Source organism: Nocardioides soli, from assembly GCF_014191495.1.
Classification (GTDB): domain Bacteria; phylum Actinomycetota; class Actinomycetes; order Propionibacteriales; family Nocardioidaceae; genus Nocardioides; species Nocardioides soli.
In genome coordinates this window covers 734,608-847,749 of the sequence record NZ_JACHWR010000002.1, presented here as the reverse complement: position 1 = coordinate 847,749, position 113,142 = coordinate 734,608, and the positions used below count along the sequence as shown (strand labels likewise).

108 protein-coding genes, 3 tRNA genes and 1 pseudogene (1 of these 112 only partly in view) are annotated in these 113,142 nt (G+C 71.1%); 47 read left to right on the top strand and 65 right to left on the bottom strand.

The features are described 5' to 3' along the window. The first annotated feature begins 78 nt into the window (after positions 1-78). The gene (locus tag FHU40_RS14530; RefSeq protein ID WP_183593007.1) at positions 79-474 is read left to right on the top strand and encodes an ASCH domain-containing protein; all 396 of its coding nucleotides are present in this window, start codon (positions 79-81) and stop codon (positions 472-474) included. Here the strand turns inward: FHU40_RS14530 and FHU40_RS14525 are convergent. From FHU40_RS14525 to FHU40_RS14445, 17 genes are all read right to left on the bottom strand, one after another. Continuing rightward, complete coding sequence (locus tag FHU40_RS14525; RefSeq protein WP_183593006.1) at positions 468-947, bottom strand: aminoacyl-tRNA deacylase; 480 nt, start codon at positions 945-947, stop codon at positions 468-470. The two genes, FHU40_RS14530 and FHU40_RS14525, sit on opposite strands and share 7 nt — an antisense overlap. A gap of 376 nt (positions 948-1,323) precedes the next feature. Next, a complete protein-coding gene (locus FHU40_RS14520; protein ID WP_183593005.1) occupies positions 1,324-3,621 on the bottom strand; it encodes a heavy metal translocating P-type ATPase in 2,298 nt (765 codons plus the stop codon). A 32-nt stretch (positions 3,622-3,653) separates the two neighbouring features. Further along, complete coding sequence (locus tag FHU40_RS14515) at positions 3,654-4,604, bottom strand: hypothetical protein (RefSeq protein WP_183593004.1); 951 nt, start codon at positions 4,602-4,604, stop codon at positions 3,654-3,656. Further along, positions 4,601-4,876, bottom strand: a complete 276-nt coding sequence (locus tag FHU40_RS29000; RefSeq protein WP_183593003.1) for a heavy-metal-associated domain-containing protein — start codon at positions 4,874-4,876, stop codon at positions 4,601-4,603. The genes FHU40_RS14515 and FHU40_RS29000 overlap by 4 nt, the downstream gene beginning before the upstream one ends. A gap of 366 nt (positions 4,877-5,242) precedes the next feature. Beyond that, on the bottom strand, positions 5,243-6,169 hold the full coding sequence (locus FHU40_RS14505) for an ABC transporter permease (protein WP_183593002.1): 927 nt from the start codon (positions 6,167-6,169) through the stop codon (positions 5,243-5,245). After that, complete coding sequence (locus FHU40_RS14500) at positions 6,169-7,308, bottom strand: ABC transporter permease subunit (protein ID WP_183593001.1); 1,140 nt, start codon at positions 7,306-7,308, stop codon at positions 6,169-6,171. Before FHU40_RS14500 ends, FHU40_RS14505 begins: the two co-directional genes overlap by 1 nt. Next, positions 7,289-8,893, bottom strand: coding sequence for an ABC transporter ATP-binding protein (locus tag FHU40_RS14495; protein WP_183593000.1), 1,605 nt, complete (start codon positions 8,891-8,893; stop codon positions 7,289-7,291). The genes FHU40_RS14500 and FHU40_RS14495 overlap by 20 nt, the downstream gene beginning before the upstream one ends. A gap of 14 nt (positions 8,894-8,907) precedes the next feature. After that, positions 8,908-9,918: a BMP family protein gene (locus FHU40_RS14490; protein ID WP_183592999.1), complete on the bottom strand. Its 1,011-nt coding sequence runs from the start codon at positions 9,916-9,918 to the stop codon at positions 8,908-8,910. A gap of 316 nt (positions 9,919-10,234) precedes the next feature. Next, a complete protein-coding gene (locus FHU40_RS14485) occupies positions 10,235-11,416 on the bottom strand; it encodes an acetyl-CoA C-acyltransferase (RefSeq protein WP_183592998.1) in 1,182 nt (393 codons plus the stop codon). After that, entirely contained in the window at positions 11,413-11,790 is a 378-nt protein-coding gene (locus tag FHU40_RS14480) for a MaoC family dehydratase (protein ID WP_221199841.1), read from the bottom strand. The genes FHU40_RS14485 and FHU40_RS14480 overlap by 4 nt, the downstream gene beginning before the upstream one ends. A gap of 65 nt (positions 11,791-11,855) precedes the next feature. Next, on the bottom strand, positions 11,856-13,079 hold the full coding sequence (locus tag FHU40_RS14475; protein WP_221199840.1) for an MFS transporter: 1,224 nt from the start codon (positions 13,077-13,079) through the stop codon (positions 11,856-11,858). Then, complete coding sequence (locus FHU40_RS14470) at positions 13,073-13,492, bottom strand: OB-fold domain-containing protein (protein WP_183592996.1); 420 nt, start codon at positions 13,490-13,492, stop codon at positions 13,073-13,075. The genes FHU40_RS14475 and FHU40_RS14470 overlap by 7 nt, the downstream gene beginning before the upstream one ends. Continuing rightward, entirely contained in the window at positions 13,489-14,643 is a 1,155-nt protein-coding gene (locus FHU40_RS14465; RefSeq protein WP_183592995.1) for a thiolase family protein, read from the bottom strand. Before FHU40_RS14465 ends, FHU40_RS14470 begins: the two co-directional genes overlap by 4 nt. Next, positions 14,640-16,481 (bottom strand): AMP-binding protein, encoded by a 1,842-nt coding sequence (locus FHU40_RS14460; RefSeq protein ID WP_221199839.1) that lies wholly within the window; start codon positions 16,479-16,481, stop codon positions 14,640-14,642. Before FHU40_RS14460 ends, FHU40_RS14465 begins: the two co-directional genes overlap by 4 nt. Before the next feature lie 100 nt (positions 16,482-16,581). Further along, positions 16,582-17,574 (bottom strand): hypothetical protein, encoded by a 993-nt coding sequence (locus FHU40_RS14455; RefSeq protein ID WP_183592993.1) that lies wholly within the window; start codon positions 17,572-17,574, stop codon positions 16,582-16,584. Next, positions 17,571-18,284 (bottom strand): FadR/GntR family transcriptional regulator, encoded by a 714-nt coding sequence (locus tag FHU40_RS14450; protein WP_183592992.1) that lies wholly within the window; start codon positions 18,282-18,284, stop codon positions 17,571-17,573. The genes FHU40_RS14455 and FHU40_RS14450 overlap by 4 nt, the downstream gene beginning before the upstream one ends. Further along, positions 18,281-19,276: an NAD(P)-dependent oxidoreductase gene (locus tag FHU40_RS14445; protein ID WP_183592991.1), complete on the bottom strand. Its 996-nt coding sequence runs from the start codon at positions 19,274-19,276 to the stop codon at positions 18,281-18,283. Before FHU40_RS14445 ends, FHU40_RS14450 begins: the two co-directional genes overlap by 4 nt. 157 nt (positions 19,277-19,433) lie before the next feature. Here FHU40_RS14445 and FHU40_RS14440 point away from each other — a divergent pair, with 157 nt between their 5' ends. The 11 genes from FHU40_RS14440 to FHU40_RS14395 all read left to right on the top strand — a co-directional run bounded on the left by FHU40_RS14440 (position 19,434) and on the right by FHU40_RS14395 (position 34,189). Beyond that, entirely contained in the window at positions 19,434-20,102 is a 669-nt protein-coding gene (locus FHU40_RS14440) for a fumarylacetoacetate hydrolase family protein (RefSeq protein WP_183592990.1), read from the top strand. 23 nt (positions 20,103-20,125) lie between these two features. After that, the gene (locus FHU40_RS14435; protein ID WP_183592989.1) at positions 20,126-20,638 is read left to right on the top strand and encodes a hypothetical protein; all 513 of its coding nucleotides are present in this window, start codon (positions 20,126-20,128) and stop codon (positions 20,636-20,638) included. A gap of 179 nt (positions 20,639-20,817) precedes the next feature. Beyond that, the gene (locus FHU40_RS14430; RefSeq protein WP_183592988.1) at positions 20,818-21,762 is read left to right on the top strand and encodes a BMP family ABC transporter substrate-binding protein; all 945 of its coding nucleotides are present in this window, start codon (positions 20,818-20,820) and stop codon (positions 21,760-21,762) included. A 73-nt stretch (positions 21,763-21,835) separates the two neighbouring features. Then, positions 21,836-23,389 carry an ABC transporter ATP-binding protein gene (locus tag FHU40_RS14425; RefSeq protein ID WP_183592987.1) on the top strand — a complete coding sequence of 518 codons (1,554 nt, stop codon included), beginning with the start codon at positions 21,836-21,838 and terminating at the stop codon, positions 23,387-23,389. Continuing rightward, positions 23,379-24,491: an ABC transporter permease subunit gene (locus FHU40_RS14420; protein ID WP_183592986.1), complete on the top strand. Its 1,113-nt coding sequence runs from the start codon at positions 23,379-23,381 to the stop codon at positions 24,489-24,491. The genes FHU40_RS14425 and FHU40_RS14420 overlap by 11 nt, the downstream gene beginning before the upstream one ends. Next, positions 24,488-25,426: an ABC transporter permease gene (locus FHU40_RS14415; RefSeq protein ID WP_183592985.1), complete on the top strand. Its 939-nt coding sequence runs from the start codon at positions 24,488-24,490 to the stop codon at positions 25,424-25,426. The genes FHU40_RS14420 and FHU40_RS14415 overlap by 4 nt, the downstream gene beginning before the upstream one ends. Continuing rightward, a complete protein-coding gene (locus tag FHU40_RS28290; protein WP_246390594.1) occupies positions 25,423-25,860 on the top strand; it encodes a cytidine/deoxycytidylate deaminase family protein in 438 nt (145 codons plus the stop codon). The genes FHU40_RS14415 and FHU40_RS28290 overlap by 4 nt, the downstream gene beginning before the upstream one ends. A 38-nt stretch (positions 25,861-25,898) precedes the next feature. After that, positions 25,899-27,257, top strand: coding sequence for an NAD-dependent succinate-semialdehyde dehydrogenase (locus FHU40_RS14410; protein ID WP_343057869.1), 1,359 nt, complete (start codon positions 25,899-25,901; stop codon positions 27,255-27,257). A 20-nt stretch (positions 27,258-27,277) separates the two neighbouring features. Further along, positions 27,278-28,414, top strand: coding sequence for a YbfB/YjiJ family MFS transporter (locus tag FHU40_RS14405; protein ID WP_183592983.1), 1,137 nt, complete (start codon positions 27,278-27,280; stop codon positions 28,412-28,414). A 1,088-nt stretch (positions 28,415-29,502) separates the two neighbouring features. Next, complete coding sequence (locus tag FHU40_RS14400; RefSeq protein ID WP_183592982.1) at positions 29,503-32,709, top strand: PKD domain-containing protein; 3,207 nt, start codon at positions 29,503-29,505, stop codon at positions 32,707-32,709. Between the two features lie 121 nt (positions 32,710-32,830). Then, positions 32,831-34,189: an IS1380 family transposase gene (locus FHU40_RS14395; protein WP_183590707.1), complete on the top strand. Its 1,359-nt coding sequence runs from the start codon at positions 32,831-32,833 to the stop codon at positions 34,187-34,189. A gap of 377 nt (positions 34,190-34,566) precedes the next feature. On the opposite strand, the gene FHU40_RS14390 is transcribed toward FHU40_RS14395, so the two are convergent. Together FHU40_RS14390 and FHU40_RS14385 are read right to left on the bottom strand one after the other, a co-directional pair. Then, complete coding sequence (locus tag FHU40_RS14390) at positions 34,567-34,998, bottom strand: hypothetical protein (protein WP_183592981.1); 432 nt, start codon at positions 34,996-34,998, stop codon at positions 34,567-34,569. Between the two features lie 263 nt (positions 34,999-35,261). Then, positions 35,262-37,112: a TolB family protein gene (locus FHU40_RS14385; protein WP_183592980.1), complete on the bottom strand. Its 1,851-nt coding sequence runs from the start codon at positions 37,110-37,112 to the stop codon at positions 35,262-35,264. Positions 37,113-37,376: 264 nt separating this feature from the next. Here FHU40_RS14385 and FHU40_RS14380 point away from each other — a divergent pair, with 264 nt between their 5' ends. After that, positions 37,377-40,733, top strand: coding sequence for an ATP-binding protein (locus FHU40_RS14380; protein ID WP_183592979.1), 3,357 nt, complete (start codon positions 37,377-37,379; stop codon positions 40,731-40,733). Between the two features lie 377 nt (positions 40,734-41,110). Here FHU40_RS14380 and FHU40_RS14375 read toward each other — a convergent pair whose 3' ends face one another. Next, on the bottom strand, positions 41,111-41,722 hold the full coding sequence (locus FHU40_RS14375; protein WP_183592978.1) for a hypothetical protein: 612 nt from the start codon (positions 41,720-41,722) through the stop codon (positions 41,111-41,113). Between the two features lie 399 nt (positions 41,723-42,121). On the opposite strand from FHU40_RS14375, the pseudogene FHU40_RS14370 reads away from it, so the two are divergent. Beyond that, positions 42,122-42,538 (top strand): annotated as a pseudogene (locus FHU40_RS14370) (integrase core domain-containing protein); the annotation flags it as partial. Positions 42,539-43,131: 593 nt separating this feature from the next. Here the strand turns inward: FHU40_RS14370 and FHU40_RS14365 are convergent. The 7 genes from FHU40_RS14365 to FHU40_RS14335 form a co-directional block, all read right to left on the bottom strand. Next, a tRNA-Ala gene (locus FHU40_RS14365) sits at positions 43,132-43,204 on the bottom strand. Between the two features lie 87 nt (positions 43,205-43,291). Further along, complete coding sequence (sepX, locus tag FHU40_RS14360; protein ID WP_183592976.1) at positions 43,292-44,242, bottom strand: divisome protein SepX/GlpR; 951 nt, start codon at positions 44,240-44,242, stop codon at positions 43,292-43,294. Positions 44,243-44,309: 67 nt separating this feature from the next. After that, complete coding sequence (locus FHU40_RS14355; protein ID WP_343057868.1) at positions 44,310-44,873, bottom strand: GNAT family N-acetyltransferase; 564 nt, start codon at positions 44,871-44,873, stop codon at positions 44,310-44,312. Between the two features lie 35 nt (positions 44,874-44,908). Then, complete coding sequence (locus FHU40_RS14350) at positions 44,909-45,403, bottom strand: MogA/MoaB family molybdenum cofactor biosynthesis protein (RefSeq protein ID WP_183592974.1); 495 nt, start codon at positions 45,401-45,403, stop codon at positions 44,909-44,911. After that, positions 45,400-45,876: a cyclic pyranopterin monophosphate synthase MoaC gene (gene moaC / locus FHU40_RS14345; protein WP_183592973.1), complete on the bottom strand. Its 477-nt coding sequence runs from the start codon at positions 45,874-45,876 to the stop codon at positions 45,400-45,402. The genes FHU40_RS14350 and moaC overlap by 4 nt, the downstream gene beginning before the upstream one ends. After that, entirely contained in the window at positions 45,876-47,129 is a 1,254-nt protein-coding gene (gene glp / locus FHU40_RS14340; RefSeq protein ID WP_183592972.1) for a molybdotransferase-like divisome protein Glp, read from the bottom strand. Before glp ends, moaC begins: the two co-directional genes overlap by 1 nt. Next, positions 47,122-48,510, bottom strand: a complete 1,389-nt coding sequence (locus tag FHU40_RS14335; protein ID WP_183592971.1) for a UTP--glucose-1-phosphate uridylyltransferase — start codon at positions 48,508-48,510, stop codon at positions 47,122-47,124. Before FHU40_RS14335 ends, glp begins: the two co-directional genes overlap by 8 nt. A gap of 32 nt (positions 48,511-48,542) precedes the next feature. Between FHU40_RS14335 and FHU40_RS14330 the strand changes: the two genes are divergently transcribed. The 4 genes from FHU40_RS14330 (at position 48,543) to FHU40_RS14315 (ending at position 50,743) form a co-directional block, all read left to right on the top strand. Next, positions 48,543-49,121, top strand: coding sequence for a 5-formyltetrahydrofolate cyclo-ligase (locus FHU40_RS14330; protein ID WP_183593814.1), 579 nt, complete (start codon positions 48,543-48,545; stop codon positions 49,119-49,121). A gap of 74 nt (positions 49,122-49,195) precedes the next feature. Then, a complete protein-coding gene (locus FHU40_RS14325; RefSeq protein ID WP_183592970.1) occupies positions 49,196-49,501 on the top strand; it encodes an FmdB family zinc ribbon protein in 306 nt (101 codons plus the stop codon). Positions 49,502-49,726: 225 nt separating this feature from the next. Beyond that, positions 49,727-50,356 carry an SAF domain-containing protein gene (locus FHU40_RS14320; RefSeq protein WP_183592969.1) on the top strand — a complete coding sequence of 210 codons (630 nt, stop codon included), beginning with the start codon at positions 49,727-49,729 and terminating at the stop codon, positions 50,354-50,356. A 9-nt stretch (positions 50,357-50,365) separates the two neighbouring features. Then, positions 50,366-50,743: an MscL family protein gene (locus tag FHU40_RS14315; RefSeq protein ID WP_183592968.1), complete on the top strand. Its 378-nt coding sequence runs from the start codon at positions 50,366-50,368 to the stop codon at positions 50,741-50,743. Between the two features lie 85 nt (positions 50,744-50,828). Here the strand turns inward: FHU40_RS14315 and FHU40_RS14310 are convergent, their stop codons facing one another. Both FHU40_RS14310 and FHU40_RS14305 read right to left on the bottom strand, forming a co-directional pair. Next, positions 50,829-51,035 carry a hypothetical protein gene (locus tag FHU40_RS14310; protein WP_183593909.1) on the bottom strand — a complete coding sequence of 69 codons (207 nt, stop codon included), beginning with the start codon at positions 51,033-51,035 and terminating at the stop codon, positions 50,829-50,831. 10 nt (positions 51,036-51,045) lie between these two features. Next, on the bottom strand, positions 51,046-52,347 hold the full coding sequence (locus FHU40_RS14305; RefSeq protein WP_183592967.1) for an LCP family protein: 1,302 nt from the start codon (positions 52,345-52,347) through the stop codon (positions 51,046-51,048). 169 nt (positions 52,348-52,516) lie between these two features. Between FHU40_RS14305 and FHU40_RS14300 the strand changes: the two genes are divergently transcribed. Then, positions 52,517-52,589 (top strand) — tRNA-Arg (locus tag FHU40_RS14300). Positions 52,590-52,833: 244 nt separating this feature from the next. Here the strand turns inward: FHU40_RS14300 and FHU40_RS14295 are convergent. Further along, a complete protein-coding gene (locus FHU40_RS14295; RefSeq protein WP_183592966.1) occupies positions 52,834-53,409 on the bottom strand; it encodes a TetR/AcrR family transcriptional regulator in 576 nt (191 codons plus the stop codon). Between the two features lie 92 nt (positions 53,410-53,501). Here FHU40_RS14295 and FHU40_RS14290 point away from each other — a divergent pair, with 92 nt between their 5' ends. Then, the gene (locus tag FHU40_RS14290) at positions 53,502-53,960 is read left to right on the top strand and encodes a nuclear transport factor 2 family protein (RefSeq protein ID WP_183592965.1); all 459 of its coding nucleotides are present in this window, start codon (positions 53,502-53,504) and stop codon (positions 53,958-53,960) included. Between the two features lie 384 nt (positions 53,961-54,344). Here the strand turns inward: FHU40_RS14290 and FHU40_RS14285 are convergent, their stop codons facing one another. The 5 genes from FHU40_RS14285 to FHU40_RS14265 all read right to left on the bottom strand — a co-directional run bounded on the left by FHU40_RS14285 (position 54,345) and on the right by FHU40_RS14265 (position 57,788). After that, the gene (locus tag FHU40_RS14285; RefSeq protein WP_183592964.1) at positions 54,345-55,175 is read right to left on the bottom strand and encodes an amidohydrolase family protein; all 831 of its coding nucleotides are present in this window, start codon (positions 55,173-55,175) and stop codon (positions 54,345-54,347) included. Positions 55,176-55,182: 7 nt separating this feature from the next. After that, positions 55,183-55,671, bottom strand: a complete 489-nt coding sequence (locus FHU40_RS14280; RefSeq protein ID WP_183592963.1) for an MSMEG_0572/Sll0783 family nitrogen starvation response protein — start codon at positions 55,669-55,671, stop codon at positions 55,183-55,185. Between the two features lie 44 nt (positions 55,672-55,715). Then, a complete protein-coding gene (locus FHU40_RS14275; RefSeq protein ID WP_183592962.1) occupies positions 55,716-55,976 on the bottom strand; it encodes a hypothetical protein in 261 nt (86 codons plus the stop codon). An 11-nt stretch (positions 55,977-55,987) separates the two neighbouring features. Then, on the bottom strand, positions 55,988-57,313 hold the full coding sequence (locus FHU40_RS29540) for an FAD-dependent oxidoreductase (protein ID WP_183592961.1): 1,326 nt from the start codon (positions 57,311-57,313) through the stop codon (positions 55,988-55,990). A 70-nt stretch (positions 57,314-57,383) separates the two neighbouring features. After that, entirely contained in the window at positions 57,384-57,788 is a 405-nt protein-coding gene (locus FHU40_RS14265; protein ID WP_183592960.1) for an OsmC family protein, read from the bottom strand. Between the two features lie 211 nt (positions 57,789-57,999). On the opposite strand from FHU40_RS14265, the gene FHU40_RS14260 reads away from it, so the two are divergent. Continuing rightward, entirely contained in the window at positions 58,000-58,581 is a 582-nt protein-coding gene (locus tag FHU40_RS14260) for a cupin domain-containing protein (protein ID WP_183592959.1), read from the top strand. A 33-nt stretch (positions 58,582-58,614) separates the two neighbouring features. Here FHU40_RS14260 and FHU40_RS14255 read toward each other — a convergent pair whose 3' ends face one another. The 6 genes from FHU40_RS14255 to FHU40_RS14230 all read right to left on the bottom strand — a co-directional run bounded on the left by FHU40_RS14255 (position 58,615) and on the right by FHU40_RS14230 (position 64,563). Further along, a complete protein-coding gene (locus FHU40_RS14255; RefSeq protein ID WP_183592958.1) occupies positions 58,615-58,857 on the bottom strand; it encodes a hypothetical protein in 243 nt (80 codons plus the stop codon). A 151-nt stretch (positions 58,858-59,008) separates the two neighbouring features. Beyond that, positions 59,009-60,550, bottom strand: coding sequence for a lyase family protein (locus tag FHU40_RS14250; protein WP_183592957.1), 1,542 nt, complete (start codon positions 60,548-60,550; stop codon positions 59,009-59,011). Further along, positions 60,547-61,518, bottom strand: a complete 972-nt coding sequence (locus FHU40_RS14245) for a pyridoxal-phosphate dependent enzyme (protein ID WP_183592956.1) — start codon at positions 61,516-61,518, stop codon at positions 60,547-60,549. The genes FHU40_RS14250 and FHU40_RS14245 overlap by 4 nt, the downstream gene beginning before the upstream one ends. After that, positions 61,515-62,867, bottom strand: coding sequence for a lyase family protein (locus FHU40_RS14240; RefSeq protein ID WP_183592955.1), 1,353 nt, complete (start codon positions 62,865-62,867; stop codon positions 61,515-61,517). Before FHU40_RS14240 ends, FHU40_RS14245 begins: the two co-directional genes overlap by 4 nt. Beyond that, the gene (locus FHU40_RS14235; protein ID WP_183592954.1) at positions 62,852-63,763 is read right to left on the bottom strand and encodes an XcbA family protein; all 912 of its coding nucleotides are present in this window, start codon (positions 63,761-63,763) and stop codon (positions 62,852-62,854) included. The genes FHU40_RS14240 and FHU40_RS14235 overlap by 16 nt, the downstream gene beginning before the upstream one ends. After that, entirely contained in the window at positions 63,763-64,563 is an 801-nt protein-coding gene (locus FHU40_RS14230) for a phosphosulfolactate synthase (protein ID WP_183592953.1), read from the bottom strand. Before FHU40_RS14230 ends, FHU40_RS14235 begins: the two co-directional genes overlap by 1 nt. A 111-nt stretch (positions 64,564-64,674) precedes the next feature. Here FHU40_RS14230 and FHU40_RS14225 point away from each other — a divergent pair, with 111 nt between their 5' ends. Then, the gene (locus FHU40_RS14225; protein WP_183592952.1) at positions 64,675-67,851 is read left to right on the top strand and encodes an ATP-binding protein; all 3,177 of its coding nucleotides are present in this window, start codon (positions 64,675-64,677) and stop codon (positions 67,849-67,851) included. Here the strand turns inward: FHU40_RS14225 and FHU40_RS29535 are convergent. Both FHU40_RS29535 and FHU40_RS14215 read right to left on the bottom strand, forming a co-directional pair. Continuing rightward, on the bottom strand, positions 67,831-68,631 hold the full coding sequence (locus FHU40_RS29535; protein ID WP_183592951.1) for an oxamate carbamoyltransferase subunit AllH family protein: 801 nt from the start codon (positions 68,629-68,631) through the stop codon (positions 67,831-67,833). The genes FHU40_RS14225 and FHU40_RS29535 overlap by 21 nt on opposite strands. Before the next feature lie 7 nt (positions 68,632-68,638). Further along, entirely contained in the window at positions 68,639-70,078 is a 1,440-nt protein-coding gene (locus FHU40_RS14215) for a YlbE family protein (protein WP_183592950.1), read from the bottom strand. A 71-nt stretch (positions 70,079-70,149) separates the two neighbouring features. On the opposite strand from FHU40_RS14215, the gene FHU40_RS14210 reads away from it, so the two are divergent. Further along, the gene (locus FHU40_RS14210; protein ID WP_183592949.1) at positions 70,150-71,145 is read left to right on the top strand and encodes an AIR synthase related protein; all 996 of its coding nucleotides are present in this window, start codon (positions 70,150-70,152) and stop codon (positions 71,143-71,145) included. On the opposite strand, the gene FHU40_RS14205 is transcribed toward FHU40_RS14210, so the two are convergent. From FHU40_RS14205 to FHU40_RS14195, 3 genes are read right to left on the bottom strand one after another with little or no spacing between them, the layout of a single operon-like run. Then, on the bottom strand, positions 71,146-71,658 hold the full coding sequence (locus FHU40_RS14205; RefSeq protein ID WP_183592948.1) for an MSMEG_0567/Sll0786 family nitrogen starvation N-acetyltransferase: 513 nt from the start codon (positions 71,656-71,658) through the stop codon (positions 71,146-71,148). Positions 71,659-71,666: 8 nt separating this feature from the next. Next, the gene (locus FHU40_RS14200) at positions 71,667-72,842 is read right to left on the bottom strand and encodes an MSMEG_0568 family radical SAM protein (RefSeq protein WP_183592947.1); all 1,176 of its coding nucleotides are present in this window, start codon (positions 72,840-72,842) and stop codon (positions 71,667-71,669) included. Positions 72,843-72,899: 57 nt separating this feature from the next. Continuing rightward, on the bottom strand, positions 72,900-73,577 hold the full coding sequence (locus tag FHU40_RS14195; protein ID WP_183592946.1) for a hypothetical protein: 678 nt from the start codon (positions 73,575-73,577) through the stop codon (positions 72,900-72,902). Positions 73,578-73,683: 106 nt separating this feature from the next. On the opposite strand from FHU40_RS14195, the gene FHU40_RS14190 reads away from it, so the two are divergent. Genes FHU40_RS14190 through FHU40_RS14180 form a run of 3 tightly spaced genes read left to right on the top strand, consistent with a single transcriptional unit; the run spans position 73,684 to position 77,373 of the window. Further along, entirely contained in the window at positions 73,684-74,688 is a 1,005-nt protein-coding gene (locus tag FHU40_RS14190) for a carbamate kinase (RefSeq protein WP_183592945.1), read from the top strand. Then, the gene (locus FHU40_RS14185; protein WP_183592944.1) at positions 74,685-76,214 is read left to right on the top strand and encodes an AllF/FdrA family protein; all 1,530 of its coding nucleotides are present in this window, start codon (positions 74,685-74,687) and stop codon (positions 76,212-76,214) included. Before FHU40_RS14190 ends, FHU40_RS14185 begins: the two co-directional genes overlap by 4 nt. Before the next feature lie 10 nt (positions 76,215-76,224). Continuing rightward, a complete protein-coding gene (locus FHU40_RS14180) occupies positions 76,225-77,373 on the top strand; it encodes an MSMEG_0565 family glycosyltransferase (protein ID WP_183592943.1) in 1,149 nt (382 codons plus the stop codon). A 34-nt stretch (positions 77,374-77,407) separates the two neighbouring features. Here the strand turns inward: FHU40_RS14180 and ahpF are convergent, their stop codons facing one another. The 5 genes from ahpF to FHU40_RS14155 form a co-directional block, all read right to left on the bottom strand. After that, positions 77,408-78,988: an alkyl hydroperoxide reductase subunit F gene (gene ahpF, locus FHU40_RS14175; RefSeq protein ID WP_183592942.1), complete on the bottom strand. Its 1,581-nt coding sequence runs from the start codon at positions 78,986-78,988 to the stop codon at positions 77,408-77,410. Beyond that, the gene (gene ahpC / locus FHU40_RS14170; protein ID WP_183592941.1) at positions 78,988-79,551 is read right to left on the bottom strand and encodes an alkyl hydroperoxide reductase subunit C; all 564 of its coding nucleotides are present in this window, start codon (positions 79,549-79,551) and stop codon (positions 78,988-78,990) included. The genes ahpF and ahpC overlap by 1 nt, the downstream gene beginning before the upstream one ends. A 46-nt stretch (positions 79,552-79,597) precedes the next feature. Then, positions 79,598-80,893 carry a serine hydroxymethyltransferase gene (locus FHU40_RS14165; protein ID WP_183592940.1) on the bottom strand — a complete coding sequence of 432 codons (1,296 nt, stop codon included), beginning with the start codon at positions 80,891-80,893 and terminating at the stop codon, positions 79,598-79,600. Between the two features lie 54 nt (positions 80,894-80,947). After that, a tRNA-Cys gene (locus tag FHU40_RS14160) sits at positions 80,948-81,018 on the bottom strand. Positions 81,019-81,100: 82 nt separating this feature from the next. Further along, on the bottom strand, positions 81,101-82,468 hold the full coding sequence (locus tag FHU40_RS14155; RefSeq protein ID WP_183592939.1) for an aminotransferase class I/II-fold pyridoxal phosphate-dependent enzyme: 1,368 nt from the start codon (positions 82,466-82,468) through the stop codon (positions 81,101-81,103). A gap of 23 nt (positions 82,469-82,491) precedes the next feature. Here FHU40_RS14155 and FHU40_RS14150 point away from each other — a divergent pair, with 23 nt between their 5' ends. After that, complete coding sequence (locus tag FHU40_RS14150; protein WP_183592938.1) at positions 82,492-83,289, top strand: YggS family pyridoxal phosphate-dependent enzyme; 798 nt, start codon at positions 82,492-82,494, stop codon at positions 83,287-83,289. A gap of 120 nt (positions 83,290-83,409) precedes the next feature. Next, a complete protein-coding gene (locus tag FHU40_RS14145; RefSeq protein ID WP_343057866.1) occupies positions 83,410-84,279 on the top strand; it encodes a slipin family protein in 870 nt (289 codons plus the stop codon). A gap of 256 nt (positions 84,280-84,535) precedes the next feature. Here FHU40_RS14145 and FHU40_RS14140 read toward each other — a convergent pair whose 3' ends face one another. Beyond that, a complete protein-coding gene (locus FHU40_RS14140; protein WP_183592937.1) occupies positions 84,536-85,681 on the bottom strand; it encodes a glycosyltransferase family 4 protein in 1,146 nt (381 codons plus the stop codon). Between the two features lie 250 nt (positions 85,682-85,931). Between FHU40_RS14140 and FHU40_RS14135 the strand changes: the two genes are divergently transcribed. Further along, complete coding sequence (locus tag FHU40_RS14135) at positions 85,932-86,384, top strand: DUF305 domain-containing protein (RefSeq protein WP_183592936.1); 453 nt, start codon at positions 85,932-85,934, stop codon at positions 86,382-86,384. Positions 86,385-86,872: 488 nt separating this feature from the next. Here FHU40_RS14135 and FHU40_RS14130 read toward each other — a convergent pair whose 3' ends face one another. Further along, positions 86,873-87,223: a DUF488 domain-containing protein gene (locus FHU40_RS14130; RefSeq protein ID WP_343057865.1), complete on the bottom strand. Its 351-nt coding sequence runs from the start codon at positions 87,221-87,223 to the stop codon at positions 86,873-86,875. Between the two features lie 99 nt (positions 87,224-87,322). Here FHU40_RS14130 and FHU40_RS14125 point away from each other — a divergent pair, with 99 nt between their 5' ends. The 3 genes from FHU40_RS14125 to FHU40_RS14115 all read left to right on the top strand — a co-directional run bounded on the left by FHU40_RS14125 (position 87,323) and on the right by FHU40_RS14115 (position 89,752). Further along, the gene (locus FHU40_RS14125) at positions 87,323-87,928 is read left to right on the top strand and encodes a DUF2249 domain-containing protein (protein WP_343057864.1); all 606 of its coding nucleotides are present in this window, start codon (positions 87,323-87,325) and stop codon (positions 87,926-87,928) included. 25 nt (positions 87,929-87,953) lie between these two features. Then, positions 87,954-88,424, top strand: a complete 471-nt coding sequence (locus tag FHU40_RS14120; protein WP_183592935.1) for a hypothetical protein — start codon at positions 87,954-87,956, stop codon at positions 88,422-88,424. Positions 88,425-88,564: 140 nt separating this feature from the next. After that, positions 88,565-89,752: a hypothetical protein gene (locus FHU40_RS14115; RefSeq protein WP_183592934.1), complete on the top strand. Its 1,188-nt coding sequence runs from the start codon at positions 88,565-88,567 to the stop codon at positions 89,750-89,752. A 4-nt stretch (positions 89,753-89,756) separates the two neighbouring features. Here the strand turns inward: FHU40_RS14115 and lhgO are convergent, their stop codons facing one another. The 3 genes from lhgO to FHU40_RS14100 all read right to left on the bottom strand — a co-directional run bounded on the left by lhgO (position 89,757) and on the right by FHU40_RS14100 (position 92,870). Next, positions 89,757-90,947, bottom strand: a complete 1,191-nt coding sequence (lhgO, locus tag FHU40_RS14110) for an L-2-hydroxyglutarate oxidase (protein ID WP_183592933.1) — start codon at positions 90,945-90,947, stop codon at positions 89,757-89,759. 220 nt (positions 90,948-91,167) lie between these two features. Further along, a complete protein-coding gene (locus FHU40_RS14105) occupies positions 91,168-91,635 on the bottom strand; it encodes an aromatic ring-opening dioxygenase LigA (protein ID WP_183592932.1) in 468 nt (155 codons plus the stop codon). Positions 91,636-91,697: 62 nt separating this feature from the next. Further along, positions 91,698-92,870 carry a saccharopine dehydrogenase family protein gene (locus tag FHU40_RS14100; RefSeq protein WP_183592931.1) on the bottom strand — a complete coding sequence of 391 codons (1,173 nt, stop codon included), beginning with the start codon at positions 92,868-92,870 and terminating at the stop codon, positions 91,698-91,700. A gap of 76 nt (positions 92,871-92,946) precedes the next feature. Here FHU40_RS14100 and FHU40_RS14095 point away from each other — a divergent pair, with 76 nt between their 5' ends. Both FHU40_RS14095 and FHU40_RS14090 read left to right on the top strand, forming a co-directional pair. Continuing rightward, complete coding sequence (locus tag FHU40_RS14095) at positions 92,947-93,216, top strand: DUF2277 domain-containing protein (protein ID WP_183592930.1); 270 nt, start codon at positions 92,947-92,949, stop codon at positions 93,214-93,216. After that, on the top strand, positions 93,213-94,046 hold the full coding sequence (locus FHU40_RS14090; RefSeq protein ID WP_183592929.1) for a Sir2 family NAD-dependent protein deacetylase: 834 nt from the start codon (positions 93,213-93,215) through the stop codon (positions 94,044-94,046). The genes FHU40_RS14095 and FHU40_RS14090 overlap by 4 nt, the downstream gene beginning before the upstream one ends. A 20-nt stretch (positions 94,047-94,066) precedes the next feature. Here FHU40_RS14090 and FHU40_RS14085 read toward each other — a convergent pair whose 3' ends face one another. Both FHU40_RS14085 and FHU40_RS14080 read right to left on the bottom strand, forming a co-directional pair. Continuing rightward, positions 94,067-94,390 (bottom strand): hypothetical protein, encoded by a 324-nt coding sequence (locus FHU40_RS14085; RefSeq protein WP_183592928.1) that lies wholly within the window; start codon positions 94,388-94,390, stop codon positions 94,067-94,069. 183 nt (positions 94,391-94,573) lie between these two features. Next, positions 94,574-95,260: an iron-dependent transcriptional repressor DtxR gene (locus FHU40_RS14080; protein WP_183592927.1), complete on the bottom strand. Its 687-nt coding sequence runs from the start codon at positions 95,258-95,260 to the stop codon at positions 94,574-94,576. A gap of 38 nt (positions 95,261-95,298) precedes the next feature. Here FHU40_RS14080 and FHU40_RS14075 point away from each other — a divergent pair, with 38 nt between their 5' ends. Genes FHU40_RS14075 through FHU40_RS14065 form a run of 3 tightly spaced genes read left to right on the top strand, consistent with a single transcriptional unit; the run spans position 95,299 to position 99,049 of the window. Further along, complete coding sequence (locus tag FHU40_RS14075; protein WP_343057862.1) at positions 95,299-96,660, top strand: cryptochrome/photolyase family protein; 1,362 nt, start codon at positions 95,299-95,301, stop codon at positions 96,658-96,660. A 48-nt stretch (positions 96,661-96,708) separates the two neighbouring features. Continuing rightward, the gene (locus tag FHU40_RS14070) at positions 96,709-97,416 is read left to right on the top strand and encodes a hypothetical protein (protein ID WP_221199836.1); all 708 of its coding nucleotides are present in this window, start codon (positions 96,709-96,711) and stop codon (positions 97,414-97,416) included. Between the two features lie 19 nt (positions 97,417-97,435). Further along, positions 97,436-99,049, top strand: a complete 1,614-nt coding sequence (locus tag FHU40_RS14065; RefSeq protein ID WP_246390589.1) for a glycoside hydrolase family 13 protein — start codon at positions 97,436-97,438, stop codon at positions 99,047-99,049. 168 nt (positions 99,050-99,217) lie between these two features. Here the strand turns inward: FHU40_RS14065 and FHU40_RS14060 are convergent, their stop codons facing one another. The 7 genes from FHU40_RS14060 to FHU40_RS14030 all read right to left on the bottom strand — a co-directional run bounded on the left by FHU40_RS14060 (position 99,218) and on the right by FHU40_RS14030 (position 105,213). Then, a complete protein-coding gene (locus tag FHU40_RS14060) occupies positions 99,218-99,679 on the bottom strand; it encodes a MarR family winged helix-turn-helix transcriptional regulator (RefSeq protein ID WP_183592926.1) in 462 nt (153 codons plus the stop codon). After that, on the bottom strand, positions 99,676-101,241 hold the full coding sequence (locus FHU40_RS14055) for an MDR family MFS transporter (protein ID WP_183592925.1): 1,566 nt from the start codon (positions 101,239-101,241) through the stop codon (positions 99,676-99,678). Before FHU40_RS14055 ends, FHU40_RS14060 begins: the two co-directional genes overlap by 4 nt. 336 nt (positions 101,242-101,577) lie before the next feature. After that, entirely contained in the window at positions 101,578-101,826 is a 249-nt protein-coding gene (gene csrA / locus FHU40_RS14050; protein ID WP_183592924.1) for a carbon storage regulator CsrA, read from the bottom strand. A gap of 85 nt (positions 101,827-101,911) precedes the next feature. Then, entirely contained in the window at positions 101,912-102,379 is a 468-nt protein-coding gene (fliW, locus tag FHU40_RS14045; protein ID WP_246390588.1) for a flagellar assembly protein FliW, read from the bottom strand. Further along, complete coding sequence (flgL, locus tag FHU40_RS14040) at positions 102,376-103,287, bottom strand: flagellar hook-associated protein FlgL (protein WP_183592923.1); 912 nt, start codon at positions 103,285-103,287, stop codon at positions 102,376-102,378. Before flgL ends, fliW begins: the two co-directional genes overlap by 4 nt. Before the next feature lie 40 nt (positions 103,288-103,327). Beyond that, positions 103,328-104,737, bottom strand: coding sequence for a flagellar hook-associated protein FlgK (gene flgK, locus FHU40_RS14035; RefSeq protein WP_183592922.1), 1,410 nt, complete (start codon positions 104,735-104,737; stop codon positions 103,328-103,330). After that, a complete protein-coding gene (locus tag FHU40_RS14030) occupies positions 104,737-105,213 on the bottom strand; it encodes a flagellar protein FlgN (protein ID WP_183592921.1) in 477 nt (158 codons plus the stop codon). The genes flgK and FHU40_RS14030 overlap by 1 nt, the downstream gene beginning before the upstream one ends. Positions 105,214-105,449: 236 nt before the next feature. Between FHU40_RS14030 and FHU40_RS14025 the strand changes: the two genes are divergently transcribed. The 10 genes from FHU40_RS14025 to fliG all read left to right on the top strand — a co-directional run. Next, complete coding sequence (locus tag FHU40_RS14025; protein ID WP_343057861.1) at positions 105,450-106,298, top strand: sigma-70 family RNA polymerase sigma factor; 849 nt, start codon at positions 105,450-105,452, stop codon at positions 106,296-106,298. A gap of 190 nt (positions 106,299-106,488) precedes the next feature. Further along, entirely contained in the window at positions 106,489-107,613 is a 1,125-nt protein-coding gene (locus tag FHU40_RS28985; protein ID WP_183592919.1) for a flagellin N-terminal helical domain-containing protein, read from the top strand. A gap of 190 nt (positions 107,614-107,803) precedes the next feature. Continuing rightward, positions 107,804-109,144: a flagellar filament capping protein FliD gene (gene fliD, locus FHU40_RS14015; RefSeq protein WP_183592918.1), complete on the top strand. Its 1,341-nt coding sequence runs from the start codon at positions 107,804-107,806 to the stop codon at positions 109,142-109,144. Between the two features lie 17 nt (positions 109,145-109,161). Beyond that, positions 109,162-109,548, top strand: coding sequence for a flagellar export chaperone FliS (gene fliS, locus FHU40_RS14010; RefSeq protein ID WP_183592917.1), 387 nt, complete (start codon positions 109,162-109,164; stop codon positions 109,546-109,548). Next, positions 109,545-109,895, top strand: coding sequence for a hypothetical protein (locus FHU40_RS14005; protein WP_183592916.1), 351 nt, complete (start codon positions 109,545-109,547; stop codon positions 109,893-109,895). The genes fliS and FHU40_RS14005 overlap by 4 nt, the downstream gene beginning before the upstream one ends. A gap of 160 nt (positions 109,896-110,055) precedes the next feature. Beyond that, the gene (gene flgB, locus FHU40_RS14000) at positions 110,056-110,418 is read left to right on the top strand and encodes a flagellar basal body rod protein FlgB (protein ID WP_183592915.1); all 363 of its coding nucleotides are present in this window, start codon (positions 110,056-110,058) and stop codon (positions 110,416-110,418) included. Continuing rightward, positions 110,418-110,810, top strand: a complete 393-nt coding sequence (locus FHU40_RS13995) for a flagellar basal body rod protein FlgC (RefSeq protein WP_183592914.1) — start codon at positions 110,418-110,420, stop codon at positions 110,808-110,810. The genes flgB and FHU40_RS13995 overlap by 1 nt, the downstream gene beginning before the upstream one ends. 52 nt (positions 110,811-110,862) lie before the next feature. Then, complete coding sequence (fliE, locus tag FHU40_RS13990; protein WP_183592913.1) at positions 110,863-111,186, top strand: flagellar hook-basal body complex protein FliE; 324 nt, start codon at positions 110,863-110,865, stop codon at positions 111,184-111,186. Continuing rightward, entirely contained in the window at positions 111,183-112,775 is a 1,593-nt protein-coding gene (gene fliF / locus FHU40_RS13985) for a flagellar basal-body MS-ring/collar protein FliF (RefSeq protein ID WP_183592912.1), read from the top strand. The genes fliE and fliF overlap by 4 nt, the downstream gene beginning before the upstream one ends. Beyond that, positions 112,775-113,142, top strand: partial view of a flagellar motor switch protein FliG gene (gene fliG / locus FHU40_RS13980; protein ID WP_183592911.1) — the 5' portion only. It continues 640 nt past the right edge of the window; the window shows 368 of its 1,008 coding nt (coding positions 1-368); it begins with the start codon at positions 112,775-112,777; the stop codon falls past the right edge of the window. The genes fliF and fliG overlap by 1 nt, the downstream gene beginning before the upstream one ends.

The following is a 113,142-nucleotide window of genomic DNA, read 5'->3' as shown; positions in this document are numbered from 1 at the left end:
TAACATGTTCGAGAGCCGCGCCAAGCGACACCTCCACGGCATGCAACCGCGCCGTCGGGCCGACTCGGGCGGGTCCCGATGACCTGGCCCAGGGTCGGTGGCCTCCGCGCCCTCGAGCTCGGGACGCCGGGCGACCTGCGCGCGCGACTCAACGCTCTCGTGCTGGACGGGCGCAAGCAGGCGACGGCCGACCTGCGGAGCGAGTACGAGGAGGAAGGCGAGCCGATCGAGCATGTCGGCGAACGTCTTGCCCTCCTCGACGATGACGGCCAGCAGGTCGGCACGGTCGAGGTGACCGGGGTCGAGGTGCTGGCCTTCGGCGAGGTCCCGTGGGCGTTCGCCATGGCGGAGGGGGAGGGCGACGCCGACCTGGAGGAGTGGCGGGCGGGCCACCGTCGCCACTGGGAGGGCCTGGGCACCCCGGTCGAGGTCGACACTCCCATCGTCTGCCTGAGGTTCGTCCTCAGTCACTGAGCAGCGGCCGGGTCGGTCACGTCGGCGACCTCCGCACCCAGGACTCGGATCAGGTCGGCGGCGGACACGGTCGCGGAGACCCCGTGGGCGCCACCGCCGATGGACACCGTGCCGTCGACCCGCGCGTCCGCGACGACCGCCCACGGGCGGAGCGAGCCGAAGGGCGTGATGGTGCCGCGCTCGTAGCCGGTCACCTCGCGGGCCGTCTCGGCGTCGGGCATCGAGAGGCGGTTCACCCCGAGGAGGGTGCGCAGCTTGGGCCAGGAGATCTGCCGGTCACCAGGGACCAGGACGAAGAGGTAGTCGTCCGCGCCGCGTCGTACGACCAGGGTCTTGATGACCCGGTCGGGGGTGACCCCTCGCGCCTGAGCCGCCTCCTCCAACGACCTCACGGGGCCGTGCCGCACGATCGTGTGGTCGATGCCCGCGGCCGTGAGAGCAACCGCGGCCCGTGCCTCACCCGGGCTGGTCATCGCTCTCCTCCTCGCCGGCCGGCCGTCGCGTGCGGATGTCGGTCAGCGACGCGGTCGCGACGGCGTCGATCGCACACCGTGCCCAGCAGACTAGTGCCCAGACCGCCCGCGAGGTGCGCGTGGAGCAGCGCCGACTCATCGCCGACCCGTGGAGCCGCTCGCCGGTGTCAGGCAGACCGAGTGCGACACGCCGTCGTTCCCCGGCGTGTCGCACTCGCATTCCCTGACCACCCCGGCCGGGCGCCGGCGTGTCTCGTCGTTTCCCCGGGCAGCCGGTGAATCGGTGAAGGCCGTGGACACCCGGCGTCGGCCGACCCAGCCCGGCGATTCCACAGGTCACCCCGCGTGTCCTCCCGGGGTGCCGCGCCGTGCGTCCTCAACCCACCAGCGAGCTGCGGAACCGCTTGAGCCGCAGGCTGTTGCCCACCACCGACACCGAGGAGAAGGCCATGGCCGCACCGGCGAGCATCGGGTTGAGCAGGCCGGCGGCCGCGATCGGGATGGCGGCGGTGTTGTAGCCGAAGGCCCAGAAGAGGTTGCTCTTGATGATGCCGAGCGTCCTGCGGGAGAGCCGGATGGCGTCGACCGCGACCCGCAGGTCGCCCCGCACCAGGGTGAGGTCGCTGGCCTCGATCGCGACGTCGGTGCCGGTGCCCATGGCGAGGCCGAGGTCGGCCTGAGCCAGGGCGGCGGCGTCGTTGACGCCGTCGCCGACCATGGCGACGACCCGCCCCTCGGCCTGGAGCCGCTTGACGACGTCGACCTTGTCGCCGGGCAGGACCTCGGCGAAGACGTCCTCGGCGTCGATCCCGACCTGGGCGGCGACGGTACGGGCGACCCGCTGGTTGTCGCCGGTGAGCAGGATCGGCCGGAGGCCGAGCCCGCGCAGCTCTCGGATGGCCTCGGCCGAGGTGTCCTTGACCTGATCGGCGACGACCAGCACCGCGCGGGCCCGGCCGTCCCAGCCCACGGCCACGGCCGTGAGGCCCCGGCCGGAGGCGTCGTCGAAGGCGCCCTGGAGATCGTCCGTCAGGTGCTGGGACCACTCGGCGAGCAGCTGCGGACGACCCACCAGGACGGCGTGACCGTCGACGATGCCCTGCACACCGAGCCCTTCGACGTTGGCGAAGTCCTCCACCTGCCCGAGGTCGCCTGCCTCGCGGGCCGCGTCGGCGATGGCGCGGGCGATCGGGTGCTCGGAGGCATCTTCCAGCGCACCGGCGAGGCGCAGCACCTCGGCGACGTCCTCACCGACCGCCACGTGGGTCTCGGCCAGGCTCATCTCGCCGGTGGTGACGGTGCCGGTCTTGTCGAGGACGACCGTGTCGACCTTGCGGGTCTGCTCCAGGACCTCGGGCCCCTTGATGAGGATGCCGAGCTGGGCGCCGCGGCCGGTGCCGACCATGAGCGCGGTCGGGGTCGCGAGGCCGAGCGCGCACGGGCAGGCCACGATCAGCACGGCGACCATCGCGGTCAGCGCACCCGCGACGCCGGCGTCGCTGCCCAGCCAGAACCCGAAGGTGCCGACGGCGACCGCGATCACGACCGGGACGAAGATGCCGGAGATCCGGTCGGCCAGCCGCTGGACGGCGGCCTTGCCGGTCTGGGCGTCCTCGACCAGCCTGGCCATCTGGGCCAGCTGCGTGTCGGCGCCGACCCGGGTCGCCTTCACGACGAGGCGGCCCGAGGCGTTGACGGTCGCGCCGACCACGGAGTCGCCCGCGCCGACCTCGATCGGCACGGACTCGCCGGTGAGCATCGACTCGTCGACCGCGGAGCGACCCTCCTCGACCACGCCGTCGGTGGCGATCTTCTCCCCCGGCCGGACGACGAACAGGTCGCCCACCGCGAGCTGCGCCACCGGCACGCGCTGCTCCACGCCGTCACGCAGGACGCTGACGTCTCGTGCGCCCATGTCGAGCAGGGCACGCAGGGCCGCGCCGGCGTTGCGCTTGGACCGGTGCTCGATGTAGCGGCCCAACAGGATGAAGGTGATGATGCCGGCCGCGGCCTCGAGATAGATGTTCGAGGTTCCGCTGGTGCGCTCGATCGTCAGCTCGAACGGGTGGGTCATCCCCGACACCCCGGCGTCGCCCCAGAACAGCGCGTAGACCGACCACCCGAAGGCGGCCGTCGTACCCATCGAGACCAGCGTGTCCATGGTCGCGGTGCCGTGCTTGAGATTGGCCCAGGCCGCCTGGTGGAACGGGAGGGCACCCCAGATCACGACCGGCGCGGCCAGGGTGAGGGAGAGCCACTGCCAGTTGGTGAACTGCAGCGCCGGCGCCATCGCCATCGCGATCACCGGGACGCTCAGCAGCGCGGAGACGACGAGCCGGTTGCGCAGCGCCCGCAGAGCGCGGTCGGCCTCGTCGTCGACGGAGCCGCCCGCCCGGGAGGCGCCGTCGTCGGCCGCGCTGGGCGGCTCGGGCAGCCTCGCGCCGTACCCCGCCGATTCGACCGCCGCCACCAGGTCGTCGGTGGTCACGCCGTCGGCAACGGTGACCTTCGCCTTCTCGGTGGCGTAGTTGACGGTGGCGGTGACGCCGTCGAGCTTGTTGAGCCTGCGCTCGATGCGGTTGGCGCACGAGGCGCAGGTCATCCCGGTCAACAGCAGCTCGACATCGGTCCCTGCGGGGGCTGGGGTGCCGACGGTGTCGGCGATCGTGCTCATCTGGCGCTCCTCGTGCCTCTCGTGGTGATGGCTCAGTGCCGGTGGTCGCTCGAGTGGGCCGGCTCGCCGGCGCCCTTGGCGGCGTCGGCCGCGGTGGACTCGGCGTCCAGGGTGAGCGGTGCGGTGTGGACGACTCCGTCGACCTTGAAGTCGAGGAAGAGGTGGTAGCGACCGGAGCTGGGCACCTCGGCCCCGAAGTCGACAGTCGGGCCGGGCGAGGTGACCCCGTCGCCGGGCTCGCCGCCTGGGTGGACGTGCAGGTAGGCGAGGTCGCCCTCCCGAAGCGCGACGAGGTGGCCGTAGGCACCCAGGTACGGCTCCAGGTCGGTGACCGGCTCCCCGCCCTTGCTGATCTCGAAGTCGAGCGCGGAGTGCTCGCCCGTCACGAGGTCACCGGTCACGGTGACGGTGAAGCCGCCGACGGTCGCCGTGCGGGTCGGCTCGGGAAGGCGCTGCGCACCCGCGTCGCCGGCGACGGCGAGGTCGGCCCCGAGGGTCAGGCCCTCGCCCCCGGCAGGGACGAAGTCGGCGAAGACCCGCCACGCCCCGGGACTCAGGTCCAGTTCCACCGACCAGGTGCCGGTTGCGGCATCGAAGGACGGGTGGACGTGCTGGAAGCCGGAGAAGTCGCGGCGGACAGCGATCAGGTGCAGGTCCTTCTCGTGGGACCTCTCGTACTCGGTGACGGGCTCTCCGTCCGGGCCGGTGATCCGAAAGCCGACCTCCCGCCGGCCGGCGCGGTACCCGGTCGGCGCAAGGTCGAGGGTGTACCCGCTCGCCGAGACCTGCAGTCCCCCGGGCAGTTCCTCGGTGGTGGCCATGGGTTCCATTGCTGCTCCCTTCTGAGAACTGCTGTGTGTCGAGTGGCTCGCGACCGCCGGCTCGACCTCGCCCAGGTCGGTGCGCTCACCGACGAGCCAGCCGCCGGTGAGCACGACCGCGAGTCCCACGCCGTACGCCGCGAGCCGGGTCGGGGCGTTCATGCGAGCCGGTAGCCCGCCTCGCGCACCGCGGCGTCGACCGCGGCGCGAGGGATGGGCTGGTCGGAGCCGAAGGTCAGCGCACCGGAGGCCAGATCGACGACGACGTCACGGACACCGTCGATCGAGCCGACCTCGTCGGTGACCGAGGAGACGCAGTGTCCGCAGGTCATCCCGGCCACGGTGTACGACGCTTCCGCGGCGGGCCGTGTCGACGTACGGGTGTCCTCGATCTCGACGGCCTGGTGGGTGTTGGTACTGCAGCAACCGGACATGGTGCTCTCCTCTGATCGTGGTCCATATACCCCTATGGGGTATATGGACGAGACTAGTGGGTACCCCCTAGGGGTAATCAAGACAGAGTGACGCGGCTCACCCGAACGGCAACGATGCGCGGGCGATCGACGCACCCGACCCGGAGGGTGTCGGTGCGCGGTCCAGGCCTCGCCGGTGCGACGAGGCCTCTCTTCGCAGCACGGCCTAGTGACCCGGACGCGAAATCCGTGCCATAGGTCGTGCTCCGAGTGCGTGCCTCGCCAGGCGGCGGAGCGCAGGGCTACCGGGCGTATCTCAAGCTCTGCCAACGCCGCGAGGGGCGTGCTCGGGGTGCGACATAGGGTGCGGATTTCAAGTTCGGGTCACTAGGCGAGCAGCGGGACTCCGAGATCCGACGGGGCACGCGAGCGCTTGCCCATCACGACCCAGGCGGCCAGGGCCAGGAGGTAGGGCGCCATCAGGAAGACCGCGGTCGGCACGTGGCCGCCGAAGGTCGCCTGGGCGATGAACTGCAGCGCGTCGGCGGCGCCGAACAGGACCGCCCCGAGCGCGACCCAGCCGGGGTGCCAGCGAGCGAACATCGTCAGCGCGAGCACGAGGTAGCCGCGCCCGTCGACCAGGTTGTCGACGAAGACGCCCCCGGCGTTGACCAGGACCAGGGTCGCACCCGCAGCACCGGCAAGCGTTCCGTTGACGACCATGACCCACATCCGGATCCGCGGGACCCGGATGCCGGCCGCCGACGACGCCAGGGCGCCGTCGCCGACCGCACGGACGAGCAGCCCCACCCGGGTGCGGAAGAGCAGGAACACGCCGAAGGGCGTGAGTACATAGAGGGCGTAGACGATCGGGCTCTGGTCGAAGAGGACCTCGCCGATCCACGGAAGGTCTCCGAGCAGCGGGAGCTCGTGCCGGTCCAGCGCCGAGGTGCTCGGGACCTCCATTCCGGTCGGGAACAACCCGCGTCGCAGCATGCTCGTCGCGCCCAGCACGATCAGGTTGAACCCGATGCCCACGACGACCTGGTCCGCACGGAAGAGCACGACAGCGACCCCGTAGAGCGCGCCGAGCACGGCGCCGGCGAGGGCGGCGCCGGCGAAGCCGACGATCACGTCGCCCGACCAGGATGCAACGGCCGCGGCGCCGAAGGCGCCACTGAGCATCAGGCCCTCGATCCCGATGGTGAACACGCCGGCACGCTGCGCGAAGGTCTCACCGAGCGCGGCCAGCAGGATCGGCGCGGCCAGCGCGATCGCACTGGCCCAGAAGAAGGACTCGACGAGGTTGTGCATCAGGCGATGCCCTTTCGCTGTGCCCGAAGCGCCTGCGCCCCGGCGGCGCAGGCCAGCAGCACGATCGGCAGGCCCTCGACCACGTAGGCCAGGGACGCGGTCACGCCGAGCTCCTGCTGGAGTCGGGTCGCCGTACTGAAGATGCCACCGAAGATGAGGGCAATGACCAGCGCCCGCCCCGGGCGCAGGCTGGCCAGGAAGGCGATCGCCAGGCCTTCGAAGCCGAACCCGGACGAGAATCCCTGGATCAGGCGGAACTGGACGCCGAGCGTCTCCCCTGCGCCGGCGAGCGCGCAGACGGCGCCCGAGATCAGCATCGCGGCGACGGTGAGCCGGCCGACCCGGAGCTGCTGGTAGCGGCTCGCGACCGGGTTGTAGCCGACGCTGCGCAGGCGCAGGCCCAGGGCCGTTCGGTCGAGCAGGAACCAGACGAGGACGACGCAGGCGACCGCGATGACGATGCCGTAGTGCAGCCGCGTGAACCCGAACCGCGGCAGTTCCGCGACGGCGATGACCCGCTTGGACTGGTTGAAGGTGCTGGACGGGTCCTTCATCGCCCCCTGCACCATCAGCTGGACCAGATAGATCGCGATGAAGTTCAGCAGCAGTGTCGTGATCAGCTCGTCGCAGCCGCGCCAGACCTTGAGGACGGCCGCGAGGCCCGCCCACAGGGCGCCGAAGACCATGGCGAGCAGGAGGGAGACCGGCAGTGCGAGGGGGCCCGGGATCGAGGGGGCGAGGAACGCACCGCCGAGGGCGGCCCCGATGGCGCCGACCTGGAGCTGGCCCTCCGCCCCCAGGTTGAACTGCCCGCTGCGCAGGGCCACGATGACGCCGACCGCGACCAGGAGCCTCGGAGTCGTGTAGACGAGCGAGTCGATCATCCCCTGCTGGGAGCCGACGGTGGACCGGTAGGCGACGTCGACGGCCTCCGCCGCCGTACCGCCCGCGAGGACGACGAGGAGCAGGCCGATGCCCAGGCTCACCACGAAGGCGGCGATGATCGAGGGCCACGGACGGTCGAAGAGCCGAGCCAGCCGTTCGACGCTGCGCGCCCGGTCGCCCCCGCGAACGGGATCCGGAGCCCTGCTGGGCTCGACCTCGGTCCCGCTGCGGGTGTCAGTCTCGCGCTGGGTCACGGTCCGCCCCCACCATCAGGCCGGCGAGGACGTCCCGGCTCGCGTCCGGATCGGCACTCTCACCGACGATTCGGCCTCCGTACATGACCACAGCTCGGTCCGCGATCTCGACGACCTCGTCCAGGTCGCTGCCGATGAAGACGACTGCTGTCCCGGCGTTCGCCGCGTCGCGAAGGCGCCGCAGGACCTCGGCGGTGGCCCCCGGGTCGAGACCGCGGGTCGCCTGGCTCACCACCAGGACCTTCGGCGACTGGGCCAGCGCTCGGGCCAGGACGAGCTTCTGCTGGTTGCCACCCGACATCGATCGCGTCGGCGCGGTCGCCGAGGCGGTGACGACGGCGTAGTCCTCGATCACGGCACGGGTGTCGGCGCGCATGCGACTGCGACTGAGCAGCCCCACTGAGCTGTACCTGTCCAGCATCGGGAGCACGAGGTTCTCCTCGCTCGACAGATCCAGCACGAGGGCCTCGCGGTGCCGGTCCTCGGGCACGACCGCCGTGTGCGGCGCCAGCCTGCCGCGTGTCTGCGGCTCGCCGCAGGCCACCACGTGGCCACCGTCCGCGATCCGGATGCCGGCGAGCACCTCCACGAGCTCGTGCTGGCCGTTGCCCTCGACACCGATGACCCCCAGGATCTCTCCCTGCCGCGCGGTCAGGGACAGTCCGCACAGGCCCGTGGTGCCGGGCGCGGGAGCCACTTCGAGCGCGTCGACGACCAGGGCGTCCGGGCCCGGCGTCGCCCGCCCCGGCCGGAGGTGGGCGGCGACCAGGTTCAGGTCGCCTTCCGCACTGTCGACGTCCTCGATCTCCGCGACGCCCGGGGCGCTGGAGGTCTCCGCGAGCCGGTGCCGCTGCGGGATGACGAGATCGAGCACCTGGTTCGGGTCGGTGGCACTCGTGGCGAGCGTCGCGACGAGCTCGCCCTTCCGCATCACCGAGATGGCGTCGCTGACGGCGAAGACCTCCCGCATCCGGTGGGTGATCAGGATGATGGCCCGGCCGTCGTCGGCGAGCCCCCGCAGGAGGTCGAACAGCGGCTCGACCTCGGTCGGCGCGAGCACGGCGGTCGGCTCGTCGAGGATGATGATCTGGGAGTCGCGGTCGATCGCGGAGATGATCTCGAGCCGCTGGCGGTCTCCCAGGGAGAGCTCCCCCACCCGGGCTTCGGGGTCGAGCTCGAGCTCGAGCCTGCTGGCGAGCCGGGTCACCTGCAGCGCCGCGCTCCTCCGGTCGTAGCGCCAGGGGGTGTTCCGCGACGCCAGCGCGATCGACTCCGCGACGGTCAGCGACGGGATCAGCTGGTGGTGCTGGTGCACCATCGAGATGCCCCGCTCGAGTGCCTGCCGTGGGGACTCGATGCGGACCGGCTCGCCGCCGATGGCGATCGTGCCCCGGTCGGCGGGATGCACTCCGTAGACGACGTTCATCAGGGTCGACTTGCCGGCGCCGTTCTCGCCCAGGAGGGCGTGCACGGTGCCGGCCACGACGTCGAAGTCGACCTCGCGCACGGCCTTCGTCGTGCCGAACGACCGGCAGACGCCGCGCAGGCTCAGGAGCGCGGCGTCGCCGTCGTTCGGACCCGACATGTCCTCGCCCCCTCTCACACGGAGGGGACCTTCGTCGAGCCGTCGCTCAGGCCGTCGAGCACCTTCCGGGCGGCGGTCTCCACCTCGGCGTCGACGTTGTGGAACGGTGCGAAGTCGAACGCACCGCTCTGCGCGTCCATCTGGACGATCTGACCCTCGAGCTCGCCGTTCGTGTACGCCGCCCCGATCTGGTCGTAGGCGCCGGCCATGTCGACGGTGATGCTCGTGACGATCGCCTGGGGGTACTTGGAGTTCTCGTCCATGTACTCGCCCAGACTCAGGGCGCCGGCGGCCTCCGCCGCCTGGTGCACACCCTGGCCGGCGAGGTCCGCCATCGGGATGACGAAGTCCGCGCCGCCGTCGATGGCCTGCGCGGCGACCTGCTTGGCCTTGGCCACGTCGACGAACGTGCCGGTCCATACGCGGGAGACCTTCGCCTGGGGGTTCACCGACTGGGCGCCCTTCTCGGCAAGGGCCATCGCGCGCTCGGTGGACGGGATCTGCTCGCCGCCGACGATCGAGATGTTGCCGGCCTTGCTCGACAGCCCGGCGATGACGCCCTGGAGGTAGCCGGCCTGGTCCCAGTCGACCGACCAGGCGCTGAAGTTCTTCAGGCCCCCGGTGTCGGTGGCGTAGGAGAACAGCACGAACTGGGTGTTCGGGAACTCCGGCGCCACTTCCTGGATCGCGGCCGCGTAGCCGCTGGAGTGGGTGATGACCATGGCGTAGCCGTCCTGGGCGTACTGCCGGAGCAGGGCCGGGGCGCGCTCGTAGCTCGCCTCCTCGACGTAGTCACAGTCGAAGTCGTACGTCGAGCACATGTCCTCGTACGCCTGGTAGCCGGTGACGTCCCAGTTGCCCTGGTCGACGAACTGCGTGAACAGTGCGGCGACCTTCGGCTGGCCGCCGTCGGACTGCTCACCACTGCCCTCCTTCTCCTTCTGGTCCGCTGACGTCGTTCCGCACGCCGCGAGCGCGAGGAGACAGAGCAGGACGACGAACGGAAGGGCCAAGATCCGCTTCATCAGGACTCCTGGGATTTTGAGATCTCGCATCTTGCATGCGAAATAGAATGTGGCAAGCACCATACGGAGGCCCGGCAACGAGGTCAATGGGTGCGGCGGTGCTCGCGTGGCGCGGCGTGCCCACCGACACCGAGCCGCCCGAGTTGGGTTCCGGAACGAGGTCAAGGTCGGCATGGTCGACGTGCCCGCGCCGATCCCGACGTCTCCTCGTTCGGGAGACGGAAGGCGTCGCGGTGCCCGTACTTGCCACCGGTGTTCTGGTGAGCGGCGTCTCGAGGAGTCGGCGATGGCGTGGATGGCGCCGGCGTCGCAGCGCTCAGACGGCCCCCGGGGTCAGTCGTAGCAGCACCGCTCCCCCTTGTCCCCCGCCACCGCACATGGTGGCGACTCCGTACTCGAGCTGCCGGTCGACCATGGTGAGGGCGAGCGTGGCCAGGATCCGGAAACCGGAGGCGGCGAGCGGGTGGCCGAGTGCGATGGCCCCACCATTGACGTTGACGTGGGCCAGGTCGATGCCGAGGTCGTCGATCGAGGCGATGACCACACTGGCGAACGCCTCGTTGATCTCCCAGACGTCGACATCTCTGACGCCCATTCCATGCTGCTGCAGGAGCGCCTTGGCGGCCGCCGACGGCTTGGTATGCAGCGAGGTGTCCGGACCGGACACGGTCCGATGACCCACGACCTCCACGAGTGGCGTGATGGCGTGCCGACGCGCATAGCCGGCGCTCATCATGACTCCGGCGGCTCCGGCGTCGGACATCTGGGAGGCGTTGCCTGCGGTGATGGTCCCCTCCGCGGTGAAGGCTGGACGCAGCAGACCGAGGCCCGTCACCGTCGTCTCGGGTCGGATGCCCTCGTCTCGGTCGAGGCCGGCACACTCGACCTGCTCGCGGGCCAGCGTCCCGTCGACCATCGCCCGCTGTGCTCGCTCGTGGCTGGCAGCCGCTATCTCGTCCTGCTCTCGCCGGCCGATCCCGAGGCGCGCGTTGACGACATCGGTCATCGTGCCCATGCCCTCCCCGCTGAGTGAGCAGGTCAGGCCGTCGTGCGCAAGAAGGTCGGTGAGCTCGGCGTCTCCGTACGGTTTGGCTCCACGGATCCGGACAGCGTGCGGGGTGCGGCTCATCGACTCGAATCCACCCACCAGCACGCAGTCGAGCTCACCGCTGCGGATCATGGACGCGGACACGCCAACGGCGGTCAGGCTGGCCAGGCAGACGTCGTTGAGAGTGGTCGCAGGCACCGTCAGGGGGAGCCCTGCTCGATGGAGCGCCGCGCGAGCCGGATTCTGGCCATTGCCGGCCTGAACGACGTTCGCCAGGAAGGCGCGTTGCGGGCTCACCGCTGTCGGCAGTCGCTCCAACGCGCCGCGGATCGCCACGGCGCCGAGGTCGACGGCCGAGACGTCCTGCAGTGCTCCCCGGAATCGTCCGATCGGGGTGCGGGCCACCGACGCCAGGACCGGGACCGACGACGGTGTCGTCGTGCCCATCATCGGCTCAGGTCCATCGTGTAGCAGACGGCCGTCCCCTCGAGCACGACCGTGCCGTCCCCACGGGTCACGGACGTCTTGAGGGTCGTGATCGGCTTGTCCTCGCGGACTGCGATGACCTCCACACGTCCGGTGATCGTGTCGCCGGGACGGACCGGTGCCTTGAAGTCCCAACCGACGTTGAGGAAGACCGTCCCCGGCCCGGGCAGCTTCTCGGCGACGACGGCGTTGAGGATCGCGCTCGTGACACCACCTTGGACGACGATCTCGCCGAAGCGCGAGCTCGCCGCGAGCTCCGCGTCGTAGTGCAACGGATTGCGGTCACCGCTGATCTGGGTGAAGAGGCTGATGTCGTCGGGGCCGACGACTCGGGTCATCTCTGCGGTGTCTCCGACGGCTGCACGTGCGTTGTCGTTCACGGGGTCCTCCATCTCCGGTCTGGTCAGGCGACCGGTCGTTGTGTCGGTATGGCGTGGAAGCGGAGCATGGCGAGGCAGCCGACGAGGGGGCCGGCAGCGAGTACGACGAAGGCGGTGCGCCACGAGCCGAGTGCGGCCAGCACGGGCACCAGGTGGATGGTCGCGACGGTGAGTGAGAACCCCACCGCGGTCTGCGCGGTGAGAGCGGTGCCAGCCAGGTGGCTGTCGACGGATTCGCTCAACGCGGTCGAGAAGACACCCGAGTCCGCGATGACCGCGGCTCCCCACACGAGCAGGAAGACCGCGAGCACGGCAAGGGTCCCCCCGAAGAACAGCGGCGAGAGCAGGCAGCAGCTCCCGCTCACCGCCAGAGCCGCGATCGCGGTAGGTGCCCGACCGACCCGGTCGGCCGCCCAGCCGCCGACCAGACAGCCGACGACACCGGCGAGGCCGATCGCCGCAAAGGCAAGGAGGCTGACCCGGCCGTCGGCGCTGCCGTTGCGGGAGAGCTGACTCGCGGTGATGAAGCTGGGCAGCCAGGTCCAGAACGCATAGAGCTCCCACATGTGGCCGAAGTAGCCCAGGTTCGCGAGTCGCGGACGGCGTTCGGCGAACATGCGGAAGGCGTAGGACGGCTGGAGCGCCTGCGGGCGGCTCTCGTAGCCGGGGCCGACACGGATGGTCAGGCGCGCAAGGACGGCACCGGCGGTGGCGATCGCGGCGGCGCCGTACATGACCGCCGGCCAGGCGAGGTGCTCGGCGACTCGGATCAGGTGCGGCACCGCCGAGCCCAGGGTCAAGGCACCCACCAGCAGCCCGAAGGCTCGGCCGCGGACCTCCGGTGGCGCCCAGGACGCCGTGAGCTTCATGCCCACCGGATAGACGCCCGCCAGGAACACGCCGGTGAGCATGCGCAGTGCCACCGCGGCCACTCCGTCGTGGGCCAGGGCCGGGAACACCGCGGTGCTCAGGGCGGCGAGGAGGGCACTCACTGCGTAGAGCGTGGGGAGCGGAAGGCGATCTGGGAGGTTCAGCACTGCCGACGAGACCGCGCCCACGACGAAGCCGATCTGTACCGAGGACGTCAGCAGCGCGGACGTCCCTGTTGTCAGGCCCAGCTCCGCTGCGACAGCGGGCGCTACAGCAGAGGCCGAGAACCAGGTGCCGAGCGCCGCGACCTGAGATGCCGCGATCAGTCGACGCTGTCGTACTGACGTGCTCGCGTGCGCCAGTGCAGCAGTCAGCAAGGCATGAACCTCAAGGGCGGGCCCGGTTCGTGGTCACCCGCGCGAACGAGGCGGACTCGCTGTCGCACGCCCACGGCGTAGGGGTCGCAGCCCACGATGTTCGTCAACAGCCGGGGGCCCTCGTCGAGCTCGACGATCGCGATGCAGTACGGCACCGCGTCCCGCCAGGCGGGATGTCCCGGGACCTCCGCGACCGTCGTCGTCCAGACTGTGCCGGAGCCCTCGACGCTGCGCCACCGCAGGTGCTCCGACCAGCAGCCGCGGCAGACCGCTCCGGGGTAGAGCTGCAGTCGACCGCAGTCGATACACACCTGCACGAGCAGGTTGCCCTTCTCCGCCGCCTCCCAGTAGGGCGCCGTCAGCGGTGTGCTGACCCGTTGCGGGACACGGACCTCGTCGTGTTCGCCGCTCACCGTTCACCCGCCGCCAGCACCAGGGCCACCTCTTCGCTGAACGTGGCACCGTTCCCGGTGACGAGCGCGAGCTCGGCGTTCGGGACCTGGCGGGCTCCAGCCGCGCCGCGGAGCTGTCTCACCGCCTCGACGACGTGACCCATCCCGCCCGACAGATCCGCCTGGCCGCACGCCAGCTGCCCGCCGTGCGGGTTGATCGGCAGCCTTGAGGCGATGGAGAAGTCGTGCTCAGCCACCCAGGGCCCCCCTTCTCCCTTGTCACACAGCCCTGCGTCCTCCACCGTGATCGGCAGCAGGATGGAGTAGCAGTCGTAGGCCGCCAGCAGGTCCAGGTCGTTCGGTCCGATCGCAGCCTGGCGATACGCCTGGTCGATGGCTGCGGCCAACGGCGAGGTCGTCAAGGACGGCGCCTGGCTCAGGGCACGGTGGGTCACGGCCTCTCCGGCGCCGAGCATCGCGACCAGCGGGTGGGCGAGGTCCCGCGCACGTTCGGCCGAGGTCACCACGAGCGCTGCTCCCCCGCCGCACGGCATCACCATCTCGAGCTGGTGCAGGGGTGCCATCACCATCGGCGACCGGCGTACGTCCTCCAGCGTGATCGTGCGTCCATGGAACACCGCATCCGGGTTGAGTTGCGCGTTCTCCCGCTCCTTGACCGGCACGCACATGAGCTGCTCGGTGGTCGTCCCGAAGTCGGCCATGTGTCGCTGGGCCACCATCGCGTACGCCTGGTTCGCACCGCTCGCTCCGTAGGGCACGTCGAACTCCCTGATCGGGTTGCGGTTGGGCGAGCGGCGCGGCGCCGCCGGATCGCGGGAGTTCGCCAGCAAGCACAGCACGGTCGTGCACATTCCGGCAGCAATGGCTGCGCCCGCTCGCCACACCATGGCCGCGGCGGTAGCGCCACCCAGGTCGACCATGCCGGCATACCTGGGACGCAGACCCAGGTACTCGGCCACGGTGGCGGGAACGTGCTGCGGCGTCTCGCCCACCTGCGGCCCGCACACCAGCCCGTCGATCTGGAGGTGATCCAGACCCGCGTCCGCCACCGCAGCGACTGCAACCTTCGCCAGAAGCTCCAGCGTGGTGGTGCCGGGGGTGCTCCGCCGCGGCGGCAGCTCCGCGATGCCGACGATCGCAGTGCCGCTCATCGCAGCTCTCGAATCGCGTCGAGCGTCGCCGGGTCCTCGATCGAGGAGAGGTCGCCGACGGCCTCGTCGAGGTAGACCGAGCGGATCACGCGGCGCAGGATCTTCCCGCTCCGGGTGCGCGGCAGCGCCGAGACGACGTGGACGGCGCGGGGACGCAGCGTCGGCCCGAGGCGGTCGGCGAGCGCCTGGTGGATCTGAGCCGTGAGCTGCACATCATCGGACCGACCGTCATCGGTCCGAGCGAAGACGACCAAGGCATCGCCCTTGACGCCGTCGGGGACACCGACCGCCGCCGACTCCACGACGGTGTCGACGGAGTTGACCACACCCTCAACCTCGGCGGGCCCCACTCGCTTGCCAGCGATCTTGAGCGTGTCGTCGCTCCGTCCGCGGATGTACCACACGTCGCCGTCGCGCTCTGCCCAGTCCCCGTGGTGCCAGATCCCGGGCCAGGTTCGCCAGTACGTCGCGGCGTACCGGTCTGGATCCTCCCAGAACCTGAGCGGCATCCCGGGCGAGGGCCGGCGCAGGACGAGCTCGCCGATCCCCTTCGGGACGGTGCTCCCGTCCGGGGCGACGACGTCCGCGCACATACCCGGCAGGGAGGTGGCGAATCCGCAGGGTTGGATCGGCTCGGCGGTGGTATTGGCGAGGATCCCCCCGGAGACCTCGGTGCCTCCGGAGTAGTTGATGATGGGCAGCCGCTCGCCGAAGACCCTTGCGAACAGCCACTCGTAGGCGTCCGGAGTCCATGGCTCCCCACTGGATGCGATGCGGCGGAGACCAGGAGCGGTGATCGCACGCGGGTCGGCCCCGCCGCCCATCAGGGTCCGAACCAGTGTGGGTGAGAGTCCGAGCATCGTGACCTCGGCGTCGCGGACGAACCGCCAGAGGTCGGTCGTGGCAGCACCGCCGAAGACCGCGGTAGCGCTCCCCGCGACCAGGCCGCCCAGGAGCGTGATCGGGAACATGATCCATCCGGGGTCAGTGACCCAGCACGCCACCTCCCCAGGACCGAGGTTCAGGGCGAACGCCGCGTCGCTTCCTGCCTTGACCGCGAACCCACCATGGCTCAGCACCACACCCTTGGGGCGGCCGGTCGACCCGGACGTGTAGGCGATGAGCAGTGGGTGGTCGGCGCCGCAGGCAACCGCCTCAAGGGGTTCGACGCTCGCGCCGACGCGCAAGTCCGACCAGACGATCTCCCCGGGAAAGCCGACGACGCCACGTGACACCGGCCCATCGAGCGGCAGCACCACGGTGCTGCGCAGACTTGGGACACGCGCCAGCTCAGTGGCCAGTGCACTCCGGACGTCGACCCGCTTCCCGCCTCGGCGGTACGCGTCGGCAACCACGTGGACCTTCACCTCCGCCGCCCGGAGCCGGTCGACCACTGCCGCCGGACCGAAGCCGGAGAACACCGGCACACTGATGGCGCCGATCTTGGCGCACGCCAGCAATGCGACGGCAGCCTCCTTCACCATCGGCAGCTGCAGGCCCACCCGATCACCAGGCCCGACGCCGAGCCCGAGGAGTCCCCGCGCGAAGCGGTCCACCTCGACGGCGAGCTCCCGGAAGGTCCACGAGTCAACGGCACCCGCATCATCACCGCTCCAACGCAGCGCCACCTCGCCGCCACGACCGCACCGCAGCCACCGGTCGACCGCGTTGTCGGCGATGTTCAGTCGACCGCCGACGAACCATCGCGCGTCCGGGCCGCGGTCGAGGTCGTCGACCAGCTCGACCGGCTCGGCCTGCCACTCGAGGCCGAGCCAGGCCGCGACGGCAGACCAGAACCAGACGGGGTCTGCGTCCGCTCGCCGCACCAGCTCAGGCACGCTCGCAACGCCGTGTACTCGGGCGAACGCGAGGATCCGGCTGTCACGCAGGTCGCTCGGTGACGGGTTCCAGGTCCGCCCCTCGATATCCGACGCCATCTCAGAGCCCCGCGTGCAGGCGCAGGACACCCGGGGTGTCCTGCAGCCACCCGTCGCTGACGGTCGTCAACTCGAGGCCGGGAACCGTGGACGACCAGCCCGCGTCGTACGCACCAAGAAGCGTGCTCGCAGCCTCCCGCGCTGAGAACCTGCCCAGGACCGGCCCGTACGGGTTCGCTCCAAGGTCGACCAGGACGCTGTCGTCGGGCTGCACCCGAAGCTCGACCCCGACGAAACCAGCCGCGCGATATCGCGCCGCGAGGATCTCGGCGGCCGAGCGCACCGAGGGCGTGTCGGCGAGCTCCTCTTGTCCGGCACGCACGCCGAGTGCGTGGAGTGCCGGCCGCAGCACACCCATCCCCTCGTCGTGATAGCGAGAGACCACAGCACCGATCAGGGCGAGGAAGCCTGCGGTCGGGTTCGTCCACGTCGGCTCGTCCCGGACGGCGACGGTCTCATCGACGCTGTCCACCGCCGGCAGTGCGAGCTGGGCGCCCGCCGAATCGGCGCGGGCCGAGATCACGTAGTGACATGCCTCGGCACCCTGGTAGGCGCACGTCGTGGGCCAGATCTGCAGGTCGGCGTTGATGACGTCAAGGCAGCCGTTATCCCATTCGAACGGCAGCGAACAGATGTTCGGGGGCGCGTCGAGGAACTCGAACAGCGGGAGGTAGGCGGCGCACCCAGGCACCACCGTGCGATGCTCGGCGTCGTCACGATGGAGCCGGGTCCACCCCTCGAGGCCGCAGATGTCCATGATCTGCTCGCTCACCCGGCCGTAGGTCTCCAGGTCGGCACCGGGCGGAACGACCCCCGTGGCGATCATCTGCTGGCCCGTCTGGTGCCCGAGGTCTCGGTAGGTCGCACGGACCAGCACCGTTCCGTCGTCGCCCCAGGCCCTGGTGATCGCCGTGATCACCGCACACATCTGGGCGTGCGCATTCGTGAACGTCGGGTGCCGGTCGGTTGCGTGCGCGAAGCCCGGCTCGGTCACCGCTCCCCCTTGCTGCGCAGCCCCTGAGACACGTGCTCGAGATGCCGGAGCATGGCCTGCTCAGCCCGGTCGGGATCGTGCTCCGCGATCGCCTGCAGGATCAGCGTGTGGTCGTGTGCCGCGGACTGACGAGTGTGGACGTCGGACCCGGTCCGTCGACGGCTCGCCATCGACAGGGTGACCAAGCTGTCGAGCAACTCACCGAGCAGCGGATTCCTGCTGGAGTCCGCGATTCTGCGGTGAAATGCGAGGTCGAGCTGCACGCACCGCTCAAGGTCGTCGATGCTGTCGGCGTAACTCTCCACCAACTGGTTCAGCTCGTCGAGGTCGTCCGCGGTGGCGTGGGTCGCCGCGAGCCGTGCCGACCCGGCCTCGACGAAGGATCGGACCTCGAACAGATGGGAGATCGCGTCGTCATCGACGTGTAGCACGAAGTTCAGGGGTTCGATGAGGTCCTTGACCTTGAGCGAGGACACGAAGGAGCCTTCGCCGTGTCGGGTCTCGATGATGTTCATCGAGGTCAGCGCACGCAGCGATTCGCGCACCGTGGGGCGACTGACGCCGAGCTGCGCGGCGAGCTCCTGCTCGCTGGGCAGTCGGTCACCTGGCCGGAGCGCGCCGCTGATGATGCGATCCTTGACCTGCGCGATGACCTCGCTGGCAGCGCGGCGCGGCGGGATGGCCCCGAAGCTGGGGGTGGCGGACGTCATCTCACGCTCCTCGTCCGGGCACGCCGCTCGGCGGACCCGCGAACCGCCAGGCGCCCGAAGGTGGGGGATCCGCCTTGGGCGACCTCTGCGACATCCCTCAGTGTCCACTCCCGAAGCCGGGTCTGACTCGACTTCGACAACCACGCAACATGCGGGGAGAGGATCGTGCGCGGGGCCGACAGCATGGGGTTGTCCGCCGGCGGGGGCTCCGCACTGAGAACGTCCAGCGCAGCACCAGCCAGGCGCCCCTCGCTCAATGCGGCCGCAAGCGCGGGCTCGTCGACGAGGCCGCCGCGCGAGACGTTGACGAGGAACCCACCGGGCTTCATGAGCGCGAGCGCGCGAGCATCGATCATCCTCTCGGTCTCTGCGGTGAGCGGCGAGTGCAGCGACACGATGTCGCTCTGCCGGAGCACCGTGTCGAGATCCTCGACGAGCTGGATGCCGTGGGGCACCGAGTCCGCGACCGGGTCGAAGACGATCACGCGACCGACCGCGGGCTCGAGCCGGGCAGCGACTGCGCGACCGATCCTGCCGAAGCCGACGAGCCCGAGCGTGCTCTCGCCGAGACTCGGTACGGCCCCGAACCGCTCCCATCCCGGCCAACCCGTCCGCGCCACCTCGTCGCCGAGCACGACGTGCCGAGTCAGCGCATACACCAACGCCGTGGCGTGGTCGGCAACCTCGTCGGTGGCGTAGCTCGGTTGGTGGACGATCGCGATGCCGAGGCGCTCGGCCGCCTCCAGATCGATCGTGTCCAGGCCGATGCCGGCCCGGCCCACCACCGTCACGCAATCCGGAAGGGCCTCGAGCTCTGCGGCGCCGAGCCGCTGCAACCCGACGACGAGTGCATCGCAGTCAAGGGCACCGAGGGCATCGCGATTGCCGACGTCCACGTGCTCGATGACGATCGAACCGTCCGGAGAGCTGGGGTCGTCGACGGCGAAGCTGCCGCGTCCGACCGCGACGGATCTGGTGGTTGGCGCGCTCACTGAACCTCCTGCGTCTAGATATCAGGCGACAAGTTACTTGATGACAAGTTGCTTGACAACTGACAACCTCCTCTCTAAGTTCCCTCGTCATCGGACTTGACAGTGCGAGGGCGGCATCGGCCGCAGCCAGCACGTCACCTGGATCAAGAGGACCCACATGTCAGACGGCCTGCCCATCGACGTTCCCGGCAAGATCATCTGTGTCGGACTGAACTACCGAGACCACGCGGAAGAGTCGGGGGCGACTCCTCCGGAGGTACCCGTTCTCTTCGGCAAATGGCCGAGCAGCCTGGTGCCACACGGCAGCCCGGTGATCATCCCGGCCGGTGTCGAGAAGGTGGACTACGAGGCAGAGCTCGCGGTCATCATCGGCAAGGAGGGCACCGACATCTCGGCGGCGGATGCCTTCGACCACATCGCCGGCTACACCTGCTTCAACGACATCAGCTCCCGCGCCGACCAGGCGCTCGACGGACAATGGACCCGAGGCAAGTCCTACAACTCCTTCGGGCCCGTCGGGCCGCGGTTCGTCCCCGCGGACGAGCTCAATGACCCGCAGAACCTCGAGATCATCTGCCGGCTCGACGGCGAGGTCGTCCAACGGAGCAACACCAAGAACATGATCTTCACGATCCCGGAGATCATCGCCGTCGCGAGCCGGGCAACCACCCTGCGGCCCGGCGACCTCATCGCCACCGGCACCCCCGGCGGCGTCGGCATGTCCTTCACCCCACCCCGCTGGCTCGTCTCGGGAAGCACGGTGGAGGTCGAGATCGAAGGCATCGGAACACTCAGTAGCCCCGTCATCGCAGAAGCCCAGAAGTGACCAGCACAGAGAGGGAGAATCACGTGACAACCAGCAAGGAGCCGCTCGGCGGCATGCCTGTCGCCGCGGCACCGACGTGGACGAACCCGCAGGTCGGGATGTTCGCCCTGATCGCGTCGACCTACAACCAGTACGGCCCGGAGTCGCTTCCGGTTCTGACCGAGGGCTTCAAGCACCTCGGACGACGGACGGGCGAGGACATGCTCGCCCACAACCTGGTGGGCAGGGACTGCAGCCCCACCGAATGGGGCAGGTTCACGCACCAGTTGATGGATCTCACGGGCATGTACGTCTACGAGGAGATCATCGCCACCGACGAGGTGTACGAGTTCGTCGTCCCTGCGAAGGTCTGGCCCTACCACGAGCCCTTCGAGTACCTCAAGGCCCCGAGCGAGGCATGCGACATCTGCGCCGACTGGGATCGCGGCTGCCTGGAGACGGTCAGCCCTCGGATCGTGATGACCCAGCCGGAGTGCTCGGGTCGCGGTGACGATGTCTGTCGCTGGCGCTACGAGCTCGTTCCGGGCGGGCACTGATGACGCGCCGACGCGCTGACGTGCCGACCGCGCCCCGGTCACCGCGGATGACTCTGTTGACCAGAGGCACCCTGGCCACAACGGCGGTCTGCACGATCTTCCTCGGAGCCTGCGCGCAGGGCGATGCGACCTCTCAGTCGGCGAACGCGACTCCGAGTGCCGACGGCGACTCGTCCGAGGTGAAGGTTGCACTCATCGGCGACCAGCGCTTCGGCGACCAGGGGCCGATGGACGATATGGCCGCCGGTCTGCAGCGGTGCGCCGATGACTTCGGGTTCGAGACCAAGACCTTCGAGTCGATCGAGTCGGCGGCACACGAGGACGACGTCCGCGCGGTCGCACAGGACGGCTACGACCTCATCTTCACCACCTTCCCCGACATGTCACCAGCCACCCAGACCGTGGCGTCGGAGAATCCCGACCTGAAGTTCGGCGCCGTCTACCAGTTCATCAACGTCGAGGGCGCCTCCGTCCCGAACGTGTGGGACACCGAGTACCGCGGCGACAGCACCTACTACATCGCAGGTGCCACTGCCGCGACCCTCTCGAACAGCGGCAAGATCGGATTCGTCGCTGGGGACCAGGACCCGACGATCACGGCTGCCGTGAACGGGATGATCCAGGGCGCCAAGAGCGTAGATCCGGGCATCCAGGTCGAGGCGGCGGTGGCCGGATCCTACGAGGATCCCGCAAAGGGCAAGGACATTGCCAAGGCGATGATCAGCCGCGGCATCGACGTCATCGTCACAGCCGCCGCGAAGACGCAGCTGGGCGTAATCGACGGTGCCGTGGAAGGCGGTGCTCTCGTGATCGGCGATGTCGGCGACTACTCCGACCGGGCCCCGGAGAACTTCGTCTCCTACGTCGGCAGCAGCTTCGGCCAGAACGTCTATCTCGGCTGTGAGACGTTCAAGGACGGCACGTTCCAAGGCGGTGAGCACACGTTCATCGACCTGACGAACGGCGGCTACTTCTTCCCCACCGACCCGGTGACCAAGTGGGGTGAGGCCACGGGTCGCCAGGACGACGCGGCCAAGATCGTCGAGCTCGCGGAGACGGTGACCGAGGACGTGAAGTCCGGTTCGCTCGAGGTCGAGCACATCACGACCTGGCCCAAGTCCTGAGCCGGATCACTTGCGGCGGGTGGTGCACGAGCACCACCCGCCGCCCACCAACAGCCATCAGGGAGCCAGGCGAATGACGACGCTGCGGGTCGAGATGCACCAGATCACGAAACGGTACGGGGACCTCACCGCGAACGACGGCATTGATCTCGTCGTGGAACCCGGCACCGTACACGCCATCGTCGGCGAGAACGGCGCCGGGAAGTCGACGCTCATGAACGTGCTCTACGGCATGGTCAGGCCAGATCTCGGGAGCATCGACATCAATGGCGAGCGCGTGGACCTCACCGGCCCGCACGACGCCATCCGACGTGGCATCGGCATGGTTCACCAGCACTTCATGCTGGTCCCGTCGCTGAGTGTCGCCGAGAACGTCATCATCGGCTCCGCGCCCACCCGCGGGGGGCTGATCAATCGCCGGCAGGCGCGCGAGATCGTGCGCCGGGTGAGCGACGAGTACGGGCTCCAGATCGATCCCGACGATCGCGTTGGCGAGCTGCCGGTCGGGAGCCAGCAGCGCGTGGAGATCCTCAAGGCCCTCTACCGCGGCGCCGAGCTGCTCATCCTGGACGAGCCCACCGCGGTCCTGACGCCGCAGGAGGCCGTCGAGCTCGGGCGCGTGATGCGTCAGCTGACCGAGTCCGGCAAGTCCGCGCTCTTCATCAGTCACAAGCTGAAGGAGGTGATGGCGGTCAGCGACGAGATCACCGTCATGCGGCGCGGTCGGGTGACCGGTCGGTTCTCCGCAGGCGAGACCGACGAGCGAGCACTCGCGCGCACGATGGTCGGCCGCGAGGTGATGACCACGGTCGCCAAGGCACCGGCCGAGTCGGGCGCCACGGTACTGGAAGTCAGGGATCTGGCTGCGAACGACGACCGCGGCCATCAGGCGGTGCGGGGCGTATCCCTGAGCCTGTGCGCGGGCACGATCACCGGGATCGCGGGGGTCGAGGGCAACGGTCAGACCGAGCTCATCGAGTGCCTCGCCGGTCTGAGACCCACCCTCTCGGGCGAGGTCCGGCTGTCCGGAGTCGAGATCACCGGCGCCTCGCCGCGGCGCCGCCGAACGCTCGGTATGAGCCACATCCCGGAGGACCGGTTGAAGCGCGGGCTGGCTCCGAACCGGTCCGTCGCGGAGAACCTCGTCGCCACCACCTACCGCTCTGCATCCTTCACACGATTCGGTGTGATCCGCCGGGCGGAGGTTCGCTCGAACGCCGAGGAGGCGATCGGTCGCTTCGGCATCGCCGGGCGCCACGACCAACCCGTTGCCGCGCTGTCGGGCGGCAACATGCAGAAGGTGGTCGTCGCCCGGGAGCTGGCGCAGGACCCGGACGTCGTCCTCATCGCCCAACCAACCCGCGGCGTCGACATCGGCGCGATCGAGAACATCCACCGCGAGATCGTCGCGCTGCGCGACCGGGGTGCCGCGGTGCTCCTCGTGTCGGCGGAGCTGGACGAGGTCATGCAGCTGGCCGACGACCTCTACGTGATGTACGAGGGGCGCCTGGTCGCGCAGCTGGACCCCACCGCGGTCCACGAGAACGAGATTGGCATGCACATGGCGGGAGTCACGCCCGGCCGGTCCAACGCCGAGTCGATGACGGGAGGCGACCGTGCGCGTTGACATCTCGATGCAGCGGATGCGGACGGCGGCCACCGCGGGACTGAGAGTCATCGTGCGCCAGCTCGAACCGCTCCTCCTGGCGTTCCTGATCGTGGCCGTCGTCCTCCTGGTCAGCGGCTACGACGTACCGGCCGTCTTCAAGTCACTGCTCGGCAGCTTCGTTACCGACTTCTACGGCATGCTCCGATGGGCGACGCCGATGATCCTCACCGGGCTCGCGACGGCGGTCGCCTTCCGGGCGCGGGTCTGGAACATCGGCATGGACGGGCAGCTGCTCATCGGCGCTCTCGCCGGCGGGGCCTTCGCCCTATACGTCGCCCCGCTGTTTTCCCCGAACCTCGGCGTGCTGGTGGTCCTCATCGCGTCGCTCACCGGAGGCGCCCTCTGGGCGCTGCCTGCCGCGATTCTGCGGGTGCGTTGGGGCGTCCCGGAGATCATCACCACGATCCTGTTGATCGAGATCGCCTCGTTGCTGGTCTCCTGGCTGGTGCTCGGTCCGATGAAGGGCCAGGGCGCACTCGGGGCCTCGATGTCGACCGATCAGGTCGATCAGAGCATGTGGTTGCGGCCACTGAAGTGGCAGGAGCCCGCGACCGTCGGCTTCTACATCAGCGTCGCCGTCGCGATCTTCATCGGCTGGTACCTCATGAGGTCCCGACACGGCTTCGAGATCAGCATCTTCGGCGACAACCGCCAGTTCGCGTCGTACGCGGGGATGAACAATCCGTGGATCGTGGTGCGAACCATGCTCATCTCGGGGGCCCTTGCCGGCCTCGCCGGCGGTCTCGAGGTGCTCGGGTCCATGCATCGGCTGCCCAGTGAGTTCGCGGCCAACCTCGGGTTCCAAGGCATCGCGGTCTCGCTCGTGGCTGGGAACAACCCATTCGGGATCATCCTCGGCGGTGTGTTCTTCGGCGGTCTCAAGGCCGGTGGAACGACGCTGCAGTTGCAGACGGAGACTCCTCGCGACGTCGTGGACATCATCTCCGCGATCGTGATCCTGGTCATCACTGCGCGGGTCGGATACCAGTTCCTGGGCCGTCGTCAGCCGAGGCTCCTCAGTCGCTTCGTTCGCAGTGTCCAAGAGAAGGAGGGCGCATGAACCTCTCAGACTTCTTCGACTCAGACCTCCTGACCAGCACCATTCGGGTCGCGACGCCGGTGCTCCTAGCGGCGCTCGGTGGTCTGCTCACGATGCGCGCGGGCATCTACAACATCGCGCTGGAGGGCCAGATGATCAGCGGCTCCTTCGCGGCGATCGCCGTGACGGCGTGGACGGGAAACCTGTACCTGGGAATCCTCGGCGGCATCCTCGCGGGCACGCTGACAAGCGCACTACTGGCGCTCGCAGTGCTCAAGTTCAACGCGAACGACATCGTCGCCAGCATTGCGATCAACCTGCTAGCGGTCGGACTCACCGGCTTCCTGCTCCAGACCATCTTCGACGTGCGGGGCACCTACCGGCCGGAGGGGATGCACGGACTGCCGGCCATCGACATCCCCTGGGTCGAGAACATACCGATCATCGGCCCGGCGATCAGCGGGCAGACGCTGCTGGTCTACGTCGCCCTCGGACTGGTCGCGTTCACCCACGTGCTGCTGTACCGGACGCCGCTGGGTCTCGCCATCCGCGCCGTCGGCGAGAAGCCTGACGCGGCGCGCACCGCAGGCGTCTCACCGATCCTGGTCAGGGCCACGGCGGTCCTCTACTCCGGGGTCCTGTGTGGTCTGGCCGGCGCCCACCTGTCGCTCGGGTATGCATCGGAGTTCACCGTGGGCATGACGGCCGGCCGCGGATTCACCGGCTTCAGCGCTGCGATTTTCGGCCAGCTGCAGCCGTGGGGCACCTTGGCGGCGAGCCTGGTGTTCGGCCTGGCCGAGGCGCTCGGACTACGAATGCAGCTGAGCGATCTCGCGCTGCCCCCGGACATCGTCGAGATGGTGCCCTACGTCCTGGCCATCGTGGCGATCAGCATCACCTGCGCAATCCGAATGTGGCGCCTGGGCTCCACACGACGCCGGGAGGTACCGGAATGAGTGACATCATCATCGCGACCGAGCCGATCGACGACCTGGATCGGGCACTCGTGAAGGCGGCGACGGCGGCGCTCGACACAGGCTTCCGGACCGGCCGGCACCACGTCGCCGCAGCGCTCCGCTTGGCAGATGGCTCCGTCGTCACGGGTCTCCACCTGGGCTCGCGCCGCGTGAACCTCTGTGCGGAGCAGATCGCACTCGGAATGGTGCTCTCCCAGGGCCTCGCCGAGCCCGTGGCTTGCGCATCGGTGATTCGCATGACGGAGGCAGACCGACCGGAGCCCACCTCTCCATGCGGTGTCTGCCGCGAGGTACTCGGGTTCTTCGTACCGTCGATGACGGTCGTTCTGCCGCACCTCGGCGGGCTCGTCCGTGCCCGTTTCGGCGACCTGCTCCCCGCGCCGTGGCTGCTGCCGGGCGAGTCGCCCTCCTGACCCTCACCACCCCGTATCTTCTCGAGAAGGGACCATTCGTGTACCGAGTCATCAACCCGGCCACCGGAGCCGTGGAGCAAGAGTTCCCCACCATGACCGACCAGGCGGCCCACGACGCCGTCGAACGGGCCGACGCCGCGCACCAGAGGTGGCGAGAGGCGCCCCTGGCTGAGCGCGCAGCTCGACTGCGTCGAGCGGCCGAACTCTTTGAGGAGCGCGCCGATGAGCTCGCCCTCTTGGTCATGCGCGAGATGGGTAAGCGCCCGGCGGAGGGGAAGGGCGAGCTGGCGCTCACGGCGAACATCTTCCGGTACTACGCCGACAACGGTGAGTCCATGCTGGCCGACGAGTCGATCGAGGTCGAGGGTGGTCGGGCGATCATCGAGAAGCGCTCGATCGGCGCGCTCATCGGCATCATGCCCTGGAACTATCCGTACTACCAGGTCGCCCGCTTCGCTGCGCCGAACCTGCTGCTCGGCAACACCATCCTGCTCAAGCACGCACCGAACTGCCCGACGTCCTCGGCGGCCATCGAGAAGCTTCTGCACGACGCCGGAGTGCCGACCGGCGCCTACATCAACATCTATGCCAGCAACGAGCAGATCGCCTGGATGCTCGCCGACCCGCGCATCCACGGCGTATCGCTGACGGGGAGCGAGCGAGCCGGTGCGGCGGTGGCCGCCGCAGCCGGCCAGAACCTCAAGAAGGTGGTGCTCGAGCTGGGCGGCTCCGACCCCTTCATCGTGCTGGACACCGCGGACGTGCAGGAGACCGCGGCGCTCGCCGTTGCGGCGAGGATGGGCAATGCCGGACAGGCATGCAACGCGCCGAAGCGGATGATCGTCTTGTCGGACATCTACGACGACTTCGTCGCAGCGGTGACAGCGGAGGCCGCCCGCCTCACACCGGGGGATCCCGAGGAGGAATCGACTACCCTGGCGCCGCTGTCGTCGGCCGAGGCCGCCGACAACCTCTCCGCCCAGATCGCCAAGGCGGTCGAGCAAGGGGCCGTCGTCCGCACCGGCGGCCGCCGCCTCGACCGTCCGGGCTCCTTCATCGAGGCAACAGTGCTGACGGACGTTCGCCCGGGCACCGATGCCTACTCCGAGGAGTTGTTCGGCCCGGTCGCCGTCGTCTATCGCGCCGAGAATGAAGACGAGGCAGTCCGGCTGGCGAACGACAACCCGTACGGACTCGGTGCCGCCGTCTTCAGCACCGACGTCGAGCGTGCCCGGGAGATCGGTCGTCGGCTCGAGGTCGGCATGGTCTACATCAACGCCCCGGAGGGCTCGCAGGCAGACCTGCCGTTCGGTGGGATCAAGCGCTCCGGCATGGGTCGCGAGCTCGGTTCGCTGGGCATCGAGGAGTTCATGAACAAGCGCATCGTCCGGCTCTGACCACGACCGCCCGGCACAGTATGCCACTGCTGGTCAGATCAGCCTGCCTGCTCGCCCTCGGGGTCGGTGTCGGCCGCTTCGTCTTCACGCCGATCCTGCCCCTGATGACGGAGCACGCCGGCGTGTCGCCGAGGGCGGGCTCGGTACTCGCCACCCTCAACTACCTCGGCTACGCGATCGGAGCACTCGGGGCCCTCGGCCTCCGGGGGCGCGTTCACCTCCTGCCCCTCCGCCGGGTCTGCATCGTCACGATCTGCCTGAGCCTCTTCGCCATGGGCATGACCGACGGCCTCGTCACGTGGGGGGCGCTACGGTTCCTGGCCGGGGTCGGCGGTGCCGTGCTGTTCGTCCTCGGCGTCGACGACCTGTTGAGTGGCGTGGCTCGTCGCACCACAGCGGCTTGGGGATTCGGTGGAGTCGGAGCCGGGATTGTCCTCTCGGGAGTCGTGATCGCTCTCCTGGGCGATGCTGCCTGGCGAGAGGCCTGGTGGCTTGCCGGCGCGGTCGGATGCGCCCTGGGAGTGGCGGCTTGGGGAAAGGGCTCACCAGCCGGGGTCCACTCGGCTGACGAGCAGACGCGCAGGGGCGGCACCCCTGCGGGCCCGTGGCCATTCCGCCTGGTCTGGGTGGCATACGCGATCGAGGGCGTCGGCTACATCATCATCGGCACCTTTCTCGTCGCAGCGGTCTCCGAGAACGCGCCGGTCCGGGTCGGGTCGATGGTCTGGGTAGCCGTCGGGCTGGTCGCCCTCCCGTCCTGCGCCTGCTGGACCTGGCTGACACTGCGGGTCCGGCGGGCTACGGCGTTGACGATGGCGCTACTGGTGCAAGCGGTCGCCGCTGCGCTTCCCGTGCTGACCACTGCACCCTCCGCCGCCCTGGCGTCGGGCATGCTGTTCGGCGCCACCATCATCGCCGTTCCCTGGCTGGCGCTGATGGTGGCCCGTGACACCGGCCGCAGGAATGACGTCGTGCTGATGACACTCGGCTATGGCGGCGGGCAGGTGGTAGGGCCGTTGCTGGCCGCACCACTCCTGGCCGGCGGATACCGCTCGTCGCTCATGGTCGCTGCCGTCGTCCTGGCCATCGGAGCCGGCGTTGCTGGCGTCTTGGCAGGCACCCGCCCCGCGCCGGCGAATCCAGGATCGGTCACGTGAGGCAACCATCCAACGAGAGGGGTCTCTGACCTGCGGACGCAGGTCGGAGAGCCTTCCCCAACTGGTGGCAGGTGCAGGATCCCCGCGCCAGGACGGCGCCAACCGGCGCGGCATCATCGCCGACGTCCGACGACGGGGTCCGCGATCCTCGTCGCCGAGCTCGCACCGAGCCCCTCCTTCCGAGCAACCACTCGACACGGCCGGTAGTGATCTCGGCCGACGTGGTAGTTGTCCTCGGTGCTCTCCGCGAGATCGCGCAGCTCGAGGTCGGCGAGATCAGCGAACAAGCTCGTGGGCCGTCGGACGCCGAAGCTCGGCATCGTCGGACGCTCTCGGATCCGCTCGAGCAGGCGGGCGGGCGGCGGCAGCGGTCGGCTGACTGGTGCGGACGCGTCTGCGCTTCGGCATCCATGACTGTTGGCCGCGCAGCGACACGCACGTGAGAAGCAGGCGACCGAACAGGTCATCACGGCGGTGACACTGGCAGCTTCGTCCACATGACCACACTGGCCGACCGGGCCGCGTGACCGACCGTCACAGTTCGGTGCAGCGGCCCCGAGAGATGCGGCAGCGGTACGAGCGAGGGCTCGTCGAGCGAGGAGGCAGCGTTGCGGTTGCAGCAACGGCTGATACGGAAGTACTTAGCACTGAGGGTGCAGAAGAAGCTGCCTCGCTGGGCGGTGGCCGATCCTGGTCGTCGCCTTGATGACCTCGTCAACTGGGGAGTCCGGCCGGGCGCTGTGTGACCTGGGGGTCGAGGAGCCTGACGCGCGCACGCGGACGGCCGCCGATCAGTGATGCCTTCGCGGCCGCGGGTACAGAAGGCGTGCTCGAGAGCCCCGCACGCGGCTGGACTTGCCACGCACTCGCGGGCGGGTCCGGTACGCTCCGGCCTGCCAGCCCGGGATGGCAGGTTCTCACCCGCACTCTTCGCTCGCGTCTCGACACCCGGAGTTCTGATGTCGCCATCCCCATTGCGGTCCGCTGTCGCCTTGTCGTTGGCCGGACTCCTGCTGATCCCCGGCAGTGCCGCCGCCGCATGGCGTGCGTCAGAGCCGGTGTCACCGCCCGCAGGCACTGAGCAAGGCATGCTCGCAGCCGACCTCGCCGCTGACGGCGACGGCCGGGTGACTGCGGCCTACCAGTGGTGCGGCGAACGAGACCCCCAGAATCCCGACCTGTCGCTCGGCTGCTCGATCAAGGTCGTCACCCGTTCGGCCGCGACCGGCAGCTGGGGCAGCGCGCAGACGCTGCGTCCCGCTGGAGCGACAATCATGCGCGGGCCCGCCTGGGTCGAGGTCGCCGCCAACGCCGCCGGCGACACCGCCGTGCTGTGGGAAGAGTGCGACGGCTACGGCCCCATGACCTGCGCACCGTGGGTGGCGATGCGGCCGCGTGGACGGTCCGCGTGGACGGCTGCGACGCCGGTCGCACCCTACGACCCGGCCAACGGCGCAGACAGCAACAACGACGCCACCATCGTGCTCGACGAGGAGGGCACGGCCACGGTCACCTGGTCCAGGCGACACTGGGCGCCGCCCAACCGCCCGCACGACCTGCGGGTTCGCTCGTTCGGGATCGACGACCCCGACGCGATCACGCCGATTCTCGGCTTCGAGCCGGCCCAGACGCTCAACCCGGTCGACCCCGGCAACAGTGGCACCGACCAGGCGACCGCCTCGACCGTCGTCGCGCTCGACGACGGCACGACCGTCGCTGCATGGTGGTACTACAGCGGCGCCTGCAGCACCGTGCGCTACTCCGTGCGACCGCTCGGCGGCAGCTGGTCGACCGCGCAGGGCATTCGCCCGGACGGGTGCGCCGGCACGGCGCGCCTGGGCCTCGTGGAGCTGGCGATGATCGCCGACGGTGCCCAAGCAGTCCTCGTGTACTCGGCCGAGGTCGACCCGGACCCGGAGGAGGTCCCCGCCTCCTACGCGAAGACCTACGCGACGACGATCAGCGCGACCGGCACCGTCGGTGCGCACACCATGCTCTCCAACCGCAGGCTCGGGCTCGCCAACGATCAGACCGGTGGCTACGGCGACACCTGGCAAGCTGGGTTCGCGCGCAATGCCAGCGGCGTCATCGCGCTCGGCGCGTTCGAGGCGTCCCCGACGACCAACGGCGCACGACCCATCGTGATCATGCGCTCGGCGGCCGGCGCATGGGGCGCCGCCCAGTCGCTCGGCGACGAGACCGGCTACAACGCGACCCTGCCCTGGGCGCCGGGAGTGACCGTCGCCGCCGACGGTACGGCGACCGCTGCGTGGGGTATCGACCTCGGCGACAAGAGCGAGAACCCGTTCAACTACGACCACGCCATCCTCACGGCCCAGGTCGTGCCCGGAGGGACCCCCTCCGCGCCGGTGCGCGTCAGCCCGACGGCACGCCGCTCGCAGGCGCCGCTGGTGGCCGCCGGCCCCGGCGGCACGCCGGTCATCGTGTGGCGCGCGGAGGACCTCGCCGACGACGACAAGGACGTGCTCATCGGCTCGACGTACGCCGACGGCACCACGCCGCAGGCACCCGTCGCGTCGTTCACATGGTCGCCTCATCCGCCGCAGGCGGGCCAGCTCGTCAGGTTCACCTCGACTTCGACCGACGCGGACGGGCCGATCACGTCGTGGGCGTGGGACTTCGACGGTGACGGCGACTTCGACGACGCCAGCGGCGAGCAGGCGACGGCCGTCTTCGAAGCGGCCGGGACCTATCCCGTGGAGCTGCGCGTCAGCGACGGCGACGACCAGACCGACCATGCCCTCAACGTCGTCGTGGTGGACGCCCGGAGCCCGGTGACACCGGCACCGGCGCCGAACCCGGACGTCCACGTCCCCCCGCCTGCAGCCGACGACGCGCCCAGCGGGTTCGTGGTCCGCAGCACCGTGAACACCAACGGCCAGCGGGTCGTGCCGGCCGTCGCCGGCCGTCCCCTCGACGACGCCCGAGAGCGGATCGAGCGGGCGCTCGTGTACGCCGACACCAAGGTCGAGCGGGTCATCAGCGACGCGGCCAAGCTCGGGAAGCGCCCCGGCGGTGGGAAGTGGAAGGTCGGCGATGTGGTCAGCCAGACGCCCGCCGCGCGCGCCCGCGTCGCGGGCAGCGCCAGCGCCCCGGCCCCCGTCGTCCTGCGCTACTGGGCGGGCGCGAGATCAGACCGCAACAAATGCGCCCAGCTGCGCTCGACCATCAAGCAGGATGAGCTCGATCTCGCGCTCGCTCAACTCAAGGCTGCCGGTTGCGGGACGCCGGACCTTCGGCTCACATCCTCGGCGAAGGTCCACGAACCGACCGTCAAGAGCCTCAGTAAGGACCTCGACGACCTCCTCGTGACGATCCCCAGCGACCAGGCCAAGACGGACATCGTGATCTGGAAGAACACCGGCTTCCTCGGCACCACAGATCCGGGTCCAGTGCCGTCGGCCAACGGCGATCTGCAGCTCACCGCAGGCCAGCGCAACGTCGCCGGCATCATCCTGCGTGACCGTTCGGGCCGGGCGCTCAACCGCGCCAGCGTGACCTGGGATCTCAGCGGAGCCGGCGGCGGCGAGGTCACCTCCAAGTCGATCGAGTCCGGCGTGGCGCCGATCAAGCTCACGCCCACCAAGGCCGGGACGATCCGGGTGCTCGTGCAGTGGAGCGACGCCTCTGGTGACTCGATCTACGGTTCGACCGAGTTCAAGGTCGTGGATCGCTCCAAGCAGACTGGCTTCGTGACGGCGATCGGCCAGAGCTTCAAGCGCAGCGGCTCCGGAAGCGCCGCGAAGTTCGTCCCTGGCCCCGTGAAGAAGCGCGGGTCCGCGAGATACCAGGCAACCGCGCAACGAATCGGCATCGGGGACTTCTTCGGGCTCGTCGCGCAGTGCGTGCGCGAGTGGGGCGGAGCGGTCGCAGCCGCGGTGCAGCCGACCGCCGACGGCATCCTCGCCATCGCCAAGAACCACCAGGTCAGCGTGGCGCAGCTGTGGCGCGGACCGGTGACCAAGGCGCCGCAGGCAGTCAACCCCCAGACGGTCGCCAGCGGCCTCTGGCTCGTGCGGGGCAACGGCGTCGTCTCGGCCGGAGGCGGCAACGTCGTGGCTGCCGGTGGGATGAACGTCATCGCCGCGGGCGGCGCCAACGTCGTGGCCGCCGGCGGGCTCAACGTCATCGCCGCGGGCGGCGCCAACGTAGTCTCGGCCGGCGGTGGCAACATCATCACGCTCCCCGATGGGGCAAAGGTTGTCGCTGCGGGCGGGGCGAACGTCGTCGCGGCCGGCGGGGCGAACGTCGTGGCGGCGGGCGGGCTGAACTAGCCTCGATCTTTCACGTAGTCGTGACTGAGTACGGCGTGTAACGCACGGAAGTGCCTGTCCTGCGAGGGATTCTTGGGCTTGTCGAAGGTCCAAGGAAGCCAAGCGGAAAGGCACTCCGTAGGTGAAGGTTATCCCGGCTGGTTCTGGTCTTCGTGTCGAGTGCGGGGGCGAGTCGCTGATCTCGTCGGCGGGCGCGGCGATTTTGTTGTCGACGGCCCGTGTGAGCGGGCTGGCAACGGCATTGGCGGATGGGTTGGCGCCGTGGCGCTCGAGCAGGTCGACGCACGACCCGGGCAAGACGGTGCTGGATCTGGCGGTTGCGATCGCGTTGGGTGGCGACTGCCTGGCCGACATCGGCGTGGTCCGGGCCCAGCCGGAGCTGTTCGGGTCGGTGGCCTCCGACCCGACGGTCAGCCGCCTCATCGAGGCCTTGGCTGAGCGACCTGAGGAAGCGATCGCGGCGATCCGGGCCGCTCGTGCGGTTGCTCGCGATCGAGTGTGGGCGCAGCGCACGCCCTTCGCCGATGAGGAGCAGGTGGTGGTCGATCTTGATGCCACCCTGATCGGGGCGCACTCGGAAAAGGAGGGTGCGACGCCGAACTTCAAGCGCGGGTTCGGGTTCCACCCGATGCTCGCCTTCGTCGACCACGGTCAGGGTGGCTCCGGTGAGCCGTTGGCGGCGATGCTGCGGCCGGGGAAGGCGGCCGCCAACGACGCCGCTGACCAGATCAGGGTCCTCGATGAGGCCCTCGCCCAACTCCCCGAGCACCTGCGGTCGCGGGTGCTGGTGCGTGGTGACACCGGCTCGGGGGTCCACGCGTTCGTGTGGCACGTCCACAACTTGGGTCTGGAGTACTCGGTGGGCGTCTACGGTCGTCAGCCCGTTCTCGACGCCCTCGCGGTGCTGCCGAAGCAGGCGTGGCGCAGGGCACTCGATGCCGACGGACGGCCGCGTGAGGGCGCTCAGGTCGCCGAGCTGACTCGGTGGCTGCCGACCACGTTCACGGGCTGGCCGCCCGGGATGCGGGTGATCGCCCGCCGCGAGCGGCCCCACCCAGGAGCCCAGTTGCGGATCACCGATCACGAGGGCTGGCGGATCACGGTGTTCGCCACCAACACCAAGAGCGGCCGGCTGGCTGATCTCGAGGTCACCCACCGGCTCCGGGCCCGCGCCGAGGACCGCATCCGCGCCCTGAAGGACACCGGGGCGACCAACCTCCCGCTGCAGGGGTTCGACAAGAACCAGCTCTGGCTCGAGCTGACCCAGCTCGCCGCCGAACTCATGACCTGGACCCAGGTCCTGGCCTGGCACGGACAACCAGCGCGGGTCTGGGAACCCAAACGGATCCGACTGCGACTCCTCGCGGTCGCCGGCCGGGTGATCACCACCGGCCGACGTCGGATCCTGCGCCTGTCGCGGCGATGGCCCTGGGCTGACCTCGTCCTCGGCGGACACCGCCGACTCGCCGCCCTCACCTGAACACCCGCCCAGCCCGAACGACCAGGACCTCGGAGAACCGGCAAGAGGGCCGGCGATTCACCGCGCCAGCGGCCACCAAAGCCCATCAGCTCAGCACGACACCCGATCCACCGACGTCATGAAAGATCGAGGCTAGTGGTAGTCGCTGGAAGTTCCTCGGGGGTGGCCCGTGCTCAGGGTGCGTGCATCGCAAGGCGCCGGAGCCCGGCTCTACTTGCTCGTCCAGCAAGCGACGGCAACGCCGCGAGGTGCGTGCCCGGGGTGCGGGCCACCCGAAGAACTTCCGGTGATGGCCACTGGGTCGCCCGGCGGTCATAGTCAGGGTTCGTGTCCGGACGCCGTGGCGTTGAGCGGTGCATTGTCGACGTCACGAGGGGCTAGCCCGTAGGCCAGCCCCTCGTGACGGTTGGTACTTCGGCGTCACGCCGTTCGCGGTAGCGGTGTGGACGACGACCTCCTTCGAGCCCTTCGTCCGCGCCTTGTCGGGACTGCCAGCCTCGACGGCCTTCGCCAGGGCCAGGTTCGTCAGGAACCGGCGAGCCGTCGCCGGGGACACGTTCAGGTCCTCCGCGATCGCGGCGACGGTCTCGCCCTTCTCCACCAGCCTTCCGCTCGTCCGTCCCGACCGCGAGGTACGGGAGCGAGCGCTTGGTGCCGTTCGCGCGGACCTTGATGAGCGCCGCCTGCTTCGTGTTGAGCGCTTCGATCAGCGACTTCGGCTCGGGCTTCGGAACCTTCTTGGCGGTCGTCTTCGTGGTGAACTCGAGGAAAGGGGCCACCGTGTTGAGCGAGACATCGGTGTTGATCACGGCGGTCGTCTGACGGCCCTGCGTCGAGCACGACGATCGCCGCGAACCCTTCGACGAACTCACAGATGCGGTCGCAGTCCGGCAGGCACTGTCGGGTGGTACGGACGCCGAGGTTGCGGGAGTCGACGACATGGACGGCTTGGCGTCCCCGAGGGGCACAACGAAGAGCAGGATAGGTTGAGGTGGATACGCACTCGGGGTCGAGCGCCACAGTGCTGTGACGCCCGACCCCATGACTCCTGCTTCAGTAGGAAGCGTGGTGTCTAGCGCAGTCTCATGGCTGCCTTGCCCAGGATCTTTCCGTCTGCTCGGACGGTGACGCGGTACTGGCCAGCGCGCGGTGCTGCCTTGACCTTGGCGACACCCTTCTTGTTGACCGTCGAGCGTCGATTGATGGTCTTGCCGCGATTTGAGCCAACCGGTTTGAACGTCACCTTGACCTTGTCCCCACGGTTCAGCCCAGTCGTCTTGACGGTGAGGGTCTTGCCACGTTTCAGGGCCTTGGGTAGCGGTTTGATGGCGGGTTGGAGCACGTTGGTGGCACGGCTACCGATCTCGTGGCCGGCATAGCTGACACGCACCACATACTTGCCGCGCTTCTTGGGGCTGCGCAGCACGAACGCGTTACCGCTGACCACCGCCGACTGCCGCACTACAGCACCGCCACCGGCTGGGGTCCAAGTGATCTCCAGTGCCGGCCCAGTACGAATGTCCAGGGTCGCGATTCGGTAGGTGCTGTTGGGAGCGACCCTGGGGGGCAGTGCATCGATGCGGGCATGCAGTGCAGGCCATCTGCCGGTGAGGTCGCGCACGAAGACCTGGCCCCAGGTCTTCGTGTTGACGCTGGTGAGGTCGCGTCCGTGGCTTTCGAACATGACGTGCTGGCCGTCGCCGCTGATGGCTGGACTGCGCGAGGACGTCGAGTTCTGAGTTCCATTTGCGGCCACGCTGACGCGGGTCGTCTGCCCGGTCACTCGGTCGTGCAGGAACACGTCTGCCTCGCCGTTGGTGTCGCCGGGCACCAGATTCGTTGCTTCAGACGTGAACGTCGCGTAACGGCCATCGTTGCTGATGGCCGGCATGGAACTGAACCCGTTGGCCTCAGTGCGTCCGCTCCCGAGGCTGACTCTCTCAACAGTGGACGTCTGCGTGTCATGCACGAAGATGTCCTGCTGGCCGTTGGTGTCACCTGGAACCAGGTTGTTGGTGGCACTCTCAAAGACCACGAAACGTCCATCCGGGGTCATGGCGTGGCGGACAACACCTTCCTGACCGGCGGGCACCATCACGGTGGTGCCAGCGGATCGGTTGCGCACGAACACGTCAGGATCACCGTTGGTGTCACCGGGAACCACCGATGCGTTGCCCGAGTAGAAGGACACCACGTCTCCGTCGGCACTGACGCTCACTGTCGACATGGACGAGACGTCAACGGCCACCCCCAGGTGGGAGAGACTCACGACCTCAGTGGTGCCACTCGCCCGGTCGTGCAGGTAGGCGTTGGCCATATTGCTGTCCCCTGGGGCCAGCCCTGCCACAGAGGTCGCGAACCCTACATAGCGGCCGTCGGCACTCAGACTCGGCGGACCCATCACATTGGTGCCGCTCCCAAGGGCCGTGACCTGGGCGCCTGCGCTGGTCACGCTGACCCTACTCGTCACCCCGGTACGCGCGTCGTGGACGAACACGTCATTGTGGCCGTTGGTGTCACCGGCCACCAGGTTCGAGGCATCAGAGACGAATGCGATGGTCTGGCCATCGGCGCTCATCGAGGGGTTGCTGCTCCGGCCATTGGCTTTGACTCCAGCGGTGCTCCTGGAGATCAGCTCCGTGGTGCCCAACTGCCGGTCACGACGCACGATCTGCCAGTCCAGCGGCCCTTGGCCGGGAACAACCGGACCACTTGACTCGTACACCGCGTACCGGCCATCGTCGCTGAGCAAGCGTCGCTCTGTACCACGGCTGCCGCCATTGCCACCGTTATCAGGCCCAAAACCGCCGGTCGACACACTGACTTGAACCGTCGTAGGTCCCGATGCCGCGTAGGCCGCACCGACGGGTACGGCCGCGAGCAAGGTTGCGGACAGCGCAGCGGCACCCACCAGCGCGGCCACCTGCGGGCCTTGGCCGCGAGCAGAATAGGAAATCTTGGAACGTCGGATACGACTCACGAAGCGTTCACCTTTCTGACGATGTCGGGAGGCAGGACTCTGCGGACCTGCGGAATGGACTATCGTTTCAGCACGCGCTCACAAACCGCTCACAACAGGAACCTCTGCGGTTGGACCAGGACCTCGTGATCGCTATTCCTGGTGCTACTCCCTGGACGAGCACGGTGGACCGACCACCGGCGCCCAGTGTCGAGGAGGCCGCATTCGATGCTCGATATGAAGGTGCTTGGCGTCCTCAAGGCATCACGAGCCGGCGTCCTGATCCATCCTGGTGGCCCCAAACAGCGGCTGGTCCTGGCTCACCTGGCAACGGCCCAGGGGGCAACGGTTGCGGTGGATGTCCTCGCCGCCGACTTGTGGAGCGAAGATCCGGACGATCCGGCACATGCTCTTCAGGCTCACGTGTCAAGACTGCGGTCTACCCTGGGAATCAGGATCGAACGGGTTTCTACCGGCTACCAGATCGATCCTGATCAGATCTCCTTGGACTCCGTTCGCTTCGAGCGCCTGCACGCCCACGGGCTGGAACTGCTCGTCGACAAGCGTGCTGACGAAGCAATCGAGGCTCTGTCGGAGGCACTGGCAATGTGGCATGGGCCGGTGTTCGGTGATTTGAACGAGGTTGCTGGGCTGCAACCACAGGTAGCCCGGCTGCAGCGGCTTCATAGCCAGGCGATGGGTGACTTGGTCGATGCGCATCTTGCCGCCGGACGCTTCGAACAGGTGATCCCGGAGCTTTACGCTCAGGTCGAATCCGATCCGCTTGTCGAACGAGCTTGGGTTCAGCTACTCCAATCCCTGAATCTGTCCGGGCAGCGCAGCGAGGCATTGGAGGCCTACCGCAGGGCACGTAAAGTGTTCGTCGACGAGCTTGGTCTCGAACCAGGTCCTGAACTGCAAGCCCAGCATCGTCGTGCGCTCGCAGCAGGAAAGGGCGAGCCATCAGCTCGGCGCACCGGGCCAGTAGCGGCGCAACATGTCGGTTTGGTGGGCCGCGGGCGCGAACTCGCGGAACTCAACACAGCGTGGCAGGCCGCACGCACGGGCCTCCAGATCGTCACCGTCAGCGGCGATCCGGGCATTGGTAAGACGCGCCTGGTGGCCGACTTCGTGACTGGCCTCGACGCCGCATGCATGCTCTGGACCCGCTGCGACGATGCTCTTGGTATCGCCTACCAACCCGTAATCGACTTGCTTCGCGCCGATCTGGCTCACCGCGACGCCGCGGACTTGGCTTCTCGGATCGGGTCTGGCGCATCCGCACTGCGAGCCCTTGTCCCCGATCTCATCGATCGACTGCCCGATGGAATGGCGGCTGAGTTCACCTCCACACCGGAAACGGAACGTCAGCGAATCTTGGACGCGTTCGTCATCTGGTTCACCACCGTTGCGGCTGATGGTCCCCTGTGTCTGGTCATCGATGACGTGCAGTGGGCCGACGCCGAGTCACCACACGTACTGAGGCACCTGCTCAGCGTCGCCGCGCAGACACCTGCGCTCGTGGTGATGACGTACCGCGATCGCGAACATGCCGATGAACCCACCACCGGCCAGTTCAATGAGTTCCTACGTCACTCCCCGACAGTCACACACCTTCCACTGACCGGTCTGGACAACTCGGCAGTTGCCACCCTGCTCGCCAATGAACTCAGCTCTGCCACCCGGAGATCAGTTGATTCGACTGAACTGATCGACCACATCACCGAGATCACGGCCGGGAATCCGCTCTACGTCTTGGAGTTGGCCCGGCAACTGGAACTCCTCGACGATGTATCGGTCGAGTCCTTTCCTCAGGAACTGCCAGCGGGCCTGCGCGCCGTCGTGGGAGCGCGTCTGCGGCAACTGCCGGATGCGACGCGAGAAGCCGTACAGGTCGCCGCCGTCCTAGGTCAGCGTTTCGATCCGTTGGTGCTGGGACGGACGGGCAACCTCGGTGAGGACATCACTGATGACTTCCTCACGGCAGCCAGCTATGCCCGACTCATTGAAGAGATGCCCGGCCCCGTACTGCGCTACCAGTTCACCCACGCGATCATCCGTTCCGCCGCCTATGAGGCGATCCCCAGGATCCAGCGAGCCCGCCTGCACCTGGCCGTGGCCACAGCCATGGAAGAGTCCGGGCCGATCCTCGACGCGGAACGCCTGCACGAACTGGCCCACCACCACGTCCAAGCGGCCGCGCTCGGCACTCCGCACCGGGCCATCGAAGCGTTGATCGCCGCCGGTGACGTATCGGCGGCCCAGCGTGCTCCATCGGCGGCACTTGGCCTGTACGAACGGGCCTGGCAGATGTTGCCCGTCGACGTATCCGCGGAGATGCGCTGCGACCTTCTGCTACGTCGTGGCACCGCGGCCTTCGAGGCCGGGCAGGCCTACCGAGAGCATTTGCTCATGGCTGCCCGGCTGGCGCAAGAGATGGGCGATGAGACCCGGTTGACCGCCGCGGCAGTGGCCAACAACCGCGGCTGGTATTCCAGTACCAGCGAAGTGGACTACGAACGGGTCATCCTCATTGAGGCGGCCCTCCAACTGTGCTCAGACACGAATACCACCTCACGTTCACGATTGCTGTCCTTGTGGGCCATGGAGAACGTGCGTGCCCCCCAACAACGAGAGTTGGCTCTGAGCCGCAGCAAGGAGTCGTTCGAGTTGGCCTGCACTGTCGATGACCCGGTTCTTCTGGGAGAGGCGATGTGCGACCGATACTCGGTGCTGTATGCCACTTTCGATGACCCGCACGGATGTGTCGAGATCGCCGGACGGCTCTACGAGTTCGCGCATTCACGGCTGGATCCTGAACTCCAACTCAACGCAGCCATTGCGCTGGCACAGGGCACCATGATGACCGGTGATTTTGCCACCGCAGACCGTGCTCTGGAGCGGTCCCGATTCCTAGCCGAAGAGCTGCGCCATCCCGCTCGAACCTGGCTGGTTCGCAGCTGGCAGGCCGCCCGAATCCTGATGCGCGGCGACCTGACCTTGGGCGAAGCGACAGCCCTGGAGGCTTTGGAGTTGGGGGTCAAGTGCGAACAACCTGACGCGATGGACTGGTTCGCCGGCCAGCTGTTCGGACTACATCACGTCTCGGGCCGACTCGCCGAACTGGTCGAATCAATTGAGGAACAAGCCGTCACCCACGCCGACGGGATTCCCGCCTGGCGGGCAGCATACGCCGTATCGCTGACCGCGGCTGGACGTCATCGTGACGCCGAGGACATCCTCGATGAATTCGTCGCGACCGACTTCGCGAAACTTCCGGTCGACATGCTTCGGCTACTCGGGCTCTGTTATCTCACAGAGGTGTCGTTGGAGGTTGAACGCGCCGATGCTGCCAAAGCCCTCTATGACCACCTGCTCCCCTACACCGGCTTCGCGGCCAACAACGCAACCATCGATGCTGGGCCGGTGGACCTCTACCTAGGCATGGCAGCATTCACGATCGGTGACATCACCGCTGCGCGCCACCACCTGAGCCAGGCCCGTGTCTTCTGCACGCGGACCACAGCACCGTTGTGGCAGGCACGAACCGAAGACTTGGAAAGACGCATCGCCAGCAGGAACTGAGCCGCGCTGATCGTCACCAAACGGTGAGGATCCCATGCGCGGAATACGATCCGGCGGCGCCGCGGTCTGCGAGTTGGATCGCGTTGACCAGGCAATGCACCTGAACAGGTCACGTCTGTGAACGAGCCACCGACCCCGCCAACAAGCGCGACAGGCACCACGGCCCGGCAACCGAAACGGCTGGGTGATCAGCTGCCCGCAACCTGCCGAACCCTCATCGAGGACAACGTGCTGAGTCCGGCCTCAACGCCGGGAGTAGCTCCAGGTCAGCCTGTGCACGTCCAATGGAGGTGCGGGGCGGAGGAGACCGCTACCTACGGGCCCAGGTCCGCGACCGTCGGAACGAAGGGCCGTCCGATGTGTGCCTGACTCACCATTCACACGCTGGTGTAGAGCAGGTCGCTGATGACAAGAGCGATCATCGCGCACGCCACGATGAAGGCCGCGCCGGACAGAGCGTTTGCTGCACCTGAGGTGACCCTTGGCGCATCTCTGGTGACGACCGGGATTCCAGCCTGATCCAGCGTGACGTGGATGTCGGGCTGCGCCGAGGCGGGGACCACTCGAAGCGCCAACACGTCCCATCCGGTACGACCTCGGAGGACCTTCACCAGCAGGAACGGGGTGCCACTCATGACGATGAAGATGACGCCCAGGATGTATCCCATGACGTCCGCGTAGCCGTCGAGCCGCGCGCCGCGCAGGAACGCGACCCCCATCGTGGTGAACAGGATCGGCCAGAAGAACATCGCCAAAGCCGGCCCCCATGCCTTGACGAAACCCGCGTTCACCAAGACCGCCACGATGATCACGGGGAGCGCGAGGGAGCCGAACACGACAGTGCTGTCGCTACATGCGGTCGCGATCTGGTAGGGCCCACCACGAGCGCAGAACCCACCAGAGGCCATCACGCTCAACCCCACGCGATACAGCAAGCTCAAGGCGGTCAGGAAGACCAACCAGGTCACCAGTGATACCGCGAACTCCACGATCAACTGCGTCCGTGCACCACGTCGCACTGGGGTCATTGCTCTCCTTCCAGCGGGGCATCGGTCCCGTTGTAGATGCCTCACCTCATGGCGGCCGACAGCTTGCAGCCCGCTGCTCGCCAGCGGCACCCCATCATGGGTCAGCGGGCAGCGATCCGCTTCGCTTTTCGACGTAGCGTTCACGCTCGGGAACCCGGACGTCCGCGCAATCACCTGGGCCGCGATCTTCTTCCACGACCCCCTGGTCGCCCGGCAGGTCGCCTTGGTCGCTCTTCTCACGTGGGCTTGCCGGTGCGCAGCCACTGGTAGCCGCTGGAGTAGCCAACGCCGTACCAGGTACCGCTCCTGGCCTTCAGGGACTTGGTGGGCCTTGCCAGGTTCCGTGCCCGGTTCGGTGACGCCACACAGATGACCACCGACCTGGTCCTGGACTGCCTCGAGCACGCGATCTGGACCCGTGGACGTGACGGTATCGAGGACCTGACCGGGCTGGTGCACCACACCGACGCGGGCAGCCAGTACACCTCGTTCGCGTTCACCAGCCGGCTCATCGACGCCGGCGTGGACCCGTCAGTGGGTTCGGTGGGCGACGCCTACGACAACGCGCTGGCCGAGTCCCAGATCGGGATCTACAAGACCGAGCTCATCCGTCCCGGAGGCCCCTGGCGCGACGTCGAGCACGTCGAGCTCGTCACCTTGTCGTGGGTCGCCTGGTTCAACACCGAGCGCACCCACGAAACGATCGACGACCTGACACCGATCCAGGCAGAAGAAGTTCACTACGCTGCACGAAACCGTCTCCGCCCAACCGGGTAGAGACACCAAACGAAGTGTCCGGAAACCCCGGGGCGGTTCACCACGCGTCGTAACCGGTCGTGATCGGGCACCCGTCTCGGTGCCGGTCGCGTCGACCGCGGTGGTCTGGGTGGGTAGGCCGGTGGTGCCTGAGCAGGTGATGGCTTGACCGTTGGCGAAGGTGGAGCCGGTCATGCCTGCGCTGGTCGTGCCTGCGCTGGTCGTCCGCTGCTTCTTGGGCCGGCCGGCGGCGTCGTAGGTGTTGTGGGTGGTGCGCCGGAGCGTCGTACTTGAAGTTCCCCGCTCCCTCGCGGTGCGCCAGGCTTCGTCGTACCCAACCTGAGTGTCGTGGATCGACCGAAGTGCGAGCAGATTCGTCAGGTGCTTGAGAAGGCGATCAGTCCACTCGAACTCGGAGATCTGGCGGCGGATCAGGTGAGGGCACACGCCCGCACCTGCGTGCAGCGCCCTCACGCGGCGCGCGTTGCCGCCGATCAGCGTGATTCGCCGAAACCGCGCCGTCGGGGGCCACGCGCACCCCCAGCCCGCCCCGCCCGGTGAACGACCAAGGCCCCCGGCCAGCGTTTCGGCTGACCAGAGGCCTTCTCGGTTTGTGGAGCTGAGGGGATTCGAACCCCTGACCTTCTCATTGCGAACGAGACGCGCTACCAACTGCGCCACAGCCCCAGTGCGTCGTACGACGCGGTGGGAAACGTTAGCACCCGGCCTGGGTGAGCACCGAATCGGCTCGGTACCGGGTTGCTCGGGGACCGACTAGGAGCCGACCGCGCGGTTGTCGTCGCCGTCGCGGCGGGAGCGGGCGGCCTTCTCGGCCTTCTCCGCCTCGTCGGCCTCGCGGGCGAGCTGGGCGTCCGCGTCGGTGCGGCCGGAGGTCCACACGCCGGTGGAGTCGAGGTCGATGGTGCGGACGGTACGGCGGGTCGCGGCCGGCTTGGTGACGTACGTCGGGAGCGTGACCGGGACCGGGTCCCACATCGCCGGGTCGACGATGGCGGAGATACCGGCGGAGGTGTCCTCCATCGGGTCGATGTCGTCGGCCGCCTCCTCAGCGGCCTCGACCGCCGGGTCGGTGACCTCGCGCTCGCGGGTCTCGGCGTCGTCCTCGGCCGGTGCGTCGGCGGGGGCGTCGGCGGGCATCCGGTCGACCGGCGTGCGGTCGCCGGGACGGCGCGCGGGCAGCAGTCGCTGCTCGCCCTTGACCATCAGCCGGCACAGCACCAGCCAGCCGACGAGCAGCGCGGCCGGGAGCGCGACGTACGGCCACGCGAGCACGCCGAACGCGGCGAGGCCGATGACGACGAGGTTGGTGAGCAGCACGACGCCGAGCACGTTGCGGCGCCGCTTGGTGGCCCGCCCGGCCGCGGCCCGGCGGGCCCGGACCTGGGCGGGAGTGAGCGAGGCGGCGAGGCGCTCGGCCTCGGCGGCCCGGGCCACCTGGCGCTCGGCCTTCGCGGCGCGACGCTCCGCTCGGCGCTCGGCGCGGGAGACCCCGGCCGGCTGCTCCTCGTCGACGGCCTGGCCGTCCGGCGTCACCAGCCGGGCGGTGCGCTTGTCGACGGGCTCGCGTCGGGCCAGCACGCGCATCGTGTGCGAGAACCGGTCGACGGTGCGGCTTCGGGCGTCCTCGTCGTGGTGCTTGAGCGCCTTGGGCACGAGGTAGACCGCCCACGCCACGGCGAGGGCGACGAAGATCAAAGCGCTCATGTCCACGAGACAGAGGTTATGAGTGCTACCTCACGAGGCCGCGGATGTCCACAGGTGTGTCGCAAAATCACTCGTGTGACTCGTGAGAATCGAGCCTCCGGAGCATCCCCTCGGGGCACTCCTCGACGGTGACGGCGTAGATGCGGTGATCGCGCCACGCGCCGTCGATGTGCAGGAAGAGCGGCGCGAAGCCGACCTCACGGATGCCGAGCTTCTCGACGACCCGCAGCGAGTTGGAGTTCTCGGGCCGGATGGCCACCTCGATCCGGTGCAGTCGGGCGACCGTGAAGCAGTGGTCGATCACCAGCGCCACGGCGCGCGGCATCACCCCGCGCCCGGCGTACCGCTGGTCGAGCCAGTAGCCCACCGAGGCGAACTGCGCCGAGCCGCGCACGATGTTGTTCACGGTGAGCTGTCCGGCGAACCGGCCGTCGACGTCGATCGCGAAGGGGTACGTCGTGCCCGCCCGCGCCTGCCGGTGCAACCGGCGCACCAGCGACCGGAACGTCGAGGGCCGGGCGTCCGCCCCCGGTGGCGCGGTCGCGTCCCAGGGCGTCAGCCACGCACCGTTGCGCCGGCGGGCGTCGCGCCAGGCGCGGGCGTCGGAGCCGATCAGCGGGCGGACGGTCACCTCGCGCGACTCCAGCCGAGCCGGCCACCCGGCGGTCAATGATCGCCTCCGGCAATCTGCTCCACGGCGTGCACGAGCATCGGGCGGAGCACCGCGAGCCCGTCCTTCACCCCACCCCGCGAGCCGGGCAGGTTCACCACCAGGCACCGGCCGACGACGCCGGCCAGCCCACGCGAGAGCACCGCCGACGGGACGCCGTTCGCGACGCCGTACGCCCGGATCGCCTCGGCGATCCCCGGAGCCTCGAAGTCCAACAGCACCCGGGTGACCTCCGGCGTGCGGTCGGTCGGGGTGAGCCCGGTGCCGCCAGTGGTGAGCACCACTCGCGCGCCGGCCCCGGCCGCGGCGGCGATCGCCGCGCCCACCGGCTCGCCGTCGGGTACGACGGCCGGGGCGTCGACCGCGAATCCCAGCTCGCGCAGGAAGTCCACGATCAGCGGCCCGGTGGCGTCCTCGTAGACACCGGCCGCGGCCCGGTTGGAGGCCACGACCACCGCGGCGGGCAGCGCCGACTCGTCCGGCCCGCTCATGGCCGCGACCAGTCCCCCGACTTGCCGCCGGTCTTGGTCTCGACGCGCACGTCGGTGATCACGGCGCCCTTGTCGACTGCCTTGACCATGTCGACGACGGTCAGCGCGGCCACGGACACCGCGGTCAGGGCCTCCATCTCGACGCCGGTGCGGTCGTTGGTGCGCACAGTCGCGACGATCTCGACGGCGTCGTCGGCGACGGAGAGGTCGACGGTCACCCCCGAGATCGACAGCGGGTGGCACAGCGGCACCAGCGACGGCGTCTGCTTGGCGCCCATGATGCCGGCGATCCGGGCGACCGCGAGCGCGTCGCCCTTCGGCACGCCGTCCCCGCGCAGCAGCGCGACGACCTCCGGCGACACCAGCACCCGGCCCGAGGCCGAGGCGGTGCGCGCGGTGACGGCCTTGCCCGACACGTCGACCATCCGGGCCGCGCCCGACTCGTCCACGTGCGTCAAGCGCGGTTCCGACATCAGAACTCCTCGTCGAGCCTCAGCACCTGCACCTGCGTGCCGGCGGCGACCGAGGTGACGTCCTCGGGCACCACGACCAGCGCGTTGGACGATGCCAGATCGCCGATCAGGTGGGAACCGTGTCCACCGACCGGCGTGGCGTACGCCGCGCCCGCGTCGACGCCGTACTCGGCCCGCACCAGCTGCCGGCGCCCGGCGGGCGAGCCGATCGCGTGGGTGAGGCGCGCGGGCACGGTCGGTCGCGCGTACGGCGTGCGACCCATCAGCTTGCGGATCGCCGGCAGCACGAACTGCTCGAAGGAGACGTACGACGACACCGGGTTGCCCGGCAGCGTGAAGATCGGGGTGCGGTCGTCTCCGACGTGGCCGAAGCCCTGCGGCTTGCCGGGCTGCATCCGGATCCCGCCGAACCACACGGTGCCCAGCGGGGTGAGCGCCTCCTTGACCACGTCGTAGTCGCCCTGCGAGACGCCGCCACTGGTGACGACGAGGTCGGCCCGCACGAGCTGGTCGTGCAGCGCGTCGAGGAAGGCATGCGGCTGGTCGGGGACGATCCCCACCCGGTAGGCGATCGCGCCCGTCCGCCGCGCGGCCGCGGCCAGCAGATAGGAGTTGCCGTCGTAGATCGAGTCCCGGCCCAGCGGCGTGCCGGGGTCGCGGAGCTCGGATCCGGTGGACAGCACGACCACCCTCGGACGCGGGCGGGAGCGCACGGTGGCCCGGCCGACGGCGGCCAGCAGGCCGAGGTGGCGCGGCCCCAGGACCGTGCCCTGGGAGACCAGCACGTCGCCGACGGCGACGTCGTCGCCCATCGGCCGGATGTGCTGCCCGAGCGTCGGCGCCGCGCTGATGCGCACCTGGGCGACGCCGCGGTCGGTCCACTCGTAGGGCACGACGCTGTCGGCGCCGGCGGGCACCGGCGCACCGGTCATGATCTTGGCGGCCGTGCCGGGCGGCAGCGCCAGCAGGCCACCCTGGCCCGCACCGATCTCGCCGACCACGGGCAGGTGCACGGGCGTCTCGTCGGTGGCCGCGACGACGTCCTCGCGGCGTACGGCGTAGCCGTCCATCGCGGAGTTGTCGAACGACGGCAGCGCCACCTCGGCGACGACGTCCTCGGCGATGGCCAGGCCCAGGGCGTCCATGAGCGGCTGCGGGAAGTCGGGCAGCGGCTCGATCGCCTCCAGGATGCGCGCGCGGTGCTCGTCGACGGTGAGCAGCTCGGGGTGCGCCCCCGCGGCCGGGTCAGGCATCCGAGCCGGTGGTCAGCACGGCGTCCGCCGGGACGCGCTGGGCGGCGCCGGCCTCGAGCTCGACGTCGCCGACGACCTGGACGCCGGGGCCGAAGGTCCAGTCCCCCGCCACCCGCAGCGACTGCGCCTTGCGCATCGAGGGCGCGCCCTCCGGGAAGCGCTTGTCGAACTCGCCGACGAGCCGGTAGTAGCTCGCGTCGAGGTCGACGAAGGGGACGTCGGGAACGGTCTGGTCGAGCACGAAGTCCTGGCCGATGTCGTAGACGTCGGAGCGCAGCACCAGCAGGTCGTTGGTGGTCTTGACCGGCACGAACCGGTCGCGCCCGACCTCGATCAGCGCCGCGCCCTCGAACACCTCGATCGCCGCACCCATGGCGGTCTCGATCTGGATCACCTCGGGCGTGGACTTGTCACTCGGGTCGACCGGCTTGACGTTGCGGATCAGCGGCAGGCCGAGGATGCCGCCGCGGCGGTCCAGCTCGTTCTGCATCGCGACCAGGTCGAACCAGAGGTTGTTGGTGGAGCAGAAGCGGTGCCGGTCGAGGTCGGCGAGCGCCTTGCGGTCCTCCGCCGGCGTCTGGGCGGTCTCGCGCAGCACCAGGCGGCCGTCGGACTTGCGGCGGGCGAAGTGGCCGCCCTTGCGGTCGGACGGCGTACGGCGGACCGCCTCGATCGCGAACGGCGCGCCGCTCGTGGCGAACCAGCCGGCGACCAGTGGGTCGGGCACCGCACCGAGGTTGTCGGAGTTGGAGACGAACACGTACCGGTAGCCCGCCTCGATCAGCAGGTCGAGCAGGCCGGTGCCACGCAGCGCGGTGTAGAGGTCGCCGTGGCCGGGCGGGCACCACTCGAGGTCGGGGTCCTTGGGCCAGCTGACCGGACTGAGGTCCTTGGCGAGCAGCTTGGGCTCCTTGTTCTGCAGGAACTCCAGCGGCAGGCCCTCGACCGGCAGGTCCTCGTAGCGCGCCAGCGCCGCCATCGTGTCGGCGGAGGTGCGGAAGCTGTTCATGAAGATCAGCGGCAGCGTCGCGTCGTAGTCGCGCCGCAGGTGCAGGATCTGCCGGGCGATGATGTCGAGGAAGGACAGCCCGCGCCGCACGCACAGCAGCGACTTGGCCCGGTCCATGCCCATCGAGGTGCCGAGGCCGCCGTTGAGCTTGATCACCGCCGTCGCCCGCACCGCGGCCGCGCCGTCCTCGTCGGACACCTCGACGTCGGCCAGCGCGTCGATGTCGACGGGGTCGATCGACGCCTCGGGGATCATCCCCGTCTCACCGTGCTCGAGGAGCCGGTAGTAGTGGGCGAAGGTCTCGATCGCGATCTCGTCGATGCCCGCGGCGGACATCTTCTCGCGTGCCCTCTGGAGGCCAGCAGAACCCATACTCACGATCGTAGGCTTCCCTGGTGAGGCACATGCAATCTCCGGCCAAGCTGGCCGTCCGGGACCGGCTGCTCACCGCCCGCGGCCGCCGCCCGCTGGTCGACGTGGTCGCCGACGCGCACGCCATCGCGGCGCACCTGCTCGGGGCACCGGAGGTACGCCGGGCGGCGACGGTCGCGGCGTACGTCTCGATCGACGGCGAGCCCGGCACCGGCCCGCTCCTCGACGGGCTGCGCGCCGCCGGCAAGCGGGTGGTGCTGCCGGTGCTGCTGCCCGACGGCGACCTCGACTGGGCGGCGTACGACGGTCCGGACTCGCTGCTCCCCGCGCGCTTCGGCCTGCTCGAGCCGGCCGGGCGGCGACTCGGACCCGAGTCGGTCGGCACCGCCGACGCGGTGCTCGTGCCGGGGCTGGCGGTCGCCGCGGACGGGCTCCGGCTCGGTCGCGGGGGCGGCTCCTACGACCGGGCGCTGGGCCGGGTCCCCGTCGGCACCTTCACCTGCGTGCTGCTCTACGACGAGGAGGTCGGGGTCGCCGTGCCGGCCGAGCCGCACGACCGCCGGGTGACCCACGCCGCGAGCCCGGCGGGAATCGTGCGGCTGCGCGGCTGACGCTGGAGGTCTCGGGTACTCTTGGCACTCGTCAGTGCCGAGTGCCAGCCCGGGGCCGTCCGAGAAGGAGAACCGTGCCGACCTATCAGTACGCCTGCACCGAGTGCGGCCATGCCTTCGAGCAGTTCCAGAGCTTCTCCGACGACGCGCTGACCACGTGCCCGGAGTGCCAGGGCAAGCTGCGCAAGCTCTTCAACGCCGTCGGCGTCGTCTTCAAGGGCTCGGGCTTCTACCGCACCGACAGCCGCTCCGGCGGGTCCGCCACCGACGGCGGCTCCTCGAAGTCCGACTCGTCGACGTCGGACTCCTCGAGCACGAAGACCGAGACCAAGAGCGAGTCGAAGCCAGCGGCGACCGCCGCCGCGGCGTCCTCCGACTGAGCCTCGATCCACCGATTTCCGCCTGCTGCGCGCCACCATTCGGGCGCGCTGGCTGCGTTACCGACGCTCAACGGACAACCAGTACGACGCTCGCGCCGGCGCCTGGCCAGCACACCCGCCTGGCGACGCTCGCGACGCCGCAAATCGGTGGATCGAGGCTGAGCCCGGGCCGGGCCCTGTGGAGAGCCGGAGCGCGAACCCGGCTCGTTCTCCTAGCGTCGCGGCATGTCCGTCCGTGACCGTCTCGCCGTCGTACGCCGAACTCTGCGCCGCACGCTGCTCGCGCGCCGGCGACTGCTCGCCGCGCTGCTGACGGCGGTCGCCGTCGCCGCCGGCCTGCATGCCACCGCGGCCGGGCCGCCCCCGCGGGTGACGGTGACCGTGGCCGCCCGCGACCTGCCGTCCGGCACGGTGCTGAGCGCCGGGGACGTGCGCCGCGCGGAGTTCGCGCCCGACTCGGCACCCGAGGGGCTCGCCGCCGAGCCCGTCGGTGGCACGCTGGCGGCGCCGCTGCGGGCGGGCGAGCCGGTGACCGACGTACGCCTGGTCGGCCCGGCCCTCACCGATGGCTACCCCGGTCTGGTCGCCGTACCGGTGCGGCTCCCGGACGCCGGGACCGCCGCGCTGCTGCGGGTCGGCGACCGGATCGACCTGGTCTCCGCCGACCCGGAGGGCGGGCCGGCGGCCGTGGTCGCCGAGTCGGTGCCGGTGCTGGCCCTGCCCGGCACCCCCGACGAGGCCGGTGCCACCAGCCTGACCGGCCGGCTCGTCGTGGTCGGCACCGCGCCCGGCGACGTCGCCCGCATCGCGGACGCGTCGGTGCGGACCTTCCTCACCATCGCCTTCGCCCATTAGCGTCGGGCCATGACCGGATTCAAGAACTTCATCCTGCGGGGCAACCTGGTCGAGCTCGCGGTCGCGTTCATCATGGCCGCCGCCTTCGCCGCGGTAGTCAAGGCGACTGTCGAGCTGATCATGGACCTGATCGGCAAGATCGGCGGGACGCCGAACTTCTCGTCCTACAACTGGAACGGCATCGGGATCGGCGACTGGCTCACCGCCGTGGTGGCCTTCGTGATCATGGCCGCGATCGTCTACTTCGCGATCGTGCTGCCCTACACGAAGGCCAAGGAGAAGTACTTCCCGAGCGAGGAGCCCGGGACGCCCGAGGACGTCCAGCTCCTGGAGGAGATCCGCGACCTGCTCGCCGCACAGCAGGGCCGCCCGACGCCGGGGGCCTGAGCCGCCTACTGACCGCCCTTCGAGACGGTTGCTAGCGCAACCTCCTCAGGAACCACCCTTCGAGACGGTTGCTAGCGCAACCTCCTCAGGAACCGTGGTGCGGGGGCACCTGCTCCCGCAGCCACCGGTCCCCGGCCGGCTCCCGGTCGGGCCGGGCCGGGTCGCGCTCGTCGTTCGTGGTCTCGGGCAGCACGTCGCCGAAGATCTCGGCGCGCCGCCGGCGGCGCCGCCACTCGGCGTCCCGCTCGGTGTCCGGCTGGGTGTCCGGCTCCGTCGGCTGCTGCTCGCTCACCCGCGTCGCCTCACACGCACAGGCCGGCGTTGGCGAGCGCCTGCCGGCTGGCCTCGTCCTCGGGCGTCGACGACGGACTGCCGGTCGACGGCGAGTCCGAGGGGCTGCTCGGGGTGTCCGAGGGCGAGCTCGACGGCGAGTCCGACGGGCTGCTCGACGGGGAGTCGGAGGGCGACGGCGTCTTGCCGCCGGGCACGCTGCCGGCGCTGATCACGCCGTCGGAGAGGCGCTTGGTCAGCGGCTCGTCCTTGCGGATCTTCTTCCAGACCTGGTCGGCCTCGGGCTGCTTCCACGCGAGCCGGTTGGGGTCGCTGGGCGCGGTGATGATCGGGATGGTGATGAACTGGATGTTGTCCAGGCCGATCCCCTTGAACTGGTTGCCCAGCTCGGCGATCTTGATGACGTTCTCGAGGCCGGGGTCGACGGTGAGCGACTTGGTCGCGGAGTCCAGGAAGCGCACCAGCCGGTCGGGGCGGGCCAGCGTGCCGGCGGTGACCACCTGGTGGGCCATCGAGGCGATGAACGCCTGCTGCCGCTTCATCCGGCCGATGTCGGAGCCGTCGCCCACGACGTACCGCTCCCGCACGTAGTTGAGCGCCTCGTTGCCGTGCAGCTTGCGGGTGCCGGCGGGGATGTGGATGCCGTGCGCCGGGTCGTCGATGTCCTCGGGGATGCACATCTCGACTCCGCCGATCGCGTCGACCATGCCCCGGAAGCCCTCGAAGTCGACCTTCACGAAGTGGTCGAGACGGATGCCGGTGATCTGCTCGAACTGCTGGATCGTGCAGGCGGGGCCGCCGAGCGCGAAGGCCTCGTTCCACATCGCGCTGCTGCTGCCGGGGATCGAGTCGCCGTTCTCCCTCGTGCACTCCGGCCGCTGCACGAGCAGGTCGCGCGGGATGCTGATGCCGTAGGCGCGCTCGCGGTCGGCCGAGAGGTGGAAGAGGATCGTGGTGTCCGACCGCTCGCCGCCGCCGGTGAGGCCGTCGATGTTGTTGCCCGCGCCGTCCCGGGTGTCGGAGCCCATCACCAGCACGTTCAGGGGCTCGCGAGGGCCCTCGACGTCGACCTTGTCGGGGCGGTCGGAGAGCTGCGCACTGGGGTCGAGGACCTCCAGGTTGCCGTTGAGGTGGCGGTAGAGATAGACCACCCCGAGGCCGGTCGCGAGGCCGAGCACGACCACGGTGGCGAGGACGACCTTGCCGACCGTGTGCCGCCGCTTGACCTTGCCCCGTCGCTTCGGACCGGAGGGGGTGGCCGGGGTGGCAGCGCCGGACTCGGACGGGGTACCGTCGAGCTCAGCGTCGGACATCTATCAGCCTTCGGTCGGGGACTCGGAGCCGCTCGGCGGCCTCGATGAGCCTAGACGGCGATCCTTAATTGTCCCTGTGACGCCGGTCGTCGGCCAAACCGGCGGTCGATCCGACCCGGGTGGGCGGTGTCGTGCGGCCCCGAGCCACGCGACTACGATGCCCGGGCACGCCCCAGTAGCTCAGTGGATAGAGCAGCCGCCTCCTAAGCGAAAGGTCGTAGGTTCGACTCCTACCTGGGGCACGACCACCAACGCGCAGGTCAGCGCGCCGAATCGACTCCTGACCTGCGCGTTTGTCATTGCTCCGGTCCTGTCGGTCGATATCGAACCGTGACAGCCTGGGTCGGGCTGACCTCTGCGAATCGTTGCGTAGAGCTCCCGGTGCCGCAACCCGACCTAGGAGCGGACCTCGTCGGGCAGGTCTCGGACTCCGGGGAGTCCGGTCGGCAACATCGTTCCTGTTTCGACCGCGACACCGTGACCGGCTCAGTGGCGGTCGGACCTCGATCGCAGCAGCGCTGCGGCTTCCTTGGCCACCAGGGCCTGCGCAGGGTCCCCGTTGATGCTCGCGTTGACGATGGCGCCCTCAGCGAGCAGGCAGAGCGCTGGCGCGACTGCGGTGGGGTAACCGCTCTCGACGGCGGCCCTGGTGACGAACGCGTGGAAGGCGCGTTTGTGCGCTTGTACGGATTCCACGACGGCGGCGTCCGTGCCACCGAGCTCGCCGAAGGTGTTGATCCAGGCGCATCCGTGAAACCCGGGCGCTTGGAACCAGTCGTGGAGCCAGTCGAAGATCGCGGAGACCCGTTCCGCGTCAGGCGCTCGGTCGACGAAGGTCTCGAGGTCTTCTCGCCAACGGGTGTCTCGTCGTTCAAGTACAGCGAGGAGCAGGTCGCTCTTGGTGCGGAACAGCTGGTAGATCCGTTTCAGCGAGATCCCGCTTCCGGCGCGAATCTCGTCCATGCCGACCGCCTGGACACCGCGTGCGTAGAAGAGCGCTTCCGCGGCTGCTAGCAGCCGCGACACCTGCGCGTCCCGCGCTGGCGGTGCAACTTCGGCCATGACGTCAAACCTTCGGGGTTGCGGGAAGAACGATCGTTCTCTAGCCTAGCTGGCACGTAGAGAACGATCGTTCTCCACCTTGAGGAGGAGCCATGAGCGGACGACCACCGTTCCCACCGTTCGACCTGGAGACAGCACGAGAGAAGGTTCAGGCGGGCGAGGACGGCTGGAACACACGTGATCCGGAGCGGGTCGCTCTTGCCTACACCGAAGACTCGGTGTGGCGTAACCGGGACGCCTTTGTCACTGGCCGGGCGGAGATCCTCGAGTTCTTGACCTCCAAGTGGCAGCGGGAGCTCGACTACGCGCTCCGCAAGAACCTGTGGGGTTTCCATGAGAATCGAATCGCCGTCCGCTTCCAGTACGAGTCGCACGATCCGGCGGGCCAGTGGTGGCGCAGCTACGGCAACGAGCTGTGGGAGTTCGACCAGCACGGTCTGATGAGCCGGCGCGAGGCGAGCATCAACGACATTCGCATCGAGGACGGCGACCGCCGAATCTTCGGTCCCCGATCGAAGTCCGAGTACGGCGTCGAGTTCCCGCTCCACTGACCACCAGATCGTTCCTCACCGCGGCACCTCCTTCCGCCGCCGACCGTCACCACCAGCACCGCTGAAGGCGCGAGCCTGACCTGAAGCACCCCGACTCCCCCGGAACGCCGCTGACCCGCCACGTCAGCGGCGTTTGCCGTCCTCACGGATCGTCAACGCCACCAAGCGGGCCCGGAAATGCGAGACACCCGGCCCAGATCTCTCTGGATCGGGTCTCTGTGAACCACAGCGGGTTTCCTCTGTGAGACCACCGTTGTGCGCGAGGCGGAGTTCAACCAGTGGAGTTCGCCATGAGATGCCCAAACTCCACGACCGGCGACCATCGGAACGACGTCGGCGTCCGCCCCAGGCTCGGGGCGGACGCCGACATCGATGTGGTGCTGCTCAGGCGCCGTAGAGGCTCGTGAAGTTGTCCCGGAGCATGAGGTTGCCCAACTCACCGTCACCGGCGGCTTCGGCCAGCCGGTAGACCTCGCCGGTGTAGTCGCCCCAGGGCTCGTCGCTGGCGAAGAGCACGCGATCGTGCCCGATGCCCCGCTTCTCGATCTCGGAGGCGAGCCAGCGCGGCGCGAAGCCGATCGCCCAGCTGGTGTCGGTGTAGACCTTCTTGCCCTGCTCGATCCAGGTGAAGAACCGCTCGCTGATGAGCTTGATGTGGCCGCTCATCCCGCCACCGAAGTGGACCAGGTGCATCTTGGTCTCGTCGCCGTAGCGCTCGACCAGCTTGCCGATCTGGTCGATGTCGGAGGCCGCACCCGGGGAGGTGTGGATGTGGACGACGAGGTCGTTGTCCCGGGCCGTGTTGAAGATGGTCTCGAGCTGCGGCTGGCAGGCCTCGTCGTCGACCGCGCCGCCGAGCAGGAAGCTGGTCTTGAGGGCGACCACGCCCGGCTCACCGACCAGCTTGAGCGCCTCGGCGTTCAGCTCGGCGTCCTGGGCCCGGGGCGAGACCCACAGGCCGCACTTGATCCGGTCGTCGGTCGCCGCCGCCTCGACCACCAGGGGGTTGAACCCGAAGGAGACCCCGGCGTCCGGCACCCCGTAGTTGGGCAGCACGAGCGTGCGCTCGGCTCCCTCGCGGTCGAGGTCGGCGATCAGCTCGGCGACCGTGCCCCGGGCGCTGATGTCCGGGTTCGCGGGCGGTCCGCCGTAGAAGGGGAACGCCGGCATCACCCCGATGTGGCGGTGCGCGTCGTTCGTCAGGTGCGTGGCCATGGCGACGTCAGACCGTCCAGGTGGCCAGCACGAGGGCGCGGTCCCGCCAGGCCTGGATGTTGGCATCCAGTACGTCGAGCGGGTTGAACGCCTTGACGCCGGGGATCAGGTCGTCCTCGCGCATCCCGTAGAGCGCACCCATCGCGAACCGGCAGGCGTAGACCGTCGCACCCTCGTCGATCAGGGTCTTGATCTGCTTGTTGTAGCCGAGGTTGCCCGGGAACCCCTCCGCGCCGACGGCCGGGTAGCCGCGAGCCGCGGAGGCCATCAGCACGGCGGGGCCGTAGAGGACGAAGGTGAGCTCGAAGCCCTTGCGCTGCAGGCGGGTCGCGGTCAGCATGTTGACCAGGCCGACCGAGCCCTCGAACGGCACGGTGTGCATGAAGACGTAGGCCTTATCGCCCTCGTTCGCCTTGTGGTCGGGGAAGATCTTCTCCTCGACGTTGAAGAGGATGTCGCCTTCCTTCGGCGGGTCGATCGTCACGGTCTTGGGCACGGTAGCGCTCCTTGCTCGGGTCGGTTGGTTGGCTGTGGTGCGACTCAGTCGATCTGCTCCGGATCGACGTACTGGGGTGCGGGCCAGCCCATCCGGTGGCTGCCCGGGATCTGCTGCATGACGACGCGGCGCAGGCTCCAGGGGAGGAAGCGGTAGACCGGCGCGAAGACCTGCAGCCACCACCGCTCGGCGAGTCCGCGCGGCCGCGCGGGCGCGTTCGCGTGGTGCTGCTCGGCCATCCGGCGCTGGGCGTCGCGGAGCAGAGAGCTCTCGGCGTTGTGACGCAGCCAGTGCGTGAAGCTCACGGCCCCGCCTCTCAGAGCTTCGCGACGGCGGCCTGGGCGGCCATCGCGATCGGCTCGTTGAGGGCGCCGATGGCGGGCGAGTAGACGTTCTCCATCGTGGCCAGGGTGTCGATGGGGACACCGGTACGGGCGACGATGCCCAGGAAGTCGGCACGCTCCTTGATCCCCTCGCCGCCGACCATCTGTGCGCCGATCAGGCGCCGGCTGCGGGGGTCGACGAGGAGCTTGACGGTGATCGGCTTGACGCCGGGGTAGTAGCGCGCCCGGGTGATGCCGTTGGCCACGCCGGTGACGAAGGGCAGGCCGAGCGCGGTGGCCAGCGTCTCACCGAACGAGACCCCGCCGATCATCCACTGTCCGGCGAGCATGCCCCAGGGCACGTAGACGGGGTTGTGGGTACGCCGGCCGCCGGCCGCGTTGATGCCGGCGGTCTTGCCCTGGGCGTAGGCATGGCTGCCCGAGAGCCCCTGCAGCGGGACATTGGACACCCCGTGGGGGATCTCCGCGCAGTCGCCCGCGGCGTACACGTGCGGGTCCGAGGTGCGCATCTGCGGGTCGACCGCGATCCCTCCGGTGCTCCCGAGCTTGATCCCGGCCGCCCGGGCCAGACCGGCGTTCGCGACCTTGTGGCTTCCGATCACGGCCAGCTGACAGGGCACGTCACCGAACGAGGTGGTCGCGTGGGTCAGCTTGCCGCCCTTGCCGACGAAGCCCGTCACCTTCTCGTTGAACCGCAGGTCGACACCGTCGGCCTCCCAGTCGGCCCGCACCGGCTCGACGATGTCGGGGTCGATGACGTCGGCCATCGGCCACGGACCCGGGTCGACCAGCGTCACCTCGATGCCCCGGTGGCGCAGCGCCGAGACCATCTCCATCGCGATCGGACCGGACTCCACCACGACCGCCTGACGCACGGTGTCGAGGTACTTGTCCCACTCCATCGCGGCCCGGATGTTCTTGACGTGGTAGATGCCCTCGAGGTCGGTGCCCGGCACGTCGGGCGTGGCGTAGTCCCAGCCGGTGGCAAGGACCAGCCGGTCGTAGGTGACCCACCCCTCGCCCTTGACCTGGATGGACTTCGACTTCAGGTCGATGCTCTCGACCGTCGTCTCGTAGTGGACGTCGATGCCCTGCTGGACGTACTGCTCCTTCGTGGCCAGGAAGAGCCGCTCGAAGGAGTCGATCTCCTTGCCGTGCACGAAGGGGATGCCGCACGGGCTGTAGGCGACGTCCTCGAACTCGGTGTAGACCACCGTCTCCACCGACGGATCCTGGCCCTTGGCCGCACCAGCGACGCCCAGTCCTGCCGCCCCGCCACCGATCACGACGATCTTCACGAGTGTGCCCGCTCTCTTTCCGTCGCAAAATCAACGTCGTGTCGGATAGTAGATGCGAGCCCGCGGGCGGTCAAGCCTCGACGGCGGCCACCTCGGTGGTCAGCTCCACCCCGGAGCGCAGCGTGTTGGTGACGTAGCAGACCCGCTCCGCCGCCTCGAGCAGCGCATCGACCCGGTCGGCCGGGACGCCGACCTCGGCCGAGATCCGCACCGAGGCGAAGCGCAGCCCTTCGTAGGTGCCGGTGACCTGGACCCGGAGCGCGCTCGGCACCAGTCCCTGCCGCTTGGCGGCATGTCCGAGCGCGAGGGTGAAGCAGGAGGCGATCGACGCGAGGAAGTAGTCGGTGGGTTGGGGGCCGAGGCCGGAGCCACCGACCTCCACGGGCTCGTCGACGGTGACCTCGAAGTCGCCGGCGGTCACCGTGCAGTGGTAGCCGCCGTGCCAGACACCGGCGACCGTTCGCTCCATACCCATCGACAGCCTCCTCGAGGTGGTGGTCACTTCGCGCGAAGATGTTTCAGATCAGAGATGATGCATCATCATAGGAGATATCGGGGTGGGACGACGGTCCGCTAGTCTGCACAGTTGGCAACCCACCCCGAATCCCGCCGAAGGAGACCCGCTCTTGACCGCGCCCGCCCCGCAACCGACCTCCGACGAATCCCGTCGCGCCTCGGCGACGCCCATGTCGGAGGACGACGTCGCACAGGTAGTGACCGGGATCGGACCCCGGTTGCGGGCACTGCGCACCCGCCAGGGACTGTCGCTGCAGCAGCTGGCCGACCAGTCCGGCGTCTCGCCGGCCGCGATCCACAAGGTCGAGCAGTCGACGATGGTGCCGACCATCACCACGCTGCTGAAGCTGGCGGCCACCTTCGATGTCCCGGTCGGGCACTTCATCGACGAGGCGCCGGCCCCGGCCAGCTCCGCGGTCCACGTCCCGGCGAAGCGACGCCGCCAGGTGACGTCGGCGGCCGGTGACATCGTCACCGGGCAGCTCTCGGCCGACGGCGGGCCCTTCGACCTCGACGCCACCCTCAGCGAGGTTGGGCCGGGCGCCTCCTCCGGCGAGGCGACGGCCAGGTCGGCCGGCGAGACCTTGGTGCACGTGGTCTCCGGCTCCCTGGAGGTGACCGTGTCCGGGCAGCCGATCAAGCTCAGCACGGGTGACTCTCTGCACTTCCGCGCCGAGGAGCCGCACAGCTGGCGCAACCCCGGCGCCCGGGTGGCGAAGGTGATCTTCGCGTCCGTCCCCGAGCGCCGCTGAGCCCGGGCCGACTGCCCGGCCGGCCGCCAGCTCTCAGGAGTTGACGGCGACCCGCGGGTCGCGCTCCGGCCGGAGCTCGGTGACGGTCGCCATCGGCGTCGGCGGGACCAGGCTGGCCAACGCGACCAGGGCGTCGAACACCCGCTCCGGGTCCACCCACGGGTGCCCCTGGGCGAACTCGATCCAGTCCCCGGGCGGGATCACCGGCTCGCCCTCGCCGTACTCCAGCTCACCCCACGTGGCCGCCAGCTCGATCAGCTCGACGAGCCCCGTCATCGGCTGGAACTCCAGCCCCAACAGGCGTCGATGGTGTGCGGGTGCCGCCGCCTCGAACCGACAGCCACACTGCCCTTCGGAAACGATCGGGTTCTCCATGACCCGAGCCTGCCCGGTGGTGTTGCAGGGACGTTGCACGGCCGCGCAGCCGTCACGAAGCGGCCGTCCGCACCACCTCGCGCGCGGTGGCGAGCAGTCGGCGCTCCACCTCCGCGTAGTCGTCCAGGGCGGCCTGGGCGCGCTCACGCAGCGACTCGGCGGCGGCGGCGTACTCCTCGGTCATGGCCAGCACCGCGCGTGGCGCCGCGCCGCCGGCGGCATCCCTCGTGGCGACGATGTTGCGCGGGTCGACGGTGGCGCGCAGCTCCTCGGCGTCCAGCCCCAGGCTGCGCTCGGGCCCCCAGCCCAGCACCGTGCGCGCGGCGGTGTCGAGGTCCTCGGGGGTGAGGTCGATGGCGCCGACGCCGGTACGGCTGGCGGTCCGGACGGTCTCGCCCACGACCAGGTACGCCGCGCGGTAGTCGATCCCGCAGCGGAGCATGACGTACTCGGCGAGGTCGGTCGCCTGGGTGTAGCCCTCGATCAGCCGCTGCCACATCCGCCCCCGGTTCACGGCCAGGGTGTCGACCACGCCGTCCATCAGGGCGGTGATGCGGGTCCCGAACTCGAGCGCCTTCGGGATCTCGCCGTAGGCGAAGATCAGGTTGTCGCTGCGCGCGGACGGCGACTTCACCACCGCGAGGAAGCCGGTCAGGCGGCCGATCAGCACGCCGCCCGCGCCGCGGACGATGGACAGGGCGTAGGGGTTGCGCTTCTGCGGCATCAGCACGGAGGCCCGCGTGTAGGGCCCGGCGAGATCGACGTAGTCGAACTCCTGACTCGACCAGATCTCGAGGTCCTCGGCGAGCTTGGCCTGGTTGGAGATCAGGCTGACGCTGGTCGCCAACACGTCGATGAACGTGTCGGTCTGCCACATCGCGTCCCGGGTGTGGGTGATCACGCCCCCGAAGCCGAGCAGGTCCGCGATCACCTCGCGGTCGTCGAGCAGTCGGCTGCCGTTGACGCAGCCCGCGCCGCCCGGACTGGTGTTGACCTCCGCCAGCGCGACCAGCAGCCGCTCGGCGTCGCGGATCGCCGGCGGCACGAAGCCGAGCAGGTAGTGGCCGAAGGTCGACGGTTGCGCCTGCTGCAGGTAGGTCTGGTCGGGCATCAGCACCTCGGCGTTGTCGGCCGCGACCCGACTGGCCGTGGCGGCGAAGCCGGCGGCGGCGAGGGTCAGCTCCGCGGTCAGGCCGCGCAGCAGCAGCCGGAGCGCGACCCGCGCCGCCTCCCGCCGGGGACGGCCGGCGTGCAGCCAGCCGGCGTCGTCGCCGATCGCCGCGACGAACCTGCGCTCCCGGGAGTTGTACGGCTCGCCGTACGCCGCGTCATAGCCGAAGTCCTCCGGCGCCGTCTCGTGCGCCTCCAGCAGCACGGCGAGCAGCCGGGCCGCGGCCGGCTCCGGGACGATGCCGCGGTGCCGGAGGTCCAGCACGTGCGCGATGTCGGCGAGGTTCAGCCCCGCGTGCAGCAGCGGCGCGTCGGCGATCTCCCAGGCGAAGCCCGCCTCGATCAGCTCCGGCGCGGGCGCCTCCTTCGACGGCCCCTCGGCCCGGCGCGGACGGTGCGGTTCGGGGATCTGGACAGCCGTCATGGACGGACCTCCTGTGCTCGATCGGGTCGGCCTGGTGCCGGGGTGCCGGCCAGGGAGTCGGCGGCGGCGAGCAGCCCACCGGTCAGCCAGTAGACGACCGGGCGGGAGAAGTCGTCGCGGTGCGCAGCCAGCCAGCCCAGCGCCGGGGCGTTGTAGACCGGATCGGCGACCAGCCCCACGCTCCTCAGGAGGGTCGCCTCCGTGGCCGGTACGTCGACCTGGCGGCCGTCCACGACCCGCCAGTCGACCGCGGGGGTCTCACCGCCGGCGACCTCGGCGGCCAGCTCGCTGACGACGCCGGCGACCTGCGCGGGGTCGCGGGTGACCGCCACCGCCACCACCTCGACCCGGTCCGACCTGGTGGACCGGGCCGCGGCAAGGCCGGCCAGCAACCCCGCGGTGCTGCCACCGGAGCCCAGGGGCAGCACCACGCTGACCCGGTCCAGGCCGCGCTCGTCCAGCTGGGCCAGCAGCTCGGCCGCGGCCGTGACGAACCCTCGGGCACCGACGGCGGTGGCACCCCCGCGGGGCACCGCGCGGACCCGACGGCCCACGGCCCGGAGCCGCTCGACCTCGGCGAGCGCGGCGGTCTCCATCGAGGCCTTGTCCGGTGATCCGGTGTAGTGGATCAGCGCACCGGCGCGTTCGGCGAGGGTGATCGCGGCGCCCCCGCGCGGGTGGCCGTGGCTGAACTGGCGCACCTCGACCCCGTGCTCGGCGGCCGCGACCGCCAGCAGCGCGGCGAAGTTCGACGAGGGACCACCGGCGACGACGAGCACCTCCACGTCGGCCGCCAGCGCGTCGGTCAGGATCGCCTCCACCGTGCGGACCTTGTTGCCGCCCCAGCAGTAGCCGTTGAGGTCGTCGCGCTTGAGCCAGAGCCGGCCGAGGCGGGAGCCGAGATCGGCATGGTGCAGCGGCGTCGGGAAGAGGCCCAGGCCCACTCCCCCGGCACGGGCTCCACTCATGCCCAGTCCTCGCCCAGGGCGTCGCGGCGCTCGGCGGCCCGGGCCAGCACCCGGTCGACCATCTCCCCGGCGGCACCGACATGGACCCGGTCCAGCTCGGCCGCCTCCTCCTCGGTCAGGTCGAGGGCGTCGACGACCGCGATCCCCCTGCTCCGAGCCACCCGGTAGGCCTCCTGCAACGCGGCCTGGGCCCGGTGCTTGCCGAGCCGCACGGACACGACGCTGAGCAGCCGCTCGGACGAGGCGCTGCCACCCGCGGTCAGGTTGGCCAGCATCCGGTCGGTGTCGACCTCGAGCCCCTCGACGAGGCGGACCGACATCGCGGTCGCCGCCAGGGCGTAGTGGGCCAGCTCCGGCACCAGCACCCACTCGGTCTTCCAGGTGCGCCCGTCCCGCTCGTGCTCGCCGACCATCGTCTCGGTCAGGACGGCGGACTGGCTGCGCACCAGTCGGGCCAGCGTGACGACCTGCTCGCTGACCTCCGGGTTCCTCTTGTGCGGCATCGTGATGGAACCGACGGTGCCGTCGGCGACCGGCTCCCGCAGCTCGCCGATCTCGGCCCGGGCGAGGGCGTAGGTCTCGTTGGCCACCCGGGCGAGCGCGGTCACGGTGGACGCGACGACCTGGGCGAACTCGGCCAGCCGGTCGCGGGTCGAGAGCCAGGAGATCGGCGGCTGCGCGAGGCCGAGCCGCCCGACGTACGCCTGCTGCATCGGCAGCGCGGCGCTCCCGAAGAACCCCAGCACCCCCACGGCACCGGCGAGCTGACCGACCAGCCACCGGTCCCGCCCCTGGGCCAGTCGGTCGAGGCACCGGCCGATCTCGTCGGCCCAGGTGGCCGCCTTGAAGCCGAAGGTGATCGGCGAGCCGGGCTGGCCGTGGGTACGCCCGACCATCGGCGTGTCCCGGTGCAGGCGCGCGAGCTCCAGCAGCGCCGCCTCGATCCGGCGCAGGTCCCGCCAGAGCAGCCGGCCGACGGCCCGGATCTCCAGGACCTGCGCGGTGTCGGTGACGTCCTGCACGGTGGCGCCGTAGTAGACCCACTCCGCCGCCTCGGCGGGCAGCGCACCCTTCAGCACGTCGATCATGCCCAGGGTCGAGTGGGAGGTACGCCGCGTACCGGCGGCGATCGCCTCGATCGCCGCGCCGTCCCACGTCCGGTCGCGCAGCCCGGCGATCGCGGCCGCGGCGGACTCCGGGATCAGTCCGACCTCGGCCTGCGCGCCGGCCAGGGCGGCGAGCACCTCGACCCATCGTCCGATCCGCGCCGGCTCGGCGAGGAGCCGGCGACTCTCGGGCGTGCTCCACTGGTGCCCGAAGACGGCCGAGTCGATCAGATGCGCGTCCACGGCACCCCGGCCCTCTGCACGATCCGGTCCAGCGCCGCCCGGACCTCGTGGAGCGACGCCCCCCAAGGCACCAGCACACCGTCGTCGCGCTCCTCGATGCCCTCCTGGAGCAGGCAGCACCGGGTCAGCGACTCCCCGCTCGGCTGCTGGTCGGCGGCGGGGAGCCACTGCCGGGGACAGGTGTCCACCCGGTCGGGGACCGAGCCGTAGAACCACCGGTGGATCTGGTCGGAGCGCTCGCAGCCGACCAGGGTCCACTCCTGCTGCGGCGGCCGCTCGTCGAGGAACCAGACCCGAGTGGTGCCGAACTCCATCCCCGAGGCGCGGCACGGGATCAGGAGGTCCGCCGCCGGGACCGGGCGGCCGGCGGCCAGCAGGTCCCGGCTGTCCTTCAGCTCGGCGTCGACCACGATCGGAGGCAGGTCCTCGGCCAGCGCGAGCACCCGGCCGACCTGGTCGACCAGCTTCGCCGGGCCGGGCGGCACCACGTCGACCACACGGAGCCGCAGCGGCGCGGGATCCAAGATGAAGCTGAGGTGGGAGTAGGCGCCCTCGACGACGACGCAGCGGGCGCCGGGGGCCCGCTCGGCGGCCAGCGCGAGCTGGGACGGGACCGCGGTGTCCAGCGCCTCGTCCACCACCAGGGCGCACTCCTCGGGGCCGGCCAGCACCCGGGCGGCCGTCGTGGGCACGAAGAGGGCGGCGTCGCCGGTCGGCTCGGCCCGGTCGACCTCGACCAGGGCGAGCCGCTCACCGCAGCGCGCGACGATGAAGCGGGTCCGGAAGTAGACCTCGCGCCCGGTGAAGTACGCCACGAGATCCGTGGCCGTCAGCGACGGCACCGTGGCCACCGCGACCTGCCGGTAGCGGCCCGGTACGACGTTGGCCTGCGGCATCACGCGCCCCGACCGGCGGCGAGGCGGAGCCCGGTCTCGGTGAGTCCGATCGTGTCCGAGCGCAGCCCGCGCCGCAGCGTCTCCAGGCCGACGACATCGTCCAGCGCGACGTTGCCGAGATTGACGTTCGGCCCGAGCCGGCGGAGCAGGACCGCCTGCTGGGCCCGCTGGGGGGCCTCGTAGATGATCCGCTCGGCTCCGGGCACCGCGGCCAGACTGTCGAGCAGCTGCTCGCGGACCTCGCCCTGCGCGTCGTAGAGCCCGACCGTGCCGCTCTCCCGCCCCTCCGTCACGATCCAGCTGGCCCCGGCCTCGAGATCGGCGCGGACCTCCGCGACCCAGGCGTCGGCGGAGACCAGCTCGCACGGATCCTTGCTGCCCACCTCGGCGAACACCTCGAAGCCCAGCGCCCGGCCCCGCTCGATCAGCTCCACCTTCCGGGCGGCGGGCATCGGCGTCGCCCCCCGGGAGACTTCGACGCACTCGAACCCGGCCCAGGTGGCGAACTCGAAGAACTCGTCGACCCGGTCCTGGCTCCAGGCGATCTCCAGCAGCGTGCCACCGGTGCAGGCGAGGATGCCGCGATCGCGCAGCAGCCGCACCTTCTCCGCCAGGAGGGGCTCGACGTACGCGGTCCCCCACCCGAACTTCCACACGTCCACCCACTCGGCGTAGGCGGAGAGGGTCTCCTCTACCCGGCCGATTGAATACCCTTTGTCCAGCACGTGGGTGAGGCCGGTGGCGCGGGGCTTCGCCGGGCGAGGTGGGAGCGTGAGGAAACTGGGACGGCTGGTCTGCATCCACCCACCTCTCTCGAACGGCGAAGAGCGCGCACAACCGGACATCGCATCTATTATCAGCCAGAGCGTATCGCATAGGAGACGCACCGGCCGGGGAGGAGGTGGCGCCGGATGAGCCGCGAGAGCACCTCCACCGTCTTCGTCCTCGGAGAGCTCGAGGTCGTCGATCCGTCGGGTCGAGCACTCGGTCCCGTCCCGGCCGGTCGCGCCCAGGTGCTGCTGCGTCGCCTCGTCGCCGCCGACGGAGCCGCCGTCGAGACCGGCGCTCTCGTCGACGCGCTGTGGGACGACGACGTGCCGAGCACGCCGGAGCGGGTGATCGCCTCGCTGGTGAGCCGGATCCGCAAGGCCATCGGGGCCGACGCCGTCACCGGCTCCTCGGCCACCGGCTACCGCTTCAACGCCGGCCCCGCCTGGACCAGCGACATCGCTCAACTGGAGGAGCTGACTCGATCGTGCCAGGCGCGCGCGGCGCTGAGCCCCGCGGTCGCCGTGGCCGCCGCCCGGCGCGGCTTCGCACTGCTCGACCGCGGTCAGCCGCAGCTGGGGTCGGCGTTCGCGCAGCACGCGTGGGCCGAGGACCAGCGTCGCTACGTCGAGGGGCTGACCCGGCGCCTGCACCGCTCCTGCTGGGAGGCCGAGGCGCACCTGGGCATGTGGCCCGAGATCGCCGAGCAGGCGGCGGAGGTGTTCGGCTCCGACCCCCACGACGAGCTCGCGGGCCGGGCCCTGATCCGCGCCCTGTGGCACCTGGGCGACCGCGCCGAGGCACTGCGGACCTACGAGCGGCTCCGCGAGCAGCTGCGCGAGCAGTTCGGCGTCGATCCGAGCCCCGAGACCGACGCCCTCTTCAGCACGATCGTCAGCGGCCAGGACCCGGACGCGCCCCGGAGCACCGACACCGCACTGGAGCTGGACTCGCTCGCCCTGATCGGGCGCCGCGTCGAGCTGGACGCGCTGGTGGCCCGGTGGCAGCGGGCCGTCGACGGGGAGCCCGGGGTCGTGGTGATCACCGGCAACCCCGGCGCCGGCTGCTCCACGCTCGCCCAGGCACTCACGGCCGTCGCGCAGGAGTCGGGAGCGCGCGCGATCCGCGTGGACTGCTTCGAGGGCGCCCGGTCCTCCGCCCTGCAGCCGCTGGTCTCCGTGCTGAGTCGCATCCTGCTCAGCACGCCCCCGGAGGCCCTGCCGGCGCTGCTGGGCGGGTGGACCGACACCGCGACCGAGCTGGTGCCCGAGCTGCGCGAGGTGGTCGGCCCGGTCGCCTACCGGCGCGCCAGTCCGGAGATCGAGCACCGGCGGGTGCTGCACACCATGCGGCACATCCTCACCGCCAGCGCCGAGACCCAGCCGCTGATCCTGCACTTCGACGACCTGCACCTGGCCGGCGCCGCGACCATCGACGCCGTGCAGTGGCTGCTGCACAGCGACAGCCGGGCACCGGTGCTGCTGGTGGCGACCGCCCCGATCGATCGCCTGGACAGCGGCCTACGCGGCCTGGCCGACACCGGCCTGCTCGTCGAGCTGGGGCCGTTGACCGAGTACGACGTCGCGGTCCTGGCCGAGCGCGCCGGCCTGGCCAGTGAGGCCGCCTTCGTCTGGGACCTCACCCAGGGGCACCTGATGTTCGTCGTCGACGTGCTGGCGGCCCTGGGGCGCGGCGAGCGGCGCGAGGACATCCCGGGCACCCTCCGCTCGATGGTCCTGCACCGCGTCCGGCGCAGCGGCTCCGAGGTCGAGGGGCTGCTGCAGGCGGCCTCGGTGATCGGCACCGCGTTCGCGCCGGACACCCTGCAGCAGCTCGTCGACCGCAGCCCGGCCGAGTTGATGAACGTGCTCCAGACGGCCTCGGCCACCGGCCTGATCGTCTCCCGCAACGACCGGTTCGTCTTCTCGCCGCCGATCCTGGGCCGCGCGCTCTACGAGGACCTGCCCGGCCCGATCCGCGTCCTGCGGCACCGGCAGCTCGCCGAGATCCTCGCCGACCGGCCCGAGCTGCGGGCCCACCACCAGGAGCGCGGCGGCCTGGTCGCCGCCGCTGCTCACTCCTGGTTCGAGGCGGCCGACCTCGCCCGGCGTGCCTTCGCGAACGCCGACGCGGTCCGGCTCTACACCTGGGCGCTCGCCGGCGCTCGGGAGGTCCAGGACCATGCCCTCGAGGGCGAGGTGCTGATCGGCCGTGGTGCCGCCCGCGAGGATCTGGCCGACTTCGACGGCGCGACCGAGGACCACCTGCAGGCCGAGGAGCTCGCGGTCGCGGTCGGCGACCGCAAGCTCCGCGCCCGGGCGGTCGAGCGGCTGGGCTGGACGGCCTACTACCGACGCGACGTCGACGAGACGTTCGCGCGGGCCGAGGAGGCGTCCCAGATGCCCGAGGCCGGCCCGGGCGCCTGGAACCTCCTGGGCCGCACCCGACACTGGGCCGGCGACTTCCACGGGGCACACCAGGCCTACGAGCGCGCGCTCGAGGAGATGGGCACCGAGGACGAGGCGATCCGGGCCTCGGTCCTCAGCTGCCTGGGGGCCCTGCTCGAGCACGCCGACCGCTACGGCGATGCCATCGAGGTGCTCGACGAGGCCGTGGCCGTCTCCCACGACCTGGGCACCTTCCACCCGCTGCTGCGCGGGCTGTTCTTCGCCGGGATGGCCCGGGCGAACGCGGGCGACCTGTCCGGCGCGCTGACCGCGCTGCAGACCAAGGCGGCGATGCTGGAGCGCTACGACGTGGCGTTCTATCGGGCACGCACCAACACGACGCTCGCCTGGGTGTGGCGCGAGCTGGGCGAGTCGTCCCGGGCGCAGCTGCTGGCCGAGCTCGCCCTCAGCCAGTCCCGCGAGGTGGAGGCCGGCAGCCTGCAGATCGAGCAGGAGCTGCACGCGCTGGTCGCCCTGGCCGACAGCGAGCTCGCCGCCGGCCGCAGCGACCTGGCCGCCGAGCGGCTGAGCGCCGCCCAGGGGCTGGTCGACGCGTGGCTGCCCTTCCGCTGGCGTGGCGACCTGCGGGTCAAGGAGGTCGGCGCCCGGATGGGTCTGGTCGCCCCGGAGGCGCTGCTGGTCGCCGCGCGCGAGGCGCAGTCGCCGAAGTACCAGACCCTCGCGCTCCACCTGATGGGCCGGCGCGAGGAGGCGGCGGCGCTGGCCCGGCAGACCGGGTCGCTGCTGCTCCTGGGCGAGGTGGGGGCGCCGGCGGAGGCCGACGACGCCCTGCGCCGGCTGGCCGCCTCGCTTCCGCAGCAGCTGCGCGCCGGATTCGTCCGGGCCGGTCGCCTACCCCGATCCCGCGCCTGAGGGCGCACCACCGAGCCGCCGGCGGAGCCGGGCCAGACGGGCGCCGGTCGCCAGCCCGAAGAGCAGCGCCCCACCCGACGACGCGCCGATCCGGCGGACCCGGGCGGCCGCCTCCGCAGCTCCGGCCGCGTCCGCGACCGCGACCGACCGCCCGAGGTCGTGCACCGGGGCGATCGACTCGCCGCGCTCGGCCCAGTGCAGGAACCCGCGACTCAGGTCCGTGGTCCGCGCCGCCACGGCGGCCGCGACGTCCGCGGACTCCTCGTCCGCCGCGATCCACGCCCGGGCCAGCAGCAGTCCGGCCACCACGTCGTCGCCCGCCGGGGTCAGCCCGCCGCCACGGCCGGCCAGGGTCCGGGCCGCGGCGACCAGGTCGCGGCGGACCAGTGCGTCGCGGACGCCCGGCCAGCAGCCGTGCAGGTCGGCGGGCAAGGGATCGGGCAGCGTCGACAACCCTTGGGCGAGCCGGACCAGCCGCTCCGGGTCCCCCGGCCGCGGCAGCCACGGCGCATAGGGCTCCACCTCGGCCAGGTCGACCGCCCAGCCCCGCCCCTGGAGCAGGTCGCCGGACCGCCGGACCGGCTCTCCCTCGCCGACCCGAGGTGGGACGTCCACCACCAGATGGAGGGGGCCGCACGGGATCGCCGGGCCCGCGACGGCGTACACCCCGGCGGGAGTGCCGATGTAGCAGCCGTGCCGGAAGCGACCCACGACCCGGCCGGTGACGCCGTCGGGATGCAGGTCGGGTACGCCGCGGCCGAGGCCGGTCGGCCCACGCACGGTCGTCTCAACCAGCGGTCCGGGTCCCTCCGGCGAGCCGTCGGTCGAGGTCGAGCAGGGCCGCGGCGAAGCACTCGACCGGAGCCCACGCGACCCCTGCGCCGACCTGACCGACCCCGTCGGAGACGTGCACGATGCCGGTGTTCACCGCCGGCGTCACCCCGGACTCCACGACCCGGCGCACGTCCACTCCCACCGGGGTGCCCACGTTGTCGAGGATCGGCAGCCGGAACCGTGGGCTCTCCCCGACGCAGATCCGCTGCATGCTCCGCGTCGCCGCGATCGCGTCGGCCATCCGACCGCCGAGGAACCCCGCCACCGCCGGCGAGTTGGCGGCCGCGGGGCCGCCCAGCCCGATCAGCTCGAGGACCGCGCTGTCGCCGATGTCGGGCGCGCTGGTCTCCGGCCCGTATCCCGGGTAGTAGAGCGCGTCCTGGATGGGCGGCGAGGGCGCGAGGAACCAGTCCCGGCCGGCTCCGGCGAGCCGGATCCCGTAGTCGGTGCCATTGCGCGCCATCGTCGTCACGATGCTCGACTCGGCGACCTCCCCCGCCCACTCGGTGAGCGACTTCGCCGCGGCCATGGCGACGTTGAGGAACATCAGGTGGTTGGCGCTCAGGAAGGTGGCCGCGTCCGCGGCGCTGGGGTGAGCGCTGCGGACGAGATAGGGCAGCAGGTCGCGCAGGAACAGGTTGGTGGTGGCCTGCACCCGCATGTGCACGTCGTCGCCCATCGGCACGCCCTGGGCGGCGAGCGCCAACACATCCACCGGCCCGTGTGCCTCCACCGCCTCGGCGAGCACCGGACCGAGGTGGTCGCGGACGAACCGCAGCCGGTCGATCGCCTCGTCGGAGTCCACTCCGAACCACGGCACCTGACCCGAGCCCTGGTTGAGGCTGGAGTACGTCGTCAGGCCCGCGGCTTCGTTGCGGACCTCGTAGACCGGCGCGCTCGGACCGATCGAGGTGGCCATCGGCACCACGGTGCGATGCTCGTTGGCCGGCCGCAGCTCGACCTCGCCCGCCTCGACCAGCGCCGCTGCGGCGGCCACGTCGGGCGCCCAGCCCTCGGCGACCACCGTCGCCTGCACCGAGCGGCGCAACGGGTCCGGCATCCGGTCCCAGGTGATCCCCGGACCGCTGTGCAGCACCGTCCGCCCGCCCATGCCGGGCACGGCCTCTCCGGCGGTGCGTACGCCGACCAACAGCGGAACGCCTTCGTTGAGCCGCCGGACCACCTCGGCGTTGGCGGCGTCGACCCGCTCGGCGTACGGCCCCGAGAGCCGGCTCAACGCGGCCACCAGCTCGGTGTCCCCACCCGCGGGGATCCGCCAGTCCACACCGATCACGGCGTGGCCCTGGTCCCGCACGGCCTGCTCGAAGAGCGGGAGCCCGACGTTGACCACGTCCACGGACTTCGGGAGATCGACGACGGGCGACTGCGTCATGGGTGCGGACCCCTTCACGAGCGACGATGGATGTCTCGAACGACATTGCCGTTTACTATACGATACGTTGGATGGCGAACACGGCACCGCTCAGTCCCCCGACCGCCCACCCGGCACGGCCGGACCTGGCCGACGTGGTGCGGGTGGTCCGCGAGCACAGCGGGGTGACCGGGAAGCGGCACATCGCAGGAGTCCGACGGATCGTCGGCACCGACGACCCCCTGCACGGCCCCGGCGACGACGGCGCGGTCGTGGAGCTCGACGGCGCCCGGGCCGTGGTCTGCGGCGAGGCGATCGCACCCGCCTTCGTCACCGCGGACCCCTACGGCGCCGGCATCGCCGCGGTGCTGGCCAACGTCAACGACATCGCCGCGATGGGCGCGGTCCCCCATGCGATCGTGAACACGCTGGTGGGACAGGCGGCGGAGGTCGACCGGGTGCTCGACGGGATGCGCGACGCCGCGGCGATCTACCGGGTGCCGATCGTCGGCGGCCACCTGACCGCCAGCGACGGCGACGCCTCCCTGTCCGCCTTCGCCCTCGGCCAGACCCGGGCACCCCTCTCGATGGCCCACGTCCGGCCCGGACAGGCTGTGCTCCTCCTGTCCTGCCTGCGCGGCACCATGCGCAGCGACTTCCCGTTCTTCACCACGCTCGAGCAGCAGCGCGAGACGCTCGCCGACGACGTCCGGCTGCTGGCCGGCGTGGCCGAGTCCGGCGCAGCGGTCGCCGCGAAGGACGTGTCGATGGCCGGCCCGCTCGGGTCGCTCGCGATGCTCCTGGAGTTCACCCGGCACGGCGCGGTCGTCGACCTGGACGCCATGCCGATCCCCTCCGGCGTCGACCCGTTGCGCTGGGCCGTCTCGTTCCCCACCTACAGCTTCTGGCTGACCGCGGCCGCCGACCGGGTGCCGGAGTGCCTCGACCGGTTCGCCGCCCATCCCCACCTGACCTGTGCCGCGGTCGGTGAGGTCACCGAGTCCAGCCAGGTGGTCCTGACGCAGGGCTCGGAGCACGAGGTGCTGATGGACCTCGCCCGCGAGTCGGTGACCGGCCTCTGGGCCTGATCACCGCAGCCCGACCGGCCGAGGCGGCCAGCTCCGGGCCTCCGCCTCGGTCAGGTCGAAGTGCATCAGCTGGTGGTCGAAGCCGCAGTACGGAGCCGGGTCGCCCATGGCGCGCCAGCCGAGCCGGCCGAAGAAGCGGACGTTGGGCAGCTGGATCTGCGCCTCCATCACCTCGCCGCCGGCCGCGGCGGCGGCGGTCACGGCGAAGCGGACCAGCTCGGCACCGACGGTCGAGGACCGGTGCTCGGGCAGCACCGCCAGGCGGTCCCCACGCCAGCGCCCCGGACCGAGGCGGTAGAGCCGGACCGTGCCCGCCACCTCGTCGCCCTCCGCGGCGAGGACGTGCACCGTCGCGGGATCCGCGTCGTGGGCGTCGATGTCGGTGAACTCCATGATCCGCTGCTCGATCACGAAGACCCGATGCCGTACGGCGTAGTGCGCGGCGCGGTCGGCGACCCCGGCCGCCCAGACGGCGATCGTCGGGGACTCGACGACGGCGCCCCTCGCACTCATCGCCGGCCTCAGGACGCGCTGCGGGCGGGGATCCCGCCCGGCATGGAGGGCATCCCGAGCTGGATCGACCGCTCCAGCGAGCCGAGGGCCGAGCACGCCTGGCAGCGGGCGCAGCCGGCGGCGACCTTGTCGGCGGTGAGCCCCCGCCGGACCAGCTCCGGCGCGACGGCGCGGGCGATCCGCTCGGTGTAGTCGGCCGCCGGCGGCACCGCATCGGCCATCAGGCTCCCCGGCACCGGGCGCAGCGGCACGATGAACGGGTAGACCCCGATGTCCACGGCCCGCTTGCAGCCCTCGATCGTCAGCTCGGGATCCTCGCCCATCCCGAGGATCACGTACGTGGTGACCTGGCCCTCGCCGAACCGCTCGACGGCGTACTCCCAGGTCTCGAAGTAGCGCTCGATGCCGGTGCGAGCCTTCGGCGGCGCGACCCGGGCGAGCACCTGGGGGTCGAACGACTCCACGTGGATGCCCAGGCTGTCGATGCCGCGGTCGCGCACCGTGTCGATCACCGCGAGATCGGTGGGCGGCTCGAACTGCACCTCCACGGGCAGCCCGCTGGCCTCCTTCATCGCCTGGCCGCACTTGCTGACGTAGAAGGCCCCGCGGTCCTTGCCGTACGTCGACCCCGTCGTCAGCGTGATGTCCACCGCGCCGTCGAGGTCACGGGCGGCGACCGCCACCTCGGCCAGCTGCTCGGGGCGCTTGACCTTGACCGTGCTGCCCGAATCCAGGGAGACGCCGATGCCGCAGAACCGGCACTGGTCGTCGTTGCCCCAGTAGGCGCACGTCTGCAGCACCGTGCTGGCCAAGGAGTCCAGGTGCATCAGCGCGAGCTTCCAGTACGGCGTCCCGTCGGCCGTGGACAGGTCGTAGAACTGGGGCCGGTTCGCCGGCGTGGCCGAGGCGAGCCGGACCCCGTCGCGGTAGATGCCGTGCCCCGAGTCCTCGCTGAGCATCTCGTAGGGGGAGTCGCCCACGTAGCCGGCGTCGACCGGCACCGTCACCGGACTCCCCTCGACCCAGATCATCCCGGCGTCGGAGGGTCCGGCGCCGCCGGGGCGCCGCTCCAAGGGACCACTGATCCGTAGGCCCTTCTCCTGGAGCTGGAGGATCAGGTCGCTGAGGCGGCCTGCGTCGTCGGCAGTGGTGACGGGTCCACTGCTCGGTGCCGTCTGGGTCACGGTGGTCCTTCCCGGTAGGCGCTGTCTTACTGTAGTTCTCGCAAGAGATGCCGTCTACTATCCGACACGTTCGGGGCCGTACGCCTCGATCGCGCGGACCAGTGCGGCCTCGGCATCGCGAGCAGACTCCTCGTCGGCGTAGTCACCGACCATCGCCAGCAGCGCGGCCGGCGGGTCGGCGATCGCGTGATCACCCGTCTCCGGCTCCAGCGCCAGCACCTCCAGGGCCCACGAGCACTCGAGCCCCGAGCCCAGCGCCGGCTGGTCGACCCGCTGGACCGCCAGCCCGCTCGGGAGGTGCATGCGGACCTCGACCACCGGAGCGCCGTACTCGACGGCGTCCGCACGGGACCGATGGATGTCCACCCACGCGCCGCCCTCCGCCCGCGCCTCCGCGATCCGGTCCACGCGCGCCCGTCGCGCCTCCAGTGCCACGACCGTCTGGTGCCGCAGCGAGAAGGCCGCGCCCGCGACCTGGTCCGCCACGATCGCCCCGGGCGGCAGGCCGGCATCGTCGGCCACCTCGGCCGCCAGTCGCTCGGCCTCCGACCACCGGTCGACGAGCTCGTCGGTGGTCTCGACGTCGGCGAGCCGGTCGACCAGGGCGCGCACCAGTCGGATCGCACGTTGATAGCGCTCGACATCGCCGCCACCGAGCGAGTAGAGGGACTGCTCGGCCGAGCGCCAGCCGGCCACCAGGGTGCGCACCGTCAGCTCGTCCATCGCGGCCTCCATGCCTCGCCTCATTGGCTCGTTCCGGGAACGTGTGTCTACTATACGACACGTCCTCTGTCATGGTGTCTGCAGCGGACCGCACCTGACCGGGAGGTTGAGACCCCAGATGAACGAGGTCGCCGTGATCGCCCTCGGTGGCAACGCGCTCACCAGGGAGGGCCAGCGCGGGACGCTGGAGGAGCAGTACAGCAACGCGCTCGCGATGGCCAGATCCGTGCGCTCCCTGCTGCGCAAGGGCTGGCGGATCGTCATCGTGCACGGCAACGGACCCCAGGTGGGCAACCTGGCGATCCAGCACGAGGAGGGCGCCCGCCTGGTGCCCGCGCTGCCGCTCTACTCGCTCGGCGCGATGACCCAGGGGGCGCTCGGCAGCCTGATCTGCCTCGCCCTGCACGAGGTGTGTGCCGCCGAGATCTCCGGCGCCGTCTCGGTGGTCACCCATATCGTCGTCGACGCCGACGACCCGGCGTTCGCCAACCCGACCAAGCCGATCGGCCCGTTCTTCGAGCGCCAGGTCGCCGAGGAGTTCGCCCGGACCCGTGGCTGGACCATGGTGCCGGACTCGGGTCGCGGCTTCCGGCGCGTGGTGCCCTCCCCCGTACCCCGGGCGATCCTCGAGGCCGACGCGATCGCCACCCTGACCGCGGCGGGCAACATCGTGGTCGCCGCCGGCGGCGGCGGCATCCCGGTCGTGCGCGAGAACGGCGTGCATCGCGGCGTCGACGCGGTGATCGACAAGGACCTCGCCGCCGAGCGCATCGCGGTCGCCGCACGGGCGACCGCGCTGGTGATGGTCACCGGGGTGCCGGCGGTGAAGCTGGACTTCGGAACGCCGACGGAGCGGGCGATCGCCGACATGAGCGTCGGCGATGCTCGGCGGCACCTGGTCGACGGGCAGTTCCCCCCGGGCTCGATGGGCCCCAAGATGAGCGCCGCCATCGAGTTCGTGGCTGGCTCGCCGCCCGGCGCCGGCCGCTTCGCGGCGATCACCACCCCTGAGCTGGTGTACGCCACCCTCGACGAGCCGCACGGCGTCGTCGAGGGTGAGCGTGGCACCCGGATCCTGCCCGAAGATGTCCCCGCGCACCTGGTCGAGGAGCCTGTCGGATGACCACCCGCGTCACGGTACGGAAGAACGCCTACAAGGACAGCGTCCGCCTCCTGGAGGCGACCAGAGCGGTCCTCGAGTCGCCCGGCGTGGACTGGGGGTGGGCGCTGATGGCCACCCCGGCCAACCTGGAGACCCTGGCCGAGCAGGGGATCACCGAGGGCCTCACGGGCGCCGTCGCCAACGATCTCGTCATCGCCGCGACCGCCGACTCGGAGGAGAGCGCCGAACGCGCACTCGCCGTGGCCGAGGCCACGCTGTTCGAGGCGGGGTCCGCCGAGCAGGACGAGATCGAGCGCACGGCCGCCGACCTGGGCGCCGCCCTGGTCGAGCACCCGGCGGCCAACGTCGCGATCGTCTCGGTGCCCGGCGCCTACGCCGCCCTCGAGACGCACAAGGCCCTGACGGCCGGCCTGGACGTGCTCCTCTTCAGCGACAACGTCCCGCTCCCCCAGGAGGTGGAGCTCAAGCAGCGGGCCCGGGCGCTCGGCCGCCTGGTGATGGGCCCCGGCGCCGGCACCGCCATGCTCGCGGGGGTCGGTCTCGGCTTCGCCAACCGGGTCAGCCCGGGGCCGGTCGGCGTCGTGGCCGCCGCCGGCACCGGTGCGCAGGAGGTGATGAGCCTGCTGCACGGCTGGGGCGTCGGCGTCACGCACGTCATCGGCGTCGGTGGCCGCGACCTCTCCCCCGACGTGGACGGGCTGATGGCCGAGTCGGCGCTGCGCGCCCTCGACGCCGACGACCGGACCGAGGCGATCCTCCTCGTCTCCAAGCCCCCGTCCCGGGAGGTCGCGGAGCGGCTGCTCGGCATCGTGCGGAAGCCGATGGTGGCGGCGCTGATGGGCCTGCAGGAGACGCTCGCCGCACCGGATCACGTGCGTGTCGTGAACACCCTGGAGGCCGGCGCCGTCCGCACCCTGGCCCTGGCCGGGGGCACCGAGCCGGATCTGGTCGGCGACCTGGGCGAGCAGGTCGCGACCGCGATCACCGGTCTCCCCCAGGATCGGCGCAAGCTCGTGGGCCTCTACAGCGGGGGCACCCTCTGCTACGAGGCGCTGACCATCGTGACGCCGCACCTGGGACCGATCCACTCCAACGTCCCTCTCGAGAAGGGGCTGACCCCCGAGACGGCGGCGCCCGGCGACCACCTGTTCCTCGACCTCGGGGAGGAGGAGTACACCCAGGGCCGGCCGCACCCGATGATCGACCCGCAGGCCCGGGTGGAGTTCCTCCACCAGCAGGCCGACGACCCGGCGGTCGCCGCCGTCCTGCTCGACGTGGTCATCGGCGACGGTGCCCACGCGGATCCCGCCGGGATGCTCGCCCCGGCCGTCGAGAAGGTCATCGCGTCCGGTGCGGTCGTGGTCGCCTACGTCCTCGGCACCGACCTGGACCCCCAGAACCGGGCCGTCCAGGTCGCCACCCTGCGCGCCGCGGGCTGCGTGGTCGCCCCGACCGCCGCCCGGGCCGCGCTGGCGGGTGCGGCGATCTCACTGCGGGACCCCGCACTGGTCGCGCAGGAGCTGTGAGGTCCCCCGGATGAGCAGCCCGCGGATCGCACTCACCACCTACTCGGTCAAGCCACGCGGCGGCGTCGTGCACACGCTCGAGCTGGCCGAGGCGCTGAGCGCCCGCGGCGCCGACGTCACGGTGGTCGCGCTCGCCGAGGCGGGTCGGGGGTTCTTCCGCCCCACCGCGGTGCCGGTGCACCTCGTGGAGTCGCCGCCGCCGGCGCCGACCCTCGAGGAACGGGTCTTCGACTCGATCGCCGCCCTCACCGACGCGTTGCGCCGGATCGGGCCCGGCTTCGACATCGTGCACAGCCAGGACTGCATCTCCGCCCGGGCCGCCGCCCGGGTCCGCGACGCCGGTGCCGGCTTCCGGCTGATCCGCACCGTGCACCATGTCGACGACTTCACCACGCAGGCGCTGATCGACTGCCAGCGCGCGGCGATCGAGGAGCCCGACGAGGTGCTGGTGGTCAGCGAGCTCTGGCGCCGGCTCCTCGCCGAGGAGTACGACGTACCGGCCCGGGTGGTGACCAACGGCGTGCGGGCGGATCGGTTCGCCGGGACGCTCGACGCGGTCCGGCGCAAGGAGCTGCGCGCCGAGATCGGCGCCGAGGACCGGTTCCTCTACCTGACCATCGGCGGCATCGAGCCGCGCAAGGGGAGCCGGCACCTCGTCGACGCGCTGGCCCGGCTGCGGCACACCCGGCCGGATCCGCCGATGCTGGCCGTCATCGGCGGCCACTCCTTCCAGGACTACCGCGCCTACCGCGAGGAGGTGCTCGGTGGCCTGGAGGCCCAGGGCCTGGCGCTCGGGCGGGACCTGGTGCTGCTCGGCACCCTCTCCGACGACGCGGTGGTGGACTGGCTCCACGCCGCCGACGGCTTCGCCTTCCCCTCGCTCAAGGAGGGCTGGGGCCTGGTGATCCTGGAAGCGATGGCCGCCGGCCTCCCCGTGGTGAGCTCGGACCTCGAGGTGTTCGGCGAGTTCCTGACCCCCGACGTCGACGCCGTGATGACCCGGGCCGGCGACGATGCCGACCTCGCGGCCGGCCTGGCCCGGCTGCTCGACGAGCCGGCGACCCGCACCCGGCTCGCCGACCACGGCCCGCGGGTGGCGGCGCGCTACTCCTGGGCGAACACCGCCGACCAGCACCTGCGGATCTACCGCGGCTCGTGAGGTGACGAGGCCGCTCCCCACGAAGCGCGTCTGATCACCCGGCGCGGGCGCCTTCGGGCGACCGGATGAGGTGGTCGAAGGCGGACAGCGCCGCGGTGGCGCCGTCGCCGGCGGAGGTCACGATCTGCTTGTACGGCGCCGCGGTGCAGTCGCCGGCCGCGAACACGCCCGCGACGTCCGTGCGACCGCGGTCGTCGACCACGACCTCGCCCCGCTCGTTGAGGCCGACGACGCCGCTCAGCCAGTCGGTGGCGGGCAGCAGCCCGATCTGGACGAACACGCCGTCGACCGGCACGTCGTGGATGCTGCCGTCGTCGCGGCTCGCGTAGCGCAGCCCCGTGACCCGGTGCCCGTCGCCGAGCACCTCCTCCGTCTCCGCCGACGTGACCACGTCGACCGTGGACAGGCCGCGCAGGGTTCGCTGCAGGACCGCGTCGGCGCGCAGGGCACGGTCGTACTCGAGCAGGGTCACGTGTGCGGCCAGGCCCGCCAGGTCGATCGCGGCCTCGACCCCGGAGTTGCCGCCACCGACGACGGCGACCCGCTTGCCCCGGAACAGCGGCCCGTCGCAGTGCGGGCAGAAGGTGACGCCGCGGTTGAGGTACTCCTCCTCGCCGGGCACGCCGAGCCGCCGCCAGCGGGCGCCGGTGGCGATCACGACCGTGCGCGAGGCCAGCGTCGCGCCGTTGCTGAGCTCGACGGCGATCGGCGCGCCGGGCTGCTCCGGCGGGCGCACGGAGGTAGCGCGGTGCGCGACCACCACGTCGACGTCGTGCTCGCGCACGTGGCTCTCCAGCGCGGCGCCCAGGTGCGTCCCCTCGGTGCGCACCACGGAGGGGAAGTTCTCGATGCCCGCCGTGTCGAGCACCTGGCCGCCCATCCGCTCGGCCAGCAGCGCGGTGCGGATGCCCTTGCGGGCGGCGTACATCGCCGCGGTCACGCCGGCCGGACCGCCGCCGACCACCAGGACGTCGTAGGCCGCACGGGTCGCGAGCTCGGCGGCCTCCTGCTCGCCGGACGCCGGGTCGAGCCGCGCGACGATCTCGGCCAGCCCCATCCGGCCCTGCCCGAACGGCTCTCCGTCGAGGAAGACCGCCGGCACGCTCAGCACCCCGCGCTCCTCGATCTCCGCCGCGAACGCGCCGCCCTCGATCGCGGTGTGCGACACCTGGGGGTGGAGGGCGCTCAGGGTGTTGAGCGCCTGCACGACGTCGGGGCAGTTCTGGCAGGTCAGCGAGAAGTAGGTCTCGAAGTGCAGCGGCCCCTCCAGGGCACGAGCGCGCGCGAGCAGGTCGGCGTCCTCCTGGGGTGGGTGGCCGCCGACGTGCAGCAGCGCCAGCACGAGGGAGGCCAGCTCGTGGCCGAGCGGAAGGCCCGCGAACCGGACCCCGACGTCCTCCCCCGGTCGGGTCACGAGGAACGACGGGATGCGCGCGTCCGGATCGGGGACGCCCCGGACGGCGGACACCAGCGGGCTCACCTCGGCGATCTCGCTCAGCAGCTCCCAGGTGCGATGCGAGGCTGCGCCGTCGTCCAGGTCGGCGACCAACTCGACCGGCGTCCGCAGGTGCTGCAGGTGCACGGCGAGCTGCGCCCGGAGATCGGGGCCGAGCATCAGAGCTTGCCCACCAGGTCGAGGGACGGCGTCAGCGTGTCGGCACCCTCGTCCCACTTGGCGGGGCAGACCTCGCCCGGGTGCGCGGTGATGTACTGCGCCGCCCTGACCTTGCGCAGCAACTCGGCGGCGTCGCGGCCGATCCCGGCGTCGTGCACCTCGACGGTCCGGATCGTGCCCTCGGGGTCGATGACGAAGGTGCCGCGCAGGGCCTGGCCGTCCTCCTCCACGAGGACGCCGAAGGCCCGAGAGAGCCGGAGCGCGGGGTCGGCCAGCAACGGGTAGCGGACCTTGCCGACGGCGGCCGAGGTCTCGTGCCACGCCTTGTGGGCGAAGTGGCTGTCGGTCGACGCGCCGTACACCTCGACGCCGATCGCGCGGAACTCCTCGTAGAGGTCGGCGAGGTCCTCGAGCTCGGTCGGGCACACGAAGGTGAAGTCGCCGGGGTAGAAGACGATCACGCTCCACCGGCCGCGCAGGTCGTCGTCGGTGACCTCGCGGAAGACACCCTCCTGATAGGCGTGGACACGGAACGGCGGGACGGTGGTGTTGACGAGGGACATCGGGCTGGTTCCTGTTCTCGATGAGGTTGATCGGGGGCGGGGATGCTCAGGGGCGGGCGGGCTCGCCGGCGTACAGCGGGTGCTCGGCCACCAGCCGGTCGATCCGGGCGCGCAGGGAGTCGGGGCCGGCGGCGCCGAGGAGCGCCTGGGCGACGACGTCCGCGAGCTCGGCGAACGCCGCATCGCCGAAGCCGCGGGCGGCCAGGGCGGGCGTCCCGAGCCGGAGCCCGGAGGCGACCGAGGCCGGCCGCGGGTCGAAGGGCACGACGTTGCGGTTGGTGGTGATGCCGAGATCGCCGAGGCGTCGCTCGGCGTCCAGGCCGGACAGGTCGGCGTCGCGCAGGTCGAGCAGGACCAGGTGGACGTCGGTCCCTCCGGTGAGCACGGAGATGCCGGCCGCCGCCACGTCGGGAGCGCTGAGGCGCTCGGCGACGATCTCGGCCCCGCGCAGCACCCGCTGTTGCCGCTCGCGGAACTCCGGCCTGCCGGCCAGCAGCAGCGCCGTGGCCTTGGCCGCGATGACGTGCATCAGCGGACCACCCTGCTGGCCGGGGAAGATCGCCGAGTCCACCGTGCGCGCCCACTCCGCCCCGCACAGGATCAGGCCGCCGCGCGGCCCGCCGAGTGTCTTGTGCGTCGTCGTGGTGACGACGTCGGCGTACGGGACGGGGTCGGGGTGCAGGCCGGTGGCGACCAACCCCGCCACGTGCGCCATGTCGGCCCACAGCACCGCCCCGACCTCGTCGGCGATCGCTCGGAAGGCGGCGTAGTCCAGGTGCCGCGGGTACGCCGACCAGCCCGCGACGAGCACCCGCGGCCGCTCGGCCAGCGCCCGCTCGCGCACCTGGTCCATGTCGAGCCGGTACGACGTGCGGTCGACCCCGTAGGAGCGCGCGTCGTAGAGCCTCCCGGAGAAGTTGGCCCGCATCCCGTGCGTGAGGTGGCCGCCGTGGGAGAGCTCCTGGCCGAGCAGGACGTCGCCCGGCTGGGCGATCGCCGCGAGCACCGCGGCGTTCGCCTGGGCGCCCGAGTGCGGCTGCACGTTGACGTGCGTGGCACCGAACAGCGTCTGCGCCCGCTCGATGGCGAGGCGCTCGGCCACGTCGACGTGCTCGCAGCCGCCGTAGTAGCGCCGGTCGGGGTAGCCCTCGGCGTACTTGTTGGTGAGGACCGATCCCTGGGCCTGGAGCACCGACCGGGGTGCGACGTTCTCGCTGGCGATCATCTCGAGACCGGAGCGCTGCCGGCGGAGCTCGGCGTCCAGCACCGCCGCGATCGCGGGGTCGACGTCGCCGAGATCGGCGTCGAGCACGGCGGTCGGGCTGGGGTCGGTGACGGTCATGGTGTCCTCTCAGGGGCATGGCGAATGTCAGGGCGAATGTCGAGACGGATGTCGAGGTGGAGGCAGGAGTCGAACCTGCGTACGCGGTGCTGCAGACCGCGGCCTTGCCTCTCGGCCACTCCACCGGGTGGGGTCGTTCAGGTGCAGGGCATCGCCGAGACCGGCGACGAGCCCACGACCGACGTGCTCATGTCGACGTGCTCATGCTCATGTCGACGTCTCGCCGGACAGCACCGGACGCCCGGCGACCGCGGCCGCCACGTCCGCGACCAGCTGCTCCGCCGTAGCGGCGTCGAGCGCGTGGACGGTCAGCCGCAGGTGGTGTGCCGACGGGCCGTCCTCCGCGAGCGCGAAGTCGTCGCCGATCCGCGCGAGCCACCCGCGCCGCATCAGCCGCTGACCGACCCGAGCGGCGTCGCCCCGGACGTCGACCCATACGTTGAGCCCGTCGTCGGCGCGAGCGGCCACCCCGTGGGCGGCCAGCCCGGCGACGAAGGCCGCGTTGCGCTCGGCGTAGTGCGCGCCCGCCGCGGAGACCGCACCGCCGACCGCGGGGTCGAGGAGCAGCGTGCGGGCCAGCCGCTGCAGGAGGTGGCTCACCCACGTCGTACCGGGGCTGATCCGGGCCGCCAGCCGCCCTCCGGTCTCGGGGTCGGACGCGACGAAGGCCAGCCGCAGGTCGGGGCCGAGGAACTTCGAGACCGAGCGGACCAGTGCCCAGCGGGCGTGCTCGGGACCGATGATGCTGTGGTAGTCGGTGGTGGACAGCCGGGAGAAGTGGTCGTCCTCGATCACGAGCACGTAGGGGTGCTCGGCGAGCACCGCCCGCAACTCGGCCGCCCGGGCGGCGCCGAGGCTGGTCCCCGTGGGGTTGTGGGCGCGAGGCGTGCACACGACGGCACGCACCCCCGCGCTCAGGGCGGCGCGCAGGCCGGCGACCGTCATCCCCTCCTCGTCCATCGGCACCGGCATCGTGCGGTAGCCCGCCAGGCGGACGGTGTGGATGCTGGCCAGGAAGCACGGGTCCTCCAGAGCGACGGCGTCGCCCTGGGTGAGCGCCTGGGCGAGCAGCCGCTCGACCGCGTCCACCGCGCCGTGGGTGAGGGTCAGCCGGAAGTCCCGTGGCTGGTCGGTGGCGATCCACCGGGTCGCCCACTCGGCCAGCTCGGGGTCGATCACCGACTCGCCGTACAGCGTCGGGGGCGCCGACGACGCCGTCAGCGCGGCCGCGGCGTCCGGCAGCAACCGGGGGTCCGGGTTGCCGTGGCCGACGTCGCGCAGCTCGGTGTCGCGCGCGAACCCCTCCTCGGGGCCGTCGCTGCGCTCGGCGATGGTGGTGCCGGCCCGGCCGCGGGTCCGAGCGACGCCCGCCCGGACGAGCTGGCGGTAGGCCGAGACGACCGTGTTGCGGTTGACCCCGAGCACGTCGGCGAGCTGGCGCACCGGCGGCAGCGGCGCCCCGGGGCGGAGCGCACCGCTGTCGACGTGAGCGCGGACGCTGGCCGCGATCTCACTCGCGGTGGTCCCGGCGATCGGCGCGGTCACCGTCGACTCCCCCTCGCTCCAGTTTGGCATAGGCCAACGCTAACATATGACCTATGCCAAACGAACCGGGGCCCCTCGAGCCCGAGCCGCACTACCCCACGGCCCGCACCGTCGCCGACGTCGAGCGGAACCTCGCCGCCGTCCGCGACCGCATCGACGGCGCCGCGCGGCGCGTCGACCGCGACCCGGACGAAGTGCGGCTGCTTCCCGTCAGCAAGACCGTCCCCGAGGACCGGATCCGCCTGGCCGTCGCCGCCGGCGCCACCCTGCTCGGTGAGAACAAGGTGCAGGAGGCGCTCCGCAAGCACCGCGCGCTCGCGAACCTCCCCGTGGCGTGGTCGGTGATCGGCCATCTGCAGACCAACAAGGCCAAGGACGTGGCGAGCTTCGCCGCCGAGTTCCAGGCCCTCGACCGGCTCCGGGTCGCCGAGGCGCTCGACCGCCGGCTCCAGGCGGCCGGGCGCAGGCTCGACGTCCACGTGCAGGTGAACACGTCGGCCGAGGACTCCAAGTTCGGGCTGCCACCCGAGGAGCTACCCGCCTTCCTGGCCGCGCTCTCCCACTACTCCGCCCTGCGCGTGCGCGGCCTGATGACGCTGGCCCTCCTCACCCCCGACACCGACCGGATCCGGGCCTGCTTCCGCCTGCTCCGCACGCTGCGCGATCGGGCCCGCGAGAGCGACCCCGACCTGATCGGACCGGGCGAGCTGTCGATGGGCATGTCGGGCGACTACGAGATCGCGGTCGAGGAGGGCGCCACCTGCGTGCGGGTCGGCCAGGCGATCTTCGGTGCGCGCGCCACGCCCTCCCAGTACTACTGGCCCGAGCAGACCGACCGCCCCACCGCGTGAACGAGCTCGCCCGTCCCGGCACCCGGGTCGGCGACGCTCCGCCAGGTGCGCGCGCGGCGACCGGGACCTTGCCTCCGGCGTATCCTCGAAGGTGAGGCTCTCCTGCTTGAGGAGGTCGCCGTGGATGTCGTGTGGATCGTGTTGGCGGTGCTGTCGACGCTGGCCGTTGCGGGCTGGCTCGCCTCCGTGCGCGTCGTCAAGCAGGTGGAACGCGGCGTGGTGTTCCGGCTGGGCCGCGTCCAGCCTCAGCCACGGCGCCCCGGCATGACCCTGCTCGTCCCCGTCGCGGACCGGATGACGCGCGTCAACGTGCAGGTGGTGACGCTGCCCGTGCCGGCGCAGGACGGCATCACCCGCGACAACGTCACCGTCCGGGTCGACGCGGTCGTCTACTTCCGGGTCGTCGACCCCCTGCGGGCCGTCGTGGAGGTCCAGGACTACGCGTTCGCCATCGCCCAGGTCGCGCAGACCTCGCTGCGCTCGATCATCGGGAAGAGCGAGCTCGACGACCTGCTGTCCAACCGGGAGAAGCTCAACCAGGGCCTCGAGGTGATGCTCGACAGCCCGGCCGCTCCCTGGGGCATCGAGATCGACCGCGTCGAGATCAAGGACGTGGAGCTGCCGGAGACCATGAAGCGGTCGATGTCGCGCCAGGCCGAGGCCGAGCGCGAGCGGCGGTCCCGGGTGATCACGGCCGACGGCGAGTACCAGGCGTCGCAGCGGCTCTCCCAGGCGGCGGCCGCGATGGCGGACACGCCGGCGGCCCTCCAGCTGCGCCTCCTCCAGACGATGGTGGAGGTGGCCGCCGAGAAGAACTCGACGCTCGTGCTGCCCTTCCCGGTCGAGATGCTCCGCTACTTCGACGCGATCGCGGCCGGGACGTCGACCGCGTCGCCCGGCCGCGAGTCGGATTCGGGACAAGACGGAGCCGGGTCCATCCTGAGGTACCCCGACCGCGAGGGCAGCGAGTCCTATCGCGCACGTCCTTGAAGCAGGCACGACGTCGCATCGCGCGGACAAGGAGGAGGCAGTCGAAGCACGACCGACAACGCCTACTCAGCGCGCTGCCAGAGCAACTCGAGATCGAGCACGGCACCGCAGCCACCCGCCCGCTCAGGTCAGAGTCAGGTGCAGACCCGAGGGCTCCAGGCCATGGTCCAGCTCTCGCGCGACCTCGACGGGCCGGGTCAGGCGAGCAGCGAGCGCGGCTCCGACGGCCGTGCGTCTCGGCGGCTCGCAGGTCTTCTCACAGAGCTGTGATGTCGTGGTCAGACGGACGACCGGCGGTGACGCTGCTCCGTATCGCTGCTGTTGGAGCGGAGTCGAGCAGGATGAGTTGCTCAAGCTCTTGAACGATGCTGGCCGGGGTGGCCTGAGCTGGACGGGCGAGCACCTCGAGCAACCCATGCGCGGACTGCTCGACAGAGAAGTGGCAGCTGGCCTCCTGCCTGGCCTCGGGGGACAGCGGTCCCGCGGCGACGGCGAGTCGTAGCCCAGTGGCGAGGGCTTCAGCGTTGTCCGGTTCGACTAGCACCAGGCCCCCGCAGTCAGTCTCGGGCAGGCCCCCGTCATCGGAGGCGACGACGCGACATCCCGCATGCTGTGCCTCGATGGAGACTATGCCGAACGTCTCGTGCCAGTACTGGCTGTTCGAGGGCATGACCACGACGTCGTGGTGTGCCATGAGTTCCGCCATCGCGGCTGGCGTCTTGCAGGCGGGGACGACGGAGATTCCCGGATGCGTGGCGAGAATTCGCTCGATGATCGCACCCTGGGGCTTGTCGTTGCCCGCCGATGTCGCAGTGAAGGTGAGACCGAGGTCGTTCTCGATGATGTCCAGGTGCAGCATCTCGAGGAGGGTGTAGACGCCCTTCTCCGGGCTCAGGCGACCCGCGAACAGCACCCGGGTCGGCCCTCCCGGGCGAGGTGCCCGGACTCGAGCGCCGAACTCCGGTTCGGCGAACGGATAAATCACCTGGACGGTGTCGACGTCCACGTCGAGGTACTCCGCCCACAGCGCCGCGGCATACCGACTCGTTGCGATCAAGGTCTTGTCTCGGGTACCCGCAGTCGCGAAGGCACGGTGATGCTCACGGATCGGCGGCGGGTTGTGCATGATCAGGTACGCGGGGTTCCGCGTGAGGACCTCGTGCGCTTCGTTGACGAAGATGACCGTTCCGTCGAGCTCCGCTACCTCAGCCAGGCTCGCCAGAGCGAGGAAGGGTACGTCGGCGAACTCCTCACGACCGTCCTCGACGCCTATGCCCACCGTCACGACCTGCGCACCCACACCGCGCCGAACCAGCTCTCGGACGTGGCCGACCGTGTAGTTCTCCGACCCTCCGGTGCCAGCGGGAAGGCGATTGCCGGGCGACCAGATGAAGGAGATCAACTCGGCACGTCTCATTCCCGCTTGCCAGTCGCTGACCGCGACCAATGCCTCTCCGCCACGACTGCGGCAGATCGGGGCCTTGCGCCGAGTACTTCGTGACTGACGGCGCAGCAGGGACTACGTTCGTTCAAGGTAGCACGACCCCCAAGAGAGCAGGGCCGTACGCCTCTAGTGGTCGTCGTCTTCGTGGCTGATGATGAGAGTTATGACCATACCCGTTCACCACGTCAACGCATCCGACGCCAGATTCATGCGGGAGATGATCGTCCTGTTGCGCAAGGGGGTTCGGGATGGCGTGCTGGCCGACGAGATGGCCAGCGATCACAGCGGCGACCCCCAGTTGCGTCTACTCGCACAGAAATCCTCAGGCTCGGCGGCCCGGCAGATCAACGCGATGGTCTCCTGCCTCGACGACTGGAACGCCGAGACCCGCCCGCGGGGCCTCCGAGCTCGCATCGAGACTCCCGTCGAGGCGCCGCCGTCAGCGACGGCCGAGCCGACCGACTACGGTGACGAACTCGCCGACCTGCACGGCGCCCTGTTCGACGCCCGGGTCACACAGAACCTCCTGGTGCACCATCGCGCCGTCATTGCCCGCTCCCGTCAGGAGATGATCGAGGGACTGAACACTCGATCCCGAGCCTTCGCCCGTGACGCCATCTCCCAGCACAGCGGCGATCTTCGGCTTCTGGAGGCGGGGTAGGCGATCAGCTGTTGGTGTTGTACGCACGGGCGCTTCAGCTGTGGAGATGGCGCCACGGTTGCGGTCCGCAGAGGAGCACGGGCCCGGTACGCGCCGGTGACTCGAAGACCAGCACGATGGAGTGAGCGTCGCAGGGGACCGGCGACGGCTCGGCGACCTGCTCGGCCGACCAGCTCTCCTGGTGAGGGCGGTCTCCACAACGACCTCCGGGTGACGCGGGACCGACGCCGCCGTCCGTCGAGTCGCAGCACCCCTGGTCAGGTCGGCCGCTGCGCGGGAGAGTAGGTAGTCGACCGGCCCGGCGTCCGATCGCGAGGCGCAGCCCGCGAAGACCTCGGGCAGCGCCTCGGGAAGATCACGCGAGTGAAGGTCCGGACCCGGCCGACCTGGAAGGAGCGCGCGGTCTCCAGATAGGCCACCGGGATACTGACCACCGCGCCTGGCCGGGCGAGACCCCGCGCTGGGGTCACCCGAGGGCTGGTTCTGGCTCAGCCGCCGAGCAGCCGCGCCAGGACGGCCGCCTGGCTGTGCTCGAGGTCGCGGGCCGCAGTCAGCAGGCTGACCGGCCGGTCGCCGACGAGCTCGCGCAGCCGCTCCGCCGCGGCGCGGCCCGCGTCGGACTGCAGCTCGGCGCGGTACCGGTCGGCGAACTCCGGGAACCGCACGACGTCGTGGGCGTACCACCGGCGCAGCTCGTGGGAGGGCCCCACGTCCGGGCACCAGCGGTCGATGCGCGGGTCGTCGCGACGCACGCCGCGCGGCCAGAGCCGATCGACCAGGACGTGGACCCGGCCGTCGGTCTCGACGTCGTAGAGCCGCTGTGCCCGGATGTCGGTCACCGGGCCACCGTAGCCCCGGGATCGGGGCTGTCCCCTCGCCTCATGATGTCCTAGAGTTTACACAATTCATTCTTGTATAAACGTGGTCAGGAGGAGCTCGTGACGACGACCGCGGCCGGGGGCCGGATCCAAGAGCTCGACGTGCGCGGGCTGCGCAAGCCGGACAAGCATCCGGCGATCTTCGCGACGTACGCCGCGCTGCCCGCCGGCGCGGCGTTCGTGCTGGTCAACGACCACGACCCGCGACATCTCCACGAGGAGTTCGAGGCCGAGCACCCGGGCAGCCACTACTGGGAGTACCTCAGCCGCGAGCCCCGCGACTGGCGGATCCGGATCACCAAGCTCACCACCACTCCCCTGCCCCGCCTGCTGGCGGACACCACGCTCCTGGCGGGTGCCGACGCGGCACCGGACCCGTCGGGCGCCGGGTGGCGGCTCCAGATCCGCGAGCGCGACCTGGACGCCGACGTCCGCACGCTCGCGCCCGGCGCCTCCGCCAAGGCCCGCACCGGTCCCGACTTCGACGTGCTCCTGCACGTGCTGGCGGGGGCCGGGCAGCTCGTCACCGAGCAGGACACGCTCGACCTGGCGCCGGGGGCGCTGGTCTGGCTGCCGCGCCGCTCCCGTCGCCGCTTCGTCGCCGGGCCCCGAGGGCTGCGCTACCTGACCGTCCACCAGCGCCGCCCGGCGCTGGCCCTCGGCTGAGCGCCGCGACGGACCGGCGCCCGTCATGTCGCAGACCGCCCACGCCGTGGTGCTCGCGGTGTTCGTCCTCGCGGTGAGCGTGTGGGTGGGCGGGTACGTCGCGATCGGCGTGGTCGCCCGCGCCGCGCGGGCCACGCTGCGGCCCGCCGACCGGGTGGCGTTCTTCCGGGCGCTGGGCCGTTCGTACCTGGGGGTGGGGGTCGCCGCGCTGGCGATCGCCCTCGCCGCCGGCGCGGTCCTGGTGCGCGGTCACGAGCGCGACCCGCTGCTCGTCCTCACCGCCGCCCTCGCCGTCGCACTGGTCGCGCTGCTCGCGGTGGCGGTCGTCCAGGCCCGGCGGATGACGCGGCTCCGCCGGCGCGCCCTCGAGGCCGGCGCCGACGCGCACCTCGACGCGCAGGTACGCCGCGGCAGCCGCGCCGCCGGGGCGCTCCGGGCGATCCTCGGGCTGCTCACGGTGAGCCTCGTCGTGCTCGGCGCGTTCCTGGCCACCTGACGCGGGCCGGGCGGCCCGCGGCCGGCTGGGTAGACTCCCCCGAGCCCCGGCCGCCCGGTGGCCGTCGCAGCCGCCGGCGAGAGCGACCGCGACCCGGGCCAGCGCCACGTCGTCTCGCCCCGACTCACGGAGCCGCCCGGATGATCCCGCCGCTGCCGCCCGGCACGCACCTGATCCACATCGGTCCGCAGAAGACCGGGTCCACGGCGATCCAGTCCGCGCTGCACCGGGAGCGCGGCCGGCTGCGCGAGCTCGGCTGGGTCCATCCCGGTCGGGCCGGCCGGCCGGTCTACGCCACGGCCGCGGGGCTCGGGACCATCCCGCCGCCCGGCGGACGCGAGCCCGACATCGCGGAGTGGCACGCCTACCGCGACGAGGTCCGGGCCGCCGCGCCGTCGAGCGTCGTGATCAGCCACGAGGCCTTCGGACGCAGCGACTCGGCCCAGGCGACCCGGGTGATCGAGGAGCTGGGCGGCGAGCGGCCGCACGTCGTCGCGGTGGCGCGCCGGCTCGACCAGCTGCTCCCCTCCCAGTGGCAGCAGCGGGTCAAGGGCGGCGAGCCCCGCACCTTCGAGGAGTGGCTGCGGGTCGTGCTCGACGACCGGCCCGACGACTGGGCGTGGCGCAACGTCTGGCGCGGCCACGACACCGTCGCCCTGCTGCGCCGCTGGGCCGACATCGTCGGTCCCGAGAACGTCACGCTGCTGGTGCCCGGCAGCGACCACGCGATGCTGCCCCGGGCGTTCGAGCAGCTGATGGGGCTGCCGGAGGGCCTGCTGGAGCCGACGCCCACCCGCACGAACCGCTCGCTCAGCCGCACCGAGACCGAGCTCGTCCGGCGGCTGAACGTCGCCTTCCACCGGGAGCGCTGGGGCAAGCCGCAGCGCCATGCCCTGCTGACCCGCGGCCTCGTGCGCACCCTGGTCCTCTCCCCGGAGCCGGACGAGGCGACCACCGACCGGGAGCGGCTGCCCGGGTGGGCGCTCGACCGGGTGCGGGTGCTGTCCGAGGCCCGGCTGACCGAGCTCCCCGGGCTCGGCGTGCGCATCGTGGGCGACGTCGACGCCCTGCGCGTGCCCGACGACGACCCCGGCGCGGACCCGCAGCCGATCGCCCAGGTGCCGATCGAGGTGGCCGCCACCACCCTGGAGGCGCTGGCCGCCGCGGCCGTGCGCGCCCATCGGGTGGAACGCCGGGGACACCGCCGCCAGGTGCGCCGGCTGCGGCGTACCGTCCGGCGGCTGCGACGCACGCGGCGGACGCAGGCACCTCGCCCCGGACCCGTGCGCCGGCTGCTGCGCCGGCTCGCGGCGCTCCGGCGCCGGTAGGCCGTCAGTTCATGCGGTCGACGACGTGCTCGGCGATCGCGAGGCTGGAGGTCGCCGCGGGCGACGGCGCGTTGCGGACGCTGGTGATGCCGTCGGCCCGGTGGATCACGAAGTCGTCGACCAGCGAGCCGTCGCGCTCCAGGGCCTGGGCGCGCAGCCCGAGGCCGGCCCGGCGTACGTCGGCGGCGCCGATCGAGGGCACGTAGCGCTGGGCGTCGCGCATGTACGCCGACGCGGACACCACGCCGCGCAGCTCGGTGAGGCCGGTGCGCCAGTGCTCGCCCGCGAACCGCCAGAAGCCCGGCCAGGTCAGGGTGTCGGCGAGGTCGCGGGCCGCGAACGACGCGCGGCCGTAGGCGCGCCGACTCAGCGCGAGGAACGCGTTGGGCCCGACCTCGAGCCCGCCGGTCACCCGGCGGGTGAAGTGCACGCCCAGGAACGGGTAGCGGGGGTCGGGGACCGGGTAGATCATGCCGCGCACCCGGTCCTGCTTCTCGGGCACGACGGCCATGTACTCCCCGCGGAAGGGCACGATGCGCGGGGCGCCCGGTCCGCCGAGCAGCACCCCGAGGCGGTCGGACTCCAGACCGCCGCACACGACGAGGCGGTCGACGCGGTGCCGCTCACCCCCGCAGAGCACGTCGATGCCGCCGACTCCGCGCACGGCTCCGGTCACGGTCGTCGACAGCAGGATCCGGCCGCCGGCGGACTCGATCTCCGCCGCGATCCGCTCCGCGATCGCCACGTAGTCGGTGATCGCGGTGTGCGGCGAGTGCAGGGCGGCGACGCCGGTGGCGTGCGGCTCGATCTCGGCGATGCCGGCGCCGTCGACGCGGCGCAGGCCGGGCACGCCGTTGCTCCGCGCGGTCTGCTCGAGCGCGGCGAAGCGGCCCAGCTCGTCGGCGTCGACGGCGACGACCAACTTGCCGCACTCGTCGTAGGGCAGGCCGTGCTCGGCGCAGTAGTCCCGCAGCAGCGCGCGGCCGCGGGTGCACAGCTCGGCCTTGAGACTGCCGGGCCGGTAGTAGATGCCCGCGTGCACGACGCCGGAGTTGTGGCCGGTCTGGTGCGCGGCCAGCCGGTCCTCCTTCTCGAAGACCACGACCCGCACCCCCGCGCGACGGCGGGTGAGCTCGCGACCGACGGCCAGGCCGACGATGCCGCCCCCGACGATCCCGACGGTCTCCTCGGACATGCCCCGATCCTCCCCTATCCGGGGGCCGGCCGCAGGCGTACGTCTGGTGGGGCCGGGTCTTCGGGTTTCGGGGTCGCAGGTTCATCAAGGGATGAAGGTCGACCCGCGCTCACCCGGGTGAGTTCGGCCAGGGAGGCGGCGCTCCGCCCTCATCCCTTGATGAAGCGACGACACGACCGCCCCGGGTGGACGGCAAGACGCCCGCCGTACGAGCCGGCGCTCAGGCGGACCGCGGCCCGCTGAGCCGGACCAGCCCCCAGCCGAGCAGCATCAGCACGACGCCCATCACGGCCACGAACGCCGCGACGCCGAACGCCACGACCGAGGTGAACAGGCTGGCGCGGAGGAACGACGCGTTCATCACCGTGGCGCGGTTGGGGTCGTCCTGGGCGAGCTCGGAGTAGGTCTTGCCGCCCGCGATCTCCTCGGCGTGCGTGGCGATGATGTCGGCCTGCGAGTACGCCGTGAACGGGCCCTTGACGTCCTTGCCCGCGAACCAGCGGGCGTCGTCGGAGACGGTGATGTGCTCCTGGGCGAGGGTGTTCGAGACGATGGCGTAGGTCGCGACGCCGGCCACCAGGAAGATCGCGCCGAGCACGGCGATGATGATCCCGATGGTGCGGGCGCTCTTGGTGCGCTGCTGGCCCGGATGCACGGGGGCGGCCGGGCTCTCCTCTGGCTCGGTCATGGGACCAGACAAGCACCCGGGCCGCCGGCCGGGGTCACCCGTTCCGGGTGGAAGACGGCGTCCTACGCGACGACCTCGAAGCGCAGGCCGGCGGGGCGCAGGCGGGCCTGCAGCGCGTCGCCCATCGCCTGCGCGGTGGTGACCTGGCCGGCGGTGGGCGGGTTGTCGTCGAGCACGAGGCAGAGCGCCGACTCGGCGAGCATCTTCGCGGTCTCGTCGTAGCCCGGGTCGCCGCCGGAGACCCGGGTGTGCGCCCGGCGCCCGTCGCCCTCGGCGACGACGTCGACGCTGAACCACGACCGCGACCGGCGGGCCGGGTCGGGCCCCTCGCCCGGCTTGACCCGGTCGAGCGCGAGCCGCCGCAGCGGCGGCACCTGCGCGGTGAGCACCATGGCGCCGACGGCGGCCGCCCCGCCCACGGCGTACCGCAGCGTGCGGGTGCCGGCGAAGTGGGAGTAGCGGAAGTCGGGACCGTACGCCGCGAGCGCCGCGCCGCTGCGGGCCACCACGATCGGGTCGATGGTCGGCAGCGGCAGCAGCCAGTAGCCGAGCAGCGGGTCGCGGTGCGGCTTGCCCGCGACCGCCCGGGAGCGGCGGCCCTCCGGCCGGGGCTCGACGCGCCTGCGCTCCTCGGTCACCTCCTTGACCTGCTTGGCCCGCGAGAGCGCCGTCATCGCGGAGTGGAAGGTGCCGCCGGAGAACGCCGCGCCCGCCCGCACCACGCCGCGAGCGGTGACCGGCCCCTCGGCGGCGAGATGCTGCACGGCGTGCAGCACGCCCAGGTCGTGGGGCACCGAGTCGAAGCCGCAGGCGTGCACGATCCGGGCGCCGCTGCGCACCGCGGTCGAGTGGTGGCGCAGGTACATCCGGTCCACGAACTCCGGCTCGCCGGTGAGGTCGACGTAGTCGGTCCCGGCCGCCGCACACGCGGCGACCAGCGGCTCGCCGTACGTCACGTAGGGGCCGACGGTCGTGATCACCAGCCGGGCGCGGCCGGCCACCTCGGCGAGCGAGGCGGGGTCCTCGACGTCGGCGTGCAGCAGCGGCAGGTCACCGAGCGCGGCGTCGATCTCGGCGAGGCGGCCGCGCACGGCCTCCAGCTTCGGCCGGTTGCGACCGGCGAGCGCCCAGCGCAGGTCGCCCGGTGCGTGCCGGGCGAGGTAGGCGGCGGTCAGCTCACCGGTGAAGCCGGTCGCCCCGAACAGGACCAGGTCGAGCTCGCGTGCTGCAGGCATGGATCCACTGTGACACCCCCGCCTGAGACGCCCGAGCAGACAGCGGGGCCGGCCCGGGCCGACGTACGCTCGGGGCATGTGCCGCAACATCCGCCCGCTGAACAACTTCGAGCCGCCGGCCAGCCGCGACGAGGTCACCGCCGCGGCGCTGCAGTACGTCCGCAAGGTCAGCGGTACGACCAAGCCGTCCCAGGCCAACCAGGCCGCCTTCGACCGCGCGGTGGCCGAGATCGCGCACCTCACCCAGCACCTCCTCGACGAGCTGGTGACGACCGCGCCGCCGAAGAACCGTGAGGTCGAGGCCGCCAAGGCCCGGGCCCGCGCCGAGCTCCGGTACGCCCGGTGACGCTGGCGCCCGCCACCACGCCCACGACGCCGGCGTACGCCGACGCGCTCGCGCTGCTGCGCGAGCGGCCGCTGGTCGTGCTGACCGGTGCCGGCCTCTCCACCGACTCCGGCATCCCCGACTACCGCGGGCCTGGTGCCCCCGACCGGACGCCGATGACCTACCAGGAGTTCGTCTCCGGCCCGGCCGCCCGCCAGCGCTACTGGGCGCGCAGCCACCTCGGCTGGGGCCGGATGGGCGGGGCGGAGCCGAACCCCGGCCACCGGGCGCTGGCCCGGCTCGCGCCGGAGCTGCTGATCACCCAGAACGTCGACGGGCTCCACGAGCGGGCCGGCACGCCGCGGCTGGTCGCGCTGCACGGCCGGATCGCCGACGTCGTGTGCCTCGACTGCCGCGCCGGGTCGTCGCGGGCCGCGCTCCAGGAGCGGCTCGCGGAGCTCAACCCGGGCTTCGCCGAGCGCCACGCCGCGGCGGCGTCGCGGCCCGACGGCGACGTCGACCTCGACGAGACCGCCGGCTTCGTGGTGCCCGGGTGCGCCGGCTGCGGCGGCGTGCTCAAGCCCGACGTCGTGTTCTTCGGCGAGAACGTCCCGCCCCCGCGGGTCGCGCGGTGCTACGCCGCGGTCGAGGCCCTGGCCGAGTGCGAGGGGGTGCTGCTGGCCGCCGGCTCCAGCCTGACCGTGATGTCGGGGCTGCGGTTCGTGCGCCGGGCGGCCCGGGCCGGCACGCCGGTGGTGATCGTCAACCGCGGCACGACCCGGGGCGACGAGCTGGCGACGTACAAGCTCGAGGTGGGCTGCAGCGAGTTCCTGACCGAGCTGGCGGGCTGACGCCCGCCCCGCCGGCCCGTTCAGACCGCGCGGCCGCGCAGCTCGCCGAGCAGGTCGACCAGCTCGTGCAGCGAGAGGTCGTGCCGGTCGGGGTCGAGGCCCGCCACGCGCTCGAGCGCGAGGTTCTCCGGGAGCCGCGCCCCGACGGCGAAGGTGTAGACGGTGTCCTCGACCTCGAAGTCGATGCCGCGCAGCTGCGCGGCGTAGTAGTCGCCGTCCTGGGTGTGCAGCACGACCGACTCGCGCGGCTCCAGCCCCCGGTCCAGGCCGGTCAGCCCGTGACCGACGACCAGGCTGCGTTCGCCTCGTACGCGCACCGCTCCATCGAGCTCGATGATCTCCATGTCGACCTTCCCACTGCCACAGAATGGCAGCCCCCCTCGACGCCGCGTCCCTGCCGCGCCGATGGCAAGTTACCGCCGAGTCGGCAACAGAACCCCAACAGCACGGACAACGTTCGTCCACAATTGCCTCGTGCTGACCCCAACGGGGGCATTATTCACCCATCTGGGTGATCCAGGGTCGGATCAGAGCTTGCGCACGAAGATGTGGTCGGCCGCCTCGGGCACGATCTCCGCGGTCTCGCCGCCGCTGCCGACCAGCACGCCCTCCTCGGTCGCGATGACCGTCACGGTCTTGTCCGGGAGCGCGCCGACCCGCCGCATCGCGCTCATCAGGATCTCGTCCTTCTGCATCTCCTCGGAGATCCGGCGCACCAGCACCCGGCGCTCGGTCGGCCCGGCCGCCTCGGAGAGCGGCTCGACGCCCTCCATGAAGCCCTCGACGTTCTCGCGCTGCCCGAGCTCGTCGAGGCCCGGGATCGGGTTGCCGTAGGGCGACTCCGTGGGGTGGTCGAGCAGCTTGATCAGCCGGCGCTCGACCGTCTCGGACATCACGTGCTCCCAGCGGCAGGCCTCCTCGTGCACGAGCTCCCACTCGAGCCCGATCACGTCGGTGAGCAGCCGCTCGGCCAGCCGGTGCTTGCGCATCACCCGGGTCGCCAGCCGCAGCCCCTCGTCGGTGAGCTGGAGGTGCCGGTCGCCCTCGACGGTCAGCAGACCGTCGCGCTCCATCCGGGCCACGGTCTGCGAGACCGTCGGGCCGCTCTGGTGGAGGCGCTCGGCGATCCGGGCGCGCAGCGGGATGATGCCCTCCTCGACCAGCTCGTAGATGGTGCGGAGGTACATCTCGGTGGTGTCGATCAGATCGCTCACGCGAGCCATTGTGTCCCATCCGCGAATCCACTGACAGGATGGCGACGATGGGCGCCGCCACACCCGCGGTCATGTGGTTCCGACGTGACCTGCGACTCAGTGACAACCCCGCTCTGCTGGAGGCGGTGGCCGACGGCCCGGTGCTCGCGCTGTTCGTCCTCGACCCCGCACTCTGGCGGCCGGCGGGGCCCAGCCGGCGGGCCTACCTCGCCGCGTCGCTGCGGGGTCTCGACCGCGATCTGCGGCGGCGCGGATCGCGGCTGTCGGTGGTCCGGGGCGACCCGGTGCGCCGGGTGCCGCTGGCCGCCCGCGCGGTCGGCGCCGGCCGGGTGCACGTGAGCGCCGACTTCGGCCCGTACGGGAGCCGGCGCGACGCGGCCGTCGAGCGGGCCCTGACCGAGCGGGGCGTCGAGCTGGTCCGCACCGGCTCGCCGTACGCCGTCGCCCCGGGCCGGGTCACCACCGGGGCGGGCGCGGCGTACCAGGTCTTCACCCCCTTCTCGCGCGCCTGGGCCGACCACGGCTGGCGAGGGCCGGTCGACGCGCCCCGCGGCGGGAGCTGGCTGGAGCTCGACGAGGGTACGGCCGACCTCCCCGAGCCGGCGCTCCCCGCCCGCCTGGAGCTCCCCGAGGCCGGCGAGGCGGCGGCCGGGCGCCGGTGGCGGGAGCTGCTCGAGACCGTCGCGGCGTACGACGAGGAGCGCGACCGGCCCGACCTCGACGCCACCTCGCGGATGTCGGCGCACCTGCGGTGGGGCGAGATCCACCCGCGCACGATGCTCGCCGACCTGGCCCGGCTGCGCAGCACCGGGGCCGCGGCGTACCGCACCGAGCTGGCCTGGCGGGAGTTCTTCGCCGACGTGTTGTGGGCGCGGCCCGAGACGGCGCGGGAGTACCTGCGGCCGGCCTTCGCGCGGATGCGGTACGACGAGCCGGGCGCGCGGTTCGACGCGTGGCGCGAGGGCCGCACCGGCTTCCCGCTCGTCGACGCCGGCATGCGCCAGCTGCGGGCGACCGGCTGGATGCACAACCGGGTGCGGATGGTGGTCGCGAGCTTCCTGGTCAAGGACCTGCACGTGGAGTGGCGGCACGGCGCCCGGCACTTCCTGCGCTGGCTGGTCGACGGCGACCTGGCCTCCAACCAGCAGAACTGGCAGTGGGCCGCGGGCAGCGGCGTCGACGCCGCGCCGTACTTCCGGATCTTCAACCCGACCGCCCAGGGCCGCCGGTTCGACCCCGCGGGCGACTACGTGCGCCGGTGGGTGCCCGAGCTCGCCGCGGCCGCCGACCCGCACGACCCGAGCCCCGCGGACCGGGCCGCGGCCGGCTACCCCGAGGCCGTCGTCGACCACGCCACGGAGCGGCGCGAGGCGCTGGCGCGCTGGGAGGAGATCCGCTGAGCGACCGCGGGGTGGACCCGGGCCCGGCCGCCGTGGAACGGTCGGCTCGTGTCCGATCCACTGCTGACCGTCCCCCGCCGCTTCTGCGGCCCCCCGTCCTCCGGCAACGGCGGCTGGTCCGCCGGGGCCCTGGCCGCGCACGTCGACGCGCCGGTCGTGGCGGTGTCGCTCTTCGCGCCGCCGCCGCTCGACACCCCGATGCCGATCCGGGTCGAGGACGACGCACGCGTCGCGAGCCACGGCGACGCTCCGGTGCTGCGGGCCGAGCCCGCGGCCGGCGACCTGACGGTCGTCACCTGGGTGCCGCCGGCCGAGGCGCGCGCGGCCGAGGCGTCGTACGCCGGCCTCACCTCGCACCCCTTCCCGACCTGCTTCTCCTGCGGCACGGCGCGCGATGACGGGCTGCGGATCTTCCCCGGCCGGGTCGCCGACCAGGAGGGCTGCGCCCGGGTCGCGGCCACCTGGACGCCCGACGCGTCGGTCGCGGACGTCCTGCCCGCCACGACCTGGGCGGCGCTCGACTGCGTCGGCGGCTGGGCCGGCGACCTCGAGGAGCGGCTGATGGTGCTGGCCCGGATGACCGCGCGGGTCGAGCGGCTGCCCGAGGTCGGCGCCGAGCACGTGGTCGTCGGGCTGGGCCGGCTGACCTCGGGCCGCAAGACGTTCACGGCGTCGGCGCTCTACGACGCCGACGGCGACCTGCTCGGCAGCGCGGAGCACCTGTGGATCGCGGTCGACCCGGCGGCCTTCGGGTGAGCCATCTAGGATGGAGCGCATGGGTTTGAACGATCAAATGCCGCGCCAGGAGTGGTGGCGGCACGCGGTGACCTACCAGATCTACCCGCGCAGCTTCGCGGACGGCAACGGCGACGGCGTCGGCGACCTGCCCGGCATCACCTCGCGGCTGCCCTACCTGCGCGACCTCGGCGTCGACGCGATCTGGCTCTCGCCCTTCTACACCTCCCCCCAGCACGACCACGGGTACGACGTGGCCGACTATCGTGACGTCGACCCGCTCTTCGGCACCCTCGCCGACGCCGACGAGATGATCGAGCGGGCGCACGAGCTGGGCCTGAAGGTGATCGTCGACCTGGTGCCCAACCACACCTCGACCGAGCACGAGTGGTTCCAGGCTGCGCTCGCCGCCGACCCGGGCAGCCCCGAGCGCGACCGCTACGTCTTCCGCGACGCGCAGCCCGACGGCTCACTGCCCAACAACTGGATGTCGGTCTTCGGCGGCCCGGCCTGGACCCAGGTCGAGGCCGGCCCCGGAGAGACGGGGCAGTACTACCTGCACCTCTTCGACAGCAGCCAGCCCGACCTCAACTGGCGCAACCCGGAGGTCGGCGACATGTTCGTCGAGGTGCTCCGCTTCTGGCTCGACCGGGGCGTGGACGGCTTCCGCGTCGACGTGGCCCACGGCCTCTTCAAGGAGGAGGGCCTACGCGACCAGATCGTCGAGGCAGGCCGGACCGCGAGCAGCGACGCACGTGACGCCGCCGACGTGCCGATGGTCGAGCGCACCGTGCGCGACGAGCCGATGTGGGACCAGCCCGAGGTCCACGACGTCTACCGCCGCTGGCACGAGGTGCTGGCGAAGTACGACGGCGACCGGATGCTCGTCGCCGAGGCCTGGACCCAGACGCCGGAGTCGATGGCGCGCTACCTCCGGCCCGACGAGTTCAGCCAGGCCTTCAACTTCGCGTGGCTGCTCGCCTCGTGGTCGGGCGCCGACTTCCGCGAGGTCGTCACCAGCACGATGGCGGCCGTCGCGCCGGTCGACGGCTCCCCCACCTGGGTGCTGAGCAACCACGACGTGGTGCGGCACGTGACCCGGTACGGCGGCGGCGCGGTCGGCCTGGCCCGCGCGCGGGCGGCCACGCTGACGATGCTGGCGCTGCCGGGCTCGGCGTACCTCTACCAGGGCGAGGAGCTCGGTCTGCCCGAGGTCGAGGTCGCCCCGGAGCACCGCCAGGACCCCTTCTTCCTGCGCACGGGCGAGGGCGGCCGCGACGGCTGCCGGGTCCCGATCCCGTGGGGCGGCACCGCCGCGCCGTACGACTTCGGGCCGGGCGCGGGGCAGCCGTGGATCCCGCAGCCCGACGACTGGGGTCCGCTCACGGTCGAGGCCGAGACCGGCGACGCCGGCTCGACCCTGGAGTTCTACCGCGCGGCGCTGGCCGCCCGGCGTACGTTCGCGACCAGCGCGGGCGACGACGTCGAGCTGCTCGACCTGGGCGAGGACGTGGTGGCGTTCCGGCGCGGACCGGTGACCGCGGTGCTCAACTGCGGCACGACGCCGGTGGCGCTGCCCTCCGGCGAGGTGCTGCTCGCCACCGGGCCGGTCGACACGGAACTGCCGCCGGACAGCGCCGCCTGGCTGGTCTAGTGGCCATCACCGTTGATTCACCCAGGGTCTACGCACCCAGTGCACGCACCTCGCCGCGTTGGCGACGCTCGGTAGACAACCAGGTATGCCGTCGCGCCGCCGCCTTGCGAGGCACCCACCCTGAGCACGGATACCCCCGACGTATCAACAGCGATGACCACTAGGAGCTCAGACGCCGAGCGCGACGTTGTAGCGGCCGAGCAGCCCGACGAAGGCCGCGAGGTCCTCGTCGGGCAGGTCGTCGAGCCGCTGGTCGAGCCAGAGGCGGCTGGCCTCCTTGACGGCGGCCAGCCGGGTCCGCGCCGTCTCGCTGGCCGACAGCAGCGTGGCGCGGCCGTCGTCGGGGTCGGGCGCGCGATCGACCAGGCCCAGCTCGATCAGGTGCTGCACCTGCCGACTGATCGCGCCCTTGTCGATCCCGAACGTCTCGGAGATCTCCGAGGCGCGCAGCGGCCCGCGCGTGTCGAGCCACGACAGCAGCAGGTACGTCGACGACTGCAGCTCCTCGTGCACGGTCCGGGCTCGCTCACGGAGCAGGCGGCGGATCCGGCCGATCATCACGCCGACCTCGCGCTCGAGCTCACCGAGCAGCTCGGCGCGGTCGACCTCGGCGCCGACGGCGGTGGTCATCGCCGGGCCTCCGCCTCGACGACCCCCGAGCGGAGCTCGGCGGCGACCTCGGGCGACGCCTCGGCGTACGACTCGAGGTTGGAGGTACGCAGCGGCACCTCCTTGATCAGGGCGACGCAGACCAGCGCGATGAGCGCGAACGGCGCGGCGACCAGGAAGATCTCGCCGAACGACTGCCCGAAGGCGCTCTCGAACACCGCCCGCACCGGCGCCGGCAGCGCGCCCAGGTCGGGGATCGAGTGGCTCTCGTGGCTGGTGGTCGAGATGCCGATCAGGTGCAGGCCGTCGGTCACCTTGGTCGCCACCTGGTGGCTGAGCAGCGCGCCCAGCGCCGAGACGCCGATCGAGCCGCCCATCGAGCGGAAGAACGCGACGACCGCGCTCGCGGCGCCCATGTCGGACATCGGGACGTTGTTCTGGACGGCGAGCACGAGGTTCTGCATGGTCGCGCCCATGCCGACGCCGAGGATCGCCATGAAGAAGCCGATGACGAGCAGGCTCGTGGTCTCGTCGATGGTGCCGAGCAGCGCCAGCCCCACGACGACGAGCACCATGCCGCCGACGAGGAACCGCTTCCAGCGACCCGTCGCGGTGATGATCCGGCCGCTGACGATGCTCGACACGAACAGCCCGCCGACCATCGCGATCGACATCAGGCCGGCCTCGGTCGGGCTCATGCCGCGAGCGGTCTGGAAGTACTGGCTCAGGTAGACCGTCGAGCCGAACATCGCGACGCCGACCATGACCGAGGCGATCGTCGCCAGCGTGATCGTGCGGTCCTTGAAGAGGCGGAGCGGGATGACCGGGTCCGTGGCGACCCGCGCCTCGACGTACACGGCCACGGTCAGCAGCACGACCCCGAGCACGACCATGCCGATGCTCGCCCAGGAGCCCCACGCGAAGTTGTTGCCGGCGAGGCTCACCCAGATCAGCAGCGTGGAGACGCCCGCGATGATCAGCGTCGCCCCGGCGTAGTCGATGTCGACCTGCCGGCGTACGACGGGCAGGTGCAGCGTCTTCTGCAGCAGGAAGAAAGCGGCGATCGCGAACGGCAGGCCGACGAAGAAGCAGCCCCGCCAGCCGAGGGCGGAGTCGACGATCACGCCGCCGATGAGCGGGCCGCTCACGGTGGCCAGCGCGAACACCGCGCCCAGGTAGCCGGAGTAGCGGCCGCGCTCGCGCGGGGAGATCATCGTCGCGATCACGACCTGCACCAGTGCGGTCAGGCCGCCCACGCCCAGGCCCTGCACGACACGCGCACCGATCAGCACCCCCATGCTCGGCGCCATCGCGGCGACCAGCGAGCCGATGATGTAGATGACGAGCGCGAGCTGGACCAGCAGCTTCTTGCTGAAGAGGTCGGAGAGCTTGCCCCAGATCGGGGTGGTCGCGGTCATCGCGAGCATCGTCGCGACGACGACCCACGTGTAGCCGGTCTGGCTGCCGTGCAGGTCGGAGACGATGCGGGGCAGGGCGTTGGAGACGACGGTGCTCGAGAGCATCGCCACGAACATCGCCAGCAGCAGGCCGCTGAGGGCCTCCAGGATCTGCCGGTGGGTCATCTCTCCGGACTCCTCCGCGGAGGCCGGAGCTGGGGAGGGGGCGTCAGGCGCCTGCGTCACGGAAGCTCGATTCATGCCAGGTAAAAGGTTGCCGACGGCAACCATATTCCGGCTTCGTTGCCTCGAACAACCAATTTCCGGCGTGGGCTGGGCCACACCGCCGCCGTCGTCGGCCCTCGGACGTCCGGCAGGTGGTTTCGAGGCTCGTCGCTGGCGCTCCTCGCACCTCAACCACCGACCTCGCACTCGGTGGTTGAGGCGTGAGGGCCGCCAGGCCCGAGCCTCGAAACCACCGGCGCCCGGCAGTCACGGGCGTGGTGGGTGCCGGCTCGCGGGTCAGTCGGAGTCGGTGTCTCGGTCGCGGCCGAGGGCCTTCGACAGCTGGGCGACCAGATCGGCGCTGGGGGACGCGGCCTGACGGTTGCTCTCCTCGAGCTGGGCAAGCAGCTCGGCGCGGTGCACCCGCAGGGAGCGAGGGGCGTCGATGCCGATCCGCACCACGTCGCCGCGGACCTCGAGGACCGTGACCGTGATGTCCTCGCCCAGGACGACGCTCTCCCCCGCCCGGCGACTCAGAACCAGCATGTGCCCACCGTACCGGGCGAGCCGGGTGCGCCGACCGGGATGCCACCAACGCGACTGGACGGGTGGCTGGACAGGTGGCCGGTGCTCACCCGAGCAGCGGCGCGGCCACCGGCAGGCCCGGCTGGTCGAGCACGACCTGACCCGCGCGCCGGGTGGTGAGGTTGACGAGCACCGGTGCCGCCAGGTTGGCGGTCGTGTCGTGCAGCCCGCGGCCGGTGGTGAGCACGACCAGCACCAGGACGTCCGCGGCCGACTCGATGCCGAGGGCGGCGACGACGTCGTCGCCCACCTCGGGCGCGTAGTCGGGGAAGAACGCCGCGGGCGGCACGACCAGGAAGCGCAGCCCCTGCTCGTCGAGCGAGCTCAGGCTGCCCAGGTCGCTGCTGTCGTCGACCTGGACGAGGGCCCAGCTCCGATGCTCGGGGAAGCCCGGCATCGGGAGCACCATGTCGATCACCGGGATGTCGATCACCGGGGCGTGGTTCTCGGCCACGAGACCTCCGTCGGCGGATTCGGGGACGGCCATCATGTCAAGGGCGTGGGTGAGAGTCATCGCAGGAAGTCCAAGAGGCTCGGCTGGAGGACCCGGGCGGTCGCGCCCAGGGCGGCTTGGTAGGCGACCTCCTGGAGACCGAGGTCGACGGTCGCCCGGGCGAGGTCGACGTTCTCGACCTCCGACAGGGCGTTGGTGAGGGTGAGGTGGGCGTCGGTCGCGACGTCGCGCGCCCGCTCGACCCGGACCGTGCGGGCACCGATCTCCGACTGGGCGTTCGTGACCCGGTCGGCATCGACCTTGAGGCGGTCGATGGCGGCCTCGATGCCCACGGAGTCGGCGCTCTTCAACGCGGCCGAGAGCGCCGCCAGGTGGTCGAAGACCGAGTCCGGGGAGCCGCCGAAGACCTGAGGCCCCTCGAGGTCGATCCGCATCCGTACGCCGTCGGCGATCGTGCGGTGCACGCCGCCGGCGCTCCCGAGGTTGACGGCGTCCGGGTCGGCGAGGGTGCCGTCGGGGTGGTAGGCCTTCTGGCCCGCGGTGATGCCGCCGAAGATCGGCCGGTCCAGGTACTGGGTGTTCGCCGAGGTGATCAGCCCCTCCCGGATCTGGTCGACCTCCGTGGCGAGTGCGAGTCGCGCCTCCGGGCCCATGGCTCCGGTGTTGGCACCCTGGAGCGCGATGTCGCGCGCCCGCGAGAGCTGGTTGCCGATCGTCGAGAGCGTGCCGTCGGTCTGGTCGAGCCAGCCGACCGCGCTGTCGGCGTTGCGGACGAACTGCTTCTCGCTCGCCAGCGACGACCGGATCCGCATCGCGGTGGTGGCGCCGGTCGGGTCGTCCGACGGGCGGTTGATCAGGCGCCCGGTGCTCAGCTGCTCCTGCGCCTTGGCCACGCGGGCCATCGCCGCCTGCATGCCGGTGAAGGACTGCCGGCTGAGCATGTTCTGGGTGGTGCGGACGAGTGTCATCGGGGTCCTCCCGTCGAGGCGAGCTGCCGAGCGGGCCGGTTCATCGGCCGACCAGCCCGGTGCGGTTGATCAGGGTGTCGAGGATCGAGTCGACGGTGGTCATCACCCGGGCCGCCGCCTCGTACGAGCGTTGCGCCATCACCAGGTTGACCGACTCCTCGTCGATGCTCACGCCGGTGAGCTGCTCGCGGGCCGCATCGACCTGCTGGGACATCACCCGCTGGTTGTCGGCGAGCCGTTGCACCGAGGCGACGGCGGTGCCGAAGCCGTTGACCAGACGCTGGTAGCCGTCCGCGATGGTGATCGAGCCGGCGAGGACCTCGGCGTTGCCGGTGCTGTTGTTGCCCTGCCCGGGCACGGTGCTGGGCACCGAGGAGATCGCGACCTGCCCGGTGGAGGTGATCGCGACCTTGATCGTGCCGGCCGGATCCGCGGGATCGTAGGAGAAGAAGTCGACGCCGGCCGCGCCGGTGGCGTCGTAGCCCGACCGGTGCGCCGCGTTGAAGGCGTCGGCGAACGACGCCACCAGCTGGTTCAGCTCGGCGAGATAGTCGGGCAGCACGACGTCGATCAGCTCGACGCCCGCGGCGAGCTCGCCGGCCGACGGCACGACCGCGACCGCGGCTCCGCTCGGCGGCTGCACCTGGAAGGTCACCGCCGCCCCGTCGGCGGTGCCGTCGGGGTTGATCCCGCTCGCGATCTGCAGGGTCGAGGCATCCCGTCCGCTGACCAGCGACTGGCCACCCACCACCACGTCCATGCCGCCGTCGGGACGCGGCGTGGCAGTCGCGCCGGTGAGCTCGGCGAGGCGCAGCGCGATCTGGTCGCGGGTGTCCATCAGCGTCGCCGTGTCGCCGCCGCCGCTCGAGGCCGCGATCGTCTGGTTGGTCGCGGCGAGCTGCTGGGCGAGGTCGTTGACCTCCTTGACGGTCGCGAGCACGCGGGCCCGCTGGTCCCCCAGCTCGTCCTGCAGGTTGTGGGCCTGGATGTTGAACGCGTCGGCCACCAGGGCGCCGTTGGCCAGGACCTGGCCCCGGGCGGCGTCGGTGTTCGGCGCGTTCTCGAGGTCGGCGATGCCGTTCTTGAAGGTCTCGACCGCCCGCGCGACCCCCTTGTCCGAGGGCTCGGCGATGCCGGTCTCGACCCGGGCCATCGCGGCTGCCTTGAGGTCGAGGTAGGTCTGCCGGCCGTGCTCGCGGCGGACCCGGGTGTCCAACAGCGGGTCGACGAGCCGCTGTACGCCGCTGGCCTGCACGCCGCTGCCGATCTCGTTCGAGCGCGACCAGACCGCGGGCGCGGCCGCCGCACCGACGGTCTGACCGACGACCCGGCGGCGCACGTAGCCCTCGACGGAGGCGTTCGCGACGTTGGTGCTCGCGATGTCGAGGGCCGCCTGCTGGTAGCGCAGCGCCGACAGCGCGGTGTTGATGGACGAGAAGGGGTTGGACATCACAGGCTCCGATCGATGACCGCACTGCGGGTGTCCCCGTGGTCCACGGAGCCCGCGGCGGTGTAGGTGGCCGCGCTGCGGTCGATGCCGAGCAGCGTGTCCTGGGTGGCGCGCAGACCCGCGACGATCAGCGCCCGGTTGGACTGGGCGACCCGGGCGATCTCGTCGGTCAGCGACAGGAAGCTGTCGCGGTGGTCGACGAGGATCCCCGCCCAGGGCTCCGGCGCGGCGTCGATCAGCTCGCCGAGGGCGGCGTTCGGCGCGAGCCCGGCGCTCTCGGCCGCCTCGTCCGCGGCGACGGCGCGCAGCACCTCCATCTCGCGCAGGGCAGCGGCGGCCTCGTCGACGTCGCGGGCGGCGTTGGCCAACCAGCGCGTGCGACCGGTGGACATCACCAGCTCCTCGATCTCGAGGCGGTAGAGCAGGGTCTCCAGGAGCTCCCGCTCCTGCCACAGGACCCAGGTCAGCTTCTCCACGTCACTCCCACAGATGGTCTCGATGGTCCAGACCAGGGGGGACTCCCGGTGCTGGCGTCGAGATGCCCCATCGGCCGCCGGGTTCGGTCTCCTTAGAGGAACGCGGCGACCGGTTGTGCCTCAGGAGGGCACCTTCCCTACCGATGTGGTCCAGGCCACCGGCAGAGAAACGTAAAAGTTCAAGGATTCCGAAAGAAAACCGGACACGACCGTCCTTGAAATGCACAATTGCGTTCGTGACCCATGACAACGACGTCCCGCCGGGCTCCGAGGCGTTGATCGTGGTCCACGTGCCCCTGGTCGGCCACATCGTTCGCGAGACGATGGCCAGGGTCCCCTCGCACGTGGACCGAGACGACCTGAGCTCCGCCGGACTCGCCGCTCTTGTCCAGGCTGCCCATGCCTACGACCCCGATCGGGGCGTGCCCTTCAACCGCTACGCCAGCACTCGCATCCGGGGCGCGATCCTCGACGAGCTGCGCAGCGTCGACTGGGCCTCGCGCTCGGTCCGACGGCGGGCTCGCGAGCTCGACGCCACTCGGTCGCGGCTGGCGTCCACGCTCGGCCGGCCCGCGACGACCGTCGAGGTCGCCCAGGCCTGCGGTCTGAGCGCCGAGGAGGTGGCCGCGAACGACGACGACGTCGCCCGCGCCCAGGTCCTGTCCCTGCACGCGTCCGAGGACGACACGTTGGCCGACGGCCTCGTCTCCAGCAGCCCGACCCCCGAGGTGCTGCTGGAGCACCGGGAGCGACTGACCTACCTCACCGAGGCGATCGCGGAGCTGCCCGAGCGGCTGCGCCACGTCGTGGAGCAGTACTTCCTCGCCGAGCGGCCGATGGCGGAGATCGCCGCCACGCTCGGGGTCACCGAGTCCCGGGTGTCGCAGCTGCGGGCCGAGGCGCTGGTGCTGCTGCGCGACGCCCTCAACCACGAGCTCGAGCCGGACCTGGTGCCCGAGGCCGCGCGTCCGGGCGGAGCCGCCGCCCGGCGCCGGGAGGCCTACTTCGCGGCGGTCGCCGCCCGGCATGCGTCGGGACTGCGAGGGCAGGCCGCCGGCCGGAGCACGATCACCGCCAGCGCCTGACGGGCCCTCCCCGCAGCACCTCCTCCCCACAACTCCAGAACGCGAACGCCCCGAGGGGATCGCCGCAGAGGAAGTCCCGAGAATTCTGCGTCGATCCCCTCAGGCGTTGCCGATGCCGGCCGATCGGACCACCTGAAGGCGCCCACGGATGGGCTCCAGAACCGACTCACAGATCCAGGAAGGAATCATCATGAGTCTCCGCATCAACCAGAACATCGACGCCCTCAACTCCTACCGCAACCTGTCGGTGACCCAGGGCCAGATGTCCAAGTCGCTCGAGAAGCTGTCGAGCGGTTACCGCATCAACCGGGCCGCGGACGACGCCGCCGGCCTGGCGATCTCGGAGGGCCTGCGCTCGCAGGTGGGCGGTATCAAGGTCGCCGTGCGCAACGCGCAGGACGGCGTCAGCGTCGTGCAGACCGCTGAAGGTGCGCTCACCGAGACCCACTCCATCCTGCAGCGCATGCGCGACCTGGCCGTGCAGTCGGCGAACGACTCCAACGACACCGACTCGCGCAACGCGATCGAGGCCGAGTCCGACGCGCTGAAGGAGGAGCTGACCCGGATCGCGGAGAAGACCACCTTCAACAACATCGACCTGCTGAAGGGCAACTTCGACGGCAAGTTCCAGGTCGGCTACGCCTCGGGCGACACGATCGACGTCAAGATCAACTCGGGCAACACCAGCGCCGCCAAGTCGTCGTGGAACAACGGCGCCGCAGTCGCCACCGCCGCTGCCGCCGTCTTCACCCAGGGCGGCGTGGTCACCACCACGGCCGCGCTGACCGCCAGCACCGACGCGCACGACATCGCCGGCCAGCTGAACAACGACGCCAACTTCTCGGCCGTCTACTCGGCGAGCGTCGACCAGAAGACCGGCGGCCTCGTGGTCACCAGCAAGACCGGCAACACGGCCGCCATCGCCGTGACCGGCGGCCTGTCCGCGGCGACCACCAACGCAGCCGCGGGCGCCAGCACCGGCGGGTTCTCCTCCATCGACCTCGGCGTCGACGGGATCGACCTGACCACGCAGGCCGGTGCGACCTCGGCGATCGACGACATCGACCTGGCGATCAAGGCGGTCTCCACCTCCCGCGCGAACCTCGGTGCGCTGCAGAACCGGTTCGAGCACACCATCAACAACCTGAACGTGACGCAGGAGAACCTCTCGGCCTCCGAGAGCCGGATCCGCGACACGGACATGGCCAGCGAGATGATGAACTTCACCCGTTCGCAGATCCTCTCGCAGGCCGGCACGGCGATGCTGGCCCAGGCCAACCAGGCCCCGCAGGGCGTCCTCTCCCTGCTGCGCTGATCTCGTCGGTGGGTCGGCCGGAGGCTGACCCACCGACGAACCCGAAGGTTCCCGGGGGAGCGCTCGCGCTCCCCCGGGGCCTTGTGGGCGACGTCCTCATCGCCGTCCCGTCGCCCACACCGTCGTCAACCCCGTCGCACACCGTCGCCAACGCCGTCGTCAACCCGGTCGTCCGAGCAGGAGGCTCCTCGTGCCCAGCAGCAGCATCAGCGGCCTGGCCAGTGGCCTGAACACCGCCGAGATCATCGACCAGCTCATGCAGCTGGAGCGGATCCCGCAGGTGAAGCTCTCGGGCCAGAAGGACCGCGAGAACGCGATCCTGACCGCGCTGCGCGCGCTCAACACCGACACCACCCTGCTGGCCGGCAACGCCGCCAAGCTCGCCAAGGCCGAGACCTGGCAGACGCTGCAGGGCACCGCGACCGGCACCGGCGTCACCGTCGACGTCGCCGCCGGCGCCTCCGCGTCCTCCTTCTCCTTCACCGTCGACCGACTGGCCGTCAGCCACCAGCTGGGCTTCACCACGCCCGCCGCGCTGACCGACGTGGTCTCCCAGCCGCAGGTGACGATCACCGGCTCCGACGGGGTCCCGCACCAGATCGACGCCGGCTCGGGCTCCCTCGAGGACCTGGTCGCGGCGATCAACGCGGCGACGGAGACCACCGGCGTGAAGGCCACCGCCGTCCGGGTCGCCGACGGCAGCTACCGCCTGCTCGCCGAGTCGACGACGACCGGCGCGGCCTCGGCGTTCACGCTGACGAACGGCGACGGCAGCGACCTGCTGGGCGGCGCCACGGTGCGCGCCGGCACCGACGCCCAGATCAGCCTGGGCGCCGGCATCGTCGCGACCTCCTCCACCAACACCTTCACCGATCTGATGCCGGGCGTCAGCGTGACGCTCGGCGCGACCACCACGGTGGGCACGAGCTCCGCCGTCTCGGTGGCCCGGAACAGCACCTCGATCACGGCCTCGGTCTCGTCGCTCGTCGACCAGCTCAACGCGCTGCTCACGAAGATCGACACCCAGACGGCCGCCAAGACCAGCACCACGAGCGCCGGCGTCCTGTCCGGCGACTCCACCGCCCGCGCCCTGCGCATCCAGCTGCTGAACACGGTCTTCGGCGACGGCACCACCTCGATGGCGCCGCTCGGCATCCAGACCGACCGCTACGGCAAGCTCACCTTCGACGCCGAGAAGTTCAAGGAGGCGTACGCCGCGGACCCGGCGGGTGTCGCCGCGAAGTTCACCACCGGCGCCACGCCCGAGGCCAACGGCTGGGCGGCCCGGGTCGAGTCGGTCGCCAAAGCGGCGACCGACTCCTACAACGGCACCATCACGAACGCCGTCACCGGACACACCTCCACCGTCGACCGGCTCACCAAGAGCATCGAGGCCTGGGACACGCGCCTGGAGATGCGGCGCGCCTCCCTCCAGCGCCAGTACACCGCGCTCGAGACCGCGCTCTCGAACCTGCAGAGCCAGAGCAGCTGGCTCGCGGGCCAGATCGCCAGCCTCCCGACGTACTCGTGACCACGAAAGGTTGACCGATGACGATGCCCAACCCGCGCGAGACCTACCTCGCGGCCTCCGTCTCCACCGCGACGCCGTCGCAGCTGCTGGTGATGCTCTGCGAGCGGTTGGTCGTCGACGTCCAGCGGGGCACGGAGGCGCTGCGGCGGGGTGAGCCGAGCCAGGCCCACGAGCCGCTGCTGCACGCCCAGGAGATCGTCCTCGAGCTCAACGCCAGCCTCGACGTGACGGTCTGGGCCGGCGCGGCCGGTCTCGCGTCGCTCTACGACTACCTCCACCACGAGCTGGTCCGGGCCAACATGGTCAAGGACCTCCAGGTCGCCGAGTACTGCCTGCAGACCGTCACCACGCTCCGCGACACCTGGCGCGAGGCCGCCGGCACGCTGCTCGCCGAGACGGCATGAGCGCCCCCGCCAGGGGCGTCGACGACCCGGCCCGCGCGGCCCGGCGGCACCACCTGCACTGGGCCACGGCACTCGACCGGCTGGAGCTGGACGTGATCCGCGCCGAGCGGATGCTCGAGGATCCCTCCCGTCCCGCACCGGAGGACTGGGACGAGCCGATGCTCGATGGCCCGATCCCGGCCGACCTGCGGGACCGGGCCATCGCCCTCCGCGAGCGACAGCGCCGGGTCCAGGCCGCGATGACCGACGCGCTCGGCACCATCGCACGCCAGCACGAGTTTGCCGCCCGCGTGGACCGGGCGACCCGCCAGGACGGCGCCGCCGTGTACGTCGACGTCACGGCCTGAGCCCGCTCAGGACCACCGAACCGCACGTCCGGACCCACTTTCCCTCCAGATTTCCTCAACCGCGTCGCAGGTCCGCCGATGACCTGTTCTGAGCACGGATCGCTCGCCCCCCGCCGACGGAACGGCCCCCACCCCCCTTGTCTTTCATCGGAGGCCAGGCGTGTCGTTCCACCTGTCCGATCCGGTCGGTGCGGTCCTCGGGTCCGCGCTCGACGGGATCGCCCTGCGCCAGCGCGTCATCGCTGACAACATCGCCAACGTCGACACCCCGCACTACCGCGCGAGCAGCGTCGACTTCGAGACCAGCCTGCGCGCCGCCATCGGCTCCGGGGCGACCGGACCGAGCGACCTCGCCCTCACCCCGACGCTGACCGCCACCGACACCCCGGTCGGCGCGAACGGCAACAACGTCGACCTCCGCAAGGAGACCCTGGCGGCGGTGCAGTCCCAGTTCCAGTACCAGATGGTCACGCGCGCCACCAGCGACCGCTTCGACCTGATCCGCACGGTGGCGGCTCCCTGATGGGCGCCTTCGACGCGCTGCGCATCGCCAGCTCCTCCCTGGGCATGCACCAGACCTGGCTGGACGCGCTGGCCAGCAACATCGCGAACGTCAACACGGTCGTGCGCACCGACGAGACCGCGTTCCAGGCCCAGAGCCCGATCGTCCGGGCGGCCGCCGGGGGCGGGGTGGAGATCGTCGGCATGGCCCTCACCGACCCGGAGGGTCGCGTCGTCTCCGATCCGGACAGCCCGCTGGCCGACGCCGACGGCAACGTCCGCGCGCCCGAGAACGACCTCGCGACGCAGCTGACCCAGCTGGTGATGGCCCAGCGCGGCTTCCAGGCCTCGGTGCAGGTCACCAAGGACGCCCAGGACACCTACCGCAGCGCGCTCGAGATCGGACGCCGGTGATGACTGACCACACGACCGCGCTCGCCACGACCTCGTCTCCGCGGGGGCTCCGATGAGCGTCCCCGCGATCGAGGCGATCGGCTTCCAGCCCTACGTCGCGCCGACGCTGCCCGCCTCCGCCGCGACCAACGCGGCGCGCACCTCGGGCACCGGTGCGGCGTTCGGCGACCTGCTCGTCGACGGCCTGGACCGCCTCGAGGCGGTCCAGGACAAGGCGGACAAGCTCGCCGTCCAGGCCGCGACCGGTGACCTCGACGACATCCACGACTACACGGTCGCCGCCACCGAGGCCTCGGTGACCGCCCAGCTGACCGTCGCCGTGCGCAACCGGGCGCTCGAGGCGTTCACCGAGATCATGCGGATGCCGATCGGATGAAGCAGAACCTCGCCCGCACGCTCACCCGCCTGCGGACCACCTTCATGTCGCTCACGCTCGGCCAGCGCCTGGTCGCCGTGGTCGGCACCGGGGCCCTGCTGCTCGCGGCGTTCATGGTGTTCCAGTGGGTGTCGACCCCGAACTATGCGCCGCTCTACAGCAACCTCGCGTCCGCGGACGCCTCGTCGGTCATCGACGAGCTGGAGGCCGAGGGCGTCCCCTACGAGCTCGCCGACGGCGGCAGCACGATCATGGTGCCGCGCGACAAGGTGTACTCGACCCGGATCACCCTGTCCGGCCAGGGCCTGCCGGCCAACAGCTCCGCGGGCGGCTACTCCATCCTCGACGGCCAGGACATCTCGACCTCGGACTTCCAGGAGCAGACCGACTTCAAGCGGGCCATGGAGGGCGAGCTCACCAAGACGATCGAGGCGATCGACGGGGTGAACACCGCCGTCGTCCACCTCGCCATGCCGGAGAAGCGGGTCTTCTCCGACGAGCAGGACCCGACCACCGCGTCGGTGCTCGTCGACACCGCGGCCGGCACCAGCGTCGACGCGCAGAAGGTCCAGGCGATCGTGAACCTGGTCGCATCGAGCGTGGACGGCCTCGACCCGGCGAACGTCACCGTCGCGGACTCGACCGGCAAGGTCCTCTCGACCGACAGCGGCGCCGGAGGTGCCGGCACCGGCACGCAGGCCCAGGCGGTCGCCGACTTCCAGGCCCGCAAGACCCAGCAGATCCAGACCATGCTCGACCGGGTCCTCGGGCCTGGCAACTCCACGGTCCAGGTCTCGGCCGACCTCGACTTCGACAAGGCGATCCAGGAGTCCACGACCTACCGGGGCAACCGGAGGACGCCGCCGCTCTCCGAGTCCACCGCCAAGGAGTCCTACGAGGGCGTGGCCCGCACCGGCAGCACCGGTGTGCTCGGGCCCGACGGCCAGATGGGCCCGGGCGGGGCCGCCGACGGCGAGGACGGCACCTACTCGAAGGAGTCGACGACCCGGGACAACGCGGTCGAGACCACCAAGGAGCACCGCGAGGCGGCCCCGGGCAGCGTCCGGTCGCTGCACGTGGGCGTCGTGCTGGACTCGGCGTCCGCCCAGGGCGTCGACGCCGCCGACGTGCAGGACCTGATCACCGCGACCGTCGGCATCGACCCCGACCGCGGCGACACCGTCGAGGTCTCGACGATGTCGTTCGACCGCACCGCCGACGAGGCGGCCGCGGCCGAGCTCGCGGCGGCCGCGAAGGCCAAGGCCGACGCCGAGCGGTGGCGGCTGATCCGCAACATCGGCATCGGCGTCGCCGTCCTGGCGATCCTGCTGCTCGCCTGGCTCCGGGCCCGGCGCGGCCGCCGGCAGCGCGAGGACCGCACGGCGTATCTCGTCGAGCAGCTGCGCCAGGACGCGGCCGACCGCGCGGCGGCTGCCGCCGAGCTGCAGCCCACGCCCGCGGTCGCCGCCCTCGAGGCGAGCGAGCAGGCCGCCGACGACGAGCTGAAGCGGGAGATCGCCGCGCTCGCCGAGCGTCAGCCCGACGAGATCGCCACGCTGCTGCGCGGCTGGCTGGTGGAGCGCCACTGATGAACATCGCATCCATGGGCGTCCGCAAGGCCGCCATCGTGCTGATCCAGCTCGGCCGGGAGAAGGCCGCCGCCGTCCTCAGCCACCTCGGCGACGCCGAGGTCGAGGCGATCTCGGCGGAGATCGCCTCGCTCGACGTGGTCGACGCCGCCGAGAGCGGCGCCGTGCTCGCGGAGTTCGCCGCGATGGCGACCGCGCAGGCCCACATCGCCCACGGCGGGTTGGCCTTCGCCCGCACCATGCTCGAGGAGTCGCTGGGCGAGGAGCGCGCCAAGGAGATCATGGAGCGCCTGCAGGCGGCGGCGATCAAGATGCCGTTCCAGTTCCTGCACCGCGCCGACCCGGGTCAGCTCCGCACGTTCATCGC

Excerpts from the sequence above, each read along its gene's own strand:
- FHU40_RS14400 (WP_183592982.1), top strand. The coding sequence starts at position 29,503 with ATGCTCGCAGCCGACCTCGCCGCTGACGGCGACGGCCGGGTGACTGCG.
- FHU40_RS14350 (WP_183592974.1), bottom strand. The coding sequence starts at position 45,403 with ATGAGCGGGCCGGACGAGTCGGCGCTGCCCGCCGCGGTGGTCGTGGCC.
- moaC (WP_183592973.1), bottom strand. The coding sequence starts at position 45,876 with ATGTCGGAACCGCGCTTGACGCACGTGGACGAGTCGGGCGCGGCCCGG.
- FHU40_RS14415 (WP_183592985.1), top strand. The coding sequence starts at position 24,488 with ATGAACCTCTCAGACTTCTTCGACTCAGACCTCCTGACCAGCACCATT.
- FHU40_RS14155 (WP_183592939.1), bottom strand. The coding sequence starts at position 82,468 with ATGCCAAACTGGAGCGAGGGGGAGTCGACGGTGACCGCGCCGATCGCC.
- sepX (WP_183592976.1), bottom strand. The coding sequence starts at position 44,242 with ATGAGCGCTTTGATCTTCGTCGCCCTCGCCGTGGCGTGGGCGGTCTAC.
- FHU40_RS14465 (WP_183592995.1), bottom strand. The coding sequence starts at position 14,643 with ATGAGCGGCACTGCGATCGTCGGCATCGCGGAGCTGCCGCCGCGGCGG.
- FHU40_RS14225 (WP_183592952.1), top strand. The coding sequence starts at position 64,675 with ATGAGCCGCGAGAGCACCTCCACCGTCTTCGTCCTCGGAGAGCTCGAG.
- FHU40_RS14255 (WP_183592958.1), bottom strand. The coding sequence starts at position 58,857 with ATGACGGGGCTCGTCGAGCTGATCGAGCTGGCGGCCACGTGGGGTGAG.
- FHU40_RS14195 (WP_183592946.1), bottom strand. The coding sequence starts at position 73,577 with ATGGAGGCCGCGATGGACGAGCTGACGGTGCGCACCCTGGTGGCCGGC.
- FHU40_RS14520 (WP_183593005.1), bottom strand. The coding sequence starts at position 3,621 with ATGAGCACGATCGCCGACACCGTCGGCACCCCAGCCCCCGCAGGGACC.
- glp (WP_183592972.1), bottom strand. The coding sequence starts at position 47,129 with ATGCCTGACCCGGCCGCGGGGGCGCACCCCGAGCTGCTCACCGTCGAC.
- FHU40_RS14505 (WP_183593002.1), bottom strand. The coding sequence starts at position 6,169 with ATGCACAACCTCGTCGAGTCCTTCTTCTGGGCCAGTGCGATCGCGCTG.
- FHU40_RS14055 (WP_183592925.1), bottom strand. The coding sequence starts at position 101,241 with ATGACCCACCGGCAGATCCTGGAGGCCCTCAGCGGCCTGCTGCTGGCG.
- fliF (WP_183592912.1), top strand. The coding sequence starts at position 111,183 with ATGAAGCAGAACCTCGCCCGCACGCTCACCCGCCTGCGGACCACCTTC.
- FHU40_RS14530 (WP_183593007.1), top strand. The coding sequence starts at position 79 with ATGACCTGGCCCAGGGTCGGTGGCCTCCGCGCCCTCGAGCTCGGGACG.
- FHU40_RS14320 (WP_183592969.1), top strand. The coding sequence starts at position 49,727 with ATGTCCGTCCGTGACCGTCTCGCCGTCGTACGCCGAACTCTGCGCCGC.
- FHU40_RS14180 (WP_183592943.1), top strand. The coding sequence starts at position 76,225 with ATGAGCAGCCCGCGGATCGCACTCACCACCTACTCGGTCAAGCCACGC.
- FHU40_RS14405 (WP_183592983.1), top strand. The coding sequence starts at position 27,278 with ATGCCACTGCTGGTCAGATCAGCCTGCCTGCTCGCCCTCGGGGTCGGT.
- FHU40_RS14100 (WP_183592931.1), bottom strand. The coding sequence starts at position 92,870 with ATGCCTGCAGCACGCGAGCTCGACCTGGTCCTGTTCGGGGCGACCGGC.
- FHU40_RS14265 (WP_183592960.1), bottom strand. The coding sequence starts at position 57,788 with ATGGGTATGGAGCGAACGGTCGCCGGTGTCTGGCACGGCGGCTACCAC.
- FHU40_RS28985 (WP_183592919.1), top strand. The coding sequence starts at position 106,489 with ATGAGTCTCCGCATCAACCAGAACATCGACGCCCTCAACTCCTACCGC.
- FHU40_RS14525 (WP_183593006.1), bottom strand. The coding sequence starts at position 947 with ATGACCAGCCCGGGTGAGGCACGGGCCGCGGTTGCTCTCACGGCCGCG.
- FHU40_RS13995 (WP_183592914.1), top strand. The coding sequence starts at position 110,418 with ATGGGCGCCTTCGACGCGCTGCGCATCGCCAGCTCCTCCCTGGGCATG.
- FHU40_RS14095 (WP_183592930.1), top strand. The coding sequence starts at position 92,947 with ATGTGCCGCAACATCCGCCCGCTGAACAACTTCGAGCCGCCGGCCAGC.
- FHU40_RS14290 (WP_183592965.1), top strand. The coding sequence starts at position 53,502 with ATGAGCGGACGACCACCGTTCCCACCGTTCGACCTGGAGACAGCACGA.
- FHU40_RS14480 (WP_221199841.1), bottom strand. The coding sequence starts at position 11,790 with ATGACCCGAGTCGTCGGCCCCGACGACATCAGCCTCTTCACCCAGATC.
- fliS (WP_183592917.1), top strand. The coding sequence starts at position 109,162 with ATGACGATGCCCAACCCGCGCGAGACCTACCTCGCGGCCTCCGTCTCC.
- FHU40_RS14335 (WP_183592971.1), bottom strand. The coding sequence starts at position 48,510 with ATGGGTTCTGCTGGCCTCCAGAGGGCACGCGAGAAGATGTCCGCCGCG.
- FHU40_RS14215 (WP_183592950.1), bottom strand. The coding sequence starts at position 70,078 with ATGACGCAGTCGCCCGTCGTCGATCTCCCGAAGTCCGTGGACGTGGTC.
- flgL (WP_183592923.1), bottom strand. The coding sequence starts at position 103,287 with ATGACACTCGTCCGCACCACCCAGAACATGCTCAGCCGGCAGTCCTTC.
- FHU40_RS14315 (WP_183592968.1), top strand. The coding sequence starts at position 50,366 with ATGACCGGATTCAAGAACTTCATCCTGCGGGGCAACCTGGTCGAGCTC.
- FHU40_RS14185 (WP_183592944.1), top strand. The coding sequence starts at position 74,685 with ATGACCACCCGCGTCACGGTACGGAAGAACGCCTACAAGGACAGCGTC.
- FHU40_RS14380 (WP_183592979.1), top strand. The coding sequence starts at position 37,377 with ATGCTCGATATGAAGGTGCTTGGCGTCCTCAAGGCATCACGAGCCGGC.
- FHU40_RS14205 (WP_183592948.1), bottom strand. The coding sequence starts at position 71,658 with ATGAGTGCGAGGGGCGCCGTCGTCGAGTCCCCGACGATCGCCGTCTGG.
- ahpF (WP_183592942.1), bottom strand. The coding sequence starts at position 78,988 with ATGCTCGGCCCCGATCTCCGGGCGCAGCTCGCCGTGCACCTGCAGCAC.
- FHU40_RS14245 (WP_183592956.1), bottom strand. The coding sequence starts at position 61,518 with ATGAGTGGAGCCCGTGCCGGGGGAGTGGGCCTGGGCCTCTTCCCGACG.
- FHU40_RS29000 (WP_183593003.1), bottom strand. The coding sequence starts at position 4,876 with ATGTCCGGTTGCTGCAGTACCAACACCCACCAGGCCGTCGAGATCGAG.
- FHU40_RS14150 (WP_183592938.1), top strand. The coding sequence starts at position 82,492 with ATGCCAAACGAACCGGGGCCCCTCGAGCCCGAGCCGCACTACCCCACG.
- FHU40_RS14425 (WP_183592987.1), top strand. The coding sequence starts at position 21,836 with ATGACGACGCTGCGGGTCGAGATGCACCAGATCACGAAACGGTACGGG.
- FHU40_RS14085 (WP_183592928.1), bottom strand. The coding sequence starts at position 94,390 with ATGGAGATCATCGAGCTCGATGGAGCGGTGCGCGTACGAGGCGAACGC.
- FHU40_RS14135 (WP_183592936.1), top strand. The coding sequence starts at position 85,932 with ATGCGGGAGATGATCGTCCTGTTGCGCAAGGGGGTTCGGGATGGCGTG.
- FHU40_RS14260 (WP_183592959.1), top strand. The coding sequence starts at position 58,000 with ATGTCGGAGGACGACGTCGCACAGGTAGTGACCGGGATCGGACCCCGG.
- FHU40_RS14230 (WP_183592953.1), bottom strand. The coding sequence starts at position 64,563 with ATGCAGACCAGCCGTCCCAGTTTCCTCACGCTCCCACCTCGCCCGGCG.
- fliE (WP_183592913.1), top strand. The coding sequence starts at position 110,863 with ATGAGCGTCCCCGCGATCGAGGCGATCGGCTTCCAGCCCTACGTCGCG.
- FHU40_RS14305 (WP_183592967.1), bottom strand. The coding sequence starts at position 52,347 with ATGTCCGACGCTGAGCTCGACGGTACCCCGTCCGAGTCCGGCGCTGCC.
- FHU40_RS14210 (WP_183592949.1), top strand. The coding sequence starts at position 70,150 with ATGGCGAACACGGCACCGCTCAGTCCCCCGACCGCCCACCCGGCACGG.
- FHU40_RS28290 (WP_246390594.1), top strand. The coding sequence starts at position 25,423 with ATGAGTGACATCATCATCGCGACCGAGCCGATCGACGACCTGGATCGG.
- FHU40_RS14190 (WP_183592945.1), top strand. The coding sequence starts at position 73,684 with ATGAACGAGGTCGCCGTGATCGCCCTCGGTGGCAACGCGCTCACCAGG.
- FHU40_RS14490 (WP_183592999.1), bottom strand. The coding sequence starts at position 9,918 with ATGAAGCGGATCTTGGCCCTTCCGTTCGTCGTCCTGCTCTGTCTCCTC.
- FHU40_RS14005 (WP_183592916.1), top strand. The coding sequence starts at position 109,545 with ATGAGCGCCCCCGCCAGGGGCGTCGACGACCCGGCCCGCGCGGCCCGG.
- FHU40_RS14165 (WP_183592940.1), bottom strand. The coding sequence starts at position 80,893 with ATGACCGTCACCGACCCCAGCCCGACCGCCGTGCTCGACGCCGATCTC.
- FHU40_RS14295 (WP_183592966.1), bottom strand. The coding sequence starts at position 53,409 with ATGGCCGAAGTTGCACCGCCAGCGCGGGACGCGCAGGTGTCGCGGCTG.
- FHU40_RS14250 (WP_183592957.1), bottom strand. The coding sequence starts at position 60,550 with ATGACGGCTGTCCAGATCCCCGAACCGCACCGTCCGCGCCGGGCCGAG.
- csrA (WP_183592924.1), bottom strand. The coding sequence starts at position 101,826 with ATGCTGGTTCTGAGTCGCCGGGCGGGGGAGAGCGTCGTCCTGGGCGAG.
- flgK (WP_183592922.1), bottom strand. The coding sequence starts at position 104,737 with ATGTCCAACCCCTTCTCGTCCATCAACACCGCGCTGTCGGCGCTGCGC.
- FHU40_RS14105 (WP_183592932.1), bottom strand. The coding sequence starts at position 91,635 with ATGACCGAGCCAGAGGAGAGCCCGGCCGCCCCCGTGCATCCGGGCCAG.
- FHU40_RS14450 (WP_183592992.1), bottom strand. The coding sequence starts at position 18,284 with ATGACGTCCGCCACCCCCAGCTTCGGGGCCATCCCGCCGCGCCGCGCT.
- lhgO (WP_183592933.1), bottom strand. The coding sequence starts at position 90,947 with ATGTCCGAGGAGACCGTCGGGATCGTCGGGGGCGGCATCGTCGGCCTG.
- FHU40_RS14060 (WP_183592926.1), bottom strand. The coding sequence starts at position 99,679 with ATGACCACCGCCGTCGGCGCCGAGGTCGACCGCGCCGAGCTGCTCGGT.
- FHU40_RS14075 (WP_343057862.1), top strand. The coding sequence starts at position 95,299 with ATGGCGACGATGGGCGCCGCCACACCCGCGGTCATGTGGTTCCGACGT.
- fliW (WP_246390588.1), bottom strand. The coding sequence starts at position 102,379 with ATGACTCTCACCCACGCCCTTGACATGATGGCCGTCCCCGAATCCGCC.
- FHU40_RS14285 (WP_183592964.1), bottom strand. The coding sequence starts at position 55,175 with ATGGCCACGCACCTGACGAACGACGCGCACCGCCACATCGGGGTGATG.
- FHU40_RS14065 (WP_246390589.1), top strand. The coding sequence starts at position 97,436 with ATGGGTTTGAACGATCAAATGCCGCGCCAGGAGTGGTGGCGGCACGCG.
- FHU40_RS14120 (WP_183592935.1), top strand. The coding sequence starts at position 87,954 with ATGTCGCAGACCGCCCACGCCGTGGTGCTCGCGGTGTTCGTCCTCGCG.
- FHU40_RS14115 (WP_183592934.1), top strand. The coding sequence starts at position 88,565 with ATGATCCCGCCGCTGCCGCCCGGCACGCACCTGATCCACATCGGTCCG.
- FHU40_RS14440 (WP_183592990.1), top strand. The coding sequence starts at position 19,434 with ATGTCAGACGGCCTGCCCATCGACGTTCCCGGCAAGATCATCTGTGTC.
- FHU40_RS14495 (WP_183593000.1), bottom strand. The coding sequence starts at position 8,893 with ATGTCGGGTCCGAACGACGGCGACGCCGCGCTCCTGAGCCTGCGCGGC.
- FHU40_RS14235 (WP_183592954.1), bottom strand. The coding sequence starts at position 63,763 with ATGCCGCAGGCCAACGTCGTACCGGGCCGCTACCGGCAGGTCGCGGTG.
- FHU40_RS14330 (WP_183593814.1), top strand. The coding sequence starts at position 48,543 with ATGCAATCTCCGGCCAAGCTGGCCGTCCGGGACCGGCTGCTCACCGCC.
- FHU40_RS14485 (WP_183592998.1), bottom strand. The coding sequence starts at position 11,416 with ATGATGGGCACGACGACACCGTCGTCGGTCCCGGTCCTGGCGTCGGTG.
- ahpC (WP_183592941.1), bottom strand. The coding sequence starts at position 79,551 with ATGTCCCTCGTCAACACCACCGTCCCGCCGTTCCGTGTCCACGCCTAT.
- FHU40_RS14515 (WP_183593004.1), bottom strand. The coding sequence starts at position 4,604 with ATGAACGCCCCGACCCGGCTCGCGGCGTACGGCGTGGGACTCGCGGTC.